Raw genomic sequence first — 115,343 nt, 5'->3', positions numbered from 1 at the left:
GCTTCATTGATCAGGATGGCCACCTCGTCCAGATCGTAGCGGTACTGCTCCATCATCGCCTTGATCCGCGCAAGGATCTGCACCACGTCTTCAAACAGGTATTTCAACCGGGCCGGAATCCCCGGCAGGTAGCTCCGCTTGATCTCCTGGCGAAGCCGCACCAGCGTGCCGGAGATTCGCTCCAGCTCGTCGAGGGCGTCATCCTCCGTCTCGATGACCAGCCGCTCTGGTACCGGCTGCTCCTCCGCTTCCGCCTCTTCCCGCGTATCGTGGTCCTTGGGAATCACCAGTTCAAATTCTGCGTCCTCCTGGTCCGCCGGTTCTTCCATATGGCTGGCAGCCATGCGTTCCTCGGCTTGAAGCGCCGGGTTCTCACCGGGACGGGCAGCCGGGTGTTCCCGGACAGCAATGCCCCCCGCATGCCGGTCGTCCGCCTTTTCCCTGACACCAGCCGATTTCGTTCCGCCCAGGGCAGCCGGCGTGTCAAACAGCCATTCCCGCTCCGCCTGGGTCAGCGCCTCGTCCGCCGCTGCGGAGAGGGAGACACCGCCTTCCTCCCGCCGGGCTTCAACGCGCCCCGGTGCCGCAGGTGTCCGTTCCTCTCCTTCTCCTGTCCAGACATGTCCTGCTGCGCCCAATGCGGCGGCTCCCGATGCGGTTTCAGCCGCCGCCGCGGAAATGGCCGCCGCTGCCGTATCGGCGAGAGCAGCCGCAGGTGCCGCCGAACGGTCAACCACCGCCGCCGCCTCGATCGGCATCTCATCAGAAGAGACGTGTCCGATGCTCCCATCCGGCTCACCGCCAGCCTGCTCCCATTCCTCCGGTTCCGCCGCGGAAACGGTCGCTGCCGCCTGCCGTTGGCTCAGGACCATGTTCTCGATATTCTGGTACGTATTGTCAATCAGCACGTCAAACGCTTTGACATGGGTCTCCACCATGTCCAGGCTTCCCTCTTCCAAAGCCGACTTCGCCGCGTTGATGAGCTGCTTGGCCTGCAGCAGGGAGCCTTCCAGCGGGTCCCGGTTCAGATCGTACCCGTCGCCCGTCGCCTGGATGATGCCCTCCTCCAACTGCTTGAACTCTTCCGGCATCTCCTTCAACACGCGTCCGATCAGCGCCGGAATCCGCTCCAGGTCGCTCGCCAGCGTGCCCAGAAGCTTCTGCGCCTTCAGCGTGATGTCGTAGGCCAGCACGTCGTCGCCGTCCGCGCGCGCTTCCTTGATCTTGGCGCGCATGGTTTCCACCTCATCCAGCGCCGTCTTCAGTTCGTGGAACGACAGCCCGTACTCCAGACGCAGGTCGGACAGGCGCCGTTCCACCTGCTCCACCTGCTTGCCGATTTCCGGAATGGCCAGCTTGCTTTCCTTTTTCGTGGCGACCACCTGGGTGGTATCTGTCTTCAGTTCCTCCAGTTCCTGCTCGATGGCGCCGAGCATGTCCCGCGCTTCCGCCAGCAGGCCGAGCGCCAGTTGGAAGCGGAAGCGGTCGCACGCCTCCTCCGCGTCCAGAATCATCATCTCCACGTCGGGGATGCGGATGCGCAGCAGGTTTTCCTTCCGGTCGGCCAGATGCATGTACCGCTCCTCGGTCTTGCCGCGGGAACGGCGCAGCGGCTTGTCCACCTCGATGACGTTGATTTTTTCCACCAGTTCGTCCTTCCACTCCTCCACCGCATCCACCTGGGCAAAAATGGCGCGGCGGCGGATCATCGCGTACACCAGCGCAGCGGAGAGAGCGGCAAAGACCGCGCCGATCCCGTACAGCCACCAGGGCAGGCCCGCATCCGATTGTTCCTCCGGCTTCGCCGCCGGAGCGGACGGCTGGGCAGCGTCAGGGGAACCTGCCGCTGCGCCCGTCTTGTTTTTCATCCCTTCCAATTCTCCCTTGACTTCCGCCAGAAACGCCTGGATCCCCTGCAGGTACTGTTTTTCCACGCGGAACGGTTCATAGTAGGCCGCCACCTTTTCGCGCAGCATGTCCGGGGTGGCCCCTTTTGCCTCCAGCGCGGGTCCGGCGTGCACCCCAAGCTGTTGGGTGTTGATGTCGAGCACGATCATCAGGGTGTCCTCGGGCAGGTTGTAGTTGTCGTACAGCTTTTTCGCGTATTCGTCGGGCGTTTGGGCCTCCGGCTGGGTGCTTTCGACAACCACCACCTTGTAGTTGCCGCCGAGCTGCCTGATCGCTTCGGCAGCGCTCTGCCGCTCGTTCTGTTTCAGATAGCCGTCGGCGTCTTGAATCACTTCGTCCGTTTTGTCCGGAAACGGCGTAGCCATCGCCGGATTGGCATATAACAGCATGCCTGCCAGACAGAGCAGGACCCATTTTCTTTTCACGGTCATGACAACCCCTTAGCGTAAAATTCTCGAGTGGCGCGAGCCGGCTTACCCGCGAGCCGGGAGCAGCCACGCCTCCAGATAGCGCATGACGGAGACGAGCAGCCATTCCGCAAACTCCTCCGAGGCCGGCTCCAGATAGTAGACTTCCCGCACCGATTGCGGCTGCAAAAACGGATAAATGAGCTGGCTGGCCGTGGCCAGGGCGATGCGATCCACCGGCACGACGCGAAACTCTCCCGCAGCGATTCCTTCTTCGATCACGTTGGCGATGCCGTGCTTCCAGCGGCTCAGGTACAGCGTCATCACTTCCCGCGCCAGCATGGACTCCACGCTCAATTCGCGCTGAATCAGCCGGGTGATGGGCGCGTGCTCCCGCTGAAACGACAGGTAGAGGCGAATCACCCGCTCCAGCCGTTCCATGGAAGGCAGTCCGCTGTCTTCTTTTTCCCGATTTTCCAGCAGACGAAACAGCGTCTCGAAGTATGAGGCGATCAGCGTCTCCAGCACGCCCTGTTTTCCCCGGAAGTGGTAGGAAATGAGCGCGACGTTCACCCGCGCTTCTTCCGCGATCTGACGCACGGACGTGCCGTGGTAGCCGTGTATGTCAAACAGCTTGGCCGCTGCCGACAGAATGCGCAGTTTGGTCTGATCCATTCGCCATTCCCCTCTCCTGTTCCGGCCATCGCAAATCCGAACCGGGCAGCAAGGCCGCTCAGGCAAATTCCCTTGTACAGACCATTCGCCAACAAACAGATAGTCCTGTAGATAGTTCGACAAAGTTTTCCAGAGTTCCTCCTGCCAATTTTAGCAAGTACGCGAAAGCGGCACGACCGCACATGGTGCGGCTGCCGCGACGCCCCGCCCCGCGCAAAAAGGCGTTCACACACCGCACCTGCGGCACGTGAACGCCTGCTTCCATTCCCTCACTTTGCCGTTTTCTCCGCGCTCGTCGGCTCCGGCAGCGGCGGAACTTGTCCGTAGTTTTGCAGAAACGTCTCCACCTGGGCGTGCTCCAGCACCCGCTGGTTGTTGGCGTCGTACTCGGAGCGGATGGACATCACCAGACTGGTGGGCAGCATGGTGGTCTTGTTGTAATACACGGTGTACTCCGCCTCCAGCTCCATCTGGTCGATTATCTCGTCAACGTTCGGCTCCGCCGCCTGGATGGCCGCTCCCTGCCGGGGCGCTCTCCACGCGCCGTCGGAGAGCATCATCGCCAGCTTGAGCCGCGGCTGATGGGCGGACTGGACATGCGGACCCGCCTGCTCCTTCATTTGTTCCGCCAGCCAATTCTTCAGCCTCGTCGAGTCCAGCAGCACCCGCACCGCTTCGATGTCGTCTGCCGTATTGCGGTCGGTCAGCGGCAGTACGCTCTTTTTCAACTCGTCCATCTGTCGGAAGGCAAAGACCGGGTCCCAGTTGTTCAACTCCTGGCGAAATGACCCGTCGCGGCCCACGCTCTTCCACTCCCGGTCGCTGCCCTGCTTGACGTACAGCCGCTGCTGCCTGGACAAAAGCGACAGGGTGTTCACCCGTTTCCGTTCAGGCTGCGACAGATTCACATTCATCAGGATTCCGTCCCCATGCTTCCGCCCGGAGAAACTGACGACGTTTCCGTTGGCGGTATCCCCTGTCAGCAGCTTGGTCTGGCCGTAAAACGCAAACGCCTCCTGCTCCGCAAAACGGTCGCGGACCTGGTCAAAGGCGGCTGCCGCGTTTGGCCTGGCCCCCATCGTGTTGCAGCCCGCCAGCGCCGCGCACAGCAGGGGCAAGAATATGAAGTTCCACGCTTTGCGCATGTTCGTCCCTCCTCCTCGTCGCCATTAGGGTTTCCGAGGAAGAAAAGGCTTATTCTGCTGGCAGGTCAAAGGGAATAGTAGAGCACGCCGTCCTTCTTCCTGATCTCCACCTGGTGCAGAATCGCCAACAGGTCGATGTGGCCCAGCGTCTCCGAGAGCGTGAGCGGCAGTTCCTTTTCGTACAGCGACGGAAACAAAAGCGCGTTCAGCTCGTAGGCCGTCTTTTCGCCGTCAGCCAGGAACCGGCGGAGCATGCCCGTCCGCTCCCAGTTTTTCTGCAATCGCGCCAGGATCAGTTCGCGGTGATTGGTCACCGGCTCGCCGTGCCCGGACAGCACCAGGTCGATCTCCATGTCGGCGCACATCTGAAGCGCCGTCCGGTACTGCACCAGGGTCAGCGGTCGGGCCCGCGACTGGTCACGGGGCGGCTCGACAAAGGCGTTGGAAGAGATGTGCTTGATGATGTGATCCCCGGCGATCATGACGCGATCGGCCGCCCGGTACAGGGAAAGATGGCTCTGCGAGTGGCCCGGGGTGTAGAGAACCTGCCACTCGGGCAGATGGGGCGCCGTCTGTTCGTGCTTCAACAAACCGTCGATGCGGCTGCGCTGCGAAAACGTCATCATCAACTGGTGGAACTTCCGGATGAGGAAGAGCTTCTCCTCCGGCACGCCGCTCTCCCGGTAGAGCTCGTGGAAAAACCGGTCGTGAAAGGCGAGAAACGGTTCGTGCCACTCCACGTACGGGACGGCGAGCGGATGGGCGTAGGTGCGCGCTCCCGACGCCTGACGGACCCGTTCCAACAGCCCGCAGTGGTCGACGTGATGGTGGGTCAAAATGACCTGTTCAATCGCTTCCACCCGGTATCCGATCTCGTCCAGTCCGTCCGTCAGCGCCTGCCAGGCCTCCTCGGTCAGCGGTCCGGCATCCACCAGCGTCAGACGCTCCCCTTCCACCAGATAGACGTTGACCGCTCCGACGGAAAAGGGAGTGGGAATCTCCAGCCGGTACACCCCATTCGCCACTTGCTCCGCAATTCGCTTGTGCTTGTCACTTTCCATTCGCCATTCCCCCGTCCTGTCTGTGTATGGGTCTTTATGAAAGACTTGTACGTCCCTGTCGGCGCAGCCGGTTCATCGTCGGCGGATGCTTTTCTTGCTGTATCAGGAAGCGGACTCATGGACGTTCACACTCTCTGATCCAGGAAGAAAAAGCAAAGAGCCTCGTCCGGCTCCTACGCGAGAATCACTTGGTTTCTGCCTTTGTTTTTCGCCTCGTACAAGGCGACGTCGGCCTGGTGAAACAGCTCCTCCACGCTGAACTGCGGCTGCAGGTCCCGGCTCCATGCTGCCAGGCCGCAGGAGATGGTGACCCGCGGAGTGGTTTCCGCCTCCACCAGGGAGCGGATGCGCTCGGCGATGCCATGGGCGGTCGCCTTGTCCACGCGCGGCAGGTAGATCGCCAGTTCTTCGCCGCCCCAGCGGGCCGGGATATCCGATTCACGAATGTTGCGTCGAATCAGCTCGGACACCTGCAGCAGCACTTCGTCGCCCACCTGATGCCCGTAGGTGTCGTTCACCGTTTTGAAATAGTCGATGTCGATCAAGAGGAGCGAACCATAGCAGTCTTTCTCCAGCGACGACCGCACGCAGTCGTTCAGGTGGCGCCGGGTGTAGAGACCGGTCAGGTTGTCGGTGATCACCATCCGCTCCACTTCGTTGTGCAGCATGGCGTTGGTCATGGCCAGGCTGACGTGCTGCCCGAAGATCTCCAGCAGTTTATAATCGTCAAAACCAAAGAAATGATGGCGGGAATCGGCAGCGAGCAGCACGCCTCCCAGCTCTCCTTCCACCACCAGCGGCACTCCCATCAGCGACGCGCAGGGCTTCAGGGAAAAGGGCAGCGGTTTGGCGCCGGGCTGTGCGAGCATGAGCACCTGTTTGCCGGCCACGGCATCCGCCAACGGTTTTTCGGAGGCGGACACCAGCCGTCCGTGACACGCGGGCAGCGATGAAGAGATGACTTCGAAGCGGTCTTCATCCGGCCGTTTGCGCAGGATGGCGACAAATTCGGCCGAGAAGGTCTCCAGGAGCATCTTCGTCACAAAGTCGAGGATTTCCTTCAGATTCAGGCTGCGGTTCAACTGCCGTGCCATTTCGTTGATCAGGCGCAGCTCCCGGATCAGGTTGCGCGACTGCTGGTAGAGCTGGGCGTTTTCAAAGGCTTTCCCCGCCGTCTCCGCCAGGATCGAGACGTACTCCGTCTCCTGCGGCCCCGGTGCTGCCTGCCGTTCGGCCGTTAGCTGCAGCACCCCGTAAATGCCCTGTTTGCCCAACAGCGGCGCGGCGATCACGGCCATTGGGATGCCGTCGCGCTCTTCGCAATCGACGACCAGTCTTCCCTCCAGGTACGCCCGCGTGCTGGTGGACGCGTCATCGTCCTGAAAGGAGAGGGGTTTGACGGGTGTGGTGGCGTTGGTTTCCACGGTCAGAAACAGTTCGACAAAAGCCGTCGGATAGAGCTTCTGGATGCTGGTCACGATCTCGCTCAGCACGTCTTCCACGTCGATGGACGCCTGAATCCTGGTCATCAACTGATACAGCAGATCCTTTTGGGTGGCCTCGCGGCGCAGCGCATCGGCGACCATGGTCCGCCACAAGGCGTAGCTCGCCTTTTCCCCTACTTCCTGCAGGAAGGCGACATCCCGTTCGTCGTACACACAGTCCGGCTCGTCAGGCGGGAGGTGCAGAAACAGCGCGTACAGCGGCCTGTTTTCGCAGGAGATGGGAAAAACGACGGTGCGGTGCTCGTCCCACACGGACGGCGTGATCATCCGCTCGCCCAGGCGGGCCGCCACCTGCTTGATGTGGCAGTCCCCCTCGCCTGCCGGCTCGGTGGTCACCAGCTCCCGGCTGTTCAGCGTTCCGGCTTCCGTCAGCCTGACGGCGGAGCAGTACCCTTTTTCCACGATGTCCGCGATCTGCCCCACCAAGCTGGTCAGCAGGTCCTTCGTGTTGTCGTGCCTGGCGAGGTTCATCACGATTTCGCTGGTGGCGTGCTGAATGTAGGCATCGTACCCCATCCGGATCAACGGTTCCAATCCGCGCATGAAGGAACAGAAGTCGAAGTCTACCTCCGTCTGGGGGGCCAGCATGCCGATAACGGCGCGGGCACGCCCGTCGCGTTCGCACAGCGGAAACGCGCCCCAGACCAGGGGACCGCTGTCCGCCACACATACCGTGATCTCTCCCGTACGCAGGGCGCGGGATACGGGCGAGCGGGCATCGCCGCAAAGCGAGCTGCCCTTTTGCAGGTCAAGTCCGTTGGGATTCCAGGTTTGGCCGACTTGCATCCTGATGACGTTGAGCAAACGGCCGACGGAATCTGTCAAGAAAAGAATGCCTGGGCGCTTTTCCGGCCAGGATTGCAGAATAAAGTGGGCCATGTAGGAAAAGACAGTCTCCAACTTCCCCAACATTTTGCTTGACACGAGAATTCCCTCTCTCAGCGTTTTCTCATTTTTCCAAATGGTCAGTATCATTGACCTGCAGCACTTCCCAACGCTGCCCGGTGTAACGGAACACGTTGACTGCCGTGTTGTCGATACGCGTTACGCCCGTTCCCTGCTCACCGTTGGTCACGTAGTGCAAAAAGCAATTAATAAAGCCTCCGTGGGATACGACGACAATCTCTTCGCCCGGATGGCCGGCCGCCAGCCCGGTCAACGTCGTCACAGCTCGCTGTTGCATTCCCTCGAAGGTCTCGATTCCGCATGCCACTTCATCTTGATGTGCAAACCGTTCCCTGATTTCCTCGTACGTCAACCCTTCCCACTGACCGTAGCACCGCTCCCTGAGCGCGCTCAAGACGGAAACGGAGACGCCGGCGTTCTCCGCAATCTGGCGGGCTGTTTGCAGCGCCCGGCTGAGATCGCTGGAGTAGACGGCACGGATGGTCTTGCCGCGAAACCGGGCAGCCACCTGCCGCGCCTGGCGCAGGCCCGCTTCGTTCAGCGCCACGTCGCTGTGGCCCTGAATGCGGCGCGCGAGGTTCCAATCCGTTTCACCGTGGCGAATCAAGTAGACGATCGTATCCAAGTTGCTTACTCCTCCCCGGCCGTGATTCTGGTGCTGGTCCTTTTTCATTATATAAGATGAATGTTTGCAATTCCATATAGATTGCGACACATCTGGGACAAAATTCCCATTTTTCCTCGCCCCTCCATTTCCCCCGTCCGCGTGAAACGAGCGTGCGGTTCCACGCGTCAGAGAAGGTGTACGCTTGATTTTGACACCGTGGAGGGATTGTACATGAAACCGTGGATCATCCGATCGGGCTCCGTTGTGCTGAGCGCCGCCCTGCTGGCGCCTGCCGCCCAGGCTTACGCGGAGCAATTGCTGCCGTCCGCCGCCCCCGTCCAGTCCGGACCGGTCAGCGCCCCGGCGGGCAAGCCGCTGGCCGATGCCGCCGGCAAAGCCAAACTGTCCAAGGAGGCGGCGCTGAACATCGCCAGACAACTGGTTCCGGAGGGACTGGAGCTGGAAAACGTGTCGTTCCGTTCGGCTGACATCTGGCGCACGTTTCCGGAATGGACGTTTATCTGGGTGAAAAAAGACCGGAACCAAAACGAGATCACGTTCTCCTATACCGTCAGCATCCACGCCGACAGCGGGGAGCTGACCGGCTATTCCCGCTACGAACAACATCCGTCCAAACCCGCCTACACCAGCCGCGTGTCGTATGCCGAGGCACAGAAGGTGGCGGAGCAGTTCCTCGCCCGGCACAACCCGGCCAAAGCGGCGGCGACCCGCCTGTATGTGCGCGATCTGCCGCAGCCCAAAACGCCGCTTGATGCCGGCACCTCCTACACGTTCCGGTTTGTCCGCCTGGTGGACGGCGTGCCGTTCCCCGACAACGGCGCGGACATCACCGTCAGCGCCGCCGGTACGGTCACCGGCTACACGCTGAGCTGGAGCGACGGCGTCCGCTTTGAAAAGCCGCAGCGGATGCTTTCGCCCGAGGAAGCCGCCGCGCTGTTCAAGCAGCACGCGAAAGCGAAGCTCTCCTACGTGCTTCCCTGGGATGCGCGGGGAGAGGAGCGGAACAACCCGATTCTGGCCTATCAGAACCCGTTCTCCTTTTACCTGGACGCAGGAGACGGCACGCCCTTGACGGAGACGCTCGCGCCGCTCAAACCCGAGGCGGAGAAACCGCCCGCAAGCGGCAAGCGCCTGCCCCCGCGCCACACGGGCAGCCCGCTCGGACAGGATGCCGCCGTCCAGTTGGCGGAACGGACGTTTGACCTCTCCGGATACCAACTGCGTGCCGCCACCTACAACGAAAAGGACTACAACGGCAGCCGGCCGGTCTGGAACCTGGAATACGAAGCGAAGAACGCCACCGGCCAAAGCTATGTCTTCATCGCCATGGACGCGCTCAACGGGGACGTGTACCACTTCAGCAAAAACAACCGGCTGCCGGAGCCGCGAAAGGCGGCGGCCAAAAACGCAGACGCGGACAGCTTGAAGAAAAAAGCGGCGGAAGCGATCCGCTCCTGGACGCCGACCTGGGCCGACCGGCTCTATCTGACGGAATCGGCGGAGCCGCAGCAGCCGGACGCCGAGCGGTACGAGGTGCGGTTCCAGCGGCTGGTCAACGGCATTCCGGCCGCCACCGGCTCCGCCAGCGTCTCGTTTGATGCCGCCACCGGCGAACTGCTCTCCTACAACGTGAATGTGGGACCGGAAACCTACCCGGCGCAGGTGCCGAAACACCGCCCCGCCGAAGAAGCGCTGGCGGCCTGGCAGAATGAAACGGAGGTGGAAGCGGTCTACGCGCTCGAGTCCTTCCCGGATGGCGCGACCGCTTCCCGCGTCGGCAAAGCCGCCACTTTGCCCGCGCGCAAGGCGAAACTGGTGTACCGCGCCGCAGTGACGCCGCTGGATCAGCCGTACGTCTTTGACGCCGTCAGCGGCGGCTGGCGCAGCCTGTCGACGGGCAAGCCGATCCAGCTTCATCGTCCCGCCCCCGCCGACCTGAAGGGACACCCTGCCGAAAAAGAGCTCATGCTGATGTACGAGTACGAGGCGCTCTCCCTGATCGACGGGAACATCCTGCCGGAGCGGAGCATCACCCGCGGCGAAATGATCCAGATGCTGATGCTCAGCCTCAACGAGGGACGGGTTTTGCCCTTGGCCGCCGAGCGGAAAGCGAGCTTTCGCGACGTCGCCAGCGACTCCCGCTACTTCGCCGCCGTCGAAGCCGCCGTCGACCGCGGCCTGCTGGACAAGGACTCCCCGTCGCTGAAGCCGGATGAGACGATCACCCGGGAGGAGTTGGCGGACATGATCGTGCGCGCCCTGGGATACCGCAAACTGGCGGAGCACACCGAGATGTTCGCGACGAAGCTGACCGACATCGACCAGTCCACACACCGGGGCGCCATCGTCATCGTGACGACGCTGGGCATCATGCCGCCCGGCGAAGGGGAGTTCCGGCCGAAGGGCAGCGTCTCCCGGGCCGACGCCGCCATCGCGTTTGCCCGTTTCCTGGAAAAGCGGAGCGAGCTGGAAGAGAGCCGCACGTTTTAACCGGCAGCTAAACCGGCGGACGGGAACGCAGCCGGGGCGGACCTAAGCAGGCCGCCCCGTACATTTTCCTTGACTTTGCGCGGCCCAAGACTATAATATTGGATGTATGTGTACAGGGTAGCATTGATTGCAGGTAAAAACGGGAGGTATCACCCTCTTAGTTTCATCCCTTTACAGGCTGCGGCTGAACTACCTGTGAGGAGCACGATGCGGAAACGCTACCGTCCGAAGTTCGTGTAGGTAAAGATGGAACTAGCCTTCCGGAAGTAAACACCTGTGAATCCCATTTCAAAGGAGAATGAAAACATGGCACGTTACACTGGTCCACGTCACAAACTGGCCCGTCGTCTGGGCATCTCCCTGGATGGCACCGGCAAAGACATCAAGCGCAACTTCCCGCCTGGCCAACACGGCCACAGCCGTCGCAAACTGAGCGAATACGGCATCCAGCTGCAAGAAAAACAAAAACTGCGCCACATGTTCGGCGTAAGCGAGAAACAATTCCGCCGCACGTTCGAGCAAGCTACCAAAATGCACGGCGTTGTTGGCGAAAACTTCATGAAACTGCTGGAATCCCGTCTGGACAACGTGGTATACCGCATGGGCTTCGCGCCGACTCGTCCGGCTGCGCGCCAACTGGTTAACCACGGCCACTTCCTGGTAAACGGCAAAAAAGTGAACATCCCGTCCTACCGCGTACAACCGGGCGACGTGATCAGCGTTCGCGAGAAGTCCCGCAACCTGCAAATCATCAAGGATTCGCTGGAAGCGCGCAGCTTCCTGCCGAACTACATCTCGTTCAACGACAACGCGATGGAAGGTACGTTCACCCGCCTGCCGGACCGCGAAGAAATGCCGGCGGAAATCAACGAAAAACTGATCGTCGAGTTCTACAGCCGTTAATCTGTGGAGCGAGTCGAAAAAAGAGCAGTGCCGATTGCCGGCCTGCTCTTTTTTGATGGGCGCAACGTTTTTTCATCCGCTGCATGCCGTCGCTAACATAAAGAAGAAAACCCGCGCCAAAACGGCACGGGCTTTCGTGGCGTTATCCCAGCTTTACCTTTGCAAACTTCCGCTTGCCCACCTGGACGACCATGCCGTCCGCAAGCGGCACGCTCTGATTGATGTCGGCCACTTTCTCCTCGTTTACCTTGACCGCCCCCTGCTGCACCATGCGGCGGGCTTCCCCCTTGGAGTCGACCAGCTTCAGGTCAAACACGAGATTGACAATGTTGGCCTCGCCGTTTTCGTACGCGGACGCATCCAGCGCCACTTCCGGCAGATCGGTCGGCAGGGCGCGCTGCTGGAAGACGGTTTTGAAGTAGGTCTCCGCCTCTTCTGCCGCCTCCTCCCCGTGGAACATGCGCACAAAGGTTTTCGCCAGCCGCATCTTGGCGTCGCGCGGGTGCACGCTGCCGTCGGCGAGGCCGCTCTTCAGCGCTTCCAGTTCCTCGCTGGAGATGTCGGTCGCCAGTTCGTAGTAGCGGAGCATCAGCTCGTCCGGCACGGACATCGCTTTGCCGTAAATTTCGTTCGGCGGCTCGTTGACCCCGATGTAGTTGCCCAGGCTCTTGGACATCTTCTGCACGCCGTCCAGCCCTTCCAACAGCGGCATGGTGAGGATCACCTGCTGCTCCTGGCCGAACTCTTTCTGCAGGTGGCGGCCCATCAGCAGGTTGAACTTCTGGTCGGTGCCGCCCAGCTCCACGTCGCTTTCCAGCGCCACCGAATCGTAGCCCTGCATCAGCGGGTAGAAGAATTCATGCAGCGAGATGGCCTGGCCGCTGTTGAAGCGCTTCTCGAAATCGTCCCGCTCCATCATCCGGGCCACCGTGGTCTTGGCCGCCAACTGCACGACGTCGGCGAACGTCAGCGGCGCCAGCCAACTGGAGTTGTAGTGCACTTCCACGCGGCTGGCATCCAGCACCTTGCCGAACTGCTCCACGTAGCTTTTCGCGTTTTCCTTCACCTGTTCCTCGGTCAACTGCTTGCGCGTCTCCGACTTGCCCGTCGGGTCGCCGATGCGGCCGGTGAAGTCGCCGATGACCAGTTGGATGGTGTGGCCCAGCTCCTGGAACTGGCGCAGCTTTTGCAGCACGACCGTATGGCCGACGTGAATGTCGGGAGCGGACGGATCCAGCCCCAGCTTCACTTTCAGCGGCCGGCCGGTCGCGACAAAGCGCTCCAGCTTGCGCCGCAGCTCCTCCTCGGGAATGATTTCCACCGCCCCTCGGCGAATCACCGCCAACTGGCGTTCCACTTCCTGCTTCTGCGCTTCCGTCAGCGCGTACGTCTCGTTTGTCTGTTCGACACTCATCCCTGTACAGCTCCTTTTCCTTGATCCCTGACATCCATAAAAATAAGAAAAACCCGCCCCTGGTTAGGGACGAGTCTGCACCCGCGGTACCACCCTAATTGAAAAGATGCGCACGGCACCCTTTCCGCTCATTGCGCAGGGTAACGGCCTGCTCCGTCCGGATTGTCCGGAAGGCTCCCGGCGTGTACTTCGCGATGTGGAAGGGGCTGGTTTGCACCGACCACCAGCTCTCTGAAAACTCCGCTTGTCACTCGCTACTGTCACCGTTCGACGCCACGGTCTGCTGTAAAAACGTACACCGTTATTGTTGCACAGCGGCTATCCCCTGTCAACGGCGCACTTCTATCCTCCCGATCCCTCCTATGGTATAATCAGGATAACGCTAGGGGGTCGTAGATCTATGTCGAACAAGCACTCTTCTTCCTCTGAACCGGCCAAGCGCAAGCGCCGCCGCGGCCGCAGGCGGACAGTCCTGCTGATGGTCCAGGGCCTGCTGCTGATGGGGCTGTTGGGCGTCATTCTGGCCGGAGGCATCGTGACAGGCTACGTCGCCGCGCTCGTCAAGGACGAGCCTGTGCGCAGCCGGGAAGAACTGCAGAAAAAAATCTTCACCAACTACCTCACCGGCTTCGCCTATTACAACGACGGTTCGCTGATCGGACAGCTCCGCGCGTCCGAAGGGGACAGGCGGCTGGTGAGGAAATCCGAAGTCTCTCCTTATCTGATCAACGCCATCATCGCCACCGAAGACAAAAACTTCTTTCACCACAAGGGAGTCGTGCTCCAGTCGACGCTGCGCGGCGCCTATCAGGACTTGACCAACCAGCCTGTCGTCACCGGCGGCAGCACGCTGACCCAGCAGTTGGTCAAAAACACCATCCTCTCCCATGAAGTGAGCCACATGCGCAAAGCGCGGGAGATCTTCAACGCGCTGCGCATCGAGCGGATGTTTTCCAAGGACCAGATTCTCGAAGCCTACATGAACGAGATCTACCTCGGGAAAAACGCCAACGGCTCCAATGTGTACGGCGTCCAGGCCGCGGCCAAGGGCATTTTCAACAAGGACGTGAAGGACCTGGACCTGGCGGAAGCCTCCTATCTGGCGGGGATGATTCAAAATCCCGGGGCGTATTCGCCGTTTAACTCCGAAGGGTACCGGCGCGGAAAAGATCGCCAGAAAATGGTGCTGGACCGGATGATGGAAAACGGGTACATCACCCAGGCCCAGTACGATGAAGCGCTGGCGTCCGATCTGAAGGCGCGGCTGGCCAAACCGACGCAGCAGGCGTACCGGGAAGTGCCGTTCCTGATGATGGAAATCGAAGAGCGGGCCGCCCGCGCGCTGGTCGACACCGAATTAAAGGAAAAAGGGCGGGACAAGTCCAGCGTCGGACGCAACGAGTACCGCCAACTGATCGAAGAGAAGCGTCGCGACATCCTGCGCAACGGCTACAAGGTGTACACCACGATCGACAAGGACGTCAACGCGATCATGCAGGACGTGGCCCAGGACCCGAAAAACTTCGGAAAAAACGCGACATACACGATTCGCCGCTCCAACGGCAAGACGGAAAAGATCGAAAACGCCCTGGAAGAAGTGGGCGCCATGCTGATTCACAACAAAACCGGCGCCATCCTCGGCATGATCGGCGGACGGGATTTCAACGTGGAACAGACCAACCACGCCACCGTTCCCCGTCAGCCGGGTTCGGCCATGAAGCCGCTGGCCGCCTACGCGCCCGCGTTTGAACTGGGACTGCTGCAGCCCGCCTCGCCGATCGACGATTCCCCCGTGCTGCTGGCGGACGGGCAAACCGGCTCCCACCTGCCGATGAACTGGAACAACAAGTTTCACGGCATCATGAGCGCCCGCGAAGCGCTGCGGATGTCCTGGAACATCCCGGCGATCAAGACGTACCTGAAGGTAGGCATCCCGACGGCGCTGGAATACGTGAAGAAAATGGGCGTCACCACGCTCGTCGACAGCGACAATTACGCCGCCACGGGGGTGATCGGCGGGCTGACGTACGGATTGACGGTGGAGGAAATCACCAACGCCTACGCCACCTTTGCCAACCACGGGTCGTTCGTGGACGCCTACCTGATCGAGCGGATCGAGGACAGCCAGGGCAGGGTCATCTACCGGCACGAAGGGGAGCCGGTACAGGTGTACAGCGAACAGACCGCCTATCTGATCACGGACGTGCTCCGCTCGGTGGTCAACGCCGGCACCGGCACCCACATCCGCCAGTACGTTCCGCGCAAGGTGGACGTCGCCGGCAAGACGGGGACGACCAACAACAGCAACGACCTGTGGTTCGTCGGGTACACCCCCGACCTTTCCATGGGCGTCTGGATCGGGTACGACGAGCCCTATCCCATACCGGACCGGGACAAATACGTGCCGATGGCCGTGTGGGGCAAGATCATGAAACAGATTCTCGACAAACACCCGGACTTGTCGCCGCCCGACAAGACCTTCGACAAACCGGCCGGCATCGTTACCGCCACCGTGGACAGCAAGTCCGGGCTCCTGCCGAGCGAACTGTCCAAAGAGGCGGGGCATCTGATCACCGATCTGTTCAACCGGCAGTTCCTGCCGACCAAAACGGACGACTCCCACCAGAAAGCCCGCGTCGTCCTCTACAACGGCGAGCGCTACCTGGCCAAGGAAGGGACGCCGGACGACTTCGTGTCGGAGGGCATCTTCTTCCGCTCGCCGGACCCGCTGCCCGACAAGGAGCAGATTCTCGCCAAAAACAAAAAGGCCAGCGCCAAGCCGCTCGATTGGGAGCAGCGCCTGCCCGACAAGGAGGACCCCAGGACCGAGGTGGCCGGCGCTCCCGCCGCTCCTGCCAACGTCACCGCCGTCCGTTCCGGCGAGCACGTGACGCTTTCGTGGAAGTCAGGCGGCGAAGCGGACCTGATCGGCTACCGCGTCTACCGCGCCAACGCGCAGAACGGATTCGTCCGCATCGCCACGGTGAAGGACCCGGCCGTGCTCAGCTATACGGATGCGTCGGCAAACGGCGGGCGGTACGGCTACTACGTCACCGCCGTGGACATCACCGGCCAGGAGTCGGCGCCGTCAGCGGTGGCCTCGGCCGGCGATTCCGCAGGCACCTGGGGGAACCCGACCGTCCCCGGCCAAACGGAAACGCCGCTCCCTGGACCAAACGGTTCGACCGGCGTCGGATCCGGCGGAGAGCCGGCCGGAAACGGCGGAGAGCCCGCTGCCGCGCCGCCCAGTGCGCCCAAGTCTTTGACGCTGAAAAAGGCCCAGGGCGGCTGGAAGCTGCAGTGGAAGGCCAACAGCGCAAATGAACAGGTCATCGCGTACAACGTCTACTTCAGCCCGGACCCGGCAACCGGATACCTGCTCCTGGAATCGGTGACCGGCACCAGCTACGTGCACATGACCGAAGACGCCGGCGGCACGTATTACGTCACCGCCGTCAACAGTTTCGGAGAATCGCCGCAATCGAACAGCGTCTCCGCCCACTAAACGACGTATGATAGGGATAGAGAGGTGAACAAGAGATGGTTTGGCTGCCATCTCTTGTTTTCTAGACCAGGAGGTGCATCGATGAAGCACGTCAAGCGCTATCATTCACAGCAGCTCGTCGCCGGCGGAAAGCGGCTGCTGGTGGAAGGGCCCATCGAACCGGAACGTCTGGCCTCCCTCCGCTTCGACGAAGGGCTCAAGGCATTCCGCGTTCCCGAAGAGCAGCACAAGGCCCTCGTGGAAATTGCCGCCCTGCCGGAGGGGCGGATTATCGTGGCCCGGGAAGAGGACCTGGTGCTGGGCTACGTCACGTTTCTCTATCCCGACCCGCTGGAGCGCTGGTCGCAGGCCCAACTCCCCGACCTGCTCGAGCTGGGGGCAATCGAAGTCAGCCAGGCCGTGCGGGGCGGCGGCGTTGCCAAGACGATGCTGCAGGTGGCCTTTGCGGACGACGCGATGGAAGACTATATCGTCATCACGACGGAATATTACTGGCACTGGGACCTGAAAGGAACGGGGCTGGATGTGTGGCAGTACCGGAAAGTGATGGAAAAGGTGATGGGCAGCGTCGGCATGGTCTGGATGGCCACGGACGATCCGGAAATCTGCTCTCATCCGGCCAACTGCCTGATGGCCCGAATCGGCAGGCGGGTCCCGCCGGAGAGCATCGCCGCTTTTGACGCCATGCGCTTTCAAAACCGCTATTTCTATTAGGAGCGCCAGGGAAAGGGGGAGGTTTTGCCCATGCGAATCGAGAAGATCATGCGCCGGCGGGTCGTCACCGTCCACCCCGCCACCAGCATCGGCGACGCGCTGAAACTGCTGCGCGGCAACCGCATCCGGCATCTGCCCGTCGTGGAACAGGAGCGCCTCGTGGGAATCATCTCCGACCGCGACCTGCGCGATGCCCTGCCGTCCACGCTGCTCGTGCACGACGACGATCACACCGTCCTGCAAAAGCCGGTGGCGGACATCATGCAGCGTCAGGTGATCACCGCCCATCCGCTCGATTTCATCGAAGACGCGGCGGTGCAAATCTACGAACACAAGGTGGGTTCGCTCCCGGTCGTGGAAGGAAACCGGCTGGTCGGCATCATCACGGAATCGGACCTGTTCAACAGCCTGATCGAACTGTTTGGCGTGAACAAACCCAGTTCCCACATCGAGGTGGAGGTGGACGACCGCGTGGGCATGCTGGCGGAAGTCAGCCAGGTGATGCGTGAAGCCCAGGTGAACGTCTGCAGCGTGGTCGTCTTCCCCGGGGGCCGGCCGGGCAGGAAGAATCTGGTCTTCCGCGTCCAGACGATCGACCCGCGCCCCGTCGTTCAACTGCTGCGCGACAAGGGCTTTGCGGTCGTCGCTCCCGGGGAAGGGGGGGACCGGCGTTGAGCCGCAACGCTCGTCTGATCTACTCCGCCGACTACACCCGGTATTACTTTCACGACGAACATCCGTTCAACCAGCGCCGTCTGCTCCTGACCTACGATCTGATGAGCGCCTACGGATTGCTGAACGACGCCGACATCCTGCCGCCGCGGATGGCGACCGACGAGGAACTGGCCCTGATCCACGATCCGCGCTACATCCAGTTTGTGCGGCAGCAGGGGGAAAGCGACGCCGAGCTGCCGCTGGCGGCGGGGTACGGGATTGGCACCGAAGACGTCCCCTGCTTCCGGCAGATGCACGAGGCCGCCGCCCTGATCGTCGGCGGCACCCTGCAGGCGGTGGACGCGGTGATGAACGGTCAGGCGGAGCACGCCTTCAACCCCGCCGGCGGGCTGCACCACGCCTTTCGCGGGCGGGCATCCGGCTTTTGCATCTACAACGACTGCTCCGTCGCCATCGCCTATCTGCGCAAGCACTGGGACGCCAGGATCCTGTACATCGACACCGACGCCCATCACGGAGACGGCGTGCAGTGGGCCTTTTACGACGATCCCAACGTCCTGACCGTCTCCCTGCACGAGACCGGCAAATACCTCTTTCCCGGCACCGGCAGCCTGACGGAGCGGGGGGAAGGCAGCGGCTACGGCTATACGGTTAACATTCCTCTGGAAGCGTTTACAGAAGATCAGTCGTTTTTGGACATTTACCACGAGTTGGTTCCCAAATTGGCGCGCGGCTTCAAGCCGGACGTGATCGTGACGCAAAACGGCTGCGACGCCCACGCCTACGACCCGCTTACGCACCTCTCCTGTTCAATGCGCATCTACCAGGAGATTCCCCGGCTGGCTCATCGCCTGGCGCACGAGTGGTGCCAGGGCCGCTGGATCGCCGTGGGCGGCGGAGGCTACGACATCTGGCGGGTGGTGCCCCGCGCCTGGACGCTGCTCTGGAGCGAGATGACCGATCAGCCGCTCGCGGACGGCCCGCTGCCGGAGGCGTGGCGCTCCCGCTGGCAGCCGCTGAGCAGTCTGGAACTGCCGGCCCGGCTGTTTGACGACCCGTTTCCCCCGATCCCCCGCCGCGCGGAGATCACCGAGAAAAACCGCATCACGCTGGAGAGGGCGCTGATGTACGCGCCGATCGGAGCGGACAACTGAACGGGCAGCCAGCGGGCCGGCTCGCCGGCCAAAAACGAAAAACCGGTCTCTCCCGCGAGAAACCGGTTTTTTCATGCGCGTTTCGTTACGAACGGCTCAGCAGCTTCTCCAGCTCGTCCGGCTGGAAGCCTTTGACCGCTTTGCCGCCGACCACCGTCACGGGCACGCCCATGAAGCCGAAGCGCTCCACTTCTTCCTGGTAGGCGCGGCTGGTCATCACGTCCCGCACCTCAAACGCGACGCCCTTTGCGGTCAGCCACTGTTTCACCATGTCGCAGTCGATGCAGTTTTTGGTGGAGTATACGATCACGCCGGGCGTCATCGCGCGCAGCATCCGGCTGACGATCGCGTAAGAACGGCGGGACGCCAACTGGGTAAACTCCGCGAAGTTGACGTGCGCGGAGCCGTCCGCCTTGTCCGACATGGAGCGAACGATCACAAACGGCACGCCGTTCATGGCGCACACCTGCGCGACGGCAGCGCCCTCCATCTCCGTGCAGTGGGCGTCAAACTGCTCGCGGAGCCACTTGACCTTTTCCCTGCTGGCGACGAACTGGTCGCCGGAGAGAATCCGCCCGCTCGCGACCTGCACGCCGTCTTCCAGGTCTTTGCCCGCTGCGATTGCCAGCTCCCGCAGCGCCGGGTCTGCCTGCCACACCCACTGCTCGGTGTACGGAATCTGGCCGGGAGCAAATCCCAGTGCCGTCACGTCAATGTCGTGCTGCACACAGTCCGTGGAGACGACGATATCGCCGATGTTCAGATCGGGGTGAACCGCTCCCGCCACCCCGGTGAAAATGACGCGGTCCACCTTGAACTGATCGATCAGCATTTGCGTGGTGACGGCGGCGTTTACCTTGCCCACCCCCGATTTACAGAGAACGACGGATGTTCCCTCCATCTCTCCCTCGTGGTAGACAATACCCGCCTTCTCCGTGCTGACCGTGCCGGTCATCGCTTCCAGATACAGCGCAATTTCCTCGTCCATCGCGCCGATAATCCCAATGCGCATCTCTTTTTCCCTCCTGCTCCTCCTGCTGTCAAACGCTTCGTCCCTCGCGGCGCTTCAGTTTTCCCGCGGCCGGGTGCTTTCGCGGTATTCGATGCGGTGGGGCAGCAGCACGACGTGCTCCTCCACGTGCTCGTTGTTCATGTACTTGGTCAACAGGCGCATCGCCACCGCTCCGATGTCGTACATCGGCTGGACGACCGAGGTGAGCCGCGGCCGCACCATTTCCACCAGCCGGATGTTGTCGTGCCCGATCACTTCGATGTCGGCCGGCACGTTCAAGCCGGCATCCTGCACGGCGTGAATCGCCCCGATCGCCATTTCGTCGCTGGCGGCAAAAATGGCGGTCGGCGGGTCGGACAGCTTGAGAAACTCTCCGGCGGTGCGCAGCCCCGATTCGTAGAAGTAGTTGCCGTGGGCCACCAGCTTCTCGTCAAGCGGAATCCCGGCGTCGGCCAGCGCCTTTTTGTAGCCCTCGTAGCGCATCAGACCGCCCAGCGGGTCGTTGATCGGTCCGGTGATCATCGCGATCCGCTTGTGTCCGTGATCGATCAGCGCCTTGGTGGCGTCGTAGGCCGCCTGGAAATGGTCGATGGTGACGGACGGCAGCGTGTTGTCCGCATCCCGCGTCGCTGCCAGAACGGTCGGCACCGATGCGCTGGTGAGCGCCTGCAAATGGTCTTCCTTGATTTCCGCTCCCATGAACAAAAGGCCGTCCACCTGCTTTTCCAAAAGCGTGTTGATCAACTGCAGTTCCTTTTCCATGCGCTGGTCCGAATTGCACAGGATGATGTTGTACTTGTACATGGTGGCGATATCTTCGATGCCACGGGCCAATTCGGAAAAAAACAGACTGGAGATGTCCGGGATGATGACACCGACCGTCGTTGTTTTCTTGCTGGCCAATCCGCGCGCGACTGCGTTGGGCCGATACCCGAGTCGTTCGATCGCAGCCAACACTTTTTTGCGCGTCAATGGTTTGACATTCGGGTTCCCGTTGACAACCCGGGAAACCGTCGCCATCGAAACTCCCGCTTCTCGTGCCACATCATAGATAGTAACCGGCATCACATACCCTCACTTTCCCCATTTTATGGTTTTCATGATCATTTTCATAAATGTATGCACTTATGATACGACAAGCCGTGCCCGGTTGCAATCGTTTTCCGGGCGAGCGGCCCCTCATCTCATCAGTTTGTTCATCGTCTTCAAGAGTTCGTCAATCACTTCGCTGTCTCCCTGTTGAATGCGGTCGATGACACAGCTTTTCATGTGTCCTTCCAGCAGCATTCTGCCCACCGCGTTCAGCGCCGACTGGGCCGCCGCGATCTGATTCAGGATGTCGTCGCAGTACACGTCCTTTTCCACCATGCCGCGGATGCCGCGAATTTGTCCTTCCACCCGGTTCAGCCGGGAGATGAGATTGCTCTTGATCTTGTCCGGACGCGGGGTGGACCGCTCCGACGTACAGCAGTGCTCCTGTTCACTCATCCGCCATCGCTCCCTTCAGCCATGTCCTCTTGTGCTTAGCTTACTGGCTGGGACGCGTTTCGTCAAATGAGGAGGGCCCTCCCGCCGATCGGAAGAGCCCTGGACACTGCTTATTCAGACGGACGGATCAGCGCCTCACCGTTGCCGTTTCTTCCTTATAAAGACCGGATGCGAGCAGTTCGTCGAGGATATGGTTGAACTGCGGGATGTTGACCTGCTGCTTGGCGTCGGACAGGGCGACGTCCGGATCCGGGTGCACTTCGATCATGACGCCGTCCGCGCCGACAGCGAGACCGGCCTTGGCCGTAGGCAGGAGCAGATCGCGGCGGCCGGTGGAGTGGGTCACGTCGACGAATACCGGCAGGTGGGTCTCCTGTTTCAACAGCGGCACGGCGGAGATGTCCAGCGTGTTGCGGGTCGCTTTCTCGTAGGTGCGGATGCCGCGCTCGCAGAGCATTACCTGCTTGTTGCCCTCGGACAGGATGTACTCCGCAGCGTAGATGAACTCTTCGATCGTCGCCGACAGCCCGCGCTTCAGCAGGATCGGATGGTTGATGCGTCCGGCCGCTTTCAGCAGTTCAAAGTTCTGCATGTTGCGGGCCCCGATCTGAATCACGTCGATGTAGCGGGTGGCCAGTTCCAGGTCAGCGGGATTGACGATTTCGCTGATCGTCACCAGGTTGAATTCGTCCCCGATCCGCTTGAGAATCTCCAGGCCTTCCACGCCCAGGCCCTGGAAGTCGTACGGCGAGGTGCGCGGTTTGTACGCTCCCCCGCGCAGGACGCGAAGACCGCGCTTGACGTGATTCTCCGCCACGGAGCGCACCTGCTCGTAGCTCTCCACGGAGCACGGGCCGGCAATCAGGATCGGACGGCCTCCGCCGAACTCCACGCCCTTGACCGTGATCACGGTGTCTTCCGGCTGTTTCTTGCGGCTGACCAAGAGAACCTTTTTGTTGTCGTCGTTCATCAGGTCGAGCGACGCCTGGAAAATTTGCTTGAACAGGTGGCGGATCGTGTTGTCGCTGAACGGACCGTTGTTGTTTTCCACCAGTTGGGTGAGCATTTGGCGCTCCCGTTCCGGGTCGAAGGGGTTGACACCCTGCTTCACCTTTTCCTTGCCCAGCTCCTGGACGAGTTCGGCCCGCCTGTTGATCAACGAGAGAATCTGCAGGTTGATCTCGTCGATCTGTTTGCGCATGGTTTCGATTTGGTCGTGTGCCATCTTCGTCTCCACTCTCCTCGTTTTCCTTTGTACTCACACGATAAATTAGGGTTATTATAATCAATCAAACTGCCCTTGTCAGCAGTTTAGCGCCAAAAAGCGCGAAAGTAAATTGTAAATTTGTTTTAAAACGTTTGCAAAATTCCTCCTGTCGAGAAGATTGCCTGTTTCGACAGGATTCTCCGCGCTTCGAGTCGAAATCATTCCCGAAGTGATTTCCCGGATTTTCCTCCGGAACGAGGAGTGACCTGGTTTTGTCGGACATTGTGCAAACAGCCTCGGATGAGCTGATCTTTGCTTTGGATATTGGAACCCGCAGCGTGGTCGGGCTGATCGTGGAACCGGTGGGCGATCGGTTCCGCATCGTCGACTGCGCCATCCGCGAGCATGACGAACGCTCCATGCTGGACGGACAGATTCACGACGTCGTCGCCGTCTCCAAAGTCATTCGGCAGGTCAAGGAGCAGTTGGAAGAAACGCACGGCCCGCTGAAACGGGTGGCCGTGGCGGCGGCCGGCCGTTCGCTGCGGACGCGGCGGGTGCGGATGGAGATGCCGATCGCCCGGCACGCCGCCATCTCCCGCGACGACGTGCTGGCCCTGGAGTTTTCCGCCGTGCAGGAAGCCCAGGCCCAACTGGCGCAGGAGCTGAACGAACGGGACGTCACCCGCTACTACTGCGTCGGGTACAGCGTCGTCAACTACTACCTGGACGGTGAACTGATCGGCAGCCTGATCGACCAGCGCGGGGAGACGGCCAGCGTCGACGTGATCGCCACGTTTTTGCCCCGCGTGGTCGTGGACTCGCTGCTGGCGGCGCTGCAGCGCTGCGACCTGGAAATGCAGGCGCTGACCCTGGAACCGATCGCGGCAATCAACGTGCTGATCCCCGTCACCATGCGCAGGCTGAACATCGCGTTGGTGGACATCGGCGCCGGCACCTCTGACGTGGCCCTGACCGAGGAAGGGGCAATCACCGCCTACGGCATGGTGCCGGTGGCCGGCGACGAGATCACCGACGCCCTGATGAACGCCTTTTTGCTCGACTTCCCGATGGCGGAGGAAGTGAAGCGAGCGCTCACTTCCCGCGAAACGGTGACATTCACCGACATTCTCGGGATGGAGCACAGCCTGTCTTCCGCCGAGGTGGCGGCCGCCATCGACAGCGACATCCGCCACCTGGCCGCCAACATCGCGAACAAAATCCTGGAACTGAACGGCAAGCCGCCGCAGGCCGTGATGCTGATCGGCGGAGGCAGCCTGACGCCAAGACTGACGGAACGCGTCGCGGAAGCGCTGAAGCTGCCGCCGGCCCGCGTCGCCGTCCGGGGAGCGGACGCCATCCGGCAGTTTGTGGACGAACATCCGCAAATCACCGGACCGGAATTCGTGACGCCTGTCGGCATCGCCGTCGCGGCGCGCCGCCATCCGGTCAAATACGTGACCGTCACCGTCAACGACGCGCCGGTCCGCATCTTCGACCTGCGCAAAATGACGCTCGGTGACGCCCTGATCGCGGCCGGCATGGACATCCGCCGCCTCTACGGCCGCCCCGGCATGGCGATTTCGCTGACCGTGAACGGCCGGATCAAAATCATTCCGGGCGGCCACGGCACCCCGCCCGTCATTGAGAAAAACGGGGAAGCGTCGGGCCTGGACGCCCCCGTGGCCGACGGCGATGTGATCGTCGTCGTGCCCGGTCAGGACGGCCGGGAAGCGGAGGCGCGGGTGCTCGATCTGCTGGACCACCTGGACACGCTGGAACTCACCTGCAACGGCCAACCGCTTTCGCTCGGCCCCATCGCCCTGGTCAACGGCGTGCGGCAGCCGCTGGACGCCCCGCTCGCCGACCGCAGCGAGGTGGAGATCCGCCTGCCCCGCACGGTGGAAGAGGTGCTGCGGGAAGCGGGGCTGCTCCCGGACGGAGACGAAGAAGCGACGCCTCCCCTCCGGTTCAGCGTCAACGGCCGGTCGTACACCCTGCCAGCCCGCATCCTCCGGGTGGAGGTAAACGGCAAACCGGCCGCACTGGACGATCGCGTGCGGCCGGGCGATGATCTGGTATTCCGGGCGGAAGAGCCGTCGATCCCCGCCATCCGCGACGTCATTCCTCCCGAGGAGTGGGGGCAGGAGACGATCACCGTCCACTTCAACGGTCAGCCTGTCGTGCTGCCCGTGGGCGGCGTATCCATCACGATGGACGGCCTCCCCGCCCAGGCGGACGATCCCGTCCGGGACGGCGCGGTGATTACGGTGAAGGCCGCCGCTCCTGCCGCGCCCCTGTTCAGCGACGTCTTCCGCTATGTCGACGTCTCGCTGGAAAAGCCGACGGGCGAAGGCATCTCCCGCCTGGTGACGCTGGTCAACGGGGAGCCGGCCTCGTTCCAGACGGAGTTGAAGAGCGGCGACAAGCTGGAGCTGTATTGGGAGTAACCGTATGCTCTGCACAGAAAAAAACGGGTGCGGCCCTTACAATGCCCACCCGTTTTTTTGCGTTTTCGATTCGCGGCACGCCGCGATGGGGCCAAGCCGCCCGCCGTTTCATGCGAAGGGCGGACGCTTGCCGCTCCCCGCACCCTCCCCCGTCGTTCGCCGCATCCACTCTAGCCCTGCACCGCCTCACGGATGGCGTCCTTGGTAATTTTCCAGTGGGAGGTGTGCCATTTTACCTGGCCGTCCTCCAACAGAAAGATCTGCGGCGACTCGTGCTTGATGCCAAAGCGCTCCTCCACCGCGTTGGAGACGGGACGGTCCTCGCGCACGAGAATCACCGCCGCGGGGAGTTCCTGTTCGCGAAGAAACGCCTGAAACTCTTCATAAGCGGCCGAGCTGATCGGGCAGATGGTGCTGTGCTTAAACAGCAGCCGCTTGCCCGCGCCCGCCACGAATTGATCCAGTTCTTCCAGCGTGTGCAGTTGTACTTCCGTCACGATGAATCGCTCCTCTCACATCTGGTGCATGTGGTTACCAGTATACGGAATCGCATCGGCGAAGTCTACGTTTCAAGTGTGGATGCGGTCCGCTGATCCGCGGGGCACTGCCTCATCACCGCATCCGTGATATCGCGGCACAGCGAAAAAAGAGCCGTCCCTGCCGTGAGGACAACCCGGTTCGCCTAGACCATGATCTTCGTCAAACGCTGCCGCAGTTCGTGCATCCAATTCTGATCCCCCAGCGATCGGGCCAGCAAAAACAGGTCCAGGAGTTCGTTCACCCGCTCCTGCAGCGCCTCTCGCACAGTCGCATCCTCTTTCTCTTTGGCGATGAGCACCATCAAATGGGAAAGCTCCGACACTTCTTCAAATTCAATCGATTGGCGCTGCGGATGTTGCCCCCATTCCTCCATGAGTTTCTTCAGATCATCTTTGATGACGTCCACCACCTGGGAATGACCGCAGGCATCGTTTCCGCAGACGTGTACCGGCACGTTCATGATTTTCACGCGGCTGCGGTACACGACGTTGCGCAGCACGAGCTCCATGTCACTTCCGCAGCGGCTGCATTTCTTGTACATGGGTTCACCTCTATCCGCATCTGTATACTCCTCCTACTATTCGAGCCTTCTCCCTGCAATCCTGCCCCAAACGAGGTGGTACTTGGTGGATGGATTGTCAGTCCCAAGCAGCGAAAAAACGCCCGGCGGCTGACCTCCATCCGTCCGTGAGAACTGGACCGGACAGGGGATCAACCGCCGGGCGCAGGCACCAAGCGGCATCGCTCGGCAACACTGCCGGCGATCAGGCGTAAATGGCGTTCACTTTCTCGCAATGGGGGCAGACGGCCACTTTTCCGGAACGGCCCAGCTCGTCCTCGACGCGGTATCCGGTGATTCGCTCGGAAAAACAAAACAGGCATTCCGTATTAAAATCCATATCGTACTGTGCCTTCCATACAATCGATTTAAAATCCTCGCCGACGCTGATCAGGATCGCCGGGATTTCGTGAGGCGTGCTGGACAAAGCTCTGCGCATGACAACTGCCATCCTTTCGTTTCGCATAGTCTTTTCGTATCCTCTAGCTTTTCCATGTTTTCAGAATAATATACTTCCCAAAAATGGGCATTTGCCCGTTACAGCTCTGTGCGAAAACCCATATGTTATGGATGTAAGCACAAGAGGCTTAACAAACAAAAGGAGGATGTTTGATGAGCAGCATCTTTAACGGCGACCTGGACGATTTCACTCTGGTGTTGATCCTGTTCATCCTGCTGGTAATTGTTGGTTGTTCGTGCGACAATTAAACGGCAGTGCGCACATCCGCGCAAATGATTGCATATACATTAGCACCGAATCCTGCACAGCGCGTTTCATACGCACGCTACCCTGACCACGGGTAGCTTTTTTCTCGTCGATTTGTGTACAATACATACTGAATGCAATGGAAAGCGAGGTACATCCTTCCGATGAAAGATCCCCGTATCGACAAACTGGCCGATGTCCTGGTGAACTACTCGACGCGCGTCCAGCGCGGTGAAAACGTTCTCATCTACGCGATCGGCGCGGTAAGCGAACTGGTTCGCGCCGTCATCCGCAAGGTGTACGAGGCGGGCGGCAACCCGTACGTGCAGTTGATCGACCAAACGATCCAGCGGGAACTCCTGCTCGGCGCAAACGAAACGCAGTTGGGCGTGATGCGCGACGCGGAGGTTTCCTTTATGAAGCAAATGGACTGCTACATCGGCATCCGCGGCGGCGACAACATCAGCGAGCTGTCCGACGTACCGGGGGACAAGATGCAGCTCTACTCCAAGCTCCTGCTTCGTCCCGTGCTGGACGTGCGCGTGCCGGAGACGAAGTGGGTCGTGCTGCGCTACCCCAACGCGTCCATGGCCCAGTTGGCCAACATGAGCACCGATGCCTTCGAAGACTTCTACTTCAAGGTCTGTACCCTGGATTACGGCAAGATGGACAAGGCGATGGACAGCCTCGTCGAGCTGATGGAAAAGACGGACAAGGTGCGCATCACCGGCCCGGGCACCGATCTCACCTTTTCCATCAAAGGCATTCCGGCGATCAAGTGCGCCGGGCAAGCCAACATCCCGGACGGCGAAGTGTTCACCGCTCCCGTCCGCGACTCCGTCAACGGCGTCATCAGCTACAACACCCCGTCGCCGTACCAGGGCTACACGTTTGACAACATCAAGCTGACCTTCAAGGACGGCAAAATCGTCGACGCGACCGCCAACGACACGAAGCGGATCAACGAAGTGTTCGACACGGACGAAGGCGCGCGCTACATCGGCGAATTTGCCATCGGGGTCAACCCGTACATCCAGAACCCGATGAAAGACATCCTGTTCGACGAAAAAATCGACGGCAGCTTCCACTTCACGCCCGGTCAGGCCTACGACGAAGCGTTCAACGGCAACAAGTCGTCCATCCACTGGGACCTGGTCTGCATCCAGCGTCCGGAGTGGGGCGGCGGCGAGATCTGGTTCGACGATCGCCTGATCCGCAAAGACGGCCGCTTTGTGGTTCCGGAGCTGGAATGCCTCAACCCGGAAAACCTGAAATAACGCAACAGGCGCCGCACAAAAAAGCGAAGGGACGCAGCATCCCTTCGCTTTTTTATGTCCGCTCTCCCCGCTCGCTGCGGATCGGACGGTCCCGTCCGTTCCTACAGGGTACAGGCGGGCTCCTGTTTCAGCAGGGCCGGCATTTTTTGTTCCAAAAACGCAATCGTGGTCTCCAGGTGGTGGATCGTGTACTCCCAGCAAAATCGCTGGTATTCGTCAAAATGCTGCTGCAGTTTCTGGTACGAACGGCGGCTCTGCTGCAGCATGTGCCGCTGCATCTCCAGACAGCTCTGCAGCAGTTCTCTTTGCTCCTCCGGCGTGCGGCTCTTGCCAAAGAAAATTTTTACCAGCATGTCGGAACGCAGCACCGGCGGCAGAATCGGGGTCTGAATCTCCTTGCGGAACGCCTCCCGACCGGCCTCCGTGATGCTGTACAGGATCTTGTTCGGCTTGCCCGACTGGATGACCTCCTGCTTGGTCACGTATCCTTCTTCCTCCAGCTTGCGGAGCGCCGGGTAAATGGCGCCGAAGCTGGCGTCATAGAAAAAGCCGATGCTGTTGGAAAACGCCTGTTTGATATCGTACCCGCTCATCTCTCCGTAGCTCAAAAATCCGAGAATAATTGTTTTGACATCCATCTCTCTACATCCCTCCAACACGCTGTCTGCTCTCTCTCGCGAATGCGCTTTATGTTCAAAATATTCTCTATATGTATTATAAGCACTTTCTTATGATTATACCAATCCTATTTCTTTATTATATCAATCAAAAATATTGATATATCCCTCCCGTGGATTTTTGGGCGTCCCTTCTCCCCCGCCGTGCCATAAGATGATACATACCTATCTGCTGTGGGGGGAGATACCGTGAAAAGTAAAAAATGGTCCCATTACACCAAAGTCAAGTACCCTGTGAGCAGCAGTTTGCATCCTCTCAATTTTTTCGTGCCGATTGTGGAGCGCGTCAAGGAAGGCGTCGTCTCCATTGTGACCGAGGATGCGCCCCACGGGCACAACGTGGAATCGCTGATCCGCAGTCTGATCACCGACGAGTCGCCGCTTCCCTCCGAGCGGAGTTACGGCTCCGGTTTTATATTTCATCCCAAAGGATACATTCTAACCAGCGAGCACGTGGTCGGAAAATCGCGGACCATCCTCGTCAAGCTGTACAACGGGCAGGTGTATGAAGCGAAACGCGTGCTGGCCGACCGCGTCCGCGACTACGCCGTCATCAAAATCGACGCGGATTGCAAACTGACCCCGCTGCGGCTGGGCAGCTCATCCGACACGAAGGTGGGCGAATGGGTCATCAGCATTGGTTCCCCGCCTGCCGCCATAGAGGCAAACCGAAGACAGGATTTTCCCATGCGCCTGCTTGGGGGTGGCGGTCCCTGCCCCCGGAACGCCGACGCGGGAAACGGGCGTCCGCCCGTCCCGACCGCCTGTCCCGGCCGCCTGTGTGCATAGCCGGACCGTTCGCGGGAGACAACATGACGAGAGCCGATTGGCGGTGAATGCAACTTACCTTTCTCAAGTAAGTGTGTTACAATTAAGGGCAATACAAAAAGCTGTTTCACAGAGGTGACACCGACGTGGGTCAAGAATTTGCTGGCGAGCAAATGTGCCCGAAGTACGAAGGGGCCATGAACATTCTCGGCAAGAGATGGACCGGATTGATCATCCATGTGCTGCTGCTCGGGGCTGTCCGCTTCAAGGACATCCGCGAAATGGTGCCGCACATGAGCGATAAAATGCTGTCGGAACGATTGAAAGAACTGGAGGAACTGGGCATCCTGGAACGCAAGGTGTTTCCGGAAATTCCTGTCCGCATCGAATACCATCTCACGGAAAAAGGAAAAGACCTGCGCCCCGTAATCGAATCGATTCACGCCTGGGGCCAGAAGTGGATGTAGCCGGCCGCACCGGCTGATCCGCGCCCCGCTGCGTTCCGCCGGGAACGACGGCGGGGCTTTTTTGGCTGTCCAGGCATACGCGCCGCCTCCCTGCTGTAGACTCTACCATCCGCGATGAGGGAAGGTGGTTCGATGAGAACGGCTGTCTACGTTCGCGTCAGTACGGAGGAACAGGCAAAGGAAGGATTTTCCGTGGCCGCCCAGCGAGAACGGCTGCTCGCCTACATCCGCTCCCAGGGCTGGACGCTGGCGGACATCTACGCCGACGAAGGCGAGAGCGCCAAGGATACGCGCCGGCCTGCGCTGCAGCGGATGCTGGCAGACGTGCGGCAGGGGCGGGTAGACGTCGTGCTGGTGTACCGGCTGGACCGCCTGACCCGCTCCGTCCTGGACCTGTACCGGCTGCTGAGCCAGTTTGAACGGCACGGCGTCCGCTTCAAAAGCTGCACGGAAGTCTACGACACGACGACGGCGATCGGCCGGCTGTTCATCACGCTGGTGGCGGCTCTGGCCCAATGGGAACGGGAAAACCTGGCGGAGCGGGTGAAGCTGGGGATGGAGCAGATGGTGCGGGAGCGAAAACGGCCGGGCGGCCCCCCGCCCTACGGATACGAATGGCAGGACGGCCGGCTGGCGGTGCATCCGACAGAGGGGGATGCGGTGCGCGGCATGTTCCGGCACTTTCTGGCCGGATGGTCTCCCCGGCAGATCGCGGAATGGGCCAACCACGAGGGCTTTCGCGGAAAACACGGCGCCCGCTGGAGCGCCGGCGCGGTGACCCGCCTGTTGAAAAATCCGGTGTACTACGGGGCCCTGCGGTGGAACTACGCGGAAGGCGGCCAGCGGCTCAACCGGCCGGAGGAGTGGGTGATCGTCGAGCGGGCACACCCGGCCATCGTCGACGCCTCCACGTTTGCGGCGGCTCAACGGCGGCTTTCGGAGCGGCGGTCTCATCATCCACGGGTCCTCTCTTCACCGTTCATCTTTTCCGGTCTCCTGTACTGCTCCCGCTGCGGCTCGCCGATGCGCGGCAAGACGGCCCATACCAACAAGCCCAACGGCAAACGGTACACGCACCACTATTACCTGTGCAAAAACAGGCAGAAGGGCGGGTGCCAGGCCCCCGCGATCCGCGAAGACCGCCTGGCCCGGGAAGTGATCAGCCACCTCCTCCGCTATCGGGAGGAACTCCGTGCGGCCTGCCGCGAAGCCGTCTCGTCCGGGGCGCCACCAACGGAATGGGAGGCGGCCCAGGCGCTGCTGCAAAAATGCAGGCAAAAGCGGAAGCGCTGGGAAGACGCCTACGCCGAAGGGGTCATCACGCTGGCGGAATATCGCGCCAAACTCGGAGAGCTGAAGCGGGCGGAACGGGAGGCGCAGGCCACGGGGCGGCAGCTCCCTCCTGCGGGCGGGCCGGACGAGTGGCAGGAAGCGCTGGCCGACTGGTCCTCCATCTGGGAGTGGGCTACGCGGGAAGAGTGCCGGCAGTTGGCGGACATCCTGCTCCGCCGCCTGGAAGCGGAGGCGTGTCCGTCAGCGTCCGGCCCCGGGCTGGCCGTGCGCCTCACGCTGCTCGCGTTTCGCTGACGCGGTTTGCCCCTACGGGAGCAGACGGTTCCCCGCTGGGTCTGGAAAACTCCGTCACGGCCGGCATCATCAGCGCCAAAAACCGGCGCCTGCAGGTGGCCAAGCGGATGTACGAGGATATTTTTCAGACGGACGCGGCCATCAACCCCGGCAACAGCGGCGGCCCGCTGATCAATCTGAACGGCGAAGTGGTCGGACTCAACGCGTTCATCATTCAATCCAGCCAATGTCTCGGGTTTGCCATCGGCATCGACGCGCTGAAAGAGCGGTTGGGACAGTTCGTGTTCACCTAAGCCCCTCTTCGTCCCGTCCGGCCGATGATGCCGCCGCCCCGCCGCATTGGCTATTGCCCCCAACAAAAAACCCCGTCTACCGTGGTGACGGGGCTTGTTTTTCAAAGGCAATCAGGTACACGCCGCTGCCCTGCTGGTTGAGCTGTTGTTCCGCCTGCTTCAGCTGCTGAAGCTGGGCCTCCGTCAAGCGGGCAATCGGCAGTTCGTCGAGCCGGTTCTGTTTCACGTGCCATTCCTCCGTTTGATGTCAGACTCGCTGTCTAGTCTGCCCACTCCGGAGGCTATGTATTTACGCCACGTGCAGGAGCGCCTTGGCAATGGCGGCACAAGAACGCTTGCAGAACACAATCGGCAGTTCCCGGTCTTTTGCCTGATTTTTTACCGTCTTGGCCAGATTGTGGTTGACGAAGTCGGTCAACACCAAAATCATGTGGACGCCGGTCGGGATTTTCACGCCGGTTTGGGAGCTTTTCCGGCCGGTCACGTGATGAATCTCGGTAAATCCTTGATCTTGCAGAAAATCAACGATATTGCCCAGGCGGTCACCGCCGATGACGAGAATGGACGACATTTCAAATTCCCTCCTACATGAATGGTTCTCTGACTCGTTGTATGTGGTACCTCGCTTGTTTTCTAATTGATAATGAATCTCACTCTTATTGATAAATATTATCATTCCCAATTAGCTTTGACAATACTCTCCGTGGTAACATTTTTGTGTCAGCCGGAATACTAAGAACGACTCTGCATTGTTCTTTCCCGGTGCTTTTTTCCAGCCGTATGATATAATGAAGACACACATCACCAGTGAGGAGGTAGCGTTGGGTGCAAGAGATGTCGCAACTGCACGCCATATTTACCCGCACCAGCGGCTTTATCGAGCGCTTCATGGGCATCATCCAGCCGATTATCGACGCGGCGCAGGATGAGCATACCCGCCTGTACTATCACCATATTTTGGAAGAAGAAGAGCAGCGCCTCGGCCGCCTGAACGAACTGATTCCCTACCTCGGCTCCCTCATCGACGGGAACAAGGCGGAACAGCTCAGCGACCGGGAACTTTCCCGCCTGCTTTCTGACATAAACCTGGAGCGATTCGGCCTGCACAACTTCCGCGAGCACCTGGAACTCTCCCTGTACGAGTTTCAGGACGAGGAGACGCGCAGTGCCCTGAACAGCATGCGCGAAGCGACACAGGAAGATTACCTCCGCGTCAAAGAGATCATCGCCGCGCTGAGCGAACGCTTTTCCGACGGCGACCGCCGTCCTGATCTGACCGACCACGACGAAGGGCACGACATTCACCAGGTGGATCACCTGAAGGCTTCCGCGGCACAGACAGGAGCCGCCCATGCAGGGAAAGCGCCGGGAGCCGCACAGACCGTTTCCGCCCCGGCCGCCAAAAAAGGATTGACCGTCGGCAGTTTGAAAGGATTGTAAGAGGCCGTTTCGGCTCTGCCGCCAACACCGCTTCATCACCATTTCGAACGATTTGGAGGTAGCAACGATGGACAAGCTCCGCAAGTTTCCCGACTCTCCCTTGACGAATGACGAGTGGCGCCAACTGGACCAGACCGTCGTCGAGATGGCCCGCCGCCAACTGGTCGGACGCCGCTTTATCGATATCTACGGACCGCTTGGCGAAGGCATCCAGACGATCATCAACGACATTTACGAGGAATCCCGCTTCGGGGGGTTAAGCCTGCGCGGCGAATCCCTGGAGCTGACCCAGCCGAGCCGTCGGGTCAGCCTGACCATCCCGATCCTGTACAAAGACTTCGTGCTGTACTGGCGCGACGTCGCCCAGGCCCGCACCCTGGGGATGCCGCTGGACATGAGCGCCGCAGCCAATGCGGCCGCAGGATGCGCCCTGATGGAAGACGACCTGATTTTCAACGGCTCCGCGGAGTTTGATCTGCCCGGCCTGATGAACGTCAAGGGTCGCCTCACCCACCTGAAGAGCGACTGGATGGAATCCGGCAACGCGTTTGCCGACATCGTCGAGGCCCGCAACAAGCTGTTGAAAATGGGACACAGCGGCCCGTACGCGCTGGTCGTCTCTCCGGAGCTGTACTCGCTTCTGCACCGTGTCCACAAGGGGACCAACGTCCTGGAAATCGAGCACATTCGCAATCTGGTGACCGACGGGGTGTACCAATCCCCCACCATCAAGGGACGCACCGGCGTGCTGGTCGCCACCGGCCGGCACAACCTGGACCTGGCGATCGCCGAAGACTTCGACACGGCGTTCCTCGGCGACGAGCAGATGAACAGCTTCTTCCGCGTTTACGAGTGCGTCGTGCTCCGCATCAAGCGGCCGAGCGCCATCTGCACGCTGGAAGAAACGGAGGAATAAGTCCCGGACCCCGGACGCGGGGCTTTCTCTTCCTGCGAATCAACCAAAAAGTGAGCGGCTGTCTCCCGTTCGGGGAGCAGCCGCTCTTCTTTTTCCTGCCCAGGCTGTGATCATCTTCCCTTACTCCGCGACAATGCGATGCAGGACGCCACGATCAGGACTCCGCCAAATACCGTGAGCAGATCAGGCACTTCCGCCCAGAACAAGAAGAGTCCTCCATGACAGAGGACTCTTTCGTGTGAGGATCACGCTGTTCCAGCAGCCGCTTTCGTACGGTCGGCTGCTTACTGCGCCGCAACGGCGGTGTATGCGGCAAATGCGCTGTACAGGCGGCTGATGGCCAGCTTGGTATCTTCCCTGTTCAACAGGGTGTAGTTGAGCCGCATCGTGTTCACCTGCGGTTCGGCCGCGTAAAACGGGATGCCCGGAACGAACGCGACGCCTTCGCGCACGGCTTGGGCGAGCAGTTTTTCCGAATGGACGTGCTCCGGCAGCTTCACCCAGAGGAACATGCCTCCCCGCGGCTTGTTCCAGGTAACGCCGCTCCAATTCTGGCTGGCCAGGAGCTGGTGCATCCATTCCATCCGCTCCTGGTAGGCGGCGCGGATTTTGCCGATGTGGGCGTCCAGATCGAAGTGGGACAGCAGTTGATGCAGCGCGATCTGGTCAATGGAGCTGGAGTGCAGGTCGACCGCCTGTTTCGCTTTGACCATCGTCTGGATCACCTGAGCGTCTCCGATCGCCCAGCCGATCCGCAGCGCCGGCGCCACCGTTTTCGAAAAGGTGCTGGTGTAGACGACCGCCGAACCGTCGGGATGCTGATCCAGCGAGAAGATGGTCGGATACGGCCCCTCCCCGTCAAACTGAATCTCGCCGTACGGGTCGTCTTCCAGGATCAGGATGTTGTTGTCGCGGCACTGGCGCAAGAGGCCGAGACGCCGTTCCAGACTCCATACCTTGCCGGTCGGGTTGGCAAACGTGGGAATCACATACGCCATTTTGGGACGGTACTGGGCGATCTTGCGGGCCAGATCCTCCATGTCCATGCCCTCGTCGTCCCCCTCCACCGGAACAGCGCGAATGCCGCGGAACTGAAAAAGCTGCACGGCAGCCAGATACGTGGGGTTTTCTACCAGCACGACGTCGCCTTCGTCCAGATAGACGCGACAGAGCAAGTCGACGGCCTGCTGGGAGCCGGTGGTCAGCAGCATGTTCTCCACGCCAACGTTCATGTTCTTTTGTTTCATCCGGGACGCCACCCACTCGCGCAGGGGCAGGTATCCGTCCGTCAGACCGTATTGCAGCGATTTCGGTCCTTGACTGAGCGCGCGGTCAAAAGCGCCTTTCATTTCTTCCAGCGGAAAAAACTCCTCCGCCGGCAGTCCGCCGGCCAGCGACAGCACCTGGGTGCCCTGCGTCAATTTCAGGATTTCCCGCACGGCCGAGGAGCTCAGTGCGTCAACCGAGTGTGAAAAAGAGTACTCCATGTTCCGTTCCCCCTTGATTGAGCTTATCCTTGTTGTATCACTCACGCCGGGAGAAGTCCAATCTATCCTTGCTATAAGCGGAATAGGTTTTGGCTATTGTTCTCTGATCATCACGTATCAAAACGGGCCCCCTTATGTTCTAAGGAAACCCGTTCTTCTTTATCTGCAGCTCAGTTGCAAATCGTTTGAAGATGAAAGGAACCGCTCGTGATTGTAAATACCTTTATGGTGATGGATAATTGATTTTACCCGTTTCAACCAATTGCTTTACCCCAAGAAACATGAAATTCCAACCCTGTTCTGTACTGTCATGGTACTCACGAAGTGCTTGTTCAATGTCTTTCTCCGTCCAGCCTTCTTCATGAGGAACGACAATCACTTGTGTGAAAGTCATCTCGCATCCCTTTTCAAGAGGTTTACATTCAACGGTAATCCTGTCTTCTGTGTCACTAAATTGCGGCATTTTAAAGGTAAACACCAATCGATTGGGCGGGTCAATTTCGATGTATTCACCAATTGCCCTGTAATCTTTCCCTCCACGATGATCCACAATTTCCCATGTTCCACCGACATGAGGTTCGTTCTTTGCCACTTTATTCGTCGATTCCATCGTAAACAGCCATTTTCTCATCATTTCCGGGTTGAGCCAAGCGTCAAACACTCTGTCTGCAGAGACATCAAAAGAACGTTTCATCGTTACCGTTATGGTAGATGCATGAACCATTTTCATCATCCTTTACAACGTGATGTCACCGCCGGGATATAATTGACCCAGGTTCGCCGGAAAGAAAATGACCCACCCATAGCGAATATATCCCCTTCGTAATTAACGGCCAAGTTAATCTTCGGAGGGAGACACATGCTAAGGAGTGGGATAGTGATATCGTTACATACCATGAGGGCAGAAGGCAAGAGTATTCGTGAAATTGCCCGTCTAACGGGGCATTCTCGAAATACAGTTCGCCGATATCTCCGGGGTGAATTCTCCCCCGAAAAGGGAACCCGTAAATCTCGTGGTTCCAAGCTTGATCCGTATAAACCGTTCCTGCAGGAACGTCTTCAAGAAGGTATCTATAACTGCGAGGTTTTATTCGATCTTCTACGAGAAAAGGGGTATACCGGGGGACGTACCATCTTGAAAGACTATGTGAAGGACTTCCGTCCTCCCAAACAAGTTCCCGCTGTTCTTCGTTACGAGACGAAACCTGGTGAATATGCACAGGTCGACTGGGGACTGTGTGATTACGTAGATTTGGACGGTACAGTCCGAAAAGTGCCGGTATTTGTCATGGTATTGGGGTACTCTCGTTCCACCTATATAGAGTTCACTAAGCGTTGTGACATTCACAGCTTTCTTCGTTGCTTGATTCATGCTTTTGAATATTTTGGGGGCATCCCAAAGGTAATGCTGACCGACCAGATGAAAACCGTCGTACTGGGCATGGGAGATGATCGAAAACCTCGCTGGCATCCGCTTTTTGCCGACTTTGCTGCAGCGATTGGGCTTGTTCCAAAAGTATGCAAAGTTCGACGCCCCGAAACAAAGGGAAAAGTGGAACGAGGCGTTCAATACGTAAAAAACAACTTTCTTCCTGGCAAACGCTTCGTTGATTTACAGGATCTCAATCAACAAGCCCTACACTGGTGCGAGCGGATTAACCGCCGTATTCATGGAACAACCGGCGAACGTCCCATCGACCGACTCCGTGAGGAAAATCTGTCGCCTATCCCTTCAGCTGAACGATGGGAAAAATACTTGCATGAACCGAGACAGGTCAGCCGAGACGGATTTGTTAGCTACGATGGTGTACGATATGGGGTTCCATGGAGGTACAGTGGACGTGAGGGTACCGTGCGAGAAGTGAATGGGTGGGTGGAAATCTGGGCCGACGGCACATGTATTGCTCGACACCAAAAGGTCTATCGATCCCGTGCAACTGTTTTTTGTGAAAACCAGTATGCAGGTCTTACGACTGCTCAAGGATATGCCTATCCACGTCCGCAAGCCCGACAGATTTCATCGCAGCAAGTGGAAGTGCGTTCGCTGGATGTCTATGAGCAGCTGACGGGGGTGGGAGCATGATTGAACTGGAACAGGCACGGCTACGTCTTGAGGAACTTGGGCTTCAGCAAGCGGCTCTACTCTTGGATGCCCATTTGGAAGCGGCAAGTCATGGACAGCCCACCTATCTGTCCTTTCTCAACATGCTTCTAGATGCAGAGATAGCGGAACGTCAAAAACGGAATATGGAGGTACGCACCAAACTCGCACACTTGCCTTACCGAAAAACGCTGGAGGAGTTCGATTTTGCTTTCCAACCCAGCATTGACGAACGGTTGATTCGAGAGCTGGCCACGATGACTTTTGTAACCCGACACGAGAATGTCTTGTTCTTAGGGCCTCCCGGAGTAGGAAAAAGTCATCTGGCGGTGGCGTTGGCTGTAGAAGCCATCTCGCAAGGGATATCCGTTTACTTTGTCAGTCTCTCGCAACTCATCGAAGATCTGCGAAAAGCTTACACGGAAAACAGGCTGGATAAACGCCTACGCATCTATATTCGACCAAAGCTCCTGATTATTGACGAAATTGGTTACTTACCGTTTGACAGTTTGGCAGCTAACCTCTTTTTCCAGGTAGTAAGTGCAAGATACGAGAGAGGGAGTATTCTGTTGACCAGCAACAAGAGTTTCGGTGAATGGGGGGAACTGATGGGCGATCCGATACTTGCTACGGCTATCCTGGATCGGCTCTTACACCATTCCCACATCGTCAATATTAGGGGGAATAGTTACCGACTTCGTGAGAAGATGAGGACTGGAGCCTACGGCTCCCCCTCTACCACCTAACCAACAAAAAATCGCCGGGTGGGTCAATTCTAAACCGGCGATGGTGGGTCAAAATAAAGTCGGCGTTGACACGTGATTAATTAGGTGCAAATCGTTCCACAAACGTTCAGAAAAACGAAGCCATTCTGTTACAGGAGATAACAATTCGAGATGAAGACGACACGTATGTGTCCGTCCTTGCACGGTCCTTTCAAGCAAGTCTGCCCGTTCTACTATTTTGATAAACCATTAGGTAGATGATTCCAGATGGATGCCGGTGTAAAACCTGAGCGGATTCAGCGGGCACCACCGGTTTCGTTACGCCAACAAGCTCATGATCACAGCGAGGATGACCTTTTTCAACCTGGACTTCGCCAGCCGGCAGGTTCACACTCTCACCTGTGACAACTGCGGACTGATTCATTGGTTTGCCAAGAACATTGATCGCCTGCGGGAGTAATTCGGGCAAGCAAAAAGGGAAGCGTGAACCGCTTCCCGTCTTTTTCTCTGGAACGTTTTCGTCTCTTTGGCACGCCAGATTTCCCTACGCGATGCGAACAACCCGTGCCTTTTCCGTCTGCGGCAGGAACGGCAGATCGACGTGTTCCCGCGCCACGTCGAAGCCAATGTCTTCGGCAAGCAGCAGCGCTTCTTCACGGAACGTCGGCGTACAGCTTCCTTCGTTCAACTGGCACAGCCGCTTCAGGCGCTTCAGCCGCTCCGCCATCTTCTCCGCGCGCATCACCTCGTTGCGCAGCTCGCATACGTTTACGTGCACCGCGTCGGCAATCATGCTGATGTCATTGACATGGACAATGAGCCGCTTGCCCTCCTCCGTGACAAAACCGAGCGAGCAATACTGCGCGCCGGACATCTCCAGCCGCGTGAGAACGGCGTTGGCAAACTCCTCGCCGGACCGCAGGCGAATCAGGCCCGCTTCAACGGCGCCGCCTACCTTGCGCTCATTGGTGATGACCGTGTACATGTCGGTGTATCCGTTGATCTGATAGCGCATGACACCCTCCTGCCGAGCAAACGTGATCATTGAGATCAATTATCATTACCATACCTATCGTATAATGAAAATCATTATCTGTCAATGCTGAGAATGATTTTTACTGAGAATGGATTTTTTCGCATTGGCGCGGCATGGGTGATCGCCCCCGCCCTTTTCCATGCTATTCGCCCACCCGGTTTCGGGCTCTACGACACTCGCCTATTTGGGCCGGAAGTCACTTCAAAAAAATCAAACCGCCAAGGCCGTTCTGCGAACACCCTGGCGGTCAACTCTCATTCTCTAGGACATGAACTATTTTTTGCACGGGGAGAAAATACCCAAACGCTCAATCCGCTCCACCGCTTCCGCCAGCCGCTCCTCGCTGGCCAGCAGCGCGGCGCGGACGTACCCTTCGCCGGTGGGACCGAAGCCGACGCCTGGCGCGACGGCGACATGGGCCTTCTCCAGCAGCAGGTCGGCAAAATCAGCGGACGTAAACCCTTTCGGCACCGGCAGCCAGGTGAAGAACGATCCCTGCGACGGTGCCGCCTCCCAGCCGATTCGGTGCAGGTTGGAAAACAGCGCGTTGCGCCGGCTTTCGTAGACGGCGACCAGCTCGCGGACACACTGCTGGGAATCGGTCAGCGCCCGGGCCGCCGCCATCTGGATGGCGCCGAACAGGCTGCAGAAGTAGTGGTCCTGGATCAGGTTGATCAGCCGGACCAGTTCCCGGTTGCCGACCATCGCGCCGACGCGCCAGCCGGCCATGTTGTAGGTCTTGGACAGCGTGTAGAACTCCACGCCCACCTCTTTGGCCCCCGGCACCTGCAGGAAGCTGACCGGCTTCTTGCCGTCGAAGCTGATCGCTCCGTAGGCGAAGTCGTGGCAGACGACGATTTCGTGCTTGCGGGCGAAGCGGACCGTCTCTTCGAAAAATTCGAACGGCGCATTGACCGCTGTCGGATTGTTGGGATAGTTCAGGAACATCAGCTTGGCCTTGTCCAGATCCTCCCGGGCCAATTCGCCGTAGTCCGGCAGGAAGCCGTTCGCGGCGCGCAGCGGCATCATCACCATCCGCCCGTCGGCGATCGCCACGCCCGACCAGTAATCGGGATAGCCGGGGTCCGGCACCAGGGCCACATCGCCCGGATTGAGCAGCACCTGGCAGATTTCCACCAGTCCGGTCTTGCTGCCGAACAGGATGGCCACTTCCTCTTCCGGGTCCAACTCGACGTCAAACTCCTGCTTGTACCAGTGGGCGACGGCCCGTTTCAGCTCCGGACGGCCGCTGAACGGCGGGTACTTGTGGTGGACCGGCCGGGCCGCGTGGGCCTGCAGTTCCTCGACAATGTGCGGCGGCGTGGGCAGATCGGGGTTGCCCTGCCCCAGGTTGATCACGTCATGGCCGGCGGCGATGGCTTTGTTCACTTTTGCCACCAGCGAGGCAAAAAACTGCGTCGGCAGTCGGTCAATCATGGCGGACGGTTGGATGCGCATCGGTCTCTCGTTCCTTTCCCTCGGGTAAATCGTGCAGACATCGGCACGTAGGCAAAAGCCCCTTTTTCCTGTACAGAAAAAGGGGCAGATCGACATCTCCACGTTCTTATCTGTCAGGAATGCTCCTGCTGGAATTGGCACAGCATCTGCCGCCGTACAGGCAGATCCGCTGCCGGGCTTCATCGGGCCAGTCCCTCCGCCTCTCTGGATAAGGTCATTGCATGCTATTCGGTTTCGTTTGCGTTACAGCTTCATGCCAGCACACATCCGGCGGGACGGCGACCGTGCCGGCCCCTCGTTACGACGTCCGTTCAAGGCCGCCGAAGGGTCCGGACTGCGCTGGTTGGTAATCTCTTTCATACTACTTGAGCAAAACGGCAGTGTCAAGATGTCGGCTGGATGTGCACTTTGGCGCCGTCCTTCAGCAGCGTCTGGCCGCGCACGACGATTTTCTCGCCTTCCTTCAGGCCCGCCTTTACCTCCACCAGATCGCTGGATTCGGTGCCGGTCTGGACTTCCACTTTTTTCGCCGTGTCGCCTTCCAGCTTGTAGACGAACCGCTTGCCGTTCTCGTCAAAGACGGCCTTGAGCGGCACCACCAGCATGTTGGCGGCCTGCTGTTTCGCAAACTGGATGCTGACGACCATGTCCGCCTTCAGCGAGGCGTCCTGCTTGGCCAGGGAAATCTCCACCGGATACGCGCGCAGCGTCTGGTCCATCACGGGACTGATCGCGCTCACCGTGCCGTCCAGTTCCTTGGAGAGGGCGGAGATCTGGATCTTCACCTTGTCCCCTTTTTTCACCGACGTTACTTCCTCTTCGGAGAGGTTGGCCTTGACGATCAGCGGGTCGGTATCCACGATGGTGACCACCGGCGATTGCGGCGAAGCCATCTCCCCTACCTGTCCGTTGACGGCGGAGACGAAGCCGGAGATCGGGGCGGTCACCGTCGCGTTGGCCAACTGTTCACGGGCGTTTTCCAGCGAGACGCGGGCCTGTTCCACGGATGCCTGGGTGACGGCCACTCCCGTCCGCTTTTCTGCCGCCTCCAGCGCCTGCTTGGCGTTGGCATACGCCGTCTGCGCGTTTGTGAGGGTCGCCTGTGCCTGTTCCAATTGCTGAGGAGACACCGCCCCCTGATTGTACAGTTCGGACATGCGCTGGTAGTTGCGTTCCGCGTCCCGCAGCGCCTGCTCGGCCTGCACCAGACCGTTTTTCGCCTGCTGCAGCCCTTGGCTGGTGGTGGCATCACTCTGCTTCAGGTTGGCTACGGCGAGGTCGTACGCCGCCTGCGCCTGCTGCACCGCATTCACCAGGTCCGTTTTTTCCAGGGAGAAGAGCACCTGTCCCTTTTGGACATACTGCCCCAGTTTCACGTTCAACTGCACGATCTTGCCGCTCACTTTGGGCGCCAAGGTGACTTCCTTGTTGGGGGCCAGTTTCCCGGTTACCCCCGCGCGCGTGGACACGCTTCCTTTTTTCACTGTATCGACTTGTACCGGCACCGGCTTGTTTTCCGTTTGCGTCTGCTGCGTGGCCGCATCCGGAGCCGTACAACCTGCCAGGGCGACTGCCAGGGCCAGCAGCAGCCCAAGACTTCCCTTGTTCATCTTCATACCGTGTAGCCTCCTATCCCAACGTCGGCATATCCTGGCCGGCCGATTTTTTCTGCTTGCGTTTCTCTTTGCGATTGCGCCATTTTTGACCCAGATCGTCAAACCAGGAGTAGACGACCGGAATCAGCACGAGCGTGATCAGCGTGGAGAAGCTGAGACCGAAGATGACGACAACAGCCATCGGCGCCTGCGATTCGTTCCCGTCCCCGCCGCCAAAGGCAAGCGGCGTGATCGCCAGAATCGTCGCCAGCGTCGTCATCAGAATCGGACGCAGCCGGATCGGACCTGCCTGGAGGATGGCCTCGTTCCGCTCCACGCCCCGTTTGCGCAGTTGGTTGACGTAGTCGATCAGGACGATCGCGTTGTTGACGACAATCCCGATGAGCAGGATGTACCCGATCAGCGCCGGAACGCTCAGCGGATAGCCGGTCGTAAGCAGCCCCACGACCACGCCGATGAACGTCGGCGGGATGGAGAACATGATGATAAACGGCGTAAACAGGGATTCAAACTGGCTGGCCATCACCATGTAGACCAGCGCGATCGACAGGATGATCGCCAGTCCCAGGCTTCCAAACGACTCGGCCATCTCCTTGCTCTGTCCGCCGACTTCCAACGTGTAGCCGTCCGGCAGCGACAGGGCGTTCAGCTTGGCCGTCACGTCACGGGTAACGGAGTTCAGGTCGCGTCCGACGATTTCGCTGCTGATCGTCACTTCCCGCGTCTGGTTGGTCCGTTTGATCAACTGCGGCACGTCCTGTTTGACGATCTCGGCGACGGACGAGAGGGCGACCTGCGCACCGCTCGCCGTCGGGATGCGGAGCTGCTGCAGGTAGCTGATGTCGTCCTGATACGACTTGGGCAGCATGATTTTCACGTCAATCTGGTCGTCCCCCGTCTGGTAGGTGGTGACCGTCATGCCGTCAAACGCCGTGCGCACGTTGGACAGCACCTGGCTGGTGGTCAGCCCGTACAGGCTCGCCTTTTGCGGATCGACCAGCACCTGCACTTCCTGGCGCGTCTCTTCCAGCGAGGTGGTGACGTTGCGCGTGCCCGGCACCTGCTTGATCTCGCCGGCGATGATCGAACTGATGTCTTCCAGCACGTCGAGGTTCTCCCCGCGCAAGCTCACTTCCAGCGGTGCCCCCATCGGGCCGCCCGACTGGTCCACTTCCGTTACCTCAATCTCCGCCCCCGAGATGTCGGCCAGCTTTTCGCGCAGTTGTTCCGTCACCTGCTCGGTGCTGACGGAGCGCTGATCCTTGGGGACCAGCTTCACCTGCACCTGCGCCTGGTTGGACGTGGCGTTGGCGATGATCGCGGGGCCGCCGTTGGACCCGATCGAGGTGTACAACTGCTCCAATTCCGGCAAATCCTTTACGCGTTTTTCCACTTCGGCGACGACTTTTTCCGTCTCCGACAGCATGGTGCCGTTCGGCATCTTAATGGAAATGGAAATCTGTCCTTGGTCCATCTTTGGAATAAATTCCGCGCCGACTCCGCCGGAGAGGACGATGGCGCCGACAAACAGGGCAATCGTCACGGCAAACACGGTCTTGCGGTGGCCGAGGGCCCACTTCAGCAGGCGGCCGTAGCCGCGCGCGATCTTGTTAAATCCTTTGTTGAACCACATCACCGGATTGAAGCCTCGGTAGTTGGACACTACCTCTCCTTCGGTGTGCGGCACTGTTTTCAGCCAGCGGGAACTGAGCATCGGCACCAGTGTCAGCGAAGCCAAGAGCGCCGCGATGTGCGAGTAGACGACGGTCAGCGCCAGCGGGCCAAACAGCTCGGAAGCCAGCCCTTCGACGAAGACAATCGGAGCAAATACGGCGATTTGCGCCAGCGCGGAGGCCATCACCGCCGTGCCCACTTCCTTGGAACCGAGCCGGGCCGCTTCCATCATGCTCTTACCCTGTTCCCGGTAGCGGAAGATGTTTTCCAGAATCACGACCGCGAAGTCTACCAGCGACCCCAGCCCCAGGGTCAAACCGGCAAGCGAGATCATGTTGATCGTCTGGCCGGTAAAGTACATCAGGCAGAAGGTCGCCACCACGGAGATCGGAATCACGATGGAGACGATCAGCATGGAGCGGAAGCTGTTCAAAAACAGGAACAGGATGATGATCGAGAACAGCCCGCCCACGAGCGCGTGCTCTCCGACCGTGTAGATGGAATCCTTGATAAACTTGGACGAGTCGAGAATCGTGGTCACCTTGACGTTGGGAGGCAGCACCTGTTTCAGCGCCTCCAGTTCCCGGTTGACCGCGTCCGCCACTTCAATGGTGTTGCCGCCCGAGGCTTTGGTAATGGTCAGGCCTACGCTGGGCATTCCGTTCATGAACGCCTTCTGCGTCACTTCCTTGTACGTCTCGGTGACTGTCGCCAGGTTTTTCAGCGCGATGCTGCCGTTCTGCACGCGAATCGGCGTCTCGCCGATGTCGGCTACGGAGCCGTACTCGCCGTCGACCCGGATGCTCAGCTTGGTGTCGCCCTGACGGATGACGCCGGACGAACCGGACACGTTGGTGGCCATCAAGGCCTGCTGAATCTGATCGATGCCGATCCCGTACGCGGCCAGCCGGTTCGGGTCGAGCACGACCTCGACGATCTTCTCCTGGCCGCCGGAGACGCCGACGGAGGCAACGCCTTCAATCCGCTCCAGGCGCGGCTTGATCGTGTCTTCCGCGATCGACTTCAGCTTGACGACGTCTTCTTCCCCGGTCAGGGAAAAGGTCATGATCGGTTCACTGTTAGGGTCCAGTTTCAGAATGCGGGGAGCCTTGGCGTTGTCCGGCAGGATGCCGCGGACCAGGTCCACCTTGTCCCGCATGTCCAACGTTGCCTGGTCCATGTCGGTTCCCCAGTTGAACTGCAGGATGACCTGGGAGGCCCCTTCGGCGGAGTTGGACATGATTTTGTCTACGTTGGGCACCGTTCCCAATGCTTCCTCGATGGGACGGGTCACCAGCTTTTCCACTTCGGCAGGCGTGCTGCCCTCTACGGTGGTGACGACCACCGCCACCGGCAGATTCAGCTCCGGATACAGCTCAATCGCCAGCTTGGGCAGGGAGACGAAGCCGAAGAGGAGCAGAGCCACCGTCATCATCAGGATGGTAACGGGGCGTTGAATGGAGAATCGGGAAAGATTCATCGTGTACAGCTACCTCCCTTTTTCGGAAACGATTGTTGCCGTTTTTCCAAATAGTGTGTCAAGATCGTCAGCGATCGGCAGACAGCTTCCACGTCTTGGTCGGACATGCCGTCGAACAGCTCGTCAAAGTAGCTGTCCTGCATGAAGGGAATCCGTTGTTTGATCGCTTGCGGGGTGTCGGCAAGTTCCACCCAGACCATGCGCCGGTCCTTTTCGTCCCGCACCCGTTTGACAAAGCCGTCCCGTTCGAGCCGGTCGACGATGCCGGATACGGTGCTGTAGGAGAGGTCGATCAGCCGACTGAGTTCCCCGATGGTCCTAGGCGCCTCCATCACGGGACCCAGGACGAACATCTGCGGAATGGTCAATCCGCATTTGGTCAATTCCTGGGCGATGACGTCCAGGTAGACCTTGTTCATCAGGATCAACTGCATCGACATGCGCCTCATAGGATTCATAGGCCACACCTCTATTATTTCGCGTCACGAAACATTATGACATAGGACATATTTCGCATCAAGAAATTTTCGTGTTGAAAACGTATTATCTTTTCGACAGACCATCCTCCCGCTGTCACGGCGCATCCCCTACCATACCACGCGTTTATGAACCCAATATGAACGGACGGTGACGCATGTCTCCCACAAAAAAAACGCCCCTCGCACGGGAGGGACGCTGCCGTAAGGACGTATCCGCTTCGGTCTTTTTGCCTATTCCGTTTGACTCAAATCCGGGGGCCGCGGAGAGAGGCCTCTCCCCTGGCTCATTTCTCCGGCACGCTCAGCACAGGCTGGGTCTCAGGCCGCTTGACAAACGAACTGTACGCGGCAAAACAGCCGACCGCCACCAGCGCCAAGACCGCCATCAGGTAGAGCATCCCTTGCGGAGCGAGCGCCTCGAAGGCCATCGCTCCCACAAGCGGTCCCGCCATCCGGCCGGCGGACGCGATTCCCCCGACAATGCCCTGGACCATCCCTTCTCTCCCGGCCGGGGCCAGATCGGCGGCAATGGTGGGCACCGCCGGCCACACCAGCATTTCGCCGATCGTCATCACGAACATGGCCGCCACGAATCCGGCGTAGGCCGTCGTCTGGGAGAGGATGAGCATCGACAGCGCAAACACGTACGCGCCGAGCAGCAGTTGCGCTTTCAACGTCCGGGCGAATCGGTTGATCATCCAGGAGAGCAGCGGCTGGCCGAACAGGATGAGCGCTCCGTTCAGCGTCCAGAGCAGACTGTACTGCCGAAGCGAAATGCCCAGCGACTGCATGTAGGCGGAGAGCACCGTCGTCCACTGCGCGTAGACGATCCAGCAGACCAACAGGCCGCTGCAAAGCAGGCCGATCGCCCCCCAGGCGACCGGACGGCGTTCCGTTCCCGCCGCAGCCTGCTTCGCCTCCGTCCCGGCCGCTTCCGCCGCGTGGGCTCGTTCGTTCGGTTGTTCCGCGAGATGCTGCGGCAGGCACCGGAGAAACATCGCCAGCGTCGCCGCCTGCGCGATGGCGTTGCCGAAAAACGTCCAGGCGAACGACATGCTGGCCAGGACGCCGCACAAGGCCGAACCGACGGCCACCCCGATGTTGAGGGCGACGTAGATCACGTTCAGCCCCTTGCGCCCGCCTTCCGGCCAGAGGCGGGCAACCAGTGCGTTCAGTACGGGAAAGATGATGCCAAAGAAAAATCCGTTCAACAAAAGCAGCACGGTGTAGGCGGTGAAGTCGGTCGTCAGGCCAAGCGCGACGGAGACAGCGATCGCGCCGACGGAACCGACCGCAATCGTCCGCCTGTGTCCCCAGCGGTCAAAGAGAATGCCGCCCGCCACACTCCCCACGAGGTTCGCTCCCTGGTTCAACAGCAGCAGCAGCCCGGAAACGGTGAGCGGTTTGCCCAGGTAATCGTGGATGTAGATGGTGACCAGCGGCCAAATGCACGCCATGCCCGTGGAAGTCATGGCAGCAACGGCGGCGAGAACCCGTATGCTGCGCGGATACATGCTCCACATTCCGCTCATGACTGATTACTCCTCAATCCGATGAAAATCTCCGCTTTTTCCGCCCGTTTTGCTCATCAGGCAGGTGGGGCCGATGACCATCCCCTTGTCCATCGCCTTGCACATGTCGTAGACAGTGAGGGCGGCGGCACTGACGGCGGTCAGCGCTTCCATCTCCACGCCCGTCTTGCCGGTCGTTTTGACCGTCGCCTCCACCTCCAGCGTGTCGGGGCCGACAAAGGCAAAGCGGATGTCGATGCCGGTCAGCGGCAGCGGATGGCACATCGGGATCAGCTCCCACGTCTTTTTCGCGGCCATCACGCCGGCCACCTGGGCCACCGCGAGCACGTCTCCCTTGGACACGCGCCCTTCCCGGATGCGCTCCAGCGTCTCCGGCTTCATCGTAATCCTGCTCTTCGCCACCGCTTCCCGCCTGGTCTCCTCCTTGTCGGAGACGTCCACCATGCGGGCGCGATTTTGCTCGTTAAAGTGGGTCAATTTATCGTTCATGCTGCGTTCCTCCCATATTCGATCCCCTCAATGGCGGGGAATGGCGTATCACCGTCCAAACCGGCCGGTCCATACCGTCTCCGCCAGTTGGACATGCCTTAGCCCGTCGTTTCTCTCATTATCTCTAACCTTACCGTTGGCGCGGCACAAAATCAATGAGGAAACTGCGCGAAGCGGCACCGTTCATTAGACAGTTTCCGCTTCGGTGTGTTATCGTTTCCGGTAGAAAGCGTTTCAACCTGCCGCCGCTACGCTATACAAGATACCCGGCGTCAGGTTGTTCAAAACCGGGAAATGAGGAGTGCATCGATGCAAATACGCGTGCTGTTGTTTGCCGGCCTCGCCGAGAGGGCCGGTGAACGGGAGATTCGAGTGAGCGTGGCCGAAGGGGCTCTCGTGCGCGACCTGCTGCAAGCGGTCGGGGAGCAGTATCCTGCGCTGGCGCCGCTGTTGGGCGGCTGTTTTGTCTCCGTCAACCAGGAATACGCCGTACCGGACAAGGCGCTGGCGCCGGGCGACGAAGTGGCGATCCTCCCCCCGGTGAGCGGCGGCGAAGAGCCGCGTTTTGCCGTGACGACTGAGCCGCTCAGCGCGGACAAGCTGGTTCGGCTCGTCTCCAATCCGCGGGCCGGGGCCGTGCTCGCCTTTGTCGGAACCGTTCGCGAATTTACCCACGGACAGCGGACCGTCTCCCTCACCTACGAGGCGTACGCCCCGATGGCCGTGGAAAAGATGAAGCAAATTGCCGCGGAGGTGGCCGAGCGCTGGCCGGGGGCGGAGCTTGCCATGCATCACCGCATCGGCGACCTGCAAATCGAGGAGATTGCCGTCGTCGCCGCCGTCGCCACGCCGCACCGGAACGAAGCGTTTGAAGCGGGACGGTACGCGATCGAACGGCTGAAGCAGATCGTTCCCATCTGGAAAAAGGAAGTCTGGGAAGACGGCAGCGAGTGGAAAGGGCACCAGCAGGGACCGTGGAACCCGCTGGCGCTTCCCGACGACGCGGAAAGGAGATAGAGACGTGAAGACGCGATACTCCCGGCAGATCCTGTTCCCCCCCATTGGCCGGACCGGCCAGGAACAGCTTCTCCAAAGCCGCGTGGCCATCGTCGGCATGGGCGCGCTGGGAACGGTGCTGGCCAACCACATGGTCCGGGCCGGCGTCGGTTTTGTCCGCCTGATCGACCGCGACTTTGTGGAGCCGAGCAACCTGCAGCGGCAGATGCTGTACGACGAAGACGACGCCCGCCAGCACCTGCCCAAGGCGATCGCCGCCCACGCCAAGCTGGCGCGGATCAATTCGGAAGTGACAGTCGAGCCGGTGGTGGCCGACCTGACGGCTCACAATGCGGAAAAGCTGCTCGCCGACGTCCAGCTCGTCCTGGACGCCACGGACAACTTTCAGGTTCGCTATCTGATCAACGACGTCTGCGTCAAGCACGGCATTCCCTGGGTGTACGGCGGGGCGGTCAGCGCGACCGGCACGTTTGCGGCGATCCGGCCGGGGATTACCCCCTGCCTGCGCTGCCTCTTTCCGGAAGCGCCCAATCCGGGGGAGATGCCGACCTGCGACACGGCCGGCGTAATCGGCCCGATCATTCACATCGTCGCCTCCTACCAGGCGACGGAAGCGTTGAAACTGCTGGTGGGCGACCAGGAAGCGCTCAACCCCCATCTGGAGCACTTCGACATCTGGAACAACCGCCACCAGCAGATCCGCGTGCAAAACGGCCGGCGGGCCGACTGCCCGACCTGCGGACAGCGCCAGTTTTCCTATCTGATGCCGGACACCCAGGAGGGGCAGGCCGTCTCCCTGTGCGGCCGCGACACGGTGCAGATTTCGCCGGCGGCCGGCGCGCAGCTCGACCTGGACCAACTGGCGGAACGGCTGGCTCCGTTGGGGCAGGTCAAGCGAAACAAGTTTCTCCTCCGCTTTCACGTCGACCCGCACACGCTGGTCGTCTTCCCCGACGGCCGCGTGCTGGTGCAGGGAACGGACGACATCAGTCTGGCCCGCACGCTGCATGCGCGGTACATCGGTGCGTAAACCGGCGAAAACCGGCCGTCCGTTCGCTCCGACCGGCCACCGCCGCCTTGTGACCGCGCGGGCAGGGACCGCTGCTTTCGTGGATGGCTGGCAGAAGGCGCGGCGAACGGCTGCCCGCAGCCATATATAGTAGTAAGGAAGCGACTGGCAACGCCCCCCTTGCCGCTGTCAAACGGACGGCGGCCTTTTTTTCAGGCTGGCGGAGGTGGAGATTTCCAGGAAAGGGAGTTCATGTCGCATACATTTGCCTGTTGGGGTTATAGTAAGTCTGGACATTTCTTCGCAGGTACGCGGAACGCTGCAAAATGATTTTTTGACTGATTTTGTGAAGCCATCATGAATTTTGGGGTAGAAGCCGAGCAGCAAATCGAGTATAATAGGGGCGTATCGAAGAAACGAAACTGCGTTTCATCAGATGAAACTCCAAGAGGATAAGGGAGGTTGTGAACTTTGGCTAAACACGATGCTTACAACGTGAAGTCTTCCCTGCAAGTGGGCGGCAAAACGTACGCGTACTACCGCCTGCAAGGCTTGGAAGAACAAGGAATCGGCGAAGTTTCCAAGCTGCCGTTCTCCATTAAAGTGCTGCTGGAAGCGGCTGTGCGTCAGTTTGACGGCCGCGCCATCACCAAAGAACACGTGCAACAACTGGCCAACTGGACAAAAGGCCGCGACGAAAACAAGGAAGTGCCGCTCATGCCGGCCCGTATTGTTCTGCAAGACTTTACGGGTGTGCCGGCCGTCGTCGACCTGGCTGCCATGCGCATCGCGATGAAGCGCGCCGGCGGCGATCCGAAGCGGATCAATCCGCTCGTACCGGTTGACCTGGTCATCGACCACTCCGTCATGGTTGACGATTTCGGCAACGACAAGGCGCTGGAAAACAACATGAAGCTGGAATTCGAACGCAACCAGGAGCGCTACCGCTTCCTGCGCTGGGCGCAAACCGCGTTTGACAACTTCCGCGCCGTTCCGCCGGCAACCGGTATCGTGCACCAGGTAAACCTGGAGTACCTGGCAACTGTCGTGGCAACCCGCGAAGTAAACGGCGAACTGGTGGCCTTCCCGGACTCCCTCGTCGGCACCGACTCCCACACCACGATGATCAACGGTCTGGGCGTGCTGGGCTGGGGCGTCGGCGGCATTGAGGCGGAAGCCGGCATGCTTGGCCAACCGCTCTACTTCGTCACCCCGGAAGTTGTCGGCTTCAAGCTGACCGGCACCCTGAAAGAAGGGGCAACCGCAACCGACCTGGCGCTGACCGTTACGCAAATGCTGCGCAAAAAAGGCGTGGTCGGCAAATTCGTTGAGTTCTACGGCCCGGGCCTGTCCAACATCTCGCTGGCAGACCGCGCGACCGTCGCCAACATGGCGCCTGAATACGGCGCAACCATGGGCTTCTTCCCTGTCGACGCCGAAACGCTCAACTACCTGCGTCAAACCGGCCGCAGCGAAGAGCAAATCGCCCTGGTGGAAGCGTACACCAAAGCGCAAGGCCTGTTCCGCACCGACGACACGCCGGATCCGGTCTTCACCGAAACGCTGGAACTGGATCTGTCCACCGTCGTGCCCAGCCTGGCCGGTCCGAAGCGTCCGCAAGACCGCGTCGAACTGACCAACATGAAGGAATCCTTCAACAACAGCCTGCGCACGCCGATCGAAAAAGGCGGCTTCGGCCTCTCCGAAGAAAAGATCAAGGCGGAAGCAACCGTCACCTACCCGAACGGCGAGACGGCAACCCTGAAAACCGGTTCCGTCGTCATCGCAGCCATCACGTCCTGTACCAATACATCCAACCCGAGCGTAATGCTGGGCGCCGGCATCCTGGCGAAAAAAGCTGTGGAAAAAGGACTGAAAAAACCGCCGTTCGTGAAGAGCTCGCTGGCTCCGGGTTCCCGCGTCGTGACCCAGTACCTGATCGACGCCGGCCTGATCGATTCGCTCAACGCGCTCGGCTTCAACGTGGTCGGTTACGGCTGCACCACCTGCATCGGTAACTCCGGTCCGCTGCCGGAAGAAACCAGCAAGGCGATCGCCGAAAACGACCTGACCGTGGCAGCCGTTCTGTCCGGTAACCGCAACTTCGAAGGCCGCATCCACGCGCAGGTAAAAGCGAACTACCTCGCTTCCCCGCCGCTGGTCATCGCGTACGCCCTGGCCGGCACCGTGGACATCGACCTGACGAAAGACCCGATCGGCATCGGCAAAGACGGCCAGCCGGTTTACCTGAAAGACATCTGGCCGACGCCGCAAGAGCTGGCGGAAGCGATGAACAAGGCGATGAATCCGGAACTGTTCCGCGCCCAATACGCGAACGTGTTTACGCAAAACAAGGCATGGAACGAAATCGACGCACCGAAAGGCGACCTCTACGAGTGGGATGAAAACTCCACCTACATCCAGGAGCCGCCGTTCTTCAAAGACCTTACCGGCGACGTCGGTCACATCGAAGAGATCAAAGGCGCACGCGCACTGGCTCTTCTGGGCGATTCCGTCACCACCGACCACATCTCGCCGGCGGGCAACATCTCGCCGACCAGCCCGGCAGGCCTGTTCCTGCAGTCCAAAGGCGTGGAACGCAAGGATTTCAACTCCTACGGCGCTCGCCGCGGCAGCCACGACGTGATGATGCGCGGTACGTTTGCCAACATCCGCATCCGCAACCAAATCGCTCCGGGCACCGAAGGCGGCGTAACCAAGTACCTGCCGACCGGCGAAATCATGTCCATCTACGATGCGTCCATGAAGTACCAAGCAGACGGCACGCCGCTGGTGGTACTGGCCGGTAAGGAGTACGGTACCGGTTCCTCCCGCGACTGGGCGGCAAAAGGTACGTTCCTGCTCGGCATCAAAGCGGTAATCGCGGAAAGCTTCGAGCGCATCCACCGCTCCAACCTGGTGGGCATGGGCGTGCTCCCGCTGCAGTTCGCCGACGGCCAAAGCTGGAAATCGCTCAACATCGACGGTACGGAAACGTTTGACATCGTCGGCTTGAACGACAACGTACAGCCTGGCCAACGCCTGAAAGTGAAGGCAACCCGTCAGGACGGCAGCCAGTTCGAATTCGACGTCATCGTCCGTCTCGACTCGATGGTGGATGTCGACTACTACCGCAACGGCGGTATCCTGCAAACCGTCCTGCGTCAACTGCTGGACGAAGGCAAACCGGTAACGGCTTAACAACCAACATTCCTTACAGCACCCGCATGAAACAGGCAAGCGAACGCTTGCCTGTTTTGCGTGTGGAGGGAGCGCCGCCCTTGTAAAAAACGCATGCATGTTCGCCCGGCTGGCAAGGCATCCTTATGAGAGAGGGAAAACGCCTGCGAAAGCGGCAAAACAAGGGGGCATGCTGTCATGAACGGGCAGGACTTTGAACGGCGGTACGCGGCGTACAAAGCGGACGGCGAGCGGCAGGCCAGGCAGGAAAACGGGCCGGACGCAGCGCCGGCTCCGGTGCAGGAACGGATCGTCGCCGTGCGCAAAAACGAAGACGGCAATCTGATCGCGTTTCAAACCGAGTCCGGGCGGGAGCTGGATTACGTGACCGCCCTGCAGGAAGCGAAAGCGGGCCGCCTGGCACATGTCGACGTGTTTCACAAGTACGGCCGCGACATCCTGCGCAGCGAACCGGACGGAATCAAGGAAAACAATTTGGACAACCTGCCGGAGTTTTGAAAAACAGGCGTCTGATTGCGGTCAGACGCCTGTTTCTTTCCAAGTATCGGCAACAAAAAAGCTGCCGGACGTTCCCGACAGCGCGCAGCGTTCGTTTTGGACATGGTCGCTTTCGTCGTGTGCTATTTCATCATTTTGCCCATCCGGTACGCGGCCTCCATGATCGGACGGGCAAATTCGCGCATTTTTTCCGGCGTCAGCCGGTTGGACGGCCCGGACGCGGCGATGGCGGCCACCAATTTGCCGTTGCGGTTAAAAATCGGGGCGGCTACGGCGGCGGCCCCCAATTCCCGTTCCTCCACGCTGGTGGCAAAACCCTGCGCCCGAATCTGCTCCAACTGCTCCAGGTACGCCTCCCGATCGATCGATTCCGGCCAGTTGGGATCGTTCAGCACGGCCTCCAGCACCTCCGGCTCGGCGTACGCCACCAGCACCTTGCTGGACGCGCCCACGAAAAGCGGCATGCGGGCCCCGATGGGCGCCACCCGGCGGATCGGCTGGTTGCTCTGCACCGCCTGGATGCGGATCCGCTCGTTGCCGTCGCGCACGTACAGGCTGACGGTCTCGCCCACCAGGTCGCGCAAACGCTCCATCTCCGGCAGCAGGACGGTGGCAGGGTCATCGGAATGGGTCAAATTGGCGGAAAGCTCCCAGATCCGAAAGCCGAGCCGGTATTTCTCCGTCTGTGCGTCACGGATCAGGAAGCCTTTGTTTTCCAGGGTCGCCAGCAGCCGGTGCACCGTGCTTTTATGCAGAGAGAGGCGGCTCGCGATCTCGCTTAGGCCCAGATCGGTCGAGTCCGTGAAACAGAGCAGGATGTCCAGCGCCCGCTCCACCGCCCGCACGTTTGTTTTTGGCTCTTCCATGTGTTCTCACCCGCTTTCGTTTTGGAATGTCACCGATCGTTTCACTAGATGAAATATGGTTCTACTCTTCAGTATAGAAAAAAGGCGGACGCACGTAAAGCGGAAAAGCGCCGTTCCCGGGCGGCCCAAACGATGTAGTACAACCGTATCCCCTGCAGGCGGACTTGCCGTGCCGCGTCCAGCAGCAAAAAGGCAGCCGCTTTCAAGGCGGCTGCCTGCGTGTGCCCACCGGGACGGGGCCGCGATGGCGCTTCTTAGAAATCGAAATTGTCCGGGTCGGGACCGAACCGCTTGTTTTGATTCAGCGCGCTGATGCGCTCCATGTCCTCGCCGCTCAGCGTGAAGTCGAACACGTCCGCGTTTTGACGGATGCGCTCCGGCGTGACCGATTTCGGGATGACGACCACGCCGTTTTGCAAATGCCAGCGCAGGACGACCTGTGCGGGCGTCTTGCCGTACTTTTCGCTCAGTTCTATCAGCAGCGGCAGGTCCAGATTGCCTTTCATCAACGGGCTCCACGCTTCCAGCTGGATGCCGTTTTCCTTGCAGTATGCGCGCAGTTCCCGCTGGGTCAGAAGCGGATGGCATTCCACCTGGTTTACGGCCGGCACAATCTCGCTTACCTTGCGCAGCTCCTCCAGATGGTGCACCTGGAAGTTGCTTACGCCGATCGCCCGCACGTAACCTTCGCGATACAGCTTCTCCAGCGCCTTCCACGTCTCCAGATACTTTTCCTTGACCGGCCAGTGCACCAGATAGAGATCGAGGTATTCCAGGCGGAGCTTTTTCATGCTCTCGTTAAACGCCTTCAATGTCGTCTCGTAGCCCTGATCAGCGTTCCACACCTTGGTCGTGATAAACAGTTGATCGCGGGCGATGCCACTGTCCTTGATCGCTGTGCCGACGCCGGTCTCGTTTTCGTAGATGGCCGCCGTGTCAATGCTGCGGTAGCCCACTTCGATGGCGGTGCGAACCGCGCGCTGCACTTCTTCCCCCTCGTTTGCCTTGTAGACGCCCAGACCCAGCCACGGCATGCTGACTCCGTTGTTCAATACAGTGCTGTCTCCGATATGCGTTGCCATTTGGATCTCCTCCCGTCTTTTCCAATATGTATAAGCGTATATAGTGTAACACAACCATACTTCCAAAAAAAGGCGAAAACTGTTTGGAACCTGCTTCATCCGGAGATAGGCGCACGCACCGGATGCCGTCTCTTTCATCAGTACAACCGCTTTGTATAGCTCTCCTGCAGCGCTTCCTCCACCTGCCTGGAGGTAAAGCCGGGCCCGTTCATGTTGGCGTGGTCCGCCAGCACCTGGGCCATGGCCGGCAGATTCTCCCTGTCCAGCCACGCTTCCGGCTGCCACAGGCGGGAGCGCTTGAACGCCTTGGCACAGTGGACGAAGCACTCCTCCACCCGCACCCCGATGCCGACGACCGGCACCTTGCCGTTTACCGCCATCCGGCTCAGGATGTCGGCGTCCCGGATGACGCAGGCCCGGCCGTTGACGCGCAGCGTTTCTTCCAGACCGGGGATGAGAAAGATCACCCCCACCCGGGGATTGGTCAGGATGTTGCGCATCGAGTCCATCCGCCGGTTGCCGGGTCGTTCGGGAATGACCAAGTGAAGGTCATCCAGCACGTGAACAAAGCCCGGCCCATCCCCGCGCGGCGACGCGTCGCAGTTGCCGGCGGCGTCCGCCGTGGCCAGAACCAGAAACGGCGATTTGGCAATGAACGCCCGGCAGTGCCGGTCCAGGCGGTCAATGGCCTTCCGCTTTACCAGTTCCTTCGGCTCGCCCAACAGTTCGCGCAGCTCCGCCTCGGCGGTCACCACGTCCCGAAAGATCGTCTCCTTTTCCACCCGATTACACCCTTCCTTGCCGGTGTTTGTCACTGCTACTGCCTATCATCGCACAGAATCGTCCGGCGATTGGGGCAATTCAAAACGGACATGAGGCACGAAATCAACCCGCTCATCACGTGAAGCGGTCACCGGACTCTGCCGGTTTGCGGCAGGCTGTCATGCGCTATCGCCTGACATCCAGCAGTACTTTCCCCGTACTTTGTCTGCTCTCCACCCACTCGTGGGCTTTGGCCGCTTCTTCCAGCGGAAACCGCCTCCCGATCTTGATGCGCAGACGCCCGTCGGCCAGCAGGCGAAACACCTGCTCCGCCGTGTCGCGCAAGAGATGGGGACGCATTTTCCGGGTCGTGCCGAAGCTGAATCCGAGCACGGAGCGGCAGCTTGCATGCAAGTCTTTTGTCGCAAACGTCCCGACGGCCCCGCCTGCATTGCCGAAGTGAACCAGCCTGCCGTACGGAGCGAGGCAGGTCATGCTTTTTTCCGAGACCCATCCGGAAATCGAATCCAGGATGACATTGGCCCCTTCCCCGTTTGTGAGCTGGTTTACCTTTTCCGCAAAGTCTTCCCGCTCATAGCAGATGACGTGATCCGCACCGGCTTCCAGAGCGGCCGCCGCTTTTGCCTCGCTGCCGACCGTCCCGATGACGAGGCCGGCGCCCAGAATTTTGGCCAACTGGATCGCCGTCGTGCCGATGCCGCCTGCCGCGGCATGGATCAGGACCGTTTCGCCCGGTTCCAGTCTGGCCACATCGGCGAGCAGTTTGTAGGACGTAAAGGAAACGACCGGACAGGCCGCTGCCGTATCCACATCCACCTCGTCGGGGAGTGCAAAGGTGAGCTGTTCGTCCGCGACCGCATACTCCGCGTACGACCCGTGCTGCGGAAACGCAATCACGCGCTGGCCCACCTTGACGTGCTTCACGTCGGCCCCCACCCGCTCGACAATTCCGACCGCATCCAGGCCGGGAATGAACGGGAGCGTGCCTGTCCCCTTTTTCCCGTACCTCGATTTAATATCAGCAAAATTCACGCTGGTTTTTTCGACACGAATTAATACTTGTCGGGAATGGATCTCCGGCATTTCCACGTCCGTGTAGATCATCGTTTCCGGTCCGCCAAACTGCGTGACCACGATCGCTTTCATCCCTTCATTCCCCCCAACGGCCGTTTTCCCATTATTTCTTTAGGGCTTCCTCATTTCCTCCTCGTTTCGTCCAGTCAGCTGCGAGCCGCTGCTTCCGGCTGGGACGTACCCGTGCCCCCTTCGTCGCGAAACCCGCGAATGGTCTCAAGCAGCTTCCGCATCGAACTGGACGAGATCGCGTCGCGCCGGCGGATGAACACCGTGGAGACGCGGCCGAATTCGCGCGGAATGGAATGGCAGCGGATGCGCCCCGCCGCTTCCAGGTGAGCGACGGCTGCCCTGGGCACGAGCGAGACCCCCAATCCGGAGGCGACCACGGCCAAAATCGTCTCCAGCGTGCCAAACTCCATGATCCTCGCCGGTGTGATCCCTTCCGCCGCAAGCCACTGCACCAATCGTGCCCGATAGCCGCAGCCGGAGCGAAACACGAGCAGCGGCCTGGTTTTGCATTCGTCCAGCGAATGGGGGGCGCCGTCGCCGCTCGCGATCAGGACAAGCTCTTCTTCCGTCAAGAGCTCCTGGACAATCTCCGGATGCTCGATCGGTCCGCTGACAAACGCCCCGTCCAGCTCATAGGCCAGCACTTCGTTCACCAGGTGTTCCGTCACCCCGGTCACCAGAGACAGATCGACGCGCGGATAACGCCTGCAGTAGACGGACAGGATCGCAGGCAGGCAGGATACCGTCTCGACGGAGCCGATCAACAGCGGGCCGGACGGATTCTCCTCGTCCTGAAACGCCTTTTCCATCTCGTCCATCATCGCCAAAATCTTCTGCGCGTAGGCCAGCAGCTTTCTGCCGTCGGGATTCAGCGTCACCCCTCTCGCGTGCCGGTAAAACAAGGACGTTCCCAGCTCCCGCTCCAAATGTTGAATGCGCGCCGTCACGTTGGACTGCACGTAATTGAGCTCCCGGGCCGCCCGGCTGACGCTGCCGTGCTCGGCGACGGTTTGAAAAATGCGCAGGTCGCTCAGTTCCACTTCGTTCCTCTCCCTTCCGTTCCGGTATCAATCATAGTGATGCACACGATCATTTTCAATCATTTTACATGATGAAATTTCCGGAATATGATGGTGATCGTGAAATTTGGTCAAGGTAAGGGAAAGGCAGGCAGGTGCAGCGACATGAACACCAACCACATCCTGAAAGGGGCTTTTTTGTGCCTGATCGCCAGCGTGGCGTGGGGGGCGATGTTCCCCGTGGCCGAAAGCGCGTTTGCGCATCTCGATCCGTTTTTCTTTTCCGTCATCCGCTACTCCGCCGTCTCCGTCATCCTGCTGGTCCTCTTGTGGCTGAAGGAAGGCGGGCGGGCGCTTCGCTTCGACGGCCGCGGCGCACCGCTCTGGTTCTTCGGCACGATGGCGTTTACCGTCTATAACCTGTTGGTCTTTTGGGGCCAAAACCGCTTGGGCACGTCGGGCGTGATTCTCGCCTCGGTGATGGAAGCGCTGATGCCGATGATTTCGGTGCTGGTGCTGTGGATCTGGAGTCGGAAGCGGCCGGCGCCGTTTACCGTCGGCTGCATCGCGGTGGCCCTCGTCGGCTGCTTCCTGGTGATCACCAAGGGGGATTTCCACGCGTTTCTCCTGGGAGCCGACCGGCTGTTTCCGGTTCTCGTGATCTTCGTCGGCGTCCTGGGCTGGGTCATCTACACGATCGGCGGCGATGTCTTTGCCGAATGGTCCGTGCTGCGCTACTCCACGCTGAGCTGCGTGCTGGGCACCGCCACCTCGCTTGCGGTCGTCCTGGTGCTGGCCGCTTTCGGCCTTTTGTCCGTCCCTTCGCTGCCGTCGATCTGGTCGGCCGGCCCCGAGCTCGGCTTCATGATCCTGGTCGCCGGCGTGCTGGCGCTGGTCAGTTGGAATGCGGGCGTGAAGCAGTTGACGCCGATCAACGGCATCCTGTTTATCAACTTCGTGCCCGTCACGACCTTTGTCATCTCCGTCATGCAGGGGTATCGCCTCACCCTGTTTGACGCCGGCGGAACGCTCCTGATCATCGCGGCGCTGGTCGCCAACAACCTGTATCAGCGCAGACAGCTCAAGCTGTCCGCCGCGGCGGCCCGCGCAACCTCGTAACAAGTCGGTCGCTGCATTGGGCAGCACCGTCCTCATCCGTGCAGCAAAAAAGACCACCTGACGTCAAGGTGGTCTTTTCGGTATCTATTTGTTGATGCTGCTCAATACATCGTTCCATTGTGATTCATGGTCTTTGGAGATGACACTTCCCTGTCTTGTCGTCAGCCGAAAATCCTTTTCTCCCTTCAAGAACACCAGGTATTCTTTGCCTACTTCCACATCAGCCGGCAAATTGATTACGGTACTGTCCTGGTCGAGCTGTCCTTTGTACGCTTGCAAAATGTCTGCCGTAACGGTCTTTACATACTCGTTTTCATGCACGACTTCCACAGGCATGACATGAAGCACAAAATCGGATTGATCTATCAATTCTTCCGTACTGCTGGCCTTCTCTACGATGTGAACGTTCTTTTTCGTCAGCCGCTTTGCCTCCGGAGAATTTTGAATGTATGTCACCATGTCGTCTTTCTTTCTGTTCATCACAATGTTTTCATTGCCACGTAATTGATTCTTGTCGATTTCAATGATCGTCTCCTCTCCTATCGGCGTATAGACAGGCCGGGGATACAGCTCATGTTCCCAGTATTCCAGAAACAACAAATACTCTTTCCCTTTTTTCAACGCATCTTTCGCTTCATACACATCAATTGACTTCGCGTTTACATTCCCTTTCAATTCCGTTTTCACAGCGACAGTGTATCGGTATGTGTTGGTGCTGCTGAATTTCGCTTCATCCACAACTTCGCCAATCACGACATGGTCGGAAGCCTTTAAGGCATCATCTACGTTTGTTATTGCTGTCACGGTTTCTCCTTCCCTGCTGGTAATGTGCAAAGAAGCATCACGATGATCCGGCGCGCATCCTGTGATTACAAGCCAGGATAGGATGGCCATTGTGAAAACTTTCTTCAGCTGTTTCACAATAAATCCTCCAATCTTGAAAGGATTAATATATTTGAACAAGATGATTCTTATCCCTCGATGTCAATGTGGTTACTTCGCTGGCGGTCCCATACATGACATCATTTGAATTGCCAGAATGCCCACGCCAGCCAAGAGCGTGTCCGAATTCATGAGTGGTTGTTTTTTTGTATCCGTTTGACGTTTTTCCGTCTATTTGCACGATATATACGTTCACAGGTGAGCCGATTTTGTAACTTTGCTTCAGTGAAGTACCGTATTGCCAATCGCCTTCATACGTTAATGTTCCATCATAGACAGTGAGACCAGTATTTGAACTGCTCAAACTTGGTTCCATTGCTTTCAACGTATTGTACGTTCCCCCGTAAATATTTATATTCGCATCAGATTTTTCATCAACTCCATCACTTGAAATCCCTGCTGTGCGCCATTGACTCATCGCGTGACTAACATAGGATGCAAAAGCAGAAGTCGCTATGCTCTTGTCCATCATCCCTGCCCACACATACCGTTTCGTACTCCACCTACTGATAATATCCTTGTCGGAGTACCAATAGGAGATCTTTCCCAACGTCGCAGCATAGGCAATGCCAGCACTTGAGGAAACAATCCCCATACAAACCGCTAGGAAAAGCAACGTTTTCTTCAATGTTCAACACCACCACAAATTCCAAATTTTTCTACTACAACATATTAAATCATATTTTTAGAAAACGCAACATAAATATGTATTTATTACCAATTAATAATGGCGTTGACCGCACACGTGCGGCTGAAAAACACGAAACGGAAGCAAGTCCCCTATCTGGGGCCGCTTCCGTTTTCGTCGTTCGCTTCTCCATGACCATCGAATGCAGCAGTGCGGCCGCTTGTCAATCCGCCTTCAGAACGGCCACTCCAATTTGGTGCCGATCACGTGGTCGAGCGGAATAAAGCCGATGTCCCGACTGTCCCGGCTGTTGTTGCGGTTGTCCCCCATCACGAAGATGTGGTTGTCAGGCACGACGACTTTCCCCAGGCCGTCGTACTGGGCCGTCTCCTTGATGTACGGTTCGTCCAGCGGCTTGCCGTTGCGGTATACCAGGTGATCCTTAAATTCCAGGACGTCGCCCGGTTTGCCGATCACCCGCTTGACGTACATGAAATCTTCCTTCTGGTTGCCCAGCATCAGGTGAATCAACGGATGGCCCAAGAGGTCATCCCGGAATGTCCGCTTTCGGTTCACGCGGCTGTCGATCACGACGATGTCGCCGTAATCGGGCAGGTACGAAAAGGTGTGGGGGAGTTTGGACACGTAGATTCTCTGCTGATCGTGCAGTGTCGGGTCCATGGAGTGGCCTTCCACCTTGAACGGCTGGAAGACGAAGATGCCCAGAACCAGCGCCAGCGTTGCCGCGAAGGCCAGGGAACGAATCCAATCCCAGATCTCTTTGAGCTTCACAGGCAGCCCGCCTTTCGTACAGGTTTGTCTACCACGTATGATAGCACAAATGCGGCTGCAAATTAAACGAGGCCCCTCCGTTCCAAACAGACACCCCTTGCAGGCAGCGGCGCAATCCCCGTGGATTCGTCCACTCGTGGGCAAGGGGTGATTGGGTTTCCGTTCTTTCTTTTCTTCTGGACAACCGTCAGGCCGTCACGTCCAGATTGGGATTGTAGCGCCGTACATACCGAAGCATGTCGTCTCCGGCCACCCGGCTGGACGCCGGACGATGCGGCTGCTGCGTCAGATGGGCGGCAAGCTGTTCCGCTCCTCTCTCCAGGCGTTTGCGGGCCGCATCCGGCAGCGTCAGCACGTGCGGCACGAGCAGCTGCAGGTACCAGATCCCCTGATGCTCCTCGGAGATGTCGATCTCCAGTTCGATGTCGCCGCTGTCAAACGCGAACAGGTGGTTGAACAGCGACGCTCTCGCTTCCGCGTCCAGGCCTGACACATCAAGCCTTTGCACGCTCAGGTAATGCTCGTCATTGAACAGGACAATCTGTTCGTCAATCGGTTGGTACTTCTTTTTCAGCGGGTCCATGTGCGTACCTCCGCTTCCTTTTGTCATATTTTTCAGAATAACGCAGCAACGGATGTTTCGGCAAGATCTGTCTGTCTGTTTGAGTGCGCTTAGGCACGGAAGGCCGACTTTTTACTGACCCGGTTTGCGCAAGTAGGTAGGGGTGCTCATGAAGGTGAGACAGTCGTTGTACCTGCTTGTACGCACATGTTTTCCAGAAAGCCTGCGGGATGATACCAAGCAGCAGGAGAAACGCCAAAATGTGATGAATACAAGAAGCCCCCGAACAGGGGACTTCTTCATTAACCGCCTACGCCGTGATCGTATTGGATGATGTTATCCTTGGCCGCTGCTATCGGACTTGCAGACCAAATGCCGCTAGACAATCCCAATACCAGAGCCAATGAAAGCAAAATCCCTTTCATCCTTTACCGCTCCTTTCATCATGACGGTTTGATAGGTTCTTTTTTGCTGATCCGATGCGTGTTGGAGATGCGCCCAGAACAATGCCGAACATCTTTTGAAGTTGTCATAATCCATCATCGTATCAGACAAAACAAGACACCTTACTGTTTCTTCTAGCCCTTCTTTCCATTTCCCTTTTTTCAATAAGTATACTGCCAATTGATAGCGGAATTGGATATGGTGGCTCAGTCGGACTACGTTTTGCTGTCCCTCAAAACGACTTATGCGCTCCCCGAACTGTTGAAGTACATGGTCGACGGAGAAACCGTACTCATTCGCCGATTTTAAAATTGTTACCAGGCCGGGCAGAACCTCATTCGGGTGATCGGCAAGAAACCGGATATAGTCCGGAAGAATATCAGTTTTCCCCGTGAGCATATCCAACGTATACGAATTGGCTGTTGCCCATAGGCGAAACTTCTGTACTTCTGCTTGACCGGTTTCGTCCAAGATTTCAAACCAGCTTAAATCTGCGTAAGCATCCACATAACGCTTCGCTTCTTCGTACTTCCCTTGATTTTTTAATGCTACACCTTTTAAGAGATACCCTTGTCCATAGTACACGACAAGATGCCGCTCCAATGGCCGCTCCGTTTTTTGCGTTTGGCCACTTTTCGGGTTTTTTCGCTTGCATATCTCGTCTTCGTACACGACATGGGCCAATTCCCTTAACTCGTCCGCGTATTTCTCAACGAGTTCCCACCTTCGTAGCGTGTAGCAGACATTGGCCAACTGCAGCAGTGCATCCAACTGATGATTCTCCGGCAGCCACTTTCGATAGGGGTCAAACCGGATAACAGCCTCCCAATTTTTCTCTGCATCAGTACCCTGTAAAGCTCGAAATAACCGGTATTGGCTCATTACAAAGCGCTCAGCGTGGCTATCTTTTTCGTTTTCAATCACTAGCTGATAAAAAGGAACTGACTCCTTTTGCTTCCCGCGTTCAAAGAGATGCTCGGCCACGGAAAAGAGAATGGAGACGTTCTTCGGGTTCTCCAGCAGCTTGGAAACAACCTGCTCCATGCAATCATGCCGACCGATCTCTGCGCATCGAACCAGAAATGGAACGACTCGTGACCTGGATACTTTTCCTTCGGAGAAACACTCTTCTTCGTACAGTTCGTACAACCATCCCGGAGCCTGACCCAAAGCCGCAGCCATCGCATCAAGCTGTCCGATCGTAATGACCCGCGGCGGATCGCCATTCAGCAATTCGTTCAAGTGTCCAGGATTAATGCCGGTCAACTCACCAAGTTTACTCAGCGTGTAATCGTGCTCCTTCAAGTGATGTTCAATTTCAGAGCGCAACGACCGCTGTCTCCCCATATAAGCACTCCCCCTTGAAAGGAAACAATTTTTTACTTTATTTTACAAAATTTGAGAATCGTTTGGAATCCCCATCCTGGAAATTTTTTGACATTCAAATTTCATTTATTGACCAACTCCATAACCCCCATCCAGCCTGTCCGTCTGTCCGACATCGTGCCGACAAGGAGCCAACCACGTCCCGGCTGTCCCAGAAAGCCAAAAAAAGGCCTTGCCGAATCGGCAAGACCTTTGCTGCTTCCCTCGTTTCCCTAGAACAGTGTCGATCCTTCTGCAAGCGCCTCGGCGTCCTCGCGGGTGATCAGCACGGCGCGGGGCTTGCCGCCGCTCTGGCCGGCGACGTAGCCGTCCGCCTCCATCATCTCGATCAGGCGGGCCGCCCGGTTGTACCCGATGCGGAAGCGGCGCTGAAGCGCGGAAGCGGAAGCCTGTCCCTGTTCCGCGACAAAGAGCAGCGCCTCGTGGTACAGCGGATCGTCGCCCATGTCGTACGACTGGACCTGCTGCTCCAGTTCCTCTTTGCTGAACAGGTAGGACGGCTTTCGCTGCTGTTTGATCGCGCGCGTGACCCGTTCGATTTCGTCGTCCGAGACGTAGTTCCCCTGCAGGCGGACGGGCGTGACCCCGCTCTCCAAAAAGAGCATGTCGCCCCGTCCCAACAGCCGCTCCGCCCCCGACTGGTCGAGGATGGTGCGGGAATCCACCTGCGAGAAGACGGCAAAGGCGAGACGGGTGGGCACGTTGGCCTTGATGTTGCCGGTGATGACGTCCACGGACGGCCGCTGGGTGGCCAGCAGCAGGTGAATGCCGCAGGCCCGCGCCTTTTGTGCGATGCGGATGATGCATTCCTCCACGTCCTGCGGCGAGACCATCATCAGGTCGGCCAGCTCGTCGATCACGATGACGATGTACGGCAGCGGCTGGTCGACGGTCTGGTTGTAGCGTTCGATGTCCCGCGCCCCCGCGTCGACGAAGAGGGCGTAGCGTTTTTCCATCTCCTCCACCGCCCACTTCAGGGCGGCCGTCGCCTGCTTGGCGTCCGTCACCACCGGCGTTACCAGATGGGGCAGATGGTTGTACGGAGCCAGTTCCACCATTTTCGGGTCGATCAGCAGCAGCCGCACTTGTTCCGGCGTCGCCTTGTACAAGAGGCTGACGATGATCGAGTTGATGCAGACGCTTTTCCCCGAACCGGTGGCGCCCGCGATCAGTCCGTGGGGCATCTTCTTGATGTCGGCGACGATCGGCTCCCCGCCAATGTCCATGCCGAGCGCCACGGCCAGGGGTGACGGATGCTCGCGGAATTTCGCCGAGCCGATGATCCGGCTGATCAGGACCGGCTGGCTGGTCAGGTTGGGCACCTCGATTCCGATGGCGTTGCGGCCGGGGATCGGCGCTTCGATGCGAATGTCCTTGGCCGCCAGGTTCAGTTTAATGTCGTCAATGAGGCTGGTGATTTTGTTCACCTTGACCCCCGGCGCCGGCTGCAGCTCAAAGCGCGTGACGGACGGCCCTTTGACGATGCCCACCACCTGGGCGTTGACGTTGAAATTGGCCAGCGTCTCCTCCAGGAGCAGTTTTTGGAGCTGCGTGTGCTCGTCGTCGTCTTCGCTCATCGGCGGGCTGGGGTCGAGCAGATCGAGCGACGGCAGCACGTAAGAGGCGGCCGGTTCCGCCGCTCCTACAGCCGACGATGCCCTTTCCTGCCCGACGGCGGAAGCGGACGATGCGGCGGTTTCTCCTGGGCTCGTCTCTTCCTCCCGGGCTGTCCACTCTGCGGCAGCATCCAGCCCGGCTGCTGCGGGCTGTTCATTATGGGCGCGAGCGGGCAGTACGGGAGCGGACGACTCCCATGAAGGAGAGAGCGGTTTTGCCGCCGATGCGTCGGACTTCGCTGCCGCCAGCGGTTCGACCGGCTCTTCCGGTGCCTCTGACTTCACTGCCGCCGGCGTTTCGGCCGGTTCTGTCGGCACTTCGGCCATGTCTCCCGCCGCTGTTTCGATGGGCTCTGCGGGCGATTCGCACTTGGCTTTCGCCGGCGCCTCCATCCCCCCATCCGCTGCGGCAGTCCCCGGGACAGAGGGCGGATTCGCCGCTGCGGCAGTCTCTGCCGTTTCCGTGTTCACCGCCGAGTCTGGAACGGAAGGGGCAACCGGGAGCGGCGGCTGGTTTCCGTCGGACCCGTCCTCCTTCCGGAAAACAGCCTGCGCCGCTGGAGCGTATTCTGTTCCCGCGTCCATCTTTTCCGACGGCACCGTCTCTGTCTCGAGCACCGTCTCTGTCTCGGGCACCGTCTCCGTCTCGGGCACCGTCTCCGTCTTTGCCACGGCCTCGGCCGCCGCCTTGTTTTTGAACACCAAATCGAGTGTTGTCACCGCATCGGACGCCGCCGCTTCTGCTTGTGCCTCCGGAACGGCCCGTGCGGCAGCAGCTTCCCCCGCACCCGTACCGGTCTCGGCCGCGGGCACTTCCCGCTTTGTCCACGGGAGCTTTGCAGCCGTTCCCGCTGCCGGTTCATCCGGCAGCGCCCACGCGCCGCGATCCGCCGAAACAGCGTCTGTCTCCGCTGCAGTCGGCACCTCCGTGCGGTCGCTCTCCGCGGCCGCCTCCCTGTCCGCCAGTTCCCGCTGGCTGTCCGCTCCGGCGTAGACGACCCCGGACGTCGTATGAATCCGGTGCTCCGTCTCCCGCGTGGACGGCGTCATTTTTCCGTATACCGGGGAGATGAACTCCGACGGTGTGTATGTACGTTTTTCCGCAGTCGGCCGTGCCGGGCGAAACGGCTCGGCTTTTCTCTCCTCACGGCGGACCGGTTCCACTCTCGCGCGGTCCGCTTCGCGCGGGAGACGCTCAGCTTCCCGCTTCCCTTGAAGGACTTCTGGCTTCACCTCTTCGTCGGGCTTCATCCCGTCCGCGGTGCCGCGGGCGGATGAGCCGCTGCGGAAGATCAAATCCGGCCCTCCGGAGGACAGACCGGCATCCCGCCCGGGCTTGTCCGCTTCCACCGGCCCTCTCTTCTTCGGCCGGCGAAGCTCCTCGTCCGAGATCACGGGAAAGCGAAAATGGCGCTGCTTCTCCCTTCTCGGCAGCTCCGGTTCCTGCTCGTCGCCCCGCTGTTTCGGGTAAATGCTCTTCGTCTTTGCCCGGAGCTGACCGGCGGACGGCCCGGCAGGCGGGCGATGGGCGTGTTCACGCTCCTGCTCCCACTCCTGCTCTTCTTCTCCCAGAATATATCGAATCAGCTTGTGCAGCCACGACCACATGTTGCAACGTTCCTTTCTTCCGTAACCTTCTTCTACCTTCTGTATCGATCTATTTTCTCTATCATATTACCATGAATCATCCCCTTGTTTTTCAGTCCCGCGTTTTTTTCCAAAATTCCGCAACCTTTTTTCATATGGAACGTAGTACATATTGGAAAAACACAAAGACGATGTAGGGGAGGATGACAGCATGTGGAAAAAAGGTAGTGCCCTGCTTCTCGCCCTGATGCTGCTGCTGACCGGCTGCGCCGGTGAAGCATCGCTCGTGCGTGACGCCATGGTGGCATCGCTGGAGAAGCAAAACTACGACTTTGAAGGGACATTCAAATTGACCGGCGACATTGACAAGCTGCCGGACGCCCTTGGAAAACAGCCGGACAAGGAATCTGCTGCAATCCTGGCCGCTGTAAAAGCAGGCGTAACCGTGAAAGGCACAGTGCTTGACACGAAAAACATGAAGTTCAATGTGGAAGTGAACGACGACAAACTGCTTCGCGAAAAACAGTTTTGGACCGGCGACAAAAAAGCCTCGCTGGAACTGGTGATCAACGACGGCAAGTTGTTTGCAAAAACGCCGCTGGATCAAAAGTACCTGCTGTTTGACACCAACGTGGCCAACGCGGCTGCTCTTGGCGAAAACGTCAAAGTGGATGCCGCCAAAATCAAAGAGTATCAGGACAAGATGAACAGACTGGCGATCGACTTCATGAAGAAGTACTTCGCTACATACGGCTACAAGCTGTCCAATGCAAAAAACCTGGGTACCGAAACCGTGCAGCTGCCCAACGGCGAAAAGGTAAAGGCAACCCACGTAGCCGTGAAGCTTGACGCCAAAGAACTGATCAACATGTTCTTCTACACCGCCAACGACGCGGTAACCAACCAGGAGGTCAAAAAGTTCGCCATCGATATGATGGTGCTCTCCAACAGCCTGAATGAAGAACTGCTCAACCCGGAAAAGAAAACCAGCGAAGCGGAAAAACGCGCGATCGCCGAAGCAATGGTAACCGCCGGTCTGGCAAAAGCCAAGCAATGGCTGGATACCGAGGGCAAAAAGCAGACACCGGAACAACTTCTGGAAAAGGCCAAACAAAATGGCTTCCATGGCGTGACGTTGAACATGGACTTCTACATCACCGAAGAAAAACTGCCGGTTCGTCAAAAGAGCACGCTGAGCGTTACCTTCCAGGCTCCGAAAATGAAACAGCCGCTGACCATCGGGCTGGAATCGGATCAGTACAGCTACAACTTCAGCAAAGCGACCAAGTACGACGTTCCGTCCAAAGACGCCGCTGTAACGCTCGACCAACTGAAACAAGACAAAAAAGCGTTCGACGCGTTCAATGAAAAAGGCTTCCTGCGCATGTTCGCAGAAAAAGCGCTGGAAGAGCACCAGTCCCTGGAGCAGTTCAAGGCAATTGAACAGGAGACGAAAAAGTAAGGAGATAACGTATAACAGGCATGGCGCCCAAAACGCCATGCCTGTTTTTTCTTTATATTTTTTATTCAGCCTACCGGCTCGCCGGAATGATCCCCCGCTCTTCCAGATAGCGCAGGACGATCCGGACCGACTCCTCCACCGACTGCGTGCCGCTTTCCACGACCAGCTCCGGGGCGAACGGTTCTTCGTACGGAGACGTGATTCCGGTAAACTCCGCAATCTCTCCGCTTCTCGCCTTCCGGTACAAGCCTTTCGGATCGCGCCGTTCGCACTCCTCCAGCGGACATTTGACGTAGATCTCCACAAATTCGTCCGGTTCCACCAGTCCCCTCGCCAGCTCGCGGTCCTCGCGAAACGGGGAAATGAAGGCCGTCAGCACGATCACGCCCGCGTCGACGAACAGCTTGGCCACTTCGGCAATCCGCCGGATGTTTTCCTTGCGGTCGGCCGGGCCGAACCCCAGCCCGCGATTCAGGCCGTGCCGAATGTTGTCGCCGTCCAGCACGTAGCTCTTCAGGCCGCGCTCGTGGAGCTGCTGCTCCACGGCGTTGGCCAGCGTCGACTTGCCCGCGCCGGACAGTCCGGTAAACCAGAGGATGCAGCTTTTGTGGCCGTTTTGCCGCTGCCGGTCCGCCTTCGTCACCGTCGTCGGATGCCAGACCACATGAGCGCTCGTCGTCTCTCTGCTCATCGCGTTTCCTCCCCTCTCCCCGTCAGACGGACAGCGCCTGCAGTCCTTCGATCAGGACCTTGGCGACTTCCGGGCGGCTGAACTCCGGCGGCGGCGCTTCCCCGCGGGAGAGCATCTCCCGCACCTTGGTGCCGGACAGCGCCACGTGATGTTCCGTGCCGTGCGGGCAGGTCTTGCTGGAGGCCATGCTGCCGCAGGCGCGGCAGTAGAAGCTGTTTTCGAAAAACAGCGGCGTGATGCCCAGCTCTTCCGGGGTGAAGCGCAGAAAGATGCGCTGCGCGTCGTACGTGCCGTAGTAATTGCCTACACCGGCATGGTCACGGCCGACGATAAAGTGGGTGCAGCCGTAGTTTTTGCGCACCAGCGCGTGAAAGATCGCCTCCCGCGGTCCGGCGTAGCGCATCGCGGCGGGAAACACGGCGAGCTGCACGCGATCGGCCGGATAGTAGTGGCGCAGCAGCACCTGGTAGCTCTCCATGCGGACGGCGGCGGGGATGTCGTCCGCCTTTGTCTCGCCGACCAGCGGATGGAGGAGCAGGCCGTCGACGATTTCCAGTGCCGCCTTTTGAATGTACTCGTGCGCGCGGTGAACGGGATTGCGCGTCTGGAAGCCGACCACGGTGTTCCAGCCCCGCTCGGCAAACCGTTTTCTGGTCTCGGCCGGGTCAAAGGTATGGGCGGCGAACACGCCTTTGTCAGGCCGTCTCACCAGCGTGATCGGACCGCCGAGATACACATTCGGCCGCTCCAGCAGCTTTTTTACCCCCGGGTGGTTGATGTCGTCGGTGCCGTACACCTGGCGGGCTTCCACCTGTTTGTCCGGACGGTAGATATCGCGCACTTCCAACAGGCCGTAAACGGTTCCTTGGTGCGACAGCCGCACGGAATCGCCGGCCTTCAGTCCGGCCGCATCCGCTTCCGCGACGGGCAGCGTGACGGGAATGCTCCACACCTGCCCGTTCGCAAGCCGCATCCGCTCCACGACCGATTCGTAATCACCGCGCTCCAGAAAGCCGGTGAGCGGGCTGTACGCCCCGATGGCGATCAGTTCCAGGTCCGCCAGCGCAAACGCGTCCAGTTCCACCTCCCGCACCGCCAGCGAGAGGTCTGCTTCCGGATCGAACCGGTTGATCAGTGTGCCGCCGTGTGGTTGGCTTGTCGTCATGTTCCTTCACTCCTTTGTATCGGATCGAGTTGCCGAAGCGGGCGCGACGTGCAGGCCGCATTCGGTCTTGCCCGTGTTCGCCCAGCGGCCGGCCCGCGCGTCCTCTCCTTCTTGGACAGCGCGCGTGCAGGGGGCGCATCCGATGCTGGGATACCCCTGGTCGTGCAGCGGATTGTACGGCAGGTCAAACGTGCGGATGTACTGCCATACCTCCTGCCACGTCCAGTGAATCAGCGGACACACCTTGAGCGAACGGAAGCGGTTGTCCCGGTTGATGTATTGGACGTGTGCCCGCGTCGGCGACTGTTCCCGCCGCAGACCGGACAGCCAGGCGACCGCCCCCTCCAGCACTGACGCCAACGGCTCCACCTTGCGCAGTTGACAGCACAGGTCGGGCTGCCGCTCCCACAGCGCCTCCCCGTAAGCGGCCGCCTGCTCGGCCAGGGAGAGCGCCGGTTCCTTGATCGTGATCCGCAGCGTCGGGTAGCGCTCCCGGACCCGTTTGATCAGGTCGTAGGTTTCGGCAAAGTGGAGATGGGTGTCGAGAAAAAACACGGGGGCGTCCGGCTTCACCTTGCTGATCAGATCGAGCAGCACGATGCCTTCCGCTCCAAAGCTGCAGGCGTACACCAGGTCGTCGCCAAACGTGCCGTACGCCCACTTGATCACGTCCAGCGCGTCTTTGCCCACCATCTCCCGATTGACAAAGGCGAGATCGGCATCCGTCGCCGATTCGTAATTCCAGTTCATATGCCTCCTCCTTGATCGTTGACCGAACTGTTTTCCCGGCGCACGCCGCTCCCATGGAAGTTGCCGTCCCGCTGGCGCCGATGTTTCTGGCGAACAACAAGGCAATGGTGATACCGCTTTTCGCCGTGGGACCACTACCGCCCATGGTGCTGGTACACATGCTCGGCATGTTGGGCCGTACGAACGCCGAGCGAGCGAATACCTCGCTGCAGTTCCTCCGCCAGTGCCGACGTTCCCCGCTCGCATAACACCGCCTGCCTCCAGCCCATGGAACGGGCACGGGCAGCCGTCTCTTCGCCGACACAGAGCAGCGGCCGGTCCTGCCACCCTTCTCCGGCGAACTGCGCCAGCGCCTCCAGATGGTACGGATCATCCGCCGCCAGCCAGTCGAATGTCCGGGCCCGCAGCAGCGGAGCCGCAGGATGGGAATCGCCCCATGCCAGACGGCCTGCGGAAGCCGTGCGCCAAACCACCCCGTCCGGGTACGCGACGATCCCGCTCGGGCCGCCGCTCAGGCACAGCACCCGGTCTCCCGGGGCGAGCGGCAGGTTCCGGTATACGGCGGCGAGCGGTTCGTTTGCGGCAAACAGCCGCTCCGCCGGCAGTCCCCGACTCTCGAGGGCCTGGGCAGTCCGTTCGCCCAGCGCGGCAATCCGGGCCTTGATCCGGCGGATATCGATCCGCCGTTCACGGAGCGTGCGGAAAAAGAAGTCCGCCTGCCGCTCGTCGGCAAACACCAGCCACCGGCATGCTTCCAGCTCATCGGTCAGGCGTACCGCGTCTTCATCAGCCCCCGCTGCCCGCGCGGCGACCGCCACCGGCAGGACATCGGCCCCCAGCGACTCCAACTCCGCCAACAGGCTCTCCCCCTGCTCCGCCGGATCGTCGGCGGCCGCGGCCACCGTCAGCCCGAACAGCGGCTTGCTCTCGTACCACTCGAGCGTATCGCGCAGCCTGACCACCTCGCCGATGACGATGATCGCCGGCGCGGAAAACTTCGCCTCCGCCGCCTGACGGTCGATGGTGGAAAGCACGCCGACCAGCGTCTGCTGCTCGCTGAGCGTGCCCCAGCGCACCAGCGCCACCGGCGTATCCGCCGCCTTGCCGTGCGCCAGCAGCCGCTCCCGGATGAACGACAGGTTTTTCACGCCCATGTAAATCACCAGCGTTTCGACAGCAGCCAGCGCCGCCCAATCCAGCTCCCTGCCCGCGTTTTGCTCGCACTGGTGGCCGGTGAGAAACGCCACCGCCGAGTTGTACTCCCGGTGCGTCAGCGGAATCCCCGCGTACAGCGGAGCCGCCACGCCCGAGGTGATGCCGGGCACGATGTCAAACGGAATCCCTTCTTTCCGGCACGCTTCCGCCTCCTCGCCGACCCGACCGAAGATGCTCGGATCGCCGCCTTTCAGCCTGACTACCAGGCGGCCCTGCTGCGCTTCCCGAACGAGCAGTCGGTTGATCTCCTCCTGGGGAAGCGAGTGGCGATCCGCTTCCTTGCCGACGTAGATCAGCCGCGCATCCGTTCTGGCGTGGGCGAGCAGCAGCGGATTGGCCAGCCGGTCGTACACGACCACATCCGCCCGTTTGATCGCCTCCCTGCCTTTGATCGTGAGCAGCTTGGGATCCCCCGGGCCGGCCCCCACAAACATGACGCTGCCTGTCTTCCTCATCAACCGCCCTCCTCGCTGTACCCGTTCCTTGTCTGACGCGGCAAGGCGCGCCGCCGCCGAGGCTTCGCTGCCGGGTTTCCCTGAGACGCGGCGGGAATGAGCCGCCGCGCCGTTGTTCCTTTCAAAACTGCGACGTTTCAATCACATAGCCCACGCCCTGCCGCCCCAGCGGCTTTTTTTCCACCAGGCTGAGCTGTTTGATCTGCGGCGGCGCCACCGTGTGCCGGAGAATGTTGTTCTCCGCCGAGCTGAACGCCCGTTCGTCCGACTGTGCGACGACCACGACCGTCAGCAGCCGGTCCGCCAGTTCCGCTTCCAATTTGTACAGATACGTTTCCGCTTGCTGTTCCGCCATCTCGTCTCCTCCTCGCCGCCGCTTACGCCGTCTGTAAAATCGCCTCCGCCTGCCGCTGAATCGCCTCGATTCCAACGCGTTCCACGTAGCGCCAGTACGGCTCCCCTTCCAGCCGCTCTTTCTTGTAGACGGTGATGAGCTGCGCCAGGAACGGTCCCAGCCGGTCGGCGGTAATGCGCACCTTCAACTTTTGGTTGAAGCGGGCGTCTTCCAGCGTGCCGCCGACGTGGACGTCAAACGCGTCCACCATTCCCTCCGGCGTTTTCACCAGCGCGCCCTGCAGGCCGATGTCGGCGATCTGCCGCTGGCCGCACGAGTTGGGACACCCCACCATGTGAATGCGCAGCGGCGTGTCCAGCGGCACGGTCGCATCCAGGTACTCCGCCAGCGCCCGCATCCGCTCCTTGGTCTCCACGATCGCCAGATTGCAGTATTCGATCCCCGTGCAGGAGACGGCATACCCGACGAATGTGTTGGGCTCCAGCTTGAACCGGCTGACCACGATCGGCTCAGCCCGGAACGCCTCCACTTTTTCCGCCGGAATGTTGCGGATCAGCACGTTTTGCGTGTTGCAGGTGCCGATCGTTCCGTCGCCGTACTCGTCCGCCAGCCGGGCCAGTTCCAGCAGTTCATCCGCGTTCATGCGGCCGATGGGCACCGACAGCCCGGCGTAGTAAAAGCCTTTCTGCCGCTGCTCGTGAATGCCGTAAAAGTAGCCGGCGTTCCAGCCCTTCAGCAGGTCTTCTCCCCTCGTCTCCAGTTCGCCGGTCAGCTTCAGCAGCTCTTCCTTGAACCGCTCCACTCCCCAGTCGGCGACCAGGAACTTGAGCCGGGCATGGGTCCGTTTGTACCGGTAGCCGTGGTCGCGGAACAGCGTGGTAACGCCGGCCGCCACCTTGACGACCTCTTCCGGGCGGACGAAGACGTCCAACTGCTGCGCCAGGTACGGTTTGGCCGACAGGCCGCCGCCGACCCAGACGTGAAAGCCGATGACCTCCTCCCCGCCGATCGTCTTTTTCGCCGGGGTAAACGCCAGGTCGTTGATCTGCGCGTGAGCCGCGTTGTACACGTTGGCCGAGATCGACATCTTGTACTTGCGCGGCAGGTTGGAAAAGTCCCGGTTGAGCAGAAAGAATTGCTCCAATTCTTTGACGATCGGACGCGTGTCCATCACTTCATGCGGATCGATGCCGGCGAGCGGATTGCCTACGATCGTCCGCGGACAGTCGCCGCACGCTTCGAACGAGGAAAGACCGACTGACCCCAGCCGCTCGAAGATGTCGGCGAGCGACTCCACGGTCAGCCAGTGGAACTGCACGGCCTGCCGCGTCGTCACGTCCACCAGGTCGCGGCCGTAGTCACGGGCGATGCCGGCCAGTACACGGGCCTGATCACTGGTCAAAATCCCGCCGGGGATGCGCACCCGCATCATGAAATGGCCGTCCTTGGGCCGCTGCTGGTAGACGCCCGCCCACTTGAATCGGTCGAAGTCGGAAGCTTCGATGGAGTCGTACCCCTGCTTCGAATAGGTGTTGATGATCGTCTCGATCACGTCCAACCCGTCTTTTTCCAGCTTGGTCAGCTCCACCTTGTTCAGGTTCGGGTCATCCGCCCATTTCCATTTACGTTGCTCGGCCATCGCCATACACGCTCCTTTGCGTTTGATAGTCCAACAAAAACGCTGCCTCCGCCGACTGTACGATCCACTCGCCGATCAGCGGGTGAGGCAGGTAGGCGCTGCCGTCGTACCGGTAGGGCACCCCCGCCAGCCGCTCCGGAAGAGCGCGGCGGGTAAAATACCCCTGGCTGACGAACAGCGGCAGCACGATCAGCTCGCCGCAAGCCGCAAGCTGACGGGCGCGGGTCGCGACCGTATCCGGCCGCAGCGTGGCATAGCCCGCAGCGGTGAAGTAAAAGCGGTTTTGCAGGCGGAACGTCAAGCGGTGCAGGAGACGCTCCCAGCGTTCCCGATACCCCGGCAGGTCGCTGCCGTGTCCGACGAGCAGTAGCGCTTCGCGGCGGGCATCGACGGACAGCGCCCGCAGCCGTTCACAGACGATCTGCTCCGCCAGCGGATGGTCCTCCAGCGGCGGACACCAGAGAAACCGGGCCCGAGTGGAGACAGGCCGGACTTCTTTTGGCAAAACAGCGTCCGGCTCCAGCCCGAGCATTCCCCTGATCTCGCTGACGTGTGTGCTGCCGGCGGTGACAAACAGCGGCACGGCGGCAATCGTCTCCACGCCCGCCCGCTCCAGGCGCTCCACTTCATCGGCGATGCCGCGCCCGTCCACCCCGCCCAAGTAGGCGACCCGAATCAACATCTGGCGGCGGTAGGGACGGACCGCTTCCTCCACCCGCTCCATCCAGTCGGGGTCGGGCGATCCGTGGGCGATGACCAGCACGGCCGCATGGGTCATTCGGCTTCCCCCTTTCCCCAAAATTTTTATAATTCCTATATAGTTACTTGGAATTATAGTGGCATCCACGCCGGCCGTCAACAAAAAAAGCGCCGGGCATGCAAGGCCCCCGCGAACGGCATGACATGCTTCGTTCGCAGGATCCTTGTGCACGCCCGGCACCCTATTGGTCACCGTCATCCGAACGCTCGCCCGGCCGGCAGCTGAATCTCGATCGTCTCCATGAACCCGCCGTCCTGTTCGGCTTTTCCTTTCGCGGACCTAGTAGCTGATCAGCGCCGCCATCAGGAGGCCGGCGGCAATACTCAGGCGGGACGTGAAGATCCCGACGGAAATGTTGCCCTTGGGGATTTCCGAGACCACTTTAAACGGGGTGAGCCATTCAAACAGATAAAAAACCAGCACCTGGAACACTGTGCCGACAATGCCCCAAATCACAAGGTCCCACAGGCTGACGGCGTGAAAAATGGCCGATGCCAGCACGAGTGCCAGACCGATGATCTTTCCGCCCAGATCGTGCGCCGCCGCCTTGGCTGCCGCCACTTTTTGCGGATCGTCCGTCTGGGCTCCCTCGCGGATCAGGTCGTACTCCTTGTACGGGGTGGTGACGGCAAAAACGAAAATCCCGAAGCCCATCAACGGCAGCGTCACCGCCAAATACGCGAGAAAATTACACACATACATCCACTGAGCCTCCATGTCGCTCCTCTCCTCTCGTTACCATGGCATCCCGACCGGCAGGTAATAGGACATGTTGTTGGTGATCGCGCCGCCGACGCGGGCGATGATCGCCGACGCTTCCCCGCCGATCCAGAACGAGCCCCAAAGCAGCCGTCCTTCATACGGCCCGTTGGCCGTCTCGACGGTCACGACGGGCAGTTCCACCCGCTTCTGGTAAATCATCGGCTGCTCCCAGTACAGCGTTTCGCCATCCCGCTCCACCGCTGTTCCGTCCGCATCGTAAAGCACGACGCCGCCGCCCTCCCGGCCGAAGATGGGCTTGCTGACGTAGGCCTCCGTTCCTCGAAAGCGGTTCTCAAAATAGGTAGGCAGCATGTGGGCCGCAATGCATTCCTGCTCGTCCGGGCTGAAAAATTCGCCGGACTCGTGCAGGCTCCAGATCAGCGCCTGCAGCGCTTTTGTCTGTATGAGAAAGGCGGACGGCGGGTTGATCACCGCCAGCTTCCGCTCCGCGATCAGCCGCAGCACGTGGGCGCCGGTGGGATAGCCGTCCGTGTCCGTCTCCTCCGCCAGCTTTTCCAGGGCGTGCAGGCGGTACAGCACGTCTACCGGATGCAGCCGCTCGCCGTCCAGCACGTACAGCCCATCCTCCCAGACGCGCAGCTTCTCCAGCGGGGCAAACCGGGCCGGCAGCCCGGACTGGCGCATCAGATACAGCGTGGTTCCCTTGTCCTCCTCGTGCCAATCCAGCGAACTGAACCAAATGTGCCTGACCGCGTGCCCCTGTCTGCGGTACGCCCGGATGATGCCGCGAAACGCAGCGGCAATCTGTGCGGCCATCCCTTCGTTGGGATTTTTCACGCCGAAAAAGCGGCAGGCGTGTTCGTTGACACAAAACGCCTCGACGATCCCGGTCGGCGTGTCGCTGTTACACTCCAGCATTTTCAGCCCATCGTCCGTCTCGGCAAAGTCAAACCGGCCGATTACTGTGGGACTGATGCCTGCTACGGCGACGCGAACCGCAGCCAGCGCTTCCTTCGGCACCCCCAGTTCCAGGAGCAGCTCGTCATCCGCCTGCTGCAGCACGGGTACCACCTTGGCGAAGACGCGCCCGAGCCTGGCCGTCGCCTCGGCCAACCGTCGCCGGAGATCGGGCGAAATTTCCCGGAGGCAAGCCAGGGCATACTCTTCTCCGTACAACCAATCCCAGGTAAAGACACCGCTCGCCCTGAGCGGTCCGTACAGCTGCTCGCGCCGATTCAGATAGTCTGTCATCGTTACCCCGAACTGGTGAAGCCCGAGCTGCCGATGCCGCCCTTTGCCCCGGAAGAGCCGCTCGTCACTCCGGTGTAATGCCGGTTGTACTTGTTCTTGCCGTCGATGTGCACGTACGACCTGCCTGTCGAGCTGCCGCTGCCGCCGCCGTCGCAGGAGCCGTCGTCGTTTTCGTCGTAGCAGTCGTCGTCGTAATAGGCGTTGTTATCAGCCGCGCAGCCCCCGACGGCCAATGCGGCCGCAATGAACAGCCCGGCCACCTTGGCTGTTTTGCTCATCCCCACCTGTCTTTCCCCCCTTACGATGCCGACAGCGCGTAAAAGACGTACACGCGCCTGTCTTCGTCCACTTCCGTCGAAGTCTTCTCCCACTCGCGCCCATCGACGTACAGATAGTCGCTTTGCAGGTGCAGGAGCGCGTCGTCGTCATCTTTGAAATAATACGTATGCACCAGCGGATAGACGGAGACGCCGTCGCGGTACTCCCTGAGTTCAATCTGGATGCTTCCCCAGCGGGCGGCCTCCGTCTTTTCGTAGTCGACCGCCTGTTCCTCCGTGGAACGCTTGACGTAGATGACATAACAGCCGGGTTCGACGGCGCAGGACGTCTTTTCGTAGACGACGTGTCCCTTGACGAGATAATCGCAGGCAAACCGCAGGGATACCTCATCCTTCCCGATCTGGTCGTAGTAGAACAGGACGGGATAGCCATTGGCTTCGTCCAGCAAACGGTACTCCAGCCGTACCACGTGCAGCACCTCTCATTCCCCATGAAATAACAGTGACACCATTTTCTACGCAGAAGGAACGGTCTGGTTTCGCAGGGACCGAATCAACTGCCGTCCCCTATCCGCCAATCAAGCCGCAAATCCGTTCATGAAGCCGTCCGTTGCTGGCCACCAGCGACGGGAAGCGATCGGCGCTGAACGATTCGTGCCGGTACGGGTTCCCCTCCCAATCCGTTACGGCCGCCCCCGCCTCCTGGGCAATCAGGATGCCGGCCGCCACATCCATGATGCCGGAGCGCTGCATGACGATGTAGTCCAGCCACCCGTTTGCCAGGAGGCACCAGTCCAGGGCGGGAGCGACGTTGCGCATCAGCCGCTTGGTGTTCATCGCGAACGGACGGGTAAACGCCCACTCTTCCTCCTTGGTCACCGTGTCGCGGCCGCGAATGTACGTGCCGACCGCTCTCGTCAGATCGTCCCGCTCGTTGACGGCAAGGCGTCTGCCGTTCAAAAACGCCCCGTTTCCCTTCTCCGCCCAAAACATCTGGCCGGCCACCGGGTTGTACACCACTCCCAGCACGATTTCGCCTCTGTGCTGCAGCGCGATGGAGACGGAGAAGTAGGGAAAGCCGATAAAGTAATTGTTGGTGCCGTCCAGCGGGTCGACGATCCAGAGGTATTCCTCGTCGCCCTCCACCATGCCGATTTCTTCGGAATAGATCGCATGCGCGGGAACATGACGGCGCAGCACCTCGATGATGCGCCGTTCGCTTTCCTTGTCTTCCGGCAGCTTTACGTCGTTGTGCAGTTCCTCATCGGGCACGAGCCGCTCCAAAAACCGCTCCTGCAAAAACGCGCCCGCCTGGCGTGCGGCTTCCTTGGCAATGTCCAGCATGGTGCTCCATCTCCTTTTCCCTGTCGTCATCCATGGTTTTCCCTTGCGTTTTGCCTGGTTTTTTTCCTATGATAAAGAGACACCCGTTTCCGAGGCCCCATCAGCCGCTTGGCGGTCGCGTACTGCGCCGCGCAAGCCATTATCGGGCGGAATCCCGTTCCCCGCTTCCGGACGGGACCTTCTGCCGCAGGAGGGGAAACCAAATGAACAGCGATTTTATTCGTCTAAAAAATTTGGAAGGCGAACTGAAGCTGACCCAGATGAACAAGAACCTGGGCTGCTCCGTCACCAGCAAAGAACTGGTGTTTCAAAAGCCGCACATGACCTACCATCTGTTTTTACACGACATCGTCAGCATGGTGCCGGTGAAGCTGGACAGCACGCCGATCTCGTTCCGTCACCAAAACGAAGTGATTCAATCCGCGTTCGGCTCCGATTACTACAAGCTGTCCGTGAAGTGGGCGCGCATCGTCACCCGCTCGGGCGTCGTCGAACGGGAAAACATGGAGTTCATCGTCCCGCTCTCCGGCAAAATGCTGTCGTACATCGCCCAATACAGCGGCCTCGTGGCCATCACGTAACATGAAAAACCTCTATGCCGCCCAGGCGTGCATAGGGGTTTTTCGTTTCGCGGCCCGCTTTCGCCCGTTTCGCCCTACCGTTTCAGGACGATGAACGTGCCGGTGCCGTGGGCGATCAGCCGGTTCCGTTCGTCGTACACGCTGCCCTGCATCACGACCAGCGTCTGCCCGCGATGCAGAAAGCTGGCTTCCGCACGCAGCCGCTGCCCTTTGCCCGGGCGCAGGTAGTTGGTCTTCAGTTCGGTCGTCACCGCGTACCGGTCGGGGGGCAGGCTGCGGTTGACCAGGGAGCCCATCGCCGAATCGATCAGCGTCGCCAGGATGCCGCCGTGAACGACGCCCAGCGAGTTGTGCATGAACGGCGTCAGCGGCACGTCAAAGCGGTAGGTGTTTTCGTCGACAAATTCGCCTTTCAAGCCGAGAAAACCGGACAAAAAGGCGCTGTTCCGCTCCCGCCGCTGCCGGATGGCCTGCACCGCCAGCGCCAGAATCTGCCGCTCCTCGTCGCTCCCTTCTTCCCAGATCGTTTTCCACTCTTCGTTCATCTCTGTTCACTCCACGCCAAAAAACGTTCACTTCCTTATTCTAGAACAATGGCGGTGCAATTTCACGCTCCGCTTTTTCGCCCGCGCTGAGAAGTTCTGAGCGAATGTTCAGACTCTTATGGTTGTTTGTATTTGTGAAAAAGTGATAAGATAGTTCAAAACACGGCAGGTTTTTTCGACTGGAAAGGAGTTTTACACAGTGGTCAAACGTAGAAGCGACATGATCAAGAAAGGCTTTGACCGCGCCCCGCACCGCAGTCTGCTGCGCGCGGCCGGTGTAAAAGAGGAGGATTTTGACAAACCGTTTATCGCCATCTGCAACTCGTACATCGACATCATCCCCGGCCATGTGCACCTGCAGGAGTTTGGCCGGCTCGTCAAGGAAGCCGTGCGGGAGGCAGGAGGCGTACCGTTTGAATTCAACACGATCGGCGTGGATGACGGCATCGCGATGGGACACATCGGCATGCGGTACTCCCTGCCCAGCCGGGAAATCATCGCCGACAGCCTGGAGACGGTCGTCTCCGCTCACTGGTTTGACGGCATGATCTGCATTCCCAACTGCGACAAGATCACTCCCGGCATGATGATGGGCGCGCTGCGCGTCAACATTCCCACCATTTTCGTTACCGGCGGTCCGATGAAGGCGGGCAAAACCAGCGACGGCCGCTCCATCTCGCTCTCGTCCGTCTTTGAAGGCGTCGGGGCCTACCAGGCCGGCCTGATCGACGACAAGCAGTTGGAAGAGCTGGAGCAGTACGGCTGTCCGTCCTGCGGCTCCTGTTCCGGGATGTTTACGGCAAACTCGATGAACTGTCTGGCCGAAGTCCTGGGCCTCGCCCTCCCCGGAAACGGCACCATTCTCGCCGTCTCTCCGGAGCGCCGGGAGCTGGTCAAGGCGTCGGCGAAAAAGCTGATGGAGCTGATCGAACGCGACATCAAACCGCGCGACATCGTCACGCTGGAAGCGATCGACGACGCGTTCGCGCTGGACATGGCGATGGGCGGCTCCACCAACACCGTGCTGCACACGCTCGCCATCGCGCAGGAAGCGGGCATCGAGTACCCGATCGAGCGCATCAACGAAGTGGCCAAACGCGTCCCGCACCTGTGCAAGCTGGCCCCCGCCTCCGACTACCACATCGAGGACTGCCACAACGCAGGGGGCGTATCGGCCATCCTGAAGGAAATCGCCAAAAAGCCGGGGACGCTGCACCTGGAGCGCATCACCGTCACCGGCAAAACGCTGGGGGAAAACATCGCCGAGGCGGAAATCAAGGACGACAAGGTCATCCGCCGTCTGGACAACCCGTACAGCGAGTCGGGCGGCCTCTCCGTCCTGTTCGGCAATCTGGCTCCGCAGGGTGCGATCATCAAGACGGGCGGCGTCGATCCGTCGATCAAGCGGCACGAAGGACCGGCCATCTGCTTCGACTCGCAGGATGAAGCGCTGGCCGGCATCGCGGGCGGCAAGATCAAGCCGGGCCACGTGGTCGTCATCCGCTACGAAGGCCCCAAGGGCGGCCCCGGCATGCCCGAAATGCTGGCGCCGACCTCCCAGATCGTCGGCATGGGGCTGGGCAAAGAGGTGGCGCTCGTCACCGACGGCCGCTTCTCCGGCGCCTCCCGCGGCATCAGCATCGGCCACGTCTCGCCGGAAGCGGCGGAAGGCGGACCGCTCGCCTTCGTCCAGGACGGCGACATCATCAGCATCGACCTGGAAGAGCGCTCCATCCACCTGCAGGTCTCCGCTGAGGAACTGGAGCGCCGCCGGGCCAACTGGAAGGGCTTCGAGCCGAAGGTAAAAACCGGCTACCTGGCCCGCTATTCCAAACTGGTGACCAACGCCAGCAAGGGCGGCGTGCTGAAAATCTGAAATCGGTACAGAACGACACGGGCACCTCTTCGTGAGGTGCCCGTTCTCGATTCGGGTTCCGGTCTCCCGCCGCTTTTCCCCTCGGCGGGTTCTGACGGGCGGTCCCAACACGCAAGGGGCCGCCCCCGTTTGTTCATTCTCCATGCAGATGACAGGCGACAAAATGTTCGTGCCCGTCGACAGCCTTTAGCGTTGGCCGAACCACCTTGCATGTCTCCATCGCATGCGGACAGCGCGTGTGGAAGGCGCATCCCGCCGGTGGATGGGCCGGGTTGGGCACGTCGCCCGTCAGGATGATGCGCTGCCGTTTGGCGTCCGGATTGGCCACGGGAGCCGCCGACAGCAGCGCCTGCGTGTAGGGATGGGCCGGCGAGGCGTACAGCGATTCCTTCGGCGCCAGCTCCACCAGCCGTCCCAGGTACATGACGCCGACGCGGTCGGAGATATGTTTGACCACGCTCAGGTCGTGCGAAATGAACAGGTACGTGAGGCCAAACTGTTCCTGCAAGTCCTGCAGCAAGTTCAAAATCTGCGACTGGATGGAGACGTCCAGTGCCGATACCGGTTCGTCCGCGACGATCAGCGAGGGGCGCAGGATCAGCGAACGGGCGATGCCGATCCGCTGTCGCTGGCCGCCGCTGAATTCGTGCGGATACCGGTTGGCGTAATGGCCGCCCAGCCCGACAATCTCCAGGATCTCCTCCACCTTTTTCAGCCGCTCCTGTCTGCTCCCGATCCCGTGAATCTCCAACGGCTCCTGCAGGATGTCGCGAATCTTCATCCGCGGATCGAGCGACGCGTACGGGTCTTGAAAGACGATCTGCAGTTCCTTGCGCAGACCGCGCAGTTCGGCGGCCGAGAGGTTGGTCAGATGTTTTCCCTTGTACAGCACCTCTCCGCCCGTGGGAGGCAGCAGATGCAGGATGACCCGGCCTGTGGTCGATTTGCCACAGCCGCTCTCGCCAACCAGACCGAGCGTCTCTCCCCTGCGGATGGAAAAGGAGACGCCGTCCACCGCCTTGACAACCGAGGCGGGCTGAAACCACTTTTTTTGGACCGGGAAGTATTTTTTCAACTCACGAACCTGCAGCAATACGTCCGACATCCGTTGTTCCCCCTTTCTCCGCCAGCCAGCAGCGGCAGCGGTGACCTGCCTCCACTTCCTTCAGCGGCGGATTGTCCCTGCACATTTCCTGGGCGTAGTCGCAGCGGGGAGCGAAGCGACAGCCTGCAGGCATCTTCGCCGGATGGGGCACGGTGCCGCGAATCGAATAGAGCCGGCTTTTCTGCTGGTCGAGGGTGGGGATCGAGGCGATCAGCCCTCGCGTGTACGGGTGCTGCGGGTGTTGAAACAGCTCACGGACGGGCGCTTCTTCGATGACCTGGCCGGCGTACATGACGATGACCCGGTCGCACATCTCCGCCACCACCCCCAGGTCGTGGGTGATGAAAATGATTGAGGTCCCCTGCCGCTCCTTCAACTGCCGCATCAAATCCAGAATTTGCGCCTGGATCGTCACGTCCAGCGCCGTCGTCGGCTCGTCGGCAATCAGCAGCTTGGGGCTGCACGACATCGCCATGGCAATCATCACCCGCTGGCGCATGCCGCCCGAAAGCTGGTGGGGGTATTCCTTTGCAATCTCCTCCGCCCGGGGAATCCCGACCGTCCGCAGCATCTCCACGGAGCGCTGCCGGGCCTCCCGTTTGGACAGGCCGAGGTGGAGGCGGATTTGTTCGTCCAACTGCTCGCCCACCGTGAAAACCGGGTTGAGCGAAGTCATCGGTTCCTGAAAGATCATCGCGATCTCGTTGCCGCGAATCTTTTGCATTTCCTTGGGCGTCATCGCCGTCAGCTCCCGTCCCTGAAACCAAATGCGGCCGCCGCTGACCCGCCCGATCCCTTTCGGCAAAAGCCCCATGATGGATAGCGACGTCACGCTTTTGCCGCAGCCGGACTCGCCGACAATGCCAAGCGTCTCTCCTTCATGGACCACAAAGTCTACACCGCTGACCGGATGAACCTCCCCGTCATCGCTGCGAAATGTCACCTGCAAGCGCTCCACCTGCAAAATGGGCTGCATCTCTGTCACACATCCTTTCCGAAAGCGGCGGAAAGAAGCGCCACCGCCAGGATTTGCGCCCCGTTCACCAGCGCGCCGGTGTCAAACCGCATCTGCGGATGATGGAGGCCGGGCTGCAGGTCGCAGCCGAGCCCCAGCATGGTCGCCGCCAGCTGCGGGTTGTGATAGCTGTAAAAGTGGAAATCCTCCCCGCCGGGCGTCACGCACGGCGGCGCGACATTGTCCGCTCCGAGCACGGCGGCAATCGCCTGCCGCATCAGCCGGATCGCCCGGTCGTGTGCCGTCGCGGCGGGGACGGAGCCGGCCAGCTTCCACTCGATCGGCGTTCCCGTCAGCGCAGCCACGCGCTCCAGCACGATTCTCGTCTTCTCCTGCAGCTCGTCCATGCCGGCGTTGGTCTGCGCCCGCAGGTCCAGCTTGAAGGAGGCGCGGTCGGGAATGACATTGGACGTTTCTCCTCCGGCGGCGAGCTGGGTCATTTTGACGGAAAACGGACAGCCTGCTTCAAGGCGAATGGCCGTAAGCGAATGAACCAGCACGGCAGCGGTTTCAATGACGTTTTTGCCCCGCTCCGGCCGCGACGCGTGCGCCTGCAGACCGAAAATGTCGCCGTGGATGGAGGCGCTCGCTCCGTGCAAAATGGCGGGAGCGGCCGTTCCGTTGGGCAGTTCCATGACCGGGCGCAGGTGGACGCCAAACAGGAGGTCCACGCCGTCCAGCGAGCCATCCCGCATCATCTGCAGGGCTCCGCCCACCTTTTCCTCTGCCGGCTGAAACATGAAGCGAAGCGTGTATTCCGGCTGCACCTCACAGGCGGCCAGAGCCAGAGCGGCATACAGGACCATCGTGCTGTGGCCGTCGTGGCCGCAGGAGTGATTGGGCCGGAGGATGCCGTCCACCTCCTGTACCAGCGCGTCCATGTCGGCCCGAAGCGCCACGACCCGCTCCCGCCGCCCGGCCACGTCCACCGTCAGGCCGTAGTGGTCGGGGTACGTCCGCACACGAAGGCCCGCCGCCCGCAGGCGGTCAGCCAGATACCGCGACGTTTTCTCCTCCTGCCAGCTAGGCTCAGCCAGCGCGTGCAGGTCGTGATACGTGGCAATGATCTCGTCCCGCCGCTCTTTCAGATAGTGGCAAACCGCTTGAACGCTGCTCATGGTCTTACCCTCTCTTCATCACGTTTACCGCCGTTGTGTACTTGTCCAGCAGGTCCGGCACCGGCGCAAATCCGATGCCCGGCGCCTGGGGAACGGCGATCGTGCCGTCGGCGGCCACTTCCACCTCAGGGTCGATGATGTCTTCCTGCCAGTACCGCGACGAGCCTGCTGTGTCGCCGGGCAGCGTGAAGTTGGGCAGGGTGGTCACGGCGATGTTGTGCGCCCGGCCGATGCCCGATTCCAGCATGCCCCCGCACCAGAGCGGAATCCCCTTTTCCACGCAGAGGTCGTGAATCCGCTTCGCCTCCGACAGTCCACCGACGCGTCCCACCTTCATGTTGATGATCCGCGTGCTGCCCAGCTCGATCGCCTTGCGCGCATCCTCGTACGAGTGGATGCTTTCGTCCAGACAGATCGGCGTTTTCAGCTCCCGCTGCAGCTTGGCGTGGTCGATGATGTCGTCGTGGGCCAGCGGCTGTTCGATCATCATCAGGTCAAATTCGTCCAACTGCTTCAGCACGTCCACGTCCCGCAAGGTGTAGGCGGAGTTGGCGTCCGCCATCATCGGAATGCCGCCGAAGCGCTGGCGAAGCGCACGGATCACCTCCACGTCCTTGCCCGGCGCAATCTTGATTTTCATCCGGCGGTAGCCCAGCTCCAGGTATTTCTCCACGTTGCGGAACAAATCGTTGATGTCCGCCTCGATCCCCAGGCTGACGCCCACTTCGATCCTGTCCTTGGTGCCGCCCAGCGCTCGGGCCAGCGGAATGCCCTGCTGTTTGGCGTACAGATCCCAGTACGCGCCTTCGAGGGCGGATTTGGCCATGTTGTTGCGGCGAATCGGGGCAAACAGGCGCCCCACCTCGTCGGGATGGGCCAGCTCTCCGTATTCGAACAGCATCGGCACGAGGAAATCCTCCATGATGTGCCAGGCCGTTTCCACCGTCTCCTCGCTGTAGAGCGGCTCGCCGGAGACGACGCACTCCCCGTAGCCGACGAAATCCCTGGTGTGAACCTCCACCAGGATAAAATCGCGGACGGTCTGGGTGCCAAAGCTGGTTTGAAACGGTGATTTCAGTGTCATACGCATTTTTCGGAGAACGATCTTTTCGGCTTTCATGCAGCAAGACTCCCTTTCCCTAACGTTTTTTGGGTCAGTCTACCTTGGGATCGAGCAGGTCGCGGATGCGGTCCCCGGCGAGGTTGATCCCCAGCACCGTAATCAGGATGGCGATGCCCGGCAGCGTCGCCAGCCACCACGCCGTGGCGATGTACGGACGGCCCGTGCTCATCATGAACCCCCAGCTCGGCGTGGGTGAACTGACGCCCAGGCCGAGAAAGCTGAGGGACGACTCCATCAGGATCGCCCGCGCCATCGCCAAGGTTGCCAGCACAATCACGGAGGGCAGGCAGTTGGGCAAAAGGTGTTTCCAAATGATCCGCCAATGGCGGCTGCCCAGCGCGTAGCCGGCCTGGATGAATTCCTGCTCCCGCAGATTGATCACCTCGCTGCGAACCAGGCGGGCGTACTGCGTCCAGTCGGTCAGGCCGAGCACCAGAATCATGTTGAGCAGACTGGGCCCCATCACGGCGATTGTGGCCAGCGCCAGCAAAATAAACGGAAACGCCATCATGATGTCGATCACGGTGGAGATGGCAAAGTCGGTTTTGCCCCGAAAGTAGCCGGCAAGCATGCCCAACGCGGTTCCCAGAACAAGCGAGATGACGACGGCAAAAAAGCCGACCGCAAGCGAGATCCGCGAGCCGTAAACGAGGCGCGCCCAGACGTCCCGTCCTACTTCGTCGGTGCCCAGCCAGTGCTCCCAACTTCCCCCCTCCTGCCAGACGGGCGGCTGCAGTTTCTTCTCCAGATGGACGTCAATCGGGTCGTGGCTGGTCAAGAGCGGAGCGGCGATGGACATGAGCGTGATCATGACCACCATCGCCAGGCCGATTATGCCGACGGGATTTTTCACAAATTTGCGATACGTGCGCTTCCACTCGGAAACGGGCGGCTGTGCGGTTTCCGCAAGCGGTCGGTCGGCGGTTTGCACCCCCAAGTCGTTCATCGTGTTTCCTCCCCGTTAGCCGGATTTGATCTTCGGATTCAGATGGCGATACATGGCGTCAACGCTGAAGTTCATCGCGGCGACAATCAAGGCCAGGATGACGACGCACGCCTGCACCAGCGGGTAATCGGCGGTGTAGATGGCCTTGACGACGAGCTGGCCGACGCCGGGCCAGGCGAACACTGTCTCTGTCACAACCGCTCCGCCCAGCAGTTTGCCGATCTGAAACCCGATGACCGTAATAATGGGAATGGACGCGTTTTTCAGTGCGTGTTTATAGATCACCACCCGCTCCGCCAGGCCTTTCGATCGGGCCGTCCGGATGTAGTCCTGCTGCAGCACCTCCAGCATGCTGGAGCGGACGATCCGCAGCGTCGTCGGCGCCACCCAGACGGCCAGCGTAAAGGCGGGCATCAGCAGATGGGCCCAGGTGCCCCTGCCGGAGACGGGCAGCCAGTGAAGCTTGACCCCGAACAGCAGCATCAGCATAATCCCCGTCCAGAAGATGGGCATGGACTGGCCGAGAAAGACCGCCACGGTGACCAGGTTTTCCGACAGGGAGTTGCGGTTCACGGCGGAGTAGATGCCGAGCGGAACAGCGATCAGCACGCTCAGCAGCGTGGCGAACAGCGTCAGTTCCAGCGTGGCCGGCATGCGCTCCAGAACGACCTGAAGCGACGGTTGGTGAAACTTCAGCGACTCCCCGAAGTCTCCTCGCACCGCCTGAGACAAAAAGTTGATGTACTGTTCGGACAGCGGCCGGTCAAACCCCATCTGGTGACGAAACGCCTCGATTTCCTCCTGCGTGGCTTCCGGCGGCAGCATCAGCAGCACGGGGTCTCCCGACAAGTGAATGAGAAAGAACGCGATTGTCGAAATGCCGAACAGCACAAGCACGATCCGCAGGCACTGCGTGGCCAAGGTCCCCATTCGATGTTTCCCTCCTTTCCGGTGAAACGGGGGAGCGATCCCCCCGGCTATTGTTTGATGTCGATCTCGTACGCGAAAATCCGTTCATCGGCGCGTGCCTGGAAATCAAGTCTCGTGTTGTATGCCTGGTTGTCCATGGGCGAGAACAGGAAAATCCACGGCGCTTCCTTGTGCAGCAGCTGCTGCGCCTGGCTGTACAGCGCCTTGCGTTTTTCCTGATCGACCGACGAGCGGGCGTCCGTAATCAGTTGATCCAGCTCCGGCGTGTGGAAGTACGTGCCGTACACCCCTTCGCTGTGGAACATCGGCTGCAAAATCGCGTCCGCGTCATACACGGAGTAGCTGCCCCAGTGGCCCAGACGAAACGGCAGGTCGCCGGCGCGCTGCTTCTCCACAAACGAACTGGATTCCGGATAAAATTTGGCCTTGGCCTTGATCCCCACCTTGCTGAGATCGGAAATGACCGCGTCGACAATCTGCTGGCCGATTCCCGGCGTGAAGTAGTGGATCTCCGTTTCAAAGCCATCGGGGTACCCGGCCTCCTGCAGAAGCGCCTTGGCCTTGGCCGGATCGTACGGATACGGTTGAATCCCCGCATCGAAGCCGAAGTGGTTGGGGTTTACCCCCGCCGGTGTGCGCACGGCCTTGCCGCCTAGTACTTTATTGACGATCGTGTCAATGTCGACGGCGTAGTTCATCGCCTGTCTCACGCGGACGTCGTCAAACGGTTTTTTCCGGGTGTCAAACGCCAGGTAGTAGACACGCAGCAGCGGCGTCGAGGTGACGGCAAGCTGCGGGTTGCCTTCCAGTTGTGCCAGCATGTCGGGCGGAACCATGCGGATGATGTCCACGCCCCCGCTCTGCAGCTCGGCGATTTGCGTCGCCACCTCCGGAATGACGCGGAAGGTGACTTTGCCGATTTTCGGCGCTCCCTTAAAGTAGTTGGGGTTTGCCTCCAGCACGATTTTGTCCCCTTTTACCCACTCGACGAACTTGTACGGACCGGTTCCTACCGGTTTTTCCGCGAAGCCCTGGTCTCCCACCTCCTGCAGGTATTTCGGCGGGACGATGCTGAGGTAGAACAACCGGTGCGGCAGCAGGTTGTACGGCTCTTTCGTCTTGATTTCCACCGTATACGGGTCGATTGCGGTGACCGTGGAAATGGCGCTGATATTTCCGCGCTGCGGACTCTTCTGCTGTTCGTTCAGCACCCGCTCCAGCGAAAACTTGACGGCCTCTGCGTCAAGCGGTTCCCCGTTGTGGAACGTTACCCCCTTGCGCAGTTTGAACACCCAGGTCAAATCGTCCTTTCGCTCGTAGCTCTCCGCCAGCCCCGGTTCGATTTTCAGATCGCGGGAGAGGTACAGCAGCGAGTCAAAGATGTGCCAGTTGATGGTGATGGCGTTGGGTTCATTGTGCATGTGCGGATCCATGGTGGGGACGTCGGAATCAAAAGCCACGACCAGTTCCTTCTGCCCCTCCGAAGTAGACGACGAAGAACAGCCGGCCAAGACGAAGACAATCGACATGATGGCAGCCAACAGACCGGGCAGTCTCGCTTGTTTCATTGATATACCTCCTTCACAAAACTCGTATTATTCATAATAAACTGAATATTTAACCCAAAAAGAAAACCAGCACAATCACCTCCCTTTCTGATTCGATCCGCTTATTCCACGAAAACGTCCCAACTGGAGTACAACAGCTCCAATTGTTTCATCCTCTTCTGGGGGCGCGTGTCCGTTTTGACTGTGATGGCGGCAAACAGCAGGTTGAGCAGGTTGATGACGGACGCGTTGGAGTATTGTCCCGATTCGATGTTGATGTCGGTGATAAACACCAGGTCGGATAGGCGCCCGACAGGCGAGAGGAGACGGTCGGTGGCAGCGATGAGCCGGGCCCCCATTCGCTTGCAGGCTTCCGCCACCCGGACGCTTTGCCTGGTATAGCGCGGAAACGAGATGATCAAGACGACGGAGCGTTCGGTTAAGCTGACGATCCTCTCCTCGGTCTCGCCGCTGAACGGAAGCAGCAGTACGTCCGGGCGGATCATGCGCAGCATGAAGGAAAACCAGTGCGCGGCCGCGTACGAAGCGCGGTAGCCGACGACCAGCACCCGATCCGCTTGCAGCAGCCAATCGACGGCTGTCCATACGTCCTGCTCATTGAGCTGGTGAAGGGTTTGGCGCAAGATGGCGATATCCCGCTCGATGACCCTGGCAAACAGGTTTTGCTCCTCTCCCGAGGGAGGGGACGAATCGGCCAGCCGGGCGGTATTCGTTTGCAGCACGTGCTGCTGGATGGCGGCCTGCATCTCGGAAAAACCGCCGAAGCCCAGGGCGTAGGCGAAGCGGATCACGGTGGTTTCGCTGACGTCCGCTTCCCGACCGATCTGTACCGCGGTGCTGAACGCGACCTTCTCAATGTTTTGCAGCAGATACTCCGCCACCTTTTTTTGCCCTGGTGACAGTTGGGCAAAGGACTCCTTGACAAGCTGATCAAACGACATGCGAACGTCTCCCACCCTCTTTTGCAGGATGAAATCCTTCATGTTTTGTCTATGATGCATGAAATCCTTCAGGAAGGTTACTCCTTTTATACCACACAAAATGTCGATAGAAAATAGCTTACATTTTCATTTTTCAGAAAATATTTTTTCTCCATAAAAAAGCCCCCTCCGCCGAAGGGGCTTTATGCACTTGCGGGATTGGGCCGGCGCGCCGCGCCGCGATTGTCCGTTCAACTGGATACGTGCCACAAATTCGCGACTCGGTTGGTTACAGGACGCGGCGGGCCGTAACGAAGCGCTTCTCCCACGACGTGCCGCGGAAATTGGTAAACGTCACGCCCGGTTTGCCGTAGGTATGCAGCAGTTTGTTGTTGCCGGCATAGATCGCCACGTGCGTGATGTAGGTGGACGTCGGTTTGCTGCTGGACGAGCGGAAGAAGACCAGATCGCCCTTTTTCAAGCTGTTCTTGGACACTTTCACCCCTACTTTGGCCTGTGAACGGGACGTGCGCGGCAGGCTGATTCCCAGCGCTTCACGGTAGACGCGCTGAACAAACGACGAGCAGTCAAACGTGCGTGTCGTGCTGCTTTTCGAGCCGAATTTATACGGCGTGCCGAGATATTTGGTACCCACTTGAATGACTTTATCCGCCCGGGATTGGGTCCATTTCGCCTCAGCCACATCGTGATTGCCGGGAAGCGGAGCCACCACCCCGGTGACGCCGAGAGCTGTTCCCATCAAAATGGCGGCAAGCGTTTTGTGAAGTTTCATGCTGTTCCTCCTCCCTTGTTGCGAAATCGTATGGCTGACTTCACGCTCGTCCTCTACTCTACCATCCCGTCACCGGTTGATAATTCTCAAATTCCTACCAATTCCGCCTGTCGTGCCTGGAGGACATTTCCGCTTGACAATGTCGTTCCCATAACGACGGGCGATTCCGCCCCTTTTCTGCATCGGCTTTTCCCATAAACTACCACGAAAATCTGCCAATTTTATCCGGCGTGATCCCGGCTTGTTCCGCCGTCATGCGGTTTTGGTCTGGGGAAACTTCCAACACATTCCGTTTCGCCCTTGAAACGTCTGTATCTTTTTGGCAGTAGCCCGTCTTCTGGATGAACGCTTGCAACCTGGGCCGACTCGTCGTACAGTAAATAGGAGCTTGTCATGGGCAGCGTGCTGAAAACGCACGCGTGTCGGGTAAAGAGGAGGTTCATGTTTTCATGCGACTGCGCAACATCCCAGGCGCCGAGGAGGCCCTGCGCGAATATCCCACGTTTGTGGACAACCCGGTCTCCTATCGCGGCAAATGGAGCGAGCGGTTTGGCAACGACCGTCCCATTCATGTGGAAATCGGCTGCGGCAAAGGGCGGTTCATCAACACGCTGGCCGAAAAGTATCCGGACATCAACTTCATCGCCGTGGAACTGAAGGCGGAGGTGATCCTGCGCGCCGCCCAGCGGACGGAGAAGCGGGCGATCCCCAATCTGGCCTTTGTCCAGTACAATGCGGCGATGCTGACCGACCTGTTTGTGCCGGGCGAAGTGTCCCGCATCTACCTCAACTTCAGCGATCCCTGGCCGAAGAAGCGGCACGCCAAACGGCGCCTCACCCACGCCAACTTCCTGATGGCGTACAAGCAGGTGCTGAAGCCGTACGGGGAGATTCACCTGAAGACGGACAACGAAAAGCTGTTCGAGTTCTCGCTCAACCAGTTCTCGGACCAGCGTTTTCAACTGCGCCACATCACGTTTGACCTGCACAACTCGCCGTTTGCCGCGGACAACGTGATGACCGAGTACGAGGAGCGCTTCTCCTCACGCGGACAGCGCATCTACCGGACGGAAGCCATTTTTTTGCCGGAGTAACACGCCCCGGCATCCGTCAACCAGAAACAAACGAAACAAGCGCGGGGCAGCGATGGCTTTCCCGCGCTTGTTGTTTTGGTTGGTGCTCAGACCGGGCCGATCGACGGCCAGGCCAGCTCGACGCCTTCCCGCACCAGGAGCCGCTGAAAATCGGCCAAATCTTCCGGCGTGTTGCGGACGGCGCGGGGGGAAAGCCCCCGCTCGAGGCAGTAGCCGGCCAGAAAGCCGGCCGCTTCGCCGATATTCCACTCCACGGGGTGGAGCCGGAAGCAGCCGTTGGTAATGTGCGTGACCCCCGCATTCTTGCAGGCCGGCAGCAGGTTCTCCATCCGGAGGGGAATCAGGCTGCCGAGCGGAATCTGGAACGGCAGGGAGGGAATGTACAGGTAGTTCCGGCCGCCCGTGCTGGGATGCAGGTCGATCCGGTAGCAGCCCACGCCGACGGAATCTTCGAACGTCTCCGCCCTGCCGTCTGGGCGGCACGCCGGACTGACGTGCTGTTCGAGCACGGTAAACTCCGCCCGGATCCGCCGGGATTCGCGGATGTAGGGGGACATGGCCAATCCGTCGTCCGTTCCAAGGACGTCCCGGCGCAGGCGCAGTCCGGGATATCCCTGTTTGCCGTCGGGCCTGGGCGCCTCCGTCTGCATCCAGTACAAGAGCGACAGGCTGAGCTGTTTCGCCTGATGCAGATGGTGCGTCCGCTCGTCCTCGCTGACGTCGATGATCGGGCCGAGCCAGTAGTCGTTTTGCGGCCAGTTGACCAGCGTGACGCTGCTCGGGTACAAACCGGCGGCGAAGTTGTCCTTGTCCGCGATCTGCCGGTAGAGAAACAGCGAGAAGCGGTCCGTCCCCGGAAACAGCTCGTATCGGACGGGTTCGTGGGTATCCGGCTTCACGCCTGTCCAGCTCAGCAGCTTGTCCGGCCAGAAATCGGGCTGGTAGTTCCGCCAGAACTCATAGCTGGCCGGTTTGTCGATCGTATGGTCTTCCCCTTCCAGATAGTCCATCGCAAACACGTACGTGAACGACTGCATGTCCATCGGCTGCGGGTCCCCTTCCAGCGCATGGGGTTCTCCCGTTTCGCCGACGGATTCCGCCCCGGTCACGTACTCGACACCGGCCAGCGGAAGCAGGTCGCCGCACTCCGTCGCGTCGAGAAAATAAGGAGCCGCCAGTTCCAAGCGATCCCCCGTCTCCAGATGGATGACGGTCGCGGAGACGATCCGGTCTCCCTCGGTACGGGCCGCCACAAGCCTGTGCCGGACGAGTACGGTCACCCTGCCGCTGTTGACATACGGAGCCAGCATCTGGTGCAGAACGGCCAGCGCCACTTTCGGTTCATGACAGAGGCGGCTGACCGATCCGTTTCCCGGGTCGAGGTACGGGACGGCTCTCGCCGCTTCCGTGAGCGGATAAACATCGCGGTAATAGCGGCGCACGCCGTCGCGAAACGCCCGGTAACTGCGGGTACAGCCGAACTGTTCGATCCAGGGGTGTTCATCCGGCGGAACGGCCTGGCTGGTGAGCTGCCCGCCGATCCAGGGGGTTTCTTCCGTCATGACGACGGTTCTGCCCAGTTTGGCGGCGGCCAAGGCAGCCGCACAGCCGCCGACGCCCCCGCCTATGACGACCAGGTCGGCATGAAATTCCCGTATCATGTGCATGCACTCCTTCCGCTTCGTCCATTTAAAAATCCTTTTTATCCCATTTTTTTCAAGTATTTGTTCTTTTTTATTGTATGAGATGGGCTGCCGGGTGGCAAGCAAACGATCAGGAACATGTCGCCAAACGGCCGTCTGTTCACGAATGGTTCACAATCGGACGCAGACGGGAAGTGTCACGGCTTCTTCTTTTTGCCGGCTGCATGAAGCCATGATAGAATAATCGTGTCGTGTATGCCATTTTTTTCTAAGAAAGGAGAGATTCGCATGCTGAATTTTGGAAGGACTGCTCTTGATGTGGGGCCGTCTTTTTTCATGCTCGTTCCCCTGCTGCTGACGCTCGCCTTTTACGGGTTCATCGTGTACGTTCTCGTCAGTCTGCTCCGCTTCATGAAGCAAAAGACGGAAAGCGACCGGGAACGCAACGCCAAGCTGGGCGAGCTGATCCGCTTGATGCGTGAGACGACTGCCGGGAGCCTGCCGGACAACAAGGAGGAGAACCGATGAAACAAGAGATTTTGTCCTTGTTTCACGAGGCGGGGCTGTCACGCTACGCGGAGCGTTTCGAACCGCTCATCCGCCCTTCTTTCCGAATTTTCACGCATCCGGTGGACGAGGAGGCGCTGTCCCCCGGCTCGTCCAAAATCGGCGGCTGCCCCGACCTGCCGGCGGGAACGCCTTGGCCGTACTGGAAGTCGTATCCGCTGTCGTTCCTGGCGCAGATCAACCTGGCCGAGCTGCCCCCGTTTCCGGAGAACATACTGCCGGAGCGGGGATTGCTCCTCTTCTTTTTCGCCGCGGCGGCGATGTACGACGACAAGGATTTCTACGACAGCATGGAGACAGCCAGGGTCTTGTTTGTACCGGACCCGGACGGTGCCGGCTTGAAGCGGACCGCGCCGCCCGAGGAGCTGGACGATTACGATCCGCCCGCCCGCTTCTCTCCCTGCTCCCTCCGCTATCTTGTGGAGTGGACCGTGCCGCCGGGCGAGTCGTGCGACATCGAGCAGCTTGGCATGAGCTGGAACGAAAACCGGGACGATTTCGACCGGTACTGGGAGGTATTCGGCCAACGCGTTGAGGAGCGGTTTCTTCATCCGGACGACATGAAAAACCGCCTGCTCGGCTGTCCCGACCCGATACAGGGGGACATGCAGCGGGAATGTCAGCTTCTGGCCGATCCCTCCACGGACAGAAACGATCAGGCGGCGCTGCAGCGAGCGACCCGCTGGCGGCTGCTGTTCCAGGTGGATTCGGAAGAGGAAAAGACGGGGATGATGTGGGGAGACGTCGGCCGCCTTTACTTCTGGATCGAGCAGGAGGCGCTGGAGCGGGGCGACTTTTCCCGCGTCGTTTGCATCGAGCAGTGCGGCTGAGCAGGGCCGGAAAACATGCTGGCCCGCCAGCCTGGGGCCGGCTGTCGAACGGTCCTTCCCGCGAAAGCAGGCACCAGCGGCGCATTTGCTTCAGATGTCCCAAAAGGCCCGGGGATTCTCCAGAAAGCGGCGGGTCAGTTGGTAGTGCTCCGTCTCCTCGTAGCGGACCTCCGCCAGCGGCGACTCGTCAAAGCTGAGGATGCGGGCGCCCGGGAATCCCATCAGGATCGGCGAGTGGGTGGCTATGAGAAACTGGGCTCCTTCCTCCACCAACTCCCGCATCAGGTATAAAAACGCGATCTGCCGCATCGGCGAGAGGGTCGCCTCCGCCCGGTCCACGTGGTAGAGGTTGTGACGGCCGCCGCCGGCGGTGTGAAAGCCGCACTGGTAGGCGACCGCCTCCAGCAGCGTCGACTTGCCGGAGCCGTTTTCGCCGACAAAAAAGGTGACGCTGCTGGTCAAGGGGATTTCGTCCACGCCCTGGTACGCAGGCAGGGAAAACGGGTAGCCCGCCTGCGTGGGAAACAGCTCCCTGCGCAAGATGATGGCATGCAGATACATCATGTCTCTCCTCCTCTCTCACGTTTTCCCTCTTCCCGGCCGATACTTCCAGTAAGGAGGGAGTGCGGTGAACAAGGCACAGTTTCTCCAGGAAAAAAGCACGTTTCACATGACCTATCCGGACAAGAACGACCTCGCCTTTTACCGATGGTTCGTCGAACGGCATCCCGACCTGGCCATCGGCTGGTACCATCTCGGCCGCGAACGGGAAATGCGGAACGAAACGGAAGAGGCGCTGGCCGCGTACCGCCGGGCGCTGCACGCCAGGCACGGCCCGTTCTCGGAAGAGGCGGCCGCCGCCTATCAGGACCTGCTGCGCAGGCGCAGGCGGCGGTTGTGGGCCGGCAGAATCCGCCTGCTGCTCGCCTCGCTTTTGTTTTTCCATGCCCAATTTGCCTTCTCGCCGGGGCTCTTGTCGGAGCCGGACCGGGCGGCTCCGACAGGCGCCGCTTCCCTCGATGGAAGGAACGCATCCGTCCTAGAGCGGCCGCACGTGGAAGTGATCGCCGTACCGGCCGGCATGGACGGCAAGCGGCTGCGCGATCACGTGTACGACTATGTGAGAGGGCGCCGTCCTGCGCTCACACAGCCGTACACGGTGCTGGCCGTCCCGGAAGTGACGGGGGCGCCGCTGTTTACGCCGCTGTTGTTTTACCGGCCGGGCGAACTGCGCGGTCTCCTGCGGTATGACCCCGTCAGCCGCACCGTCTTGAGCCAGCAGTGGTTTGACCGTCCCTGCGCCTGCGACCAGAATCCGGCGGTGCGGACGGCCAAGCTCCAGCTCGCGGAGGAACAGCGCACGCTGGAACACCTGCTGATCCTGCGCAGCGCCCTGTACCGCAGCTACCAGCAAAAAGGGAGCCTGCCCCGGCGGCTGAGCGACCTGGCCGGCGCCTATCCCGGCAACGCGCTGCCGGAGATTCCCCCGCCGCCTGCCTGGTACGGATCATCGGACTGGGCGTACCGGCCGGCGGCGTTTCGCCCGGAAGCCGCCTGGGAAAGCATGCGCCAGGTCGTCCCGCTGCGCGGCTATCCGGAGCCGTCGGTGCCGCTGGAGCCGCTGCAGATTCACGTCCACCTGGACTCGCACACGATGACGCTGACCAGCGGGCCACACCTCGTCCGGCGCTATCCGATCGCCATCGGCAAAAACGGCTCGACGCCGAAAGGCTACTTTTCCGTGCTGCAAAAAATCAGCCGTCCCCGCGGCCCCGGCGACATCTACGGAACGCGCGGCCTGATTTTTCAGAGCGACGGCTACGCCATCCACGGCACCAACCATCCCGCCAGCATCGGCCAGTCGGTCTCGCTTGGCTGCATTCGCCTGCACAACCGGGACGTCGAGGAACTGTACACGTTTGCCGCGCCGGGAACGGAAGTGATCATCTCCGCCCATGCCGCTCCCGTTCCCCGGTGGGCCAACCCGGCAGCGCTCGTCCTGCCGGCCGGTCGCGACGAGGAAACGCCCCGCGTCGTCTATCATTGGCTTCATTAACAGGAAGGACGAACAAGCCGCTGTCCGGGTCACATCCGGCATGCGGAGAGCGGCCCTCCTGCAACCGATGGACAGGCAAAGGCGGATCGACGGCAAAAAAGCGCGCTCCCGCTGTGGGAACGCGCTTTTCTTATTCTTCCATATGGCTCAGGGTTTCTTCTTCCTGTTCTTCTTCCGGATTCCACTGATCCAGCACCTTGCCCTGCAGGACTTTGCCTTTGATAAACTCCACCTGCTGGTCGCTGAATTCTTCCGTCCACTCGATCCCCAACTCTTCCGCCAGACGAACGACGGTCAGCAGTTCGGACCACGCCACGTAGCGTTTATACCAGAAGAACTGGGGCTGTTCGTTCATGTACGGATACAAATCGTCAAAATCGGTGTGTTTACAGTCGAGAGCACGTTCAAAATTCACCTTGGCCCGCCGCAACTGCTCTACAAAAAACGCCCGCAAATCCACTTGTGCGAAGTCAGTCATAGACCGTCCCTCCTGTCTCCCGATTTATGTGTATTGTACCACGCGGGAGAGGAAGTGCAAATACTCGAAAATGTGCTAACTGTGCAGCAGATTTCCACTGTTAGTCGTTGCGGCTGTTACCCGTTGCGGCCGTTCCCCGGCGACTGCCGGCCGCCTCCCGCGTCTGCGGGCGGAGGCGGCAGCTCAATGCCGTTCGGGGGCGATTGCTGGCCGTTGGCGGGCTGACCGTTGTTGGGCTGCTGGCCGTTCGGCGGGACGATATCCGGCGGAATCACCGGATTTTCGCCGCCGGGAGACTGACCGTCTGCAGGCTGCCCGGTTCCGTCCTGTCCCTCTGTTCCGGTGGACGGATCCTGGCCGTTTCCTCCCTCGACCGTGCCGTCGTCTCCTTGCGTGCTGCCGTCGTCGTGATGATCCCCTTCCTGCAGCAGTTTTTCCAACTGCTGCATGTTGATTTCGGCGATGTTGGACGGCTCTTGTTCCCTGCCCTCCGCATCGCGGGGAACGACGACGTACTTGTACATGACCGGACTGTCCAGCGTATCCACGTACACGGAATCCTTCACGCCGGCGGCGATCAGCTGGCGATCATCCGGATTGTCCGGAGAAATCCGGTACACGTCGTACGTGTAGTCGTCAGCCCCGCCGGACCAGCTCAATACCACTTTCAGCGAGTTGTTGTCCAGGGTCAGGTCGGCGGTGAGCCGCAGGGAAGCGGCCTCTTCTTTTTTCGGCTCTTCTTCCCGCTTCATGCCTGCCGGCGGTTCAAAATCCCGCACCGGTTCCCCTTTCAAGCCTTTTTTCAGAACGGTGGCGAACATTTTGGCCGTCAGGCTGCTGCCCTCGCGCATCAGGTGCTGGGCGTCTTCGTGGTCAAAGCCCATCCAGACCGCGCCTACGTACTCCGGCGTGTACCCGACGAACCAGGCGTCCTTGTTGACGCTGCTGTCCCCGATGAGGGATTGCGTCGTCCCCGTTTTCCCGGCGACGTGGCGGCCGGAAATCCGCGCGTTGCGCCCCGTCCCTTCTTTGACCGCACGCTCCAGCATGGTGTGTACCTTCCATGCCGTTTCCGGTTTGATCACCTGCTCCTGTTTCGGCTGGTAGACTTTCTCGACGCCGCCCTGCTCGTTCACGATTTTCTCGATCACGTGCGCTTCGGACACCACCCCGCTGTTGGGGAAGGCCGTGTACGCCTGCGCCATTTTCAGCGGCGACGTGCCCTTGTCCAGACCGCCCAGCGCGATCGCCAGGTTGCGGTCTTTCGGGGTCAGTTCGATGCCGAATTTCTTCAGGTACTTCAACGAGGTATCGATGCCGATTTCGTTCAGCAGCCAGACCGCCGGCACGTTCAACGAATCGATCACGGCGCGGGTCATGCTGACGGAATTGCTGTACCTGCCGTTGTAGTTGCGCGGCTCGTAGCCGTTGAAGCTCTGCCGCTTGTTGGAGAGCGACGAATTGGGCTCCCATCTGGAGTCCGAATCGATTGCCGGCGCGTAAACGGCCAGCGGCTTGAACGCCGAACCGGGCTGACGCTGCATGTCGGTCGCCAGGTTGAAGCCTTTTGGCTTGTAATCGCGGCCGCCCATCATCGCGGCGATGCCGCCGGTTTTGGCGTCGACGACGATCATCGACGATTCCACGGCCCGCTGCGGCCCCGATTTCGGGAAGTTGTCCGGGTTCTCGTACGCCTCCACCATGGCGTCCTGCATTTTCGGGTTGAACGTGGTGTAAATCTTCCAGCCGCCGCGGTACAGATCTTCTTCCGTGACGCCGTACTTCGCCTCGGCCTCCCGGATCACGTAGTCGTAAAACGCCCGGTAGCCTTTTTTCAACCCGCCGCCTGCCTTCGCTTCTTCCGTCTCCTCCGGCAGCGGTTTGGCCTGCGCCGCCACCTTTTGCTCCTGGGTGATGAAGCCCTGCTCGCTCATCAGGCGCAGCACGGTGTCGCGGCGCAATTTCGCCTTTTCCGGATTGTTAAACGGCGAGTAGGTGGACGGCGCTTTCGGAATGGCCGCCAGCATGGCCGCCTCGTCCAGTTCGAGCTGGGATACATCTTTGCCGAAATAGCGCTCGGCGGCGTCGCCAACGCCGTAGGCGCCTTCCCCGAAGTAAATCTGGTTCAGGTACATCTCCAGAATCTGGTCCTTGGAATACCGGCGCTCCAGGGCCATGGCGATGCAGACTTCCTTCGTCTTGCGCCAAAACGTCTGTTCCAGGGAGAGGAATACTCGTCGTGCGAGCTGCTGCGTGATCGTACTGCCCCCTTCGGCGAGCGATCCCTTGCGGATGTCGTTGATGATCGCGCCGCCGATCCGAAACATGTCCACGCCTTTGTGCTCGAAGAAGCGCCGGTCTTCCGTAGCGATAAAGGCGTTGATCAAATGATCCGGCATCTCGGTGAGCGGTACGTACTTGGTGTTCTTTTCACGGAGCAGCTTCGTGATTTCGGTACCGTCTTTGTCATAGATCACCGTAGGCTCGGATTTCAGAGCCTCCAGTTTCTGTATCTGCGTATCAATCATTTTTTCACCGGCGTACAGCAATGCAAAGTATCCGCCGATGACGCTCAAGATCAGAAAGACCGTAAAGGATACGGCAAACATCAGCAATTTCTTCTTTTTCTTCTTCCCTTGTTGCTTGGCCTTTGTTGCCATGAATGACCTCCTGGTTGCTTTCTCTCTCCCACACCATATAGACGGATCCTTTTCAAAAAAGTTTCTGTCCGCCCCCCAGTCTATGATTCCATATCTGCGCCCGTTTGTCACTGGAAAAAGCCTGTCTCCCCAAGGGAGAGCAGGCTTTTGCACGCAAAAAGGATATTTACTTGAGCAGCTTTTCCGCTTCCGCCACCACGTTGTCCACGGTGAAGCCGTACTCTTTCATGATTCGTTCGCCCGGAGCGGAAGCGCCGAACTGGTTGATGCCCAGCACCTTGCCGCCGTCGCCGACGTAGCGCTCCCAGCCCAGCGGAGAGGCCATTTCCACGGCCAGACGGGCTTTCACCGCCGGCGGGATTACGGCGTCGCGGTACTCCTGCGGCTGGCGTTCAAACAGCTCCCAGCTCGGCATGGAGACGACGCGCGCCTGGATGCCTTTCGCGGCCAGCGCTTCGCGAGCCTGCATGCAGAGGGAGACTTCGGAGCCGGTGGCGATCAGGACGAGCTGCGGGTTGCCGTCCGGCGCGTCGGCCAGCACGTACGCCCCTCTGCTTACCCCTTCGGCCGCCTTCTCGATCGTTTCTGTAAGCACCGGCAGGTTTTGACGCGTCAGCACCAGGGCGACTGGCTCGTCCGTGCGGGAGACGGCGTACTTCCACGCTTCGTTGGTCTCCACGGCGTCGGCCGGACGCAGCACGGTCAGGCCCGGCATCGCCCGCAGCGAAGCGAGCTGTTCGATCGGCTCGTGCGTCGGACCGTCTTCGCCGACGGCAATCGAGTCGTGGGTGAAGACGTAGATCACCGGCTGCTTCATCAGCGCGGACAGGCGGATGGCCGGACGCAGGTAATCGGAAAAGACGAAGAACGTGCCGCCGTATACCTTCAGCCCGCCGTGCAGCGCCATCCCGTTGAGGGCGGCCCCCATCGCAAACTCGCGCACACCGAACCAGATGTTGCGTCCGTCGTAGCTGCCCGGCAGGAAGTTCCCCGCCTCTTTGATCACGGTGTTGTTGGAGTGAGCCAGGTCAGCGGAACCGCCGAACAGGAACGGAACCGTTTTGGCCAGCGCGTTGATCGCATGGCCGGACGCGGCGCGGGTGGCCAGCTTGGTTCCGGCTTCGTAGGTCGGCAGTTGGCTGTCCCAGCCGGCCGGCAGGTGACCGTCCGCCGCTGTCTGGAACTGACGGGCCAGCTCCGGATACGCCTTGGCGTATTCGGCAAAGCGTTCGCGCCATGCCGCTTCCGCCTGTTCGCCCGCTTCCGCCCGTTTGGCGTAGTAGTCGGCCACTTCCTGCGGGACGTGGAATTCGGCGTCATGCGGCCACTGGTAGTGGGCCTTGGTCAGCTTCACTTCTTCCTTGCCCAGCGGCGCGCCGTGGGCCGCGTTGGAGCCCCCTTTGTTCGGGCTGCCGTAACCGATCACCGTCTTTACCTCGATCAGGGTCGGGCGATCCAGATCCTGCTTCGCTTCGGCAATCGCCGCCTCGATCGCCGCCAGATCGTTGCCGTCCTCGACGCGCAGGTACTGCCAGCCGTACGCCTGGTAGCGCTGCGCCACATTTTCCGAGAAGGAACGGGACAGCTCGCCGTCAAGCGAAATGTCGTTGGAATCGTACAGCACGATCAGCTTGCCCAGCTTCAGGTGGCCGGCCAGCGAAGAGGCCTCGCCGGAGACGCCCTCCATCAGGTCGCCGTCGCCGCAAATGACGTAGGTGTAGTGGTTGACGATGTCAAAGCCGTCGCGGTTGTAGACAGCCGCCATGTGCTTCTCCGCCATCGCCATCCCGACGGCCATGGCAATCCCCTGACCCAGCGGACCGGTCGTGGCGTCCACGCCGGGAGTGTGGCCGTACTCCGGATGGCCCGGGGTCTTGCTGCCCCATTGGCGGAAGTTATGTATGTCTTCCAACGAAACATCGTATTTCATCAGGTGCAGCATGGCGTATAATAGCATTGAACCATGTCCCGCAGACAGCACGAAGCGGTCCCGGTCGATCCATTGCGGATTGCGCGGGTTTACCTTCATGAAACGGCTCCACAAAACATGCGCCATCGGTGCCGCTCCCATCGGCATGCCCGGATGGCCGGAGTTGGCTTTTTCGATAGCGTCAATGGCCAGCGTGCGGATCGTGTTGATCGCCAGTTGATCGACAGACGTGTGCTGAGTCATCAAGCAAATCCTCCCTGCGTTTTTTTACGGGTAAACGACGAACCAATTATAGCACAGTTCGGCAGTACAATCATGTCCGCGGAGGAAAAAGGAGGTGGTCCGGTTCATGTCGCCCCTGTATCTGATCATCGGCATTGTGTTGGGACTGGCCGGTTTCGGCATGCTGTTTTACGCCATGGCCATCTCTCCGCTGCAGCGAAAACGGGATCAGGAACTGCGGAAAAAAAGCGCGGAGCACCACCGGGTTGCGGAAGAGGCGCCGCGGGAGTGACAGCGGTTTCGTCAACAGCTCGGCCGGATCCTGCAGCAAGCGATCCGGCCGCTTGCTGTTCGTTGACAGACGGGAAAACTTGGCGGAATAATAAGAATGTTTGCAACCATGTCGTATAAACGTTGGAGGTTTGCATGAGCACAGAACGGTTCACCATGCCCGCCGCCGTCCACCTGTTTCTCCGGCGGGGAAACGAGCTGCTGCTGCTGCGCCGCTTCAATACGGGCTACGAAGACGGCAGCTACAGCGTCCCGGCCGGCCATCTGGACGGCGGAGAAGAAGTGAAGGCAGCGGCCATTCGGGAAGCGAAAGAGGAATGCGGCATCGACATCGACCCGGCCGATCTGGAAGTGGTCGGCGTGATGCACCGAAAATCGACGGACGAGCGGATCGACTTCTTTCTCACCGCCCGCACGTGGACAGGTGAGATCGTCAACGCCGAACCGGAGAAATGCGACGAGCTGCGCTGGTGCGACGTGGACGACCTGCCCGCCAACGTGATCCCGTACGTCCGTCAGGCGATTCACAACTACCGCTCGGGCAAGTGGTTCGACAGCTTCGGATGGGACAAGCGCGGCTGAGAGGGCGCTCCTGTCCGGGCCTTGCCCGTCATGAACGGGGGGCCGGCAGCCAGATGTGAAACGACAGAACGCCGTCGCGGTAGTCCGCCTGGATGCGGCCGCCGTGCAGTTCGACGATGCTCTTGACGATCGCCAGCCCCAGCCCGGAACCGCCTGTTTTGCGCGAGCGGGACTGCTCCACCCGGTAAAAGCGTTCAAACAGTCGGTTCAGCGCCTCCGGGGCCATCTCGTCCGCCCTGTTGGCCACCGACAAGCGGATGCCGCCTGCCTCGCGGGCGAGCGTCACGTCGATGCTGCCCGGTTTTTTGCCGTACTTGATCGCGTTGCTCAACAGGTTCTCCAGCACGCGCACGAACTTTTCCGGGTCCACGCTGACGTACAGCCGTTCGTCGGGCAGCGATTTGCAAAAGCTGAGCTGCTGTTCCTCCGCCAGCGGCACGTACTCCTCCACCAACTGCTCCACCAGTTCGTTCATGCTGATGGTCTGCCGGTAGAGCTGGACCCCTTGGCTGCTGAGCGTGGTGTATTCGAACAAATCCTCCACCAGCCGCTTCAGATGTTCCGCCTTCTCATAGGCGATCCGCGTGTACTCCTGCTGATCCGGCCCTCCTGCAGGGTGGTCTTTCAGCAGCCGCAGGTAGCCGAGCACCGAGGTGAGCGGCGTGCGCAAATCGTGCGAGACGTTGGTGATCAGTTCGTTTTTGGTCTTCTCCGCCTGCCGCTCCCGTTCGATGTTCGCCTGCAGTTCCTCCGCCATCCGGTTGATGTTGCGAGCAAGCGAGCCCAGTTCGTCTTCGCCCCGCACCTCGACGCGGTGATCCAGCTTGCCCTGCGAGATGACGAGCAGGCTGTCGGCCAATTCCTCGATATAGCCTGTTTTCCGCTTGGTAAACCGGTAAAACAGATAAAATAAGACGATCAAAAACACGGGCAGAGCAATCATGTTGACGCCGGTGCTCTCATAGCGGATGCTCGCCTCCGGCATGCCGCGGGCGATCAGGTAGCCTTTCTGTCCGGCCAGCTCCACCGGGTAAAAGGCGACAAACTCTTGGGGACGGTACCGGTCGCGATCAAGGCGCAGCTCCATCGCCCTGCTGATGACGCTGTACAAATCGACCTGGCTCTCCGTCGCCTTGGCGGACTTGAGCACCACCTTGCCGTCCAGGTTGACCAAAAGCATCCGCAGCCCGACATCCTGCTCGAAGTTGTTCATCATCTGCTGCAGAGCCGCTTTGTCCGTTACCTTCTGCTCCCGGATTATGGAGGCCAGCCGCCTTGTATCCCAGTCCATCCGCTCCATGCTTTGGCTGTAGTCGACGTACGGCCGCAAATACAGCTTCTCGGTCATCTCGTGGGCGAGGCTCGCCGCCAGGAGGGCAGCCAGCAGGCAAAAAACGAAGGTGGTGATCAACTGCAGGCGCAGACTCCGCCGAAAGTGTTCCACGGCGCGCCGAACGACTGTCATCGTCCAGCGGTACAGGCGGCGAGTCACGTAAAACGGCGACAGCCATCTAAACAACGCTCTCAATTTTATACCCCACTCCCCACACGGTCTTGATGTATCGCGGCTTGCGCGTGTCTTCCTCAATCTTTTCGCGAATTTTCCGGATGTGAACCATCACCGTGTTGTCCGACTGGCAAAACGGCTCCTTCCACACCCGCTCGTAGATCTGTTCCGTGCTGAATACGACGCCCCGATTGCGGGCCAAGAGCTCCAGAATGGCAAATTCGGTCGGCGTCAGCTTCACGTCCCGGCCGTTCACTTTCACCTCGCGCGTCGCCGTGTTGATCGTCAAATCGCCGATCTCGATCTCGTCTTCCCGGGCCGTGTATCCCTGATTGAGCCGCAGGTATCGCCGCAGCTGCGACTTGACGCGGGCCACCAGCTCCAACGGGTTGAACGGCTTGGTCATGTAGTCGTCCGCTCCGGTGCTGAGACCGTAGATCTTGTCCATGTCCTGCGATTTGGCGGAAAGCATGATGATCGGCATGTGCTGTTCTTCGCGGATTTTCAGACAGGCCTGAATGCCGTCCAGCCGCGGCATCATGATGTCCAGGACGAGCAGGTGCACCTCGTTTTGCTTCAGGACCTCCAGCGCTTCCAAGCCGTCGGCCGCCTTCAGCACGCGGTACCCCTCATTTTGCAGGTAAATGGCGATCAGGTTGCGGATCTCCTCGTCGTCATCCACGACCAGTACAGTGATTTCCTCCACTCTCATTTCCTCCCGTGGTTGCTTCTGTTTCGACGGACACGGCCCAGCGCCGCTGCCTGATCAGCCAGTACGCCGCACCGATGCACAAGAGCGCGGCCAAGGTAATCCGGCCGTACGTCTGCACGCCTTGGGCGATCGCGTCCAGGTGGCGGCCAAACAGGCGGCCGGCCCAAAAATAGTTGAAGGTCCAGACGAATCCGGTGGGCAGGGTGTACATCGCGTAGCGGCGCAGCGGCATGCGCTGGATGCCCACCAGATACGGCACCAGATGGCGCACGACCGGAAAGAAGTAGCTGAGGCAGAGCGCCCAACTGCCGTACCGCTCCATCAGCCGCTCCGCTTTGGCCAGATAGCGCCGGCCATTGCACTTGCGGACGACCCACTGCAGAATCGGCGCACCTACGCGATACCCCAGCACGTACCCGAGCGACAATCCGGAGACGACGCCCAGATAGACGGCTGCAAACGCCGGCAGCGGTTCCAGCCACCCTTGGGCGGTCAGGGCCCCAGCCGACATGACGATCATTTCGTCGGGAATCGGCATGCCGACAATGCCCAGCCACAAGGAGAAAAACAGCGCGAGATACCCGTATTGTTCCACCATCTGCGTCAGGAAGTCAGCCGGCATCGTGATTCCCCCGCTTCCTGCAGACGTAGACGAACGCAAACGGAACATTGAGCGGCACAAAGCGGATCTCCACGCGGCCAAACCGCGCCGCCAACTGCTTTCTCATCTGCAGCGAGTATTGGAAACAGACGAACACGCCCCCGGGCTTCAGCGCCGCTTCCACCTGGTCCATGATGGCGTCCCGCAGGTCCTGCGGAAAATTGGCAAACGGCAGCCCGCACACCACCGCGTCCAACTGTCTGATGCCGCATCTCTCCATGATCCGGGTCAGCTCCCGCGCATCCCCGCCGACATGCAGCTCCGGATAGCGCGCGGCCAACTGACAGCGCATCCCGTCGTCCTTCTCCAGAATCAGCGCCGTGCAGCCGGGTTGTTTCCGCTCGCGGATCATCCGGGTAAACACGCCCGTCCCCGCCCCCAACTCCGCCACCGCCGTCGCTGTCGTCCAGTCGATCGGCGCCAGCATCCGCCGGGCAAGCTGGCGGGAGCTGGGCATGATGCTGCCGACCGTCCGGGGCGAGCGCAAAAACTTGCCGGCAAACAGCAGCCCGTCCGCAATCGGCCCCCGGCCCGGCGTCGGCATGCCTATTCGTTCAGACGTGCCTTTCATCATTCCTGTCACTCCCTCTCTTTGTTGTCCCTATCCTATCGCGGAAACCTTAGCAAAAAGAGAGGGAAACGCTTAAGAATTTCTGAAGATTGCCGGGGGGATCGGACAGAGAGGCCCTTCCTTCAAGCGTGTGCCCTTTTCCATAAGAAAAAAACAGTCTGCACGAGACTGTTTTCTGAAGGATTCCCCTATGCCTTGCGCCGCTTGCGCAGGGCGGCCAGCGCCTGCACCATCTCTTCCTTGTCGATTACGCCGAGCTGGTACAGTTCACGGATTTCGTCTTCGATCAAAAGGAGGTCGCCCTCCGGATCGCCCGTGTAGATAAACAGACCGTATCGCTGCAAAAACGCGCTCAGGTCAAAGTCGCCCGGCTGTTCCTTCAACGCACTCCCTCCAAATCGGCCGCCATGCGGGAAAGCACGGCATCGTAGTCAAACTCGACGGCAAACCCGGTGATGACGACAATGTTCGCGTGCGGGTACGCTTCCTGCCAGGCGGCCTCCTCATCCGGTTTCAGCCCGACGATGTACAGCGGATCGCGGGACAATTGCTCGTCCTTCGCCAGCAGCCGTAAAAACTGATGGCACTTTTCCTGTTCGGCAGCGGCGTTGAGGACGATGACGCAGCGCTCCACTTCGCCCGTCCGGCGCAGCTCCTGTATCATCTGAAACGTTTTGGCCGTAGGCACGAGCGCGTTCAGCTCGGGAAAGCGGTCTAGCAGCTCGTCAAGCCAGTCGTCTTCTTCCCAGGCCAGGTAGTAGATCATTGCAGTAGACATGATTGACAACCCCTCATGTGCGGATACATCGCGGATTTCAAAACGATGTGTGACTTCCTGTTATTATACCACGCCAGCGGGGCGGCGTCCCGGTGAATCGCTTGACTTCGACAAAACCATCCCGTAAGGTGGAAACAGCATGACAAACTGTGTGGAAAGAGGTATGGTTCGCGTGAAAAAGAAGTACCTTGCCCTCCTGTTCCTGGTCGCCTTCCTCACCATGTTGGGCTTTGGCATCATCATACCGATTCTCCCGTATTTCGCCGAAAACGTCGGCGCCTCTTCGCTGCAGATCGGCATTCTGTTTGCCAGCTACAACATCATGCAGCTCTTGTTCGCCCCCATTTGGGGCATGCTGTCCGACCGGATCGGGCGAAAACCGCTGATCGCCTTTGGCTTGTTCGGATTTTCCGTCACCTTTATCCTGTTTGGCCTGGCCGAGAGCTATGCCGCGATGCTGGCTTACCGCATCATCGGCGGGATTGTCTCCGCCGCCGCGATGCCGACGGTCACGGCGATGGTGGCCGACCTGTTTCCGCCCGAAGAACGGGCGAAGGGAATGGGCGTAATCGGCGCCGGAGTCGGCCTCAGCTTCGTGTTTGGTCCCGTCCTCGGCGGCCTGTTGAGCGGGTGGGGCTTTGCCGTTCCGTTTTTCGTCTCGGGCGGCGTGGCGCTGTTGACGTTTCTGATCATTCTGTTTGCGCTGCCGGAAAGCCTGCCGCGAGAGAAGCGGACGGGCAGTTCCCGGGACAAGCGGGGCAATCCGCTGGCCGCCCTGTTTGGACCGCTCTCGCTCCTGTACGGCATCATGTTCATCGTCTCGTTTGCCTTTTCCGGCCTAGAGACGACATTTGCCCTCTACATAAACGATTTGTACGGGTACTCATCGAAAGACCTCGGCTACATGTTTCTCGTCATGGGGATCATCTCCGCCTTCGTCCAAGGGGGACTGATCGGCAAAATGGTGAAGCGGATGGGCGAACCGCTCGTCCTGACCATCGGCCTGATCCTGTACGGCATCGGTTTCTTTGCCATCCCGCTGGCCGCCAATTTTTGGGTACTGGCGCTTACGCTCTCCCTGTTCGGAGCGGGGCAGGGCATGATTCGCGCTACCGGAACGGCAATGATCACGCAGCGGACCACCCAGGGCCAGGGTGTCACCAGTGGAACGATCAGCTCCATCGACAGTCTGGGGCGCATCCTCGGTCCGCTGGCCGGCGGCGCCGTCTACGAATGGTACCAAAGCGGTCCGTTTCTCCTCGGCGGCATCTTGATGGTCGTCATGCTGATCTTGTTCCGCGTCCGCTACCGCAGGCTGCCGGAGCCCAGCGCCCAAGCGTAAGCCCAAACGTAAGATGACCTCCATCCTTTCGCAATCGAACATCCTGCGCAAAAACGGGGAAGGCCCGGGCTTGACCGGGGCTTCCCCGCTCCATGACAAAAGGGAGTGCATCGATACGGGAATCGTAATCGACACACTCCCTTTCGTTTCAGGAAGAAAGCTACACTTTAAACCTGTTTACCGTTTCCATCAAGCCCGTGGCGATTTCACTTAATTGTTGAGCGGTGGACGCCACTTCTTCCGACGATGCGGTCAGTTCTTCGGAAGAGGCTGCCACTTCTTCCGTGGTCGCCGAGTTTTCCTCTGTAACGGCGCTTACCTGCTCCACCCGTTCCATCACGATATCCTTGGACTTCACGATCTCGTCCATGGCCATGTACGTCTTCTTCATCAGAGGGGCGATGTTTTCGACGGAAGCCAGGATATCCGCAAAGGATTTTACCGTGTTTTCCACCGATGTCACCTGCTCCATGACGGAGGCTTCCACGTTCTGGGACGTTTTGATCACTTCATCCGTATCGTTGTGGATCGATTCGACCAACTGGAGAATGGTATTGGTATGCTGCCTGGACTCTTCCGCCAGTTTTCTGACTTCTTCCGCCACCACCGCAAACCCTCTGCCTGCTTCTCCCGCTCTTGCCGCTTCAATGGCCGCATTCAACGCCAGCAGGTTGGTCTGGTCCGATATGCCGGAAATGATATCGGTAATGCCGCTGATCTCCTTGACCGAGTCGGTCAGAATCCCCACTTTCTTGACAACGACTCCAATGGCTTGTTTGATCTCCTCCATGGAGGTGACCAGCTTATCCATTTCTTCTTTTCCGATATGGGCTTTGTTCTCTGCCGTTTCGGTTTCGTCCTTGACGTTTTGCAGTTCCTGATACACATGTTCGATGTTGCTGGTCAACTGCGACAGAGCCCCGACAATCTCGGACAAATCCTGGGCCTGAGTGGCCGCTCCCGCTGCTACGTGCTGCATGGTCGCAGCAAGCTCCTGATAGGATGCCGACATTTCCTCCGAAACAGCCGCCAGGTTTCGGGAATGATCCGTCACTTCATGCGAATTGCTCTTTACCTCTGTCAATGCTTTTTTCATGTTGTCGATGACCACTGACAACGACCTGTTCATCTGGGCAAATTCGTTTTTGCCTTCCGCTTCCAGCGAAACGGTGAAGTCATATGCCGAGAGCCTTGCCAGGACGCTGTTGATCTGAGCCATGGAGCCTTTCATCAGTGTTGTCAGGAGCAGCGTCAGGCCACCAACGATCACGGCGATTCCGACAGCAAATCCAATAAACCGGTTTTTCGCCTGCTGGTATTCCCCGTCGGCTTGATTCACCACTTGTTTCGCCTCATCCGCCTGCAAGGTCACCAGTTTGTTGATATTGGTTTGAACAGCGTCAGCATACTGGGTGAGTTGGGCTCTCTCTTCTTCCGTCGTTGCCACGTTGGACTTCAATCTGCCGATATACGAGTCCACTGCTTCCAGATAACGGGTATAATTCCTGTCGATTTCGTCAATAATGGCCCTCTGTTCCTCGCTCATCTCATGATTCCGAACGTGTTCGAGGATGCTGCCTGCGCTGGACTTTTGGGTTTCGATCGACTGTACCACATTTTGATCATAGCGACTGGCAAACAACAGTTTTGCGGATTCAAGCCTGATGCTGTAAAAGTCCGTTTCAAACTGCTTCAGTGCAAGGGATTTGAGCATGTTTTTCTCGTACAGATCGTCCATGTCCTGGCTGAACGCTGCCATGTTGTTCAAGGCGGTGAAGGAAAGATATCCGACGGAAACCAATGTGACGACAAATAATGTAAGCAATAATGTGGTGATTTTCACATTTTTGGCTACGTTCTTGTGTTTTACAACGATTGCATGATGATCTTGCTCATTGTCAACTGCATGTCTTGCTGCCACTTTTGAGACCTCCAGATTTCATGATTACGGTTGCCACTCATCCTTGCCTCTCGTCAATCCCTGCCAAATTCGGGCCTCACCCCCTTTTTCTGCCAAAAAACAAAAAAGCCTTCCTGCTAAAAGGGCAAGAAGGCTTAAAAAAACAGATTGGCAACCGGCTGCCATAGTAAACGAAGTTACCTTAGGCCCTTAGCTTTGCGTCCCTACTTTTCAATAGGTTTGCCTTTTTCCAAAATATATCAATTGTCGATATAATGGTAACTTATACCGTTGCGCCCCGTCAAGGGGGACACCTTTTCTCCTGCCTGCTCTCCCGGCTAGCTCTCCTGCCGCTCCATCCACTCGCGGTACAGGGCGTCGATCTCCTCCGTCAACCGCTCCAGCTCCTGCTGCCAGCCGATCAGTTTCCGGTAGTCCGTCTCGCCGCCGGACAGCAGGGCCATCATCTCATCCCGCCGGGCTTCCCGCTCGGCGATTGCCCGCTCCAGTTCCGCCAGCTTGTACGGGTTGGACCGCTTGCGGGAGCTGGCCGCATCCGGACCGGAACCGGCCGGTTTCATCGTGTGCGGCATTGTTTCGGCATGCGGCCGCTTTTCACTTTGCAGCGGCTCCCCCGCTTTCCGCGTGTTCTCCGCCGTCCGGCTGCCAGCCCCGCTGTGCCGCTGTCTTCGTTTTTCCCGCGCCTCTTCAAAGGTTCCCTCGTCGTGGACCAGCCGGCCGTTTTCCACCCAGTAGACGCCGTCCACCATCTTTTGCAAAAAGTACCGGTCGTGGGAGACGATGAGCAGCGATCCCTGAAAGCCGGCCAGCGCCTCCTCCAGCGTTTCGCGCGCCTCAATGTCCAGGTGGTTGGTCGGCTCGTCCAGCACCAGCAGGTTGACGTCCTGGTGCATCAACTGCGCCAGCCGCAGGCGCATCCGCTCCCCGCCGCTCAACTGGCCGATCCGCTTGAACACCTGTTCGCCGTAAAACAAAAACTTGGCCAGCCGGTGACGCGCTTCCGCCTCGGAGACGGCCGCCGTCTCCCGAAACACGTCGATCACCCGCCGCTCCTGGTCCCCCTCCAGCGCCCGCTGGGAGAGATAGCCGAGCTTGACACTGCTTCCGATCCGCACCGTTCCCGCGTCGGGCGGAAGCTCACCCACCATCATCTTAATCCACGTCGACTTGCCGCAGCCGTTAGGGCCGAGGAGCGCTTTTCGCTCGCCGTAGCGCAGCAGAAGGGAGGCGCCGTCAAACAGCCGCTTCTCCCCGAACGACTTGCTCACGCCCTCCGCGACCAGCACCTCTTCGCCGCTCCGCTCCGCCTTGTGAAACGCCAGGCCCATCCGCTCCGCTTCCAGACGGGGCCGTTCGATCCGCTCCAGCCGGTCCAGCGCCTTTTCCATGCTTTTCGCCCGGCGGTGAAACGCCTCGTTGGGCGGATTGGAGCGGTTGCCCCACTCCTTCAGCCGTTTGATCGCTTCCTGCATCTTTTTGATCTTTTTCTGCTGCTCCTGGTACTCGGCAAACTGGCGCAGCAGCCGCTCCTCCCGCTCTTTGACGAAGGTGCTGTAGTTGCCGGTGTAGTGTTCCGCCACGCCTCCGTCGAGGTGGTAGATGGAACTGACCACCGCGTCCAGAAAGCAGCGGTCGTGCGAGATCATCAGCACCGTTCCCGGATAGTCGCGCAAAAACCCCTCCAGCCACTCCATCGCCTCCAGGTCGAGATGGTTGGTCGGCTCATCCAGGAGAAGAACGTCGCTCTGCTGGCAGAGCAGTTTGGCCAGCCCCGTCTTGGTCTGCTCCCCTCCGCTCAACCGCGCAAAGGGCGTGGACAGAAATCCCTCGGAGAGACCCAGGCCGTCCGTCACCTGTGCCATGCGGGCTTCCCACTGATAGCCGTCCAGCAGCTCAAACTCGGACTGCAGCGTCTGGTAGCGCCCGATCAGCCGCTCCAGCTCTCGGTCCGCTTCACCGACGCGGCTCATCTCCCGCTCCAGTAAACGCATCTCTTCCTGTATCGCCAGGACGTCGCCAAAGGCGCTGGCGATCACGTCCCGCGCCGTCCATTCCGGCGGGTAATGCGGCGTCTGCGGCAGGTAGGCCCAGCGGATGCCCTTCGCCCGGAACACCTCTCCCGCGTCGGGCTGCTCCAGGCCGGCCAGCAGCTTGAACAGCGTGGTTTTGCCCGCGCCGTTCGGTCCGACGATGCCGACCCGCTCGCCCGCCTTGATCTCCAGCGTGACATCCCGCAGAACGGGGTCCGCTCCGTACGACTTTTGCACGTGTTGGGTCGCGATGATGATCATGGAAAAACGCCTCCTTGGGGTTGTGCCACCGCCCTGCCCGACAGACAGGTCCGGCCAAGCGGGCCCGCTCCCGCCCAGGAAACGTTGGAAACGCCTCCTGCTCCGGGCAGCACACTCGCCGGCGGCCTTTTTTGGACGCAAAAAAGCCGCAGGCCTACACCTGCGGCATCGTCGCGCAATCGGACAGTCGATGGGTTATCGATGCATGGTACTCCTTGGTTGATTCCGCACAATTGTATGACCAAAAAAGGGCAGACTACCCCCTTGGCGGATTCCCTCATGCGTCATGCTGGTAACTTCTACCACAAACCACGCTTGAACGGCCCCAAACACGTACCTGCACCTCCTTCCCCAGGATGATCGTACCAAACTTTTCTATCTATTTACTCTACAGCATCCGGGTGGGAA

At 59.9% G+C, this 115,343-nt stretch carries 104 protein-coding genes, 2 riboswitches and 1 other annotated feature (1 of these 107 cut by a window edge); of the genes, 32 read left to right on the top strand and 72 right to left on the bottom strand.

The features are described from left to right. From M516_RS0108305 to M516_RS0108280, 6 genes are all read right to left on the bottom strand, one after another. Positions 1–2,339, bottom strand: the 5' portion of a protein-coding gene (locus tag M516_RS0108305; protein WP_238550936.1) for a septation ring formation regulator EzrA. The gene continues 265 nt to the left of window position 1, outside the view; 2,339 of the gene's 2,604 nt are visible here — the first part of the coding sequence; the start codon lies at positions 2,337–2,339; its stop codon lies off the left edge, out of view. 42 nt (positions 2,340–2,381) lie between these two features. Next, positions 2,382–2,990, bottom strand: a complete 609-nt coding sequence (gene refZ / locus M516_RS0108300) for a forespore capture DNA-binding protein RefZ (RefSeq protein WP_029098713.1) — start codon at positions 2,988–2,990, stop codon at positions 2,382–2,384. A 269-nt stretch (positions 2,991–3,259) separates the two neighbouring features. After that, the gene (locus M516_RS0108295) at positions 3,260–4,135 is read right to left on the bottom strand and encodes a hypothetical protein (RefSeq protein ID WP_029098712.1); all 876 of its coding nucleotides are present in this window, start codon (positions 4,133–4,135) and stop codon (positions 3,260–3,262) included. 65 nt (positions 4,136–4,200) lie between these two features. After that, a complete protein-coding gene (locus M516_RS0108290; protein ID WP_029098711.1) occupies positions 4,201–5,196 on the bottom strand; it encodes an MBL fold metallo-hydrolase in 996 nt (331 codons plus the stop codon). Between the two features lie 173 nt (positions 5,197–5,369). Further along, complete coding sequence (locus M516_RS0108285; RefSeq protein WP_238550935.1) at positions 5,370–7,625, bottom strand: GGDEF domain-containing protein; 2,256 nt, start codon at positions 7,623–7,625, stop codon at positions 5,370–5,372. A gap of 25 nt (positions 7,626–7,650) precedes the next feature. Further along, on the bottom strand, positions 7,651–8,232 hold the full coding sequence (locus M516_RS0108280; RefSeq protein ID WP_029098709.1) for a histidine phosphatase family protein: 582 nt from the start codon (positions 8,230–8,232) through the stop codon (positions 7,651–7,653). 213 nt (positions 8,233–8,445) lie between these two features. On the opposite strand from M516_RS0108280, the gene M516_RS0108275 reads away from it, so the two are divergent. Continuing rightward, positions 8,446–10,725, top strand: coding sequence for an S-layer homology domain-containing protein (locus M516_RS0108275; RefSeq protein ID WP_029098708.1), 2,280 nt, complete (start codon positions 8,446–8,448; stop codon positions 10,723–10,725). Between the two features lie 306 nt (positions 10,726–11,031). Next, the gene (gene rpsD, locus M516_RS0108270) at positions 11,032–11,628 is read left to right on the top strand and encodes a 30S ribosomal protein S4 (protein WP_029098707.1); all 597 of its coding nucleotides are present in this window, start codon (positions 11,032–11,034) and stop codon (positions 11,626–11,628) included. 142 nt (positions 11,629–11,770) lie between these two features. On the opposite strand, the gene tyrS is transcribed toward rpsD, so the two are convergent. Continuing rightward, positions 11,771–13,042: a tyrosine--tRNA ligase gene (tyrS, locus tag M516_RS0108265; RefSeq protein WP_029098706.1), complete on the bottom strand. Its 1,272-nt coding sequence runs from the start codon at positions 13,040–13,042 to the stop codon at positions 11,771–11,773. A gap of 62 nt (positions 13,043–13,104) precedes the next feature. Next, positions 13,105–13,322 (bottom strand) — a binding site (T-box leader). Positions 13,323–13,442: 120 nt separating this feature from the next. Between tyrS and M516_RS0108260 the strand changes: the two genes are divergently transcribed. The 4 genes from M516_RS0108260 (at position 13,443) to M516_RS0108245 (ending at position 19,090) form a co-directional block, all read left to right on the top strand. Further along, positions 13,443–16,547, top strand: a complete 3,105-nt coding sequence (locus M516_RS0108260) for a transglycosylase domain-containing protein (RefSeq protein ID WP_029098705.1) — start codon at positions 13,443–13,445, stop codon at positions 16,545–16,547. A gap of 81 nt (positions 16,548–16,628) precedes the next feature. Further along, entirely contained in the window at positions 16,629–17,261 is a 633-nt protein-coding gene (locus tag M516_RS0108255) for a GNAT family N-acetyltransferase (RefSeq protein WP_029098704.1), read from the top strand. Positions 17,262–17,291: 30 nt separating this feature from the next. Then, a complete protein-coding gene (locus M516_RS0108250; RefSeq protein WP_029098703.1) occupies positions 17,292–17,936 on the top strand; it encodes a CBS and ACT domain-containing protein in 645 nt (214 codons plus the stop codon). Next, the gene (locus M516_RS0108245) at positions 17,933–19,090 is read left to right on the top strand and encodes an acetoin utilization protein AcuC (RefSeq protein ID WP_029098702.1); all 1,158 of its coding nucleotides are present in this window, start codon (positions 17,933–17,935) and stop codon (positions 19,088–19,090) included. Before M516_RS0108250 ends, M516_RS0108245 begins: the two co-directional genes overlap by 4 nt. An 85-nt stretch (positions 19,091–19,175) precedes the next feature. Here the strand turns inward: M516_RS0108245 and M516_RS0108240 are convergent, their stop codons facing one another. The 4 genes from M516_RS0108240 to M516_RS0108225 form a co-directional block, all read right to left on the bottom strand. Beyond that, the gene (locus M516_RS0108240; protein WP_029098701.1) at positions 19,176–20,102 is read right to left on the bottom strand and encodes a 5'-methylthioadenosine/adenosylhomocysteine nucleosidase; all 927 of its coding nucleotides are present in this window, start codon (positions 20,100–20,102) and stop codon (positions 19,176–19,178) included. Between the two features lie 54 nt (positions 20,103–20,156). Then, positions 20,157–21,167, bottom strand: coding sequence for a catabolite control protein A (ccpA, locus tag M516_RS0108235; protein WP_029098700.1), 1,011 nt, complete (start codon positions 21,165–21,167; stop codon positions 20,157–20,159). A 114-nt stretch (positions 21,168–21,281) separates the two neighbouring features. Further along, the gene (locus M516_RS0108230; RefSeq protein WP_029098699.1) at positions 21,282–21,590 is read right to left on the bottom strand and encodes a metal-sensitive transcriptional regulator; all 309 of its coding nucleotides are present in this window, start codon (positions 21,588–21,590) and stop codon (positions 21,282–21,284) included. Between the two features lie 127 nt (positions 21,591–21,717). Continuing rightward, the gene (locus tag M516_RS0108225; protein WP_029098698.1) at positions 21,718–22,815 is read right to left on the bottom strand and encodes a bifunctional 3-deoxy-7-phosphoheptulonate synthase/chorismate mutase; all 1,098 of its coding nucleotides are present in this window, start codon (positions 22,813–22,815) and stop codon (positions 21,718–21,720) included. A 254-nt stretch (positions 22,816–23,069) separates the two neighbouring features. On the opposite strand from M516_RS0108225, the gene M516_RS0108220 reads away from it, so the two are divergent. Continuing rightward, a complete protein-coding gene (locus tag M516_RS0108220) occupies positions 23,070–25,247 on the top strand; it encodes a cell division protein FtsA (RefSeq protein ID WP_029098697.1) in 2,178 nt (725 codons plus the stop codon). Positions 25,248–25,417: 170 nt separating this feature from the next. On the opposite strand, the gene ytxJ is transcribed toward M516_RS0108220, so the two are convergent. From ytxJ to M516_RS0108205, 3 genes are all read right to left on the bottom strand, one after another. Beyond that, positions 25,418–25,744 (bottom strand): bacillithiol system redox-active protein YtxJ, encoded by a 327-nt coding sequence (ytxJ, locus tag M516_RS0108215; protein WP_029098696.1) that lies wholly within the window; start codon positions 25,742–25,744, stop codon positions 25,418–25,420. A 185-nt stretch (positions 25,745–25,929) separates the two neighbouring features. Continuing rightward, positions 25,930–26,328, bottom strand: a complete 399-nt coding sequence (locus tag M516_RS0108210; protein WP_029098695.1) for a hypothetical protein — start codon at positions 26,326–26,328, stop codon at positions 25,930–25,932. A gap of 223 nt (positions 26,329–26,551) precedes the next feature. Then, positions 26,552–26,785: a hypothetical protein gene (locus M516_RS0108205; RefSeq protein WP_029098694.1), complete on the bottom strand. Its 234-nt coding sequence runs from the start codon at positions 26,783–26,785 to the stop codon at positions 26,552–26,554. A 173-nt stretch (positions 26,786–26,958) separates the two neighbouring features. Here M516_RS0108205 and M516_RS24655 point away from each other — a divergent pair, with 173 nt between their 5' ends. Continuing rightward, on the top strand, positions 26,959–27,054 hold the full coding sequence (locus tag M516_RS24655) for a YjcZ family sporulation protein (protein WP_029098693.1): 96 nt from the start codon (positions 26,959–26,961) through the stop codon (positions 27,052–27,054). Positions 27,055–27,216: 162 nt separating this feature from the next. Next, a complete protein-coding gene (locus tag M516_RS0108195; RefSeq protein ID WP_029098692.1) occupies positions 27,217–28,329 on the top strand; it encodes an aminopeptidase in 1,113 nt (370 codons plus the stop codon). A gap of 101 nt (positions 28,330–28,430) precedes the next feature. Here the strand turns inward: M516_RS0108195 and M516_RS0108190 are convergent, their stop codons facing one another. Further along, positions 28,431–28,967, bottom strand: coding sequence for a PadR family transcriptional regulator (locus M516_RS0108190; RefSeq protein WP_029098691.1), 537 nt, complete (start codon positions 28,965–28,967; stop codon positions 28,431–28,433). Between the two features lie 228 nt (positions 28,968–29,195). Between M516_RS0108190 and M516_RS23040 the strand changes: the two genes are divergently transcribed. The 4 genes from M516_RS23040 to M516_RS26130 all read left to right on the top strand — a co-directional run bounded on the left by M516_RS23040 (position 29,196) and on the right by M516_RS26130 (position 32,121). Then, on the top strand, positions 29,196–29,795 hold the full coding sequence (locus tag M516_RS23040; protein WP_081656475.1) for a S1C family serine protease: 600 nt from the start codon (positions 29,196–29,198) through the stop codon (positions 29,793–29,795). Between the two features lie 125 nt (positions 29,796–29,920). After that, positions 29,921–30,241 carry a winged helix-turn-helix transcriptional regulator gene (locus M516_RS0108180; RefSeq protein ID WP_029098690.1) on the top strand — a complete coding sequence of 107 codons (321 nt, stop codon included), beginning with the start codon at positions 29,921–29,923 and terminating at the stop codon, positions 30,239–30,241. A gap of 132 nt (positions 30,242–30,373) precedes the next feature. Beyond that, the gene (locus tag M516_RS0108175) at positions 30,374–31,828 is read left to right on the top strand and encodes a recombinase family protein (RefSeq protein WP_029098689.1); all 1,455 of its coding nucleotides are present in this window, start codon (positions 30,374–30,376) and stop codon (positions 31,826–31,828) included. After that, positions 31,768–32,121, top strand: a complete 354-nt coding sequence (locus tag M516_RS26130) for a S1C family serine protease (RefSeq protein WP_269320169.1) — start codon at positions 31,768–31,770, stop codon at positions 32,119–32,121. The genes M516_RS0108175 and M516_RS26130 overlap by 61 nt, the downstream gene beginning before the upstream one ends. Before the next feature lie 76 nt (positions 32,122–32,197). Here M516_RS26130 and M516_RS25505 read toward each other — a convergent pair whose 3' ends face one another. Both M516_RS25505 and M516_RS0108160 read right to left on the bottom strand, forming a co-directional pair. Further along, positions 32,198–32,347: a hypothetical protein gene (locus M516_RS25505; protein ID WP_162836710.1), complete on the bottom strand. Its 150-nt coding sequence runs from the start codon at positions 32,345–32,347 to the stop codon at positions 32,198–32,200. Positions 32,348–32,410: 63 nt separating this feature from the next. Then, positions 32,411–32,692: a DUF2325 domain-containing protein gene (locus M516_RS0108160; RefSeq protein WP_029098687.1), complete on the bottom strand. Its 282-nt coding sequence runs from the start codon at positions 32,690–32,692 to the stop codon at positions 32,411–32,413. A gap of 254 nt (positions 32,693–32,946) precedes the next feature. Between M516_RS0108160 and M516_RS0108155 the strand changes: the two genes are divergently transcribed. Together M516_RS0108155 and M516_RS0108150 are read left to right on the top strand one after the other, a co-directional pair. Further along, the gene (locus M516_RS0108155; protein ID WP_029098686.1) at positions 32,947–33,561 is read left to right on the top strand and encodes an IMEF encapsulin system ferritin-like cargo protein; all 615 of its coding nucleotides are present in this window, start codon (positions 32,947–32,949) and stop codon (positions 33,559–33,561) included. 67 nt (positions 33,562–33,628) lie between these two features. After that, on the top strand, positions 33,629–34,477 hold the full coding sequence (locus tag M516_RS0108150) for a family 1 encapsulin nanocompartment shell protein (protein ID WP_029098685.1): 849 nt from the start codon (positions 33,629–33,631) through the stop codon (positions 34,475–34,477). Between the two features lie 284 nt (positions 34,478–34,761). Here the strand turns inward: M516_RS0108150 and M516_RS0108145 are convergent, their stop codons facing one another. Both M516_RS0108145 and M516_RS0108140 read right to left on the bottom strand, forming a co-directional pair. Beyond that, positions 34,762–35,964 carry an aminotransferase-like domain-containing protein gene (locus M516_RS0108145; protein ID WP_029098684.1) on the bottom strand — a complete coding sequence of 401 codons (1,203 nt, stop codon included), beginning with the start codon at positions 35,962–35,964 and terminating at the stop codon, positions 34,762–34,764. Positions 35,965–36,187: 223 nt separating this feature from the next. Continuing rightward, entirely contained in the window at positions 36,188–36,688 is a 501-nt protein-coding gene (locus M516_RS0108140) for an SRPBCC family protein (protein WP_029098683.1), read from the bottom strand. Positions 36,689–36,823: 135 nt separating this feature from the next. Between M516_RS0108140 and istA the strand changes: the two genes are divergently transcribed. Then, positions 36,824–38,047, top strand: a complete 1,224-nt coding sequence (istA, locus tag M516_RS24650; protein ID WP_008409807.1) for an IS21 family transposase — start codon at positions 36,824–36,826, stop codon at positions 38,045–38,047. Next, positions 38,044–38,811 carry an IS21-like element helper ATPase IstB gene (istB, locus tag M516_RS0108120; protein WP_008409491.1) on the top strand — a complete coding sequence of 256 codons (768 nt, stop codon included), beginning with the start codon at positions 38,044–38,046 and terminating at the stop codon, positions 38,809–38,811. Before istA ends, istB begins: the two co-directional genes overlap by 4 nt. Positions 38,812–39,334: 523 nt before the next feature. Here istB and M516_RS0108115 read toward each other — a convergent pair. From M516_RS0108115 to moaC, 7 genes are all read right to left on the bottom strand, one after another. Then, on the bottom strand, positions 39,335–39,805 hold the full coding sequence (locus M516_RS0108115) for a hypothetical protein (RefSeq protein WP_029098682.1): 471 nt from the start codon (positions 39,803–39,805) through the stop codon (positions 39,335–39,337). 294 nt (positions 39,806–40,099) lie between these two features. Further along, on the bottom strand, positions 40,100–41,284 hold the full coding sequence (locus M516_RS0108110) for a pyridoxal phosphate-dependent aminotransferase (protein WP_029098681.1): 1,185 nt from the start codon (positions 41,282–41,284) through the stop codon (positions 40,100–40,102). A gap of 103 nt (positions 41,285–41,387) precedes the next feature. After that, positions 41,388–41,499: riboswitch (SAM riboswitch) on the bottom strand. A gap of 168 nt (positions 41,500–41,667) precedes the next feature. Beyond that, entirely contained in the window at positions 41,668–42,900 is a 1,233-nt protein-coding gene (locus M516_RS0108105; protein WP_029098680.1) for an efflux RND transporter periplasmic adaptor subunit, read from the bottom strand. Between the two features lie 13 nt (positions 42,901–42,913). Further along, positions 42,914–46,054 (bottom strand): efflux RND transporter permease subunit, encoded by a 3,141-nt coding sequence (locus M516_RS0108100; RefSeq protein ID WP_029098679.1) that lies wholly within the window; start codon positions 46,052–46,054, stop codon positions 42,914–42,916. Next, the gene (locus tag M516_RS0108095; RefSeq protein WP_081656474.1) at positions 46,051–46,512 is read right to left on the bottom strand and encodes a MarR family winged helix-turn-helix transcriptional regulator; all 462 of its coding nucleotides are present in this window, start codon (positions 46,510–46,512) and stop codon (positions 46,051–46,053) included. Before M516_RS0108095 ends, M516_RS0108100 begins: the two co-directional genes overlap by 4 nt. Positions 46,513–46,817: 305 nt before the next feature. Beyond that, positions 46,818–48,065, bottom strand: a complete 1,248-nt coding sequence (locus M516_RS23035; RefSeq protein WP_035289089.1) for an MDR family MFS transporter — start codon at positions 48,063–48,065, stop codon at positions 46,818–46,820. Between the two features lie 6 nt (positions 48,066–48,071). Beyond that, complete coding sequence (gene moaC, locus M516_RS0108085; RefSeq protein ID WP_029098677.1) at positions 48,072–48,554, bottom strand: cyclic pyranopterin monophosphate synthase MoaC; 483 nt, start codon at positions 48,552–48,554, stop codon at positions 48,072–48,074. Positions 48,555–48,863: 309 nt separating this feature from the next. On the opposite strand from moaC, the gene M516_RS0108080 reads away from it, so the two are divergent. The 4 genes from M516_RS0108080 (at position 48,864) to M516_RS0108065 (ending at position 54,279) form a co-directional block, all read left to right on the top strand. Beyond that, on the top strand, positions 48,864–49,571 hold the full coding sequence (locus M516_RS0108080; RefSeq protein WP_029098676.1) for a molybdenum cofactor biosynthesis protein: 708 nt from the start codon (positions 48,864–48,866) through the stop codon (positions 49,569–49,571). A gap of 4 nt (positions 49,572–49,575) precedes the next feature. After that, positions 49,576–50,601 carry a ThiF family adenylyltransferase gene (locus M516_RS0108075; protein ID WP_029098675.1) on the top strand — a complete coding sequence of 342 codons (1,026 nt, stop codon included), beginning with the start codon at positions 49,576–49,578 and terminating at the stop codon, positions 50,599–50,601. A 450-nt stretch (positions 50,602–51,051) separates the two neighbouring features. Beyond that, complete coding sequence (acnA, locus tag M516_RS0108070) at positions 51,052–53,781, top strand: aconitate hydratase AcnA (protein WP_029098674.1); 2,730 nt, start codon at positions 51,052–51,054, stop codon at positions 53,779–53,781. Positions 53,782–53,958: 177 nt separating this feature from the next. Then, a complete protein-coding gene (locus M516_RS0108065; RefSeq protein ID WP_029098673.1) occupies positions 53,959–54,279 on the top strand; it encodes a DUF3892 domain-containing protein in 321 nt (106 codons plus the stop codon). Between the two features lie 122 nt (positions 54,280–54,401). Here M516_RS0108065 and M516_RS0108060 read toward each other — a convergent pair whose 3' ends face one another. The 5 genes from M516_RS0108060 to M516_RS23030 all read right to left on the bottom strand — a co-directional run bounded on the left by M516_RS0108060 (position 54,402) and on the right by M516_RS23030 (position 59,136). After that, a complete protein-coding gene (locus M516_RS0108060; RefSeq protein WP_029098672.1) occupies positions 54,402–55,145 on the bottom strand; it encodes an IclR family transcriptional regulator in 744 nt (247 codons plus the stop codon). Positions 55,146–55,399: 254 nt separating this feature from the next. Beyond that, the gene (locus M516_RS0108055; protein ID WP_029098671.1) at positions 55,400–56,227 is read right to left on the bottom strand and encodes an aldo/keto reductase; all 828 of its coding nucleotides are present in this window, start codon (positions 56,225–56,227) and stop codon (positions 55,400–55,402) included. 137 nt (positions 56,228–56,364) lie between these two features. Then, a complete protein-coding gene (locus M516_RS0108050) occupies positions 56,365–57,009 on the bottom strand; it encodes a pyridoxamine 5'-phosphate oxidase family protein (RefSeq protein ID WP_029098670.1) in 645 nt (214 codons plus the stop codon). Between the two features lie 166 nt (positions 57,010–57,175). Continuing rightward, positions 57,176–58,156 (bottom strand): quinone oxidoreductase family protein, encoded by a 981-nt coding sequence (locus M516_RS0108045; protein WP_029098669.1) that lies wholly within the window; start codon positions 58,154–58,156, stop codon positions 57,176–57,178. A 74-nt stretch (positions 58,157–58,230) separates the two neighbouring features. Then, positions 58,231–59,136, bottom strand: a complete 906-nt coding sequence (locus M516_RS23030; protein WP_051188140.1) for a LysR family transcriptional regulator — start codon at positions 59,134–59,136, stop codon at positions 58,231–58,233. Between the two features lie 144 nt (positions 59,137–59,280). On the opposite strand from M516_RS23030, the gene M516_RS0108035 reads away from it, so the two are divergent. Further along, the gene (locus tag M516_RS0108035; protein ID WP_029098668.1) at positions 59,281–60,234 is read left to right on the top strand and encodes a DMT family transporter; all 954 of its coding nucleotides are present in this window, start codon (positions 59,281–59,283) and stop codon (positions 60,232–60,234) included. Between the two features lie 84 nt (positions 60,235–60,318). Here the strand turns inward: M516_RS0108035 and M516_RS0108030 are convergent, their stop codons facing one another. The 6 genes from M516_RS0108030 to M516_RS0108010 form a co-directional block, all read right to left on the bottom strand. Then, the gene (locus tag M516_RS0108030; protein ID WP_029098667.1) at positions 60,319–61,155 is read right to left on the bottom strand and encodes a hypothetical protein; all 837 of its coding nucleotides are present in this window, start codon (positions 61,153–61,155) and stop codon (positions 60,319–60,321) included. 25 nt (positions 61,156–61,180) lie between these two features. Further along, the gene (locus M516_RS25165; protein ID WP_141669652.1) at positions 61,181–61,804 is read right to left on the bottom strand and encodes a matrixin family metalloprotease; all 624 of its coding nucleotides are present in this window, start codon (positions 61,802–61,804) and stop codon (positions 61,181–61,183) included. Positions 61,805–62,038: 234 nt separating this feature from the next. Then, a complete protein-coding gene (gene lepB / locus M516_RS0108025) occupies positions 62,039–62,596 on the bottom strand; it encodes a signal peptidase I (protein ID WP_029098666.1) in 558 nt (185 codons plus the stop codon). Positions 62,597–62,783: 187 nt separating this feature from the next. Continuing rightward, the gene (locus M516_RS0108020) at positions 62,784–63,179 is read right to left on the bottom strand and encodes a hypothetical protein (RefSeq protein ID WP_029098665.1); all 396 of its coding nucleotides are present in this window, start codon (positions 63,177–63,179) and stop codon (positions 62,784–62,786) included. Between the two features lie 357 nt (positions 63,180–63,536). Further along, positions 63,537–64,949, bottom strand: coding sequence for a helix-turn-helix domain-containing protein (locus tag M516_RS0108015; protein WP_029098664.1), 1,413 nt, complete (start codon positions 64,947–64,949; stop codon positions 63,537–63,539). 251 nt (positions 64,950–65,200) lie between these two features. Continuing rightward, positions 65,201–68,212: a DNA translocase FtsK gene (locus M516_RS0108010; protein WP_029098663.1), complete on the bottom strand. Its 3,012-nt coding sequence runs from the start codon at positions 68,210–68,212 to the stop codon at positions 65,201–65,203. Between the two features lie 190 nt (positions 68,213–68,402). On the opposite strand from M516_RS0108010, the gene M516_RS0108005 reads away from it, so the two are divergent. After that, complete coding sequence (locus M516_RS0108005; RefSeq protein ID WP_029098662.1) at positions 68,403–69,653, top strand: hypothetical protein; 1,251 nt, start codon at positions 68,403–68,405, stop codon at positions 69,651–69,653. Positions 69,654–69,723: 70 nt separating this feature from the next. Here M516_RS0108005 and cysC read toward each other — a convergent pair whose 3' ends face one another. The 12 genes from cysC to M516_RS0107945 form a co-directional block, all read right to left on the bottom strand. Continuing rightward, the gene (cysC, locus tag M516_RS0108000) at positions 69,724–70,344 is read right to left on the bottom strand and encodes an adenylyl-sulfate kinase (RefSeq protein ID WP_029098661.1); all 621 of its coding nucleotides are present in this window, start codon (positions 70,342–70,344) and stop codon (positions 69,724–69,726) included. Between the two features lie 22 nt (positions 70,345–70,366). Continuing rightward, positions 70,367–71,509 (bottom strand): sulfate adenylyltransferase, encoded by a 1,143-nt coding sequence (sat, locus tag M516_RS0107995; protein WP_029098660.1) that lies wholly within the window; start codon positions 71,507–71,509, stop codon positions 70,367–70,369. A 6-nt stretch (positions 71,510–71,515) separates the two neighbouring features. Next, positions 71,516–72,259, bottom strand: coding sequence for a phosphoadenylyl-sulfate reductase (locus M516_RS0107990; RefSeq protein ID WP_029098659.1), 744 nt, complete (start codon positions 72,257–72,259; stop codon positions 71,516–71,518). A gap of 134 nt (positions 72,260–72,393) precedes the next feature. After that, positions 72,394–73,929, bottom strand: a complete 1,536-nt coding sequence (gene cobA, locus M516_RS23025) for a uroporphyrinogen-III C-methyltransferase (protein WP_051188139.1) — start codon at positions 73,927–73,929, stop codon at positions 72,394–72,396. A gap of 121 nt (positions 73,930–74,050) precedes the next feature. Next, entirely contained in the window at positions 74,051–74,284 is a 234-nt protein-coding gene (locus tag M516_RS0107980; protein WP_029098658.1) for a DUF3906 family protein, read from the bottom strand. Positions 74,285–74,306: 22 nt separating this feature from the next. Further along, positions 74,307–75,923, bottom strand: a complete 1,617-nt coding sequence (locus M516_RS0107975; protein ID WP_029098657.1) for a nitrite/sulfite reductase — start codon at positions 75,921–75,923, stop codon at positions 74,307–74,309. Continuing rightward, positions 75,907–76,701 carry a sirohydrochlorin chelatase gene (locus M516_RS0107970; RefSeq protein WP_029098656.1) on the bottom strand — a complete coding sequence of 265 codons (795 nt, stop codon included), beginning with the start codon at positions 76,699–76,701 and terminating at the stop codon, positions 75,907–75,909. Before M516_RS0107970 ends, M516_RS0107975 begins: the two co-directional genes overlap by 17 nt. A gap of 261 nt (positions 76,702–76,962) precedes the next feature. Beyond that, positions 76,963–77,400: a DUF350 domain-containing protein gene (locus tag M516_RS0107965; protein WP_029098655.1), complete on the bottom strand. Its 438-nt coding sequence runs from the start codon at positions 77,398–77,400 to the stop codon at positions 76,963–76,965. A gap of 18 nt (positions 77,401–77,418) precedes the next feature. Further along, the gene (locus M516_RS0107960; RefSeq protein ID WP_029098654.1) at positions 77,419–78,657 is read right to left on the bottom strand and encodes a glutathionylspermidine synthase family protein; all 1,239 of its coding nucleotides are present in this window, start codon (positions 78,655–78,657) and stop codon (positions 77,419–77,421) included. 2 nt (positions 78,658–78,659) lie between these two features. After that, positions 78,660–78,935 carry a hypothetical protein gene (locus tag M516_RS0107955; RefSeq protein ID WP_035289282.1) on the bottom strand — a complete coding sequence of 92 codons (276 nt, stop codon included), beginning with the start codon at positions 78,933–78,935 and terminating at the stop codon, positions 78,660–78,662. Between the two features lie 20 nt (positions 78,936–78,955). Beyond that, positions 78,956–79,405: a hypothetical protein gene (locus M516_RS0107950; protein ID WP_029098652.1), complete on the bottom strand. Its 450-nt coding sequence runs from the start codon at positions 79,403–79,405 to the stop codon at positions 78,956–78,958. Positions 79,406–79,502: 97 nt separating this feature from the next. Further along, positions 79,503–80,279 (bottom strand): inositol monophosphatase family protein, encoded by a 777-nt coding sequence (locus tag M516_RS0107945; protein ID WP_029098651.1) that lies wholly within the window; start codon positions 80,277–80,279, stop codon positions 79,503–79,505. A gap of 203 nt (positions 80,280–80,482) precedes the next feature. Here M516_RS0107945 and M516_RS0107940 point away from each other — a divergent pair, with 203 nt between their 5' ends. Continuing rightward, positions 80,483–80,860: a hypothetical protein gene (locus tag M516_RS0107940; RefSeq protein WP_029098650.1), complete on the top strand. Its 378-nt coding sequence runs from the start codon at positions 80,483–80,485 to the stop codon at positions 80,858–80,860. Positions 80,861–80,934: 74 nt separating this feature from the next. Here the strand turns inward: M516_RS0107940 and M516_RS0107935 are convergent, their stop codons facing one another. Further along, entirely contained in the window at positions 80,935–81,405 is a 471-nt protein-coding gene (locus M516_RS0107935) for a PaaI family thioesterase (RefSeq protein WP_029098649.1), read from the bottom strand. A 199-nt stretch (positions 81,406–81,604) separates the two neighbouring features. Between M516_RS0107935 and ilvD the strand changes: the two genes are divergently transcribed. Beyond that, positions 81,605–83,281, top strand: a complete 1,677-nt coding sequence (ilvD, locus tag M516_RS0107930) for a dihydroxy-acid dehydratase (RefSeq protein ID WP_029098648.1) — start codon at positions 81,605–81,607, stop codon at positions 83,279–83,281. 133 nt (positions 83,282–83,414) lie between these two features. On the opposite strand, the gene M516_RS0107925 is transcribed toward ilvD, so the two are convergent. From M516_RS0107925 to M516_RS0107885, 9 genes are all read right to left on the bottom strand, one after another. Next, a complete protein-coding gene (locus M516_RS0107925) occupies positions 83,415–84,386 on the bottom strand; it encodes an ABC transporter ATP-binding protein (protein WP_029098647.1) in 972 nt (323 codons plus the stop codon). Continuing rightward, positions 84,358–85,362, bottom strand: a complete 1,005-nt coding sequence (locus M516_RS0107920) for an ABC transporter ATP-binding protein (protein ID WP_029098646.1) — start codon at positions 85,360–85,362, stop codon at positions 84,358–84,360. The genes M516_RS0107925 and M516_RS0107920 overlap by 29 nt, the downstream gene beginning before the upstream one ends. Before the next feature lie 5 nt (positions 85,363–85,367). Further along, a complete protein-coding gene (locus tag M516_RS0107915) occupies positions 85,368–86,519 on the bottom strand; it encodes a M20 peptidase aminoacylase family protein (RefSeq protein WP_035289084.1) in 1,152 nt (383 codons plus the stop codon). A gap of 4 nt (positions 86,520–86,523) precedes the next feature. Beyond that, positions 86,524–87,639, bottom strand: a complete 1,116-nt coding sequence (menC, locus tag M516_RS0107910; protein ID WP_029098644.1) for an o-succinylbenzoate synthase — start codon at positions 87,637–87,639, stop codon at positions 86,524–86,526. 34 nt (positions 87,640–87,673) lie between these two features. Then, positions 87,674–88,588, bottom strand: coding sequence for an ABC transporter permease (locus M516_RS0107905; protein WP_029098643.1), 915 nt, complete (start codon positions 88,586–88,588; stop codon positions 87,674–87,676). A gap of 15 nt (positions 88,589–88,603) precedes the next feature. Continuing rightward, complete coding sequence (locus M516_RS0107900; protein ID WP_029098642.1) at positions 88,604–89,518, bottom strand: ABC transporter permease; 915 nt, start codon at positions 89,516–89,518, stop codon at positions 88,604–88,606. A 47-nt stretch (positions 89,519–89,565) separates the two neighbouring features. Continuing rightward, positions 89,566–91,086: an ABC transporter substrate-binding protein gene (locus tag M516_RS23020; RefSeq protein WP_051188138.1), complete on the bottom strand. Its 1,521-nt coding sequence runs from the start codon at positions 91,084–91,086 to the stop codon at positions 89,566–89,568. Between the two features lie 101 nt (positions 91,087–91,187). Beyond that, positions 91,188–92,087, bottom strand: a complete 900-nt coding sequence (locus tag M516_RS0107890) for a MurR/RpiR family transcriptional regulator (RefSeq protein WP_238550933.1) — start codon at positions 92,085–92,087, stop codon at positions 91,188–91,190. Positions 92,088–92,295: 208 nt separating this feature from the next. Next, positions 92,296–92,799 (bottom strand): C40 family peptidase, encoded by a 504-nt coding sequence (locus tag M516_RS0107885; RefSeq protein ID WP_029098640.1) that lies wholly within the window; start codon positions 92,797–92,799, stop codon positions 92,296–92,298. Positions 92,800–93,248: 449 nt separating this feature from the next. Between M516_RS0107885 and trmB the strand changes: the two genes are divergently transcribed. Further along, entirely contained in the window at positions 93,249–93,893 is a 645-nt protein-coding gene (gene trmB / locus M516_RS0107880; RefSeq protein WP_029098639.1) for a tRNA (guanosine(46)-N7)-methyltransferase TrmB, read from the top strand. A gap of 86 nt (positions 93,894–93,979) precedes the next feature. Here trmB and M516_RS0107875 read toward each other — a convergent pair whose 3' ends face one another. Next, a complete protein-coding gene (locus M516_RS0107875; protein WP_029098638.1) occupies positions 93,980–95,554 on the bottom strand; it encodes an FAD-dependent oxidoreductase in 1,575 nt (524 codons plus the stop codon). A gap of 270 nt (positions 95,555–95,824) precedes the next feature. On the opposite strand from M516_RS0107875, the gene M516_RS23015 reads away from it, so the two are divergent. Further along, positions 95,825–96,064 carry a hypothetical protein gene (locus M516_RS23015; protein WP_051188137.1) on the top strand — a complete coding sequence of 80 codons (240 nt, stop codon included), beginning with the start codon at positions 95,825–95,827 and terminating at the stop codon, positions 96,062–96,064. After that, positions 96,061–96,933: a YwqG family protein gene (locus tag M516_RS0107865; RefSeq protein WP_029098637.1), complete on the top strand. Its 873-nt coding sequence runs from the start codon at positions 96,061–96,063 to the stop codon at positions 96,931–96,933. Before M516_RS23015 ends, M516_RS0107865 begins: the two co-directional genes overlap by 4 nt. Before the next feature lie 90 nt (positions 96,934–97,023). Here M516_RS0107865 and M516_RS0107860 read toward each other — a convergent pair whose 3' ends face one another. Further along, positions 97,024–97,497 (bottom strand): AAA family ATPase, encoded by a 474-nt coding sequence (locus M516_RS0107860; RefSeq protein WP_029098636.1) that lies wholly within the window; start codon positions 97,495–97,497, stop codon positions 97,024–97,026. 64 nt (positions 97,498–97,561) lie between these two features. Between M516_RS0107860 and M516_RS0107855 the strand changes: the two genes are divergently transcribed. After that, a complete protein-coding gene (locus M516_RS0107855; RefSeq protein ID WP_029098635.1) occupies positions 97,562–98,989 on the top strand; it encodes a L,D-transpeptidase family protein in 1,428 nt (475 codons plus the stop codon). Positions 98,990–99,119: 130 nt separating this feature from the next. Here M516_RS0107855 and M516_RS0107850 read toward each other — a convergent pair whose 3' ends face one another. The 3 genes from M516_RS0107850 to tkt all read right to left on the bottom strand — a co-directional run bounded on the left by M516_RS0107850 (position 99,120) and on the right by tkt (position 104,300). Continuing rightward, entirely contained in the window at positions 99,120–99,467 is a 348-nt protein-coding gene (locus M516_RS0107850; protein ID WP_029098634.1) for a hypothetical protein, read from the bottom strand. Between the two features lie 116 nt (positions 99,468–99,583). Beyond that, a complete protein-coding gene (locus M516_RS0107845) occupies positions 99,584–102,127 on the bottom strand; it encodes a transglycosylase domain-containing protein (protein WP_029098633.1) in 2,544 nt (847 codons plus the stop codon). Between the two features lie 166 nt (positions 102,128–102,293). After that, positions 102,294–104,300, bottom strand: coding sequence for a transketolase (tkt, locus tag M516_RS0107840; protein WP_029098632.1), 2,007 nt, complete (start codon positions 104,298–104,300; stop codon positions 102,294–102,296). Positions 104,301–104,406: 106 nt separating this feature from the next. Between tkt and M516_RS25500 the strand changes: the two genes are divergently transcribed. Continuing rightward, the gene (locus tag M516_RS25500) at positions 104,407–104,571 is read left to right on the top strand and encodes a hypothetical protein (RefSeq protein WP_193746951.1); all 165 of its coding nucleotides are present in this window, start codon (positions 104,407–104,409) and stop codon (positions 104,569–104,571) included. Between the two features lie 134 nt (positions 104,572–104,705). Further along, a complete protein-coding gene (locus M516_RS0107830; protein ID WP_029098631.1) occupies positions 104,706–105,152 on the top strand; it encodes an NUDIX hydrolase in 447 nt (148 codons plus the stop codon). Between the two features lie 28 nt (positions 105,153–105,180). Here the strand turns inward: M516_RS0107830 and M516_RS0107825 are convergent, their stop codons facing one another. From M516_RS0107825 to M516_RS0107800, 6 genes are all read right to left on the bottom strand, one after another. Next, positions 105,181–106,680 (bottom strand): sensor histidine kinase, encoded by a 1,500-nt coding sequence (locus M516_RS0107825; RefSeq protein ID WP_051188136.1) that lies wholly within the window; start codon positions 106,678–106,680, stop codon positions 105,181–105,183. Then, positions 106,664–107,371 carry a response regulator transcription factor gene (locus M516_RS0107820; protein ID WP_065067046.1) on the bottom strand — a complete coding sequence of 236 codons (708 nt, stop codon included), beginning with the start codon at positions 107,369–107,371 and terminating at the stop codon, positions 106,664–106,666. Before M516_RS0107820 ends, M516_RS0107825 begins: the two co-directional genes overlap by 17 nt. Then, complete coding sequence (locus tag M516_RS23010) at positions 107,334–107,993, bottom strand: DedA family protein (protein WP_081656472.1); 660 nt, start codon at positions 107,991–107,993, stop codon at positions 107,334–107,336. The genes M516_RS0107820 and M516_RS23010 overlap by 38 nt, the downstream gene beginning before the upstream one ends. Continuing rightward, positions 107,983–108,606, bottom strand: a complete 624-nt coding sequence (locus M516_RS0107810) for a class I SAM-dependent methyltransferase (RefSeq protein ID WP_338010430.1) — start codon at positions 108,604–108,606, stop codon at positions 107,983–107,985. The genes M516_RS23010 and M516_RS0107810 overlap by 11 nt, the downstream gene beginning before the upstream one ends. A gap of 185 nt (positions 108,607–108,791) precedes the next feature. After that, positions 108,792–108,986 (bottom strand): YqgQ family protein, encoded by a 195-nt coding sequence (locus tag M516_RS0107805; RefSeq protein WP_029098627.1) that lies wholly within the window; start codon positions 108,984–108,986, stop codon positions 108,792–108,794. Continuing rightward, the gene (locus M516_RS0107800; protein ID WP_029098626.1) at positions 108,983–109,381 is read right to left on the bottom strand and encodes a hypothetical protein; all 399 of its coding nucleotides are present in this window, start codon (positions 109,379–109,381) and stop codon (positions 108,983–108,985) included. Before M516_RS0107800 ends, M516_RS0107805 begins: the two co-directional genes overlap by 4 nt. 172 nt (positions 109,382–109,553) lie before the next feature. On the opposite strand from M516_RS0107800, the gene M516_RS0107795 reads away from it, so the two are divergent. Then, positions 109,554–110,723: an MFS transporter gene (locus tag M516_RS0107795; protein WP_029098625.1), complete on the top strand. Its 1,170-nt coding sequence runs from the start codon at positions 109,554–109,556 to the stop codon at positions 110,721–110,723. A 160-nt stretch (positions 110,724–110,883) separates the two neighbouring features. Here M516_RS0107795 and M516_RS0107790 read toward each other — a convergent pair whose 3' ends face one another. Continuing rightward, positions 110,884–112,644 (bottom strand): methyl-accepting chemotaxis protein, encoded by a 1,761-nt coding sequence (locus M516_RS0107790; RefSeq protein ID WP_081656471.1) that lies wholly within the window; start codon positions 112,642–112,644, stop codon positions 110,884–110,886. A gap of 146 nt (positions 112,645–112,790) precedes the next feature. Continuing rightward, positions 112,791–112,878: riboswitch (cyclic di-GMP riboswitch) on the bottom strand. 83 nt (positions 112,879–112,961) lie between these two features. Further along, complete coding sequence (abc-f, locus tag M516_RS0107785) at positions 112,962–114,935, bottom strand: ribosomal protection-like ABC-F family protein (protein WP_029098623.1); 1,974 nt, start codon at positions 114,933–114,935, stop codon at positions 112,962–112,964. Positions 114,936–115,343 lie beyond the last annotated feature (408 nt).

Source organism: Brevibacillus thermoruber 423 (assembly GCF_000454065.1).
Taxonomy (GTDB): Bacteria; Bacillota; Bacilli; order Brevibacillales; family Brevibacillaceae; genus Brevibacillus; species Brevibacillus thermoruber.
The sequence above is the reverse complement of the archived record's forward strand: the minus strand, read 5'-3'. Positions and strand labels throughout refer to the sequence as shown.

Coding starts and splice junctions, on each gene's coding strand:
- cobA (WP_051188139.1), bottom strand. CDS start 73,929: ATGAGGAAGACAGGCAGCGTCATGTTTGTGGGGGCCGGCCCGGGGGAT.
- cysC (WP_029098661.1), bottom strand. CDS start 70,344: ATGAGCAGAGAGACGACGAGCGCTCATGTGGTCTGGCATCCGACGACG.
- M516_RS0107940 (WP_029098650.1), top strand. CDS start 80,483: ATGAACAGCGATTTTATTCGTCTAAAAAATTTGGAAGGCGAACTGAAG.
- M516_RS0108225 (WP_029098698.1), bottom strand. CDS start 22,815: ATGGCACACGACCAAATCGAAACCATGCGCAAACAGATCGACGAGATC.
- M516_RS0108290 (WP_029098711.1), bottom strand. CDS start 5,196: ATGGAAAGTGACAAGCACAAGCGAATTGCGGAGCAAGTGGCGAATGGG.
- M516_RS0108055 (WP_029098671.1), bottom strand. CDS start 56,227: ATGGCAACGCATATCGGAGACAGCACTGTATTGAACAACGGAGTCAGC.
- M516_RS0108195 (WP_029098692.1), top strand. CDS start 27,217: ATGAAAGATCCCCGTATCGACAAACTGGCCGATGTCCTGGTGAACTAC.
- M516_RS0107925 (WP_029098647.1), bottom strand. CDS start 84,386: ATGTCGGACGTATTGCTGCAGGTTCGTGAGTTGAAAAAATACTTCCCG.
- M516_RS0108295 (WP_029098712.1), bottom strand. CDS start 4,135: ATGCGCAAAGCGTGGAACTTCATATTCTTGCCCCTGCTGTGCGCGGCG.
- M516_RS0108035 (WP_029098668.1), top strand. CDS start 59,281: ATGAACACCAACCACATCCTGAAAGGGGCTTTTTTGTGCCTGATCGCC.
- M516_RS0107810 (WP_338010430.1), bottom strand. CDS start 108,606: ATGATGAAAGGCACGTCTGAACGAATAGGCATGCCGACGCCGGGCCGG.
- M516_RS0108190 (WP_029098691.1), bottom strand. CDS start 28,967: ATGGATGTCAAAACAATTATTCTCGGATTTTTGAGCTACGGAGAGATG.
- M516_RS0108080 (WP_029098676.1), top strand. CDS start 48,864: ATGCAAATACGCGTGCTGTTGTTTGCCGGCCTCGCCGAGAGGGCCGGT.
- istA (WP_008409807.1), top strand. CDS start 36,824: ATGCTAAGGAGTGGGATAGTGATATCGTTACATACCATGAGGGCAGAA.
- M516_RS0107965 (WP_029098655.1), bottom strand. CDS start 77,400: ATGGAGGCTCAGTGGATGTATGTGTGTAATTTTCTCGCGTATTTGGCG.
- sat (WP_029098660.1), bottom strand. CDS start 71,509: ATGACGACAAGCCAACCACACGGCGGCACACTGATCAACCGGTTCGAT.
- M516_RS0108060 (WP_029098672.1), bottom strand. CDS start 55,145: ATGGAAGAGCCAAAAACAAACGTGCGGGCGGTGGAGCGGGCGCTGGAC.
- M516_RS0108065 (WP_029098673.1), top strand. CDS start 53,959: ATGAACGGGCAGGACTTTGAACGGCGGTACGCGGCGTACAAAGCGGAC.
- M516_RS0107990 (WP_029098659.1), bottom strand. CDS start 72,259: ATGAACTGGAATTACGAATCGGCGACGGATGCCGATCTCGCCTTTGTC.
- M516_RS0107975 (WP_029098657.1), bottom strand. CDS start 75,923: ATGGCCGAGCAACGTAAATGGAAATGGGCGGATGACCCGAACCTGAAC.
- istB (WP_008409491.1), top strand. CDS start 38,044: ATGATTGAACTGGAACAGGCACGGCTACGTCTTGAGGAACTTGGGCTT.
- M516_RS25500 (WP_193746951.1), top strand. CDS start 104,407: ATGTCGCCCCTGTATCTGATCATCGGCATTGTGTTGGGACTGGCCGGT.
- M516_RS0107845 (WP_029098633.1), bottom strand. CDS start 102,127: ATGGCAACAAAGGCCAAGCAACAAGGGAAGAAGAAAAAGAAGAAATTG.
- M516_RS0108205 (WP_029098694.1), bottom strand. CDS start 26,785: ATGCGCAGAGCTTTGTCCAGCACGCCTCACGAAATCCCGGCGATCCTG.
- M516_RS0107915 (WP_035289084.1), bottom strand. CDS start 86,519: ATGAGCAGCGTTCAAGCGGTTTGCCACTATCTGAAAGAGCGGCGGGAC.
- M516_RS0108275 (WP_029098708.1), top strand. CDS start 8,446: ATGAAACCGTGGATCATCCGATCGGGCTCCGTTGTGCTGAGCGCCGCC.
- M516_RS0107885 (WP_029098640.1), bottom strand. CDS start 92,799: ATGAAACTTCACAAAACGCTTGCCGCCATTTTGATGGGAACAGCTCTC.
- M516_RS0108175 (WP_029098689.1), top strand. CDS start 30,374: ATGAGAACGGCTGTCTACGTTCGCGTCAGTACGGAGGAACAGGCAAAG.
- menC (WP_029098644.1), bottom strand. CDS start 87,639: ATGAAAGCCGAAAAGATCGTTCTCCGAAAAATGCGTATGACACTGAAA.
- M516_RS0107900 (WP_029098642.1), bottom strand. CDS start 89,518: ATGGGGACCTTGGCCACGCAGTGCCTGCGGATCGTGCTTGTGCTGTTC.
- M516_RS0107850 (WP_029098634.1), bottom strand. CDS start 99,467: ATGACTGACTTCGCACAAGTGGATTTGCGGGCGTTTTTTGTAGAGCAG.
- M516_RS0108005 (WP_029098662.1), top strand. CDS start 68,403: ATGTGGAAAAAAGGTAGTGCCCTGCTTCTCGCCCTGATGCTGCTGCTG.
- M516_RS0108140 (WP_029098683.1), bottom strand. CDS start 36,688: ATGGTTCATGCATCTACCATAACGGTAACGATGAAACGTTCTTTTGAT.
- abc-f (WP_029098623.1), bottom strand. CDS start 114,935: ATGATCATCATCGCGACCCAACACGTGCAAAAGTCGTACGGAGCGGAC.
- M516_RS0107890 (WP_238550933.1), bottom strand. CDS start 92,087: ATGCATCATAGACAAAACATGAAGGATTTCATCCTGCAAAAGAGGGTG.
- M516_RS0108105 (WP_029098680.1), bottom strand. CDS start 42,900: ATGAAGATGAACAAGGGAAGTCTTGGGCTGCTGCTGGCCCTGGCAGTC.
- M516_RS0107945 (WP_029098651.1), bottom strand. CDS start 80,279: ATGCTGGACATTGCCAAGGAAGCCGCACGCCAGGCGGGCGCGTTTTTG.
- ccpA (WP_029098700.1), bottom strand. CDS start 21,167: ATGCCGGTTACTATCTATGATGTGGCACGAGAAGCGGGAGTTTCGATG.
- M516_RS0107865 (WP_029098637.1), top strand. CDS start 96,061: ATGAAACAAGAGATTTTGTCCTTGTTTCACGAGGCGGGGCTGTCACGC.
- M516_RS0108230 (WP_029098699.1), bottom strand. CDS start 21,590: ATGAGTGAACAGGAGCACTGCTGTACGTCGGAGCGGTCCACCCCGCGT.
- M516_RS0108150 (WP_029098685.1), top strand. CDS start 33,629: ATGGACAAGCTCCGCAAGTTTCCCGACTCTCCCTTGACGAATGACGAG.
- M516_RS0108145 (WP_029098684.1), bottom strand. CDS start 35,964: ATGGAGTACTCTTTTTCACACTCGGTTGACGCACTGAGCTCCTCGGCC.
- M516_RS0107860 (WP_029098636.1), bottom strand. CDS start 97,497: ATGATGTATCTGCATGCCATCATCTTGCGCAGGGAGCTGTTTCCCACG.
- M516_RS24655 (WP_029098693.1), top strand. CDS start 26,959: ATGAGCAGCATCTTTAACGGCGACCTGGACGATTTCACTCTGGTGTTG.
- M516_RS0108210 (WP_029098695.1), bottom strand. CDS start 26,328: ATGTACAAGAAATGCAGCCGCTGCGGAAGTGACATGGAGCTCGTGCTG.
- refZ (WP_029098713.1), bottom strand. CDS start 2,990: ATGGATCAGACCAAACTGCGCATTCTGTCGGCAGCGGCCAAGCTGTTT.
- M516_RS0107935 (WP_029098649.1), bottom strand. CDS start 81,405: ATGAACGAAGAGTGGAAAACGATCTGGGAAGAAGGGAGCGACGAGGAG.
- M516_RS0108045 (WP_029098669.1), bottom strand. CDS start 58,156: ATGAAAGCGATCGTGGTCACGCAGTTTGGCGGACCGGAAACGATGATC.
- M516_RS0107920 (WP_029098646.1), bottom strand. CDS start 85,362: ATGCAGCCCATTTTGCAGGTGGAGCGCTTGCAGGTGACATTTCGCAGC.
- M516_RS0107800 (WP_029098626.1), bottom strand. CDS start 109,381: ATGTCTACTGCAATGATCTACTACCTGGCCTGGGAAGAAGACGACTGG.
- M516_RS0107980 (WP_029098658.1), bottom strand. CDS start 74,284: ATGGCGGAACAGCAAGCGGAAACGTATCTGTACAAATTGGAAGCGGAA.
- M516_RS0107905 (WP_029098643.1), bottom strand. CDS start 88,588: ATGAACGACTTGGGGGTGCAAACCGCCGACCGACCGCTTGCGGAAACC.
- M516_RS0108250 (WP_029098703.1), top strand. CDS start 17,292: ATGCGAATCGAGAAGATCATGCGCCGGCGGGTCGTCACCGTCCACCCC.
- M516_RS0107955 (WP_035289282.1), bottom strand. CDS start 78,935: ATGAGCAAAACAGCCAAGGTGGCCGGGCTGTTCATTGCGGCCGCATTG.
- M516_RS0107960 (WP_029098654.1), bottom strand. CDS start 78,657: ATGACAGACTATCTGAATCGGCGCGAGCAGCTGTACGGACCGCTCAGG.
- M516_RS0107970 (WP_029098656.1), bottom strand. CDS start 76,701: ATGACCCATGCGGCCGTGCTGGTCATCGCCCACGGATCGCCCGACCCC.
- M516_RS0108010 (WP_029098663.1), bottom strand. CDS start 68,212: ATGTGGTCGTGGCTGCACAAGCTGATTCGATATATTCTGGGAGAAGAA.
- M516_RS23020 (WP_051188138.1), bottom strand. CDS start 91,086: ATGAAACAAGCGAGACTGCCCGGTCTGTTGGCTGCCATCATGTCGATT.
- M516_RS0108100 (WP_029098679.1), bottom strand. CDS start 46,054: ATGAATCTTTCCCGATTCTCCATTCAACGCCCCGTTACCATCCTGATG.
- M516_RS0107875 (WP_029098638.1), bottom strand. CDS start 95,554: ATGATACGGGAATTTCATGCCGACCTGGTCGTCATAGGCGGGGGCGTC.
- M516_RS23015 (WP_051188137.1), top strand. CDS start 95,825: ATGCTGAATTTTGGAAGGACTGCTCTTGATGTGGGGCCGTCTTTTTTC.
- tyrS (WP_029098706.1), bottom strand. CDS start 13,042: ATGAGTGTCGAACAGACAAACGAGACGTACGCGCTGACGGAAGCGCAG.
- M516_RS0108095 (WP_081656474.1), bottom strand. CDS start 46,512: ATGAATCCTATGAGGCGCATGTCGATGCAGTTGATCCTGATGAACAAG.
- M516_RS0108255 (WP_029098704.1), top strand. CDS start 16,629: ATGAAGCACGTCAAGCGCTATCATTCACAGCAGCTCGTCGCCGGCGGA.
- M516_RS0108240 (WP_029098701.1), bottom strand. CDS start 20,102: ATGCGCATTGGGATTATCGGCGCGATGGACGAGGAAATTGCGCTGTAT.
- moaC (WP_029098677.1), bottom strand. CDS start 48,554: ATGAACGATAAATTGACCCACTTTAACGAGCAAAATCGCGCCCGCATG.
- M516_RS0107830 (WP_029098631.1), top strand. CDS start 104,706: ATGAGCACAGAACGGTTCACCATGCCCGCCGCCGTCCACCTGTTTCTC.
- M516_RS0108020 (WP_029098665.1), bottom strand. CDS start 63,179: ATGGACCCGCTGAAAAAGAAGTACCAACCGATTGACGAACAGATTGTC.
- M516_RS0108110 (WP_029098681.1), bottom strand. CDS start 41,284: ATGCGCATCCAACCGTCCGCCATGATTGACCGACTGCCGACGCAGTTT.
- M516_RS0108115 (WP_029098682.1), bottom strand. CDS start 39,805: ATGCGCTATCAGATCAACGGATACACCGACATGTACACGGTCATCACC.
- M516_RS23010 (WP_081656472.1), bottom strand. CDS start 107,993: ATGCCGGCTGACTTCCTGACGCAGATGGTGGAACAATACGGGTATCTC.
- M516_RS0108015 (WP_029098664.1), bottom strand. CDS start 64,949: ATGGGGAGACAGCGGTCGTTGCGCTCTGAAATTGAACATCACTTGAAG.
- M516_RS0107820 (WP_065067046.1), bottom strand. CDS start 107,371: ATGAGAGTGGAGGAAATCACTGTACTGGTCGTGGATGACGACGAGGAG.
- M516_RS0108260 (WP_029098705.1), top strand. CDS start 13,443: ATGTCGAACAAGCACTCTTCTTCCTCTGAACCGGCCAAGCGCAAGCGC.
- M516_RS23035 (WP_035289089.1), bottom strand. CDS start 48,065: ATGAGCGGAATGTGGAGCATGTATCCGCGCAGCATACGGGTTCTCGCC.
- M516_RS0108160 (WP_029098687.1), bottom strand. CDS start 32,692: ATGTCGTCCATTCTCGTCATCGGCGGTGACCGCCTGGGCAATATCGTT.
- tkt (WP_029098632.1), bottom strand. CDS start 104,300: ATGACTCAGCACACGTCTGTCGATCAACTGGCGATCAACACGATCCGC.
- trmB (WP_029098639.1), top strand. CDS start 93,249: ATGCGACTGCGCAACATCCCAGGCGCCGAGGAGGCCCTGCGCGAATAT.
- rpsD (WP_029098707.1), top strand. CDS start 11,032: ATGGCACGTTACACTGGTCCACGTCACAAACTGGCCCGTCGTCTGGGC.